This is a genomic window from Nocardia sp. NPDC059228 (genome assembly GCF_042754245.1).
GTDB lineage: Bacteria > Actinomycetota > Actinomycetes > Mycobacteriales > Mycobacteriaceae > Nocardia.
Window position 1 is genome coordinate 320,195 of sequence record NZ_JBHZAL010000003.1, and the last position, 110,464, is coordinate 430,658.

At 68.1% G+C, this 110,464-nt stretch carries 112 protein-coding genes, 1 tRNA gene, 1 pseudogene and 1 riboswitch; of the genes and pseudogenes, 55 read left to right on the top strand and 59 right to left on the bottom strand.

What is annotated here, in order from left to right; translation table 11 throughout:
• Nucleotides 1–81 precede the first annotated feature (81 nt).
• Nucleotides 82–1,209: a transglycosylase family protein gene (locus ACFXKA_RS07590; protein WP_354836096.1), complete on the top strand. Its 1,128-nt coding sequence runs from the start codon at nt 82–84 to the stop codon at nt 1,207–1,209.
• Here ACFXKA_RS07590 and ACFXKA_RS07595 read toward each other — a convergent pair.
• The 4 genes from ACFXKA_RS07595 to ACFXKA_RS07610 form a co-directional block, all read right to left on the bottom strand.
• Nucleotides 1,206–1,346 (bottom strand): hypothetical protein, encoded by a 141-nt coding sequence (locus tag ACFXKA_RS07595; protein WP_354836094.1) that lies wholly within the window; start codon nt 1,344–1,346, stop codon nt 1,206–1,208. The genes ACFXKA_RS07590 and ACFXKA_RS07595 overlap by 4 nt on opposite strands.
• 120 nt (nt 1,347–1,466) lie before the next feature.
• Entirely contained in the window at nt 1,467–3,086 is a 1,620-nt protein-coding gene (locus tag ACFXKA_RS07600) for an FAD-dependent monooxygenase (RefSeq protein WP_379426529.1), read from the bottom strand.
• Nucleotides 3,068–4,366, bottom strand: a complete 1,299-nt coding sequence (locus tag ACFXKA_RS07605; protein WP_379426530.1) for a serine hydrolase domain-containing protein — start codon at nt 4,364–4,366, stop codon at nt 3,068–3,070. Before ACFXKA_RS07605 ends, ACFXKA_RS07600 begins: the two co-directional genes overlap by 19 nt.
• A 101-nt stretch (nt 4,367–4,467) precedes the next feature.
• Nucleotides 4,468–5,235, bottom strand: coding sequence for an SDR family NAD(P)-dependent oxidoreductase (locus ACFXKA_RS07610; protein ID WP_379426531.1), 768 nt, complete (start codon nt 5,233–5,235; stop codon nt 4,468–4,470).
• A gap of 158 nt (nt 5,236–5,393) precedes the next feature.
• Here ACFXKA_RS07610 and ACFXKA_RS07615 point away from each other — a divergent pair, with 158 nt between their 5' ends.
• Nucleotides 5,394–6,554 carry an alpha/beta fold hydrolase gene (locus ACFXKA_RS07615; protein WP_354836086.1) on the top strand — a complete coding sequence of 387 codons (1,161 nt, stop codon included), beginning with the start codon at nt 5,394–5,396 and terminating at the stop codon, nt 6,552–6,554.
• An 18-nt stretch (nt 6,555–6,572) separates the two neighbouring features.
• On the opposite strand, the gene ACFXKA_RS07620 is transcribed toward ACFXKA_RS07615, so the two are convergent.
• Nucleotides 6,573–8,081, bottom strand: coding sequence for an alpha/beta fold hydrolase (locus ACFXKA_RS07620; protein ID WP_354836084.1), 1,509 nt, complete (start codon nt 8,079–8,081; stop codon nt 6,573–6,575).
• A gap of 222 nt (nt 8,082–8,303) precedes the next feature.
• Between ACFXKA_RS07620 and rsmA the strand changes: the two genes are divergently transcribed.
• Nucleotides 8,304–9,185 (top strand): 16S rRNA (adenine(1518)-N(6)/adenine(1519)-N(6))-dimethyltransferase RsmA, encoded by an 882-nt coding sequence (gene rsmA / locus ACFXKA_RS07625; RefSeq protein WP_354836082.1) that lies wholly within the window; start codon nt 8,304–8,306, stop codon nt 9,183–9,185.
• A gap of 177 nt (nt 9,186–9,362) precedes the next feature.
• Here the strand turns inward: rsmA and ACFXKA_RS07630 are convergent, their stop codons facing one another.
• The gene (locus ACFXKA_RS07630; RefSeq protein WP_354836080.1) at nt 9,363–9,836 is read right to left on the bottom strand and encodes a hypothetical protein; all 474 of its coding nucleotides are present in this window, start codon (nt 9,834–9,836) and stop codon (nt 9,363–9,365) included.
• A 122-nt stretch (nt 9,837–9,958) separates the two neighbouring features.
• On the opposite strand from ACFXKA_RS07630, the gene ACFXKA_RS07635 reads away from it, so the two are divergent.
• Nucleotides 9,959–10,558, top strand: a complete 600-nt coding sequence (locus ACFXKA_RS07635) for a DUF4126 domain-containing protein (protein ID WP_379426532.1) — start codon at nt 9,959–9,961, stop codon at nt 10,556–10,558.
• A gap of 8 nt (nt 10,559–10,566) precedes the next feature.
• Here ACFXKA_RS07635 and ACFXKA_RS07640 read toward each other — a convergent pair whose 3' ends face one another.
• The 4 genes from ACFXKA_RS07640 to ACFXKA_RS07655 form a co-directional block, all read right to left on the bottom strand.
• Nucleotides 10,567–11,067, bottom strand: a complete 501-nt coding sequence (locus tag ACFXKA_RS07640; RefSeq protein ID WP_354836076.1) for an LpqN/LpqT family lipoprotein — start codon at nt 11,065–11,067, stop codon at nt 10,567–10,569.
• 121 nt (nt 11,068–11,188) lie between these two features.
• The gene (locus ACFXKA_RS07645) at nt 11,189–13,429 is read right to left on the bottom strand and encodes a heavy metal translocating P-type ATPase (RefSeq protein WP_379426533.1); all 2,241 of its coding nucleotides are present in this window, start codon (nt 13,427–13,429) and stop codon (nt 11,189–11,191) included.
• Nucleotides 13,426–14,325 carry a hypothetical protein gene (locus tag ACFXKA_RS07650; protein WP_379426534.1) on the bottom strand — a complete coding sequence of 300 codons (900 nt, stop codon included), beginning with the start codon at nt 14,323–14,325 and terminating at the stop codon, nt 13,426–13,428. Before ACFXKA_RS07650 ends, ACFXKA_RS07645 begins: the two co-directional genes overlap by 4 nt.
• Nucleotides 14,322–14,528 carry a heavy-metal-associated domain-containing protein gene (locus tag ACFXKA_RS07655; RefSeq protein WP_379426535.1) on the bottom strand — a complete coding sequence of 69 codons (207 nt, stop codon included), beginning with the start codon at nt 14,526–14,528 and terminating at the stop codon, nt 14,322–14,324. The genes ACFXKA_RS07650 and ACFXKA_RS07655 overlap by 4 nt, the downstream gene beginning before the upstream one ends.
• Before the next feature lie 121 nt (nt 14,529–14,649).
• Between ACFXKA_RS07655 and ACFXKA_RS07660 the strand changes: the two genes are divergently transcribed.
• Together ACFXKA_RS07660 and ACFXKA_RS07665 are read left to right on the top strand one after the other, a co-directional pair.
• Nucleotides 14,650–15,573, top strand: a complete 924-nt coding sequence (locus tag ACFXKA_RS07660; protein ID WP_379426536.1) for a 4-(cytidine 5'-diphospho)-2-C-methyl-D-erythritol kinase — start codon at nt 14,650–14,652, stop codon at nt 15,571–15,573.
• A 126-nt stretch (nt 15,574–15,699) separates the two neighbouring features.
• Nucleotides 15,700–17,502, top strand: a complete 1,803-nt coding sequence (locus ACFXKA_RS07665) for an ABC-F family ATP-binding cassette domain-containing protein (RefSeq protein WP_379426537.1) — start codon at nt 15,700–15,702, stop codon at nt 17,500–17,502.
• 161 nt (nt 17,503–17,663) lie between these two features.
• On the opposite strand, the gene ACFXKA_RS07670 is transcribed toward ACFXKA_RS07665, so the two are convergent.
• Entirely contained in the window at nt 17,664–18,551 is an 888-nt protein-coding gene (locus ACFXKA_RS07670) for an Abi-alpha family protein (RefSeq protein ID WP_379426538.1), read from the bottom strand.
• The gene (locus ACFXKA_RS07675) at nt 18,542–19,864 is read right to left on the bottom strand and encodes a hypothetical protein (protein ID WP_354836062.1); all 1,323 of its coding nucleotides are present in this window, start codon (nt 19,862–19,864) and stop codon (nt 18,542–18,544) included. The genes ACFXKA_RS07670 and ACFXKA_RS07675 overlap by 10 nt, the downstream gene beginning before the upstream one ends.
• Nucleotides 19,865–20,210: 346 nt before the next feature.
• On the opposite strand from ACFXKA_RS07675, the gene ACFXKA_RS07680 reads away from it, so the two are divergent.
• Both ACFXKA_RS07680 and ACFXKA_RS07685 read left to right on the top strand, forming a co-directional pair.
• A complete protein-coding gene (locus ACFXKA_RS07680) occupies nt 20,211–21,092 on the top strand; it encodes a DUF4393 domain-containing protein (protein ID WP_354836060.1) in 882 nt (293 codons plus the stop codon).
• An 83-nt stretch (nt 21,093–21,175) separates the two neighbouring features.
• Nucleotides 21,176–21,697, top strand: a complete 522-nt coding sequence (locus tag ACFXKA_RS07685; RefSeq protein WP_354836058.1) for a nuclear transport factor 2 family protein — start codon at nt 21,176–21,178, stop codon at nt 21,695–21,697.
• A gap of 65 nt (nt 21,698–21,762) precedes the next feature.
• Here ACFXKA_RS07685 and pth read toward each other — a convergent pair whose 3' ends face one another.
• Nucleotides 21,763–22,344: an aminoacyl-tRNA hydrolase gene (gene pth / locus ACFXKA_RS07690; protein WP_354836056.1), complete on the bottom strand. Its 582-nt coding sequence runs from the start codon at nt 22,342–22,344 to the stop codon at nt 21,763–21,765.
• Nucleotides 22,345–22,369: 25 nt separating this feature from the next.
• Nucleotides 22,370–22,963, bottom strand: coding sequence for a 50S ribosomal protein L25/general stress protein Ctc (locus ACFXKA_RS07695; RefSeq protein WP_379426539.1), 594 nt, complete (start codon nt 22,961–22,963; stop codon nt 22,370–22,372).
• Between the two features lie 427 nt (nt 22,964–23,390).
• Here ACFXKA_RS07695 and ACFXKA_RS07700 point away from each other — a divergent pair, with 427 nt between their 5' ends.
• Together ACFXKA_RS07700 and ACFXKA_RS07705 are read left to right on the top strand one after the other, a co-directional pair.
• A complete protein-coding gene (locus ACFXKA_RS07700; protein WP_379426540.1) occupies nt 23,391–23,642 on the top strand; it encodes a hypothetical protein in 252 nt (83 codons plus the stop codon).
• Between the two features lie 180 nt (nt 23,643–23,822).
• On the top strand, nt 23,823–24,302 hold the full coding sequence (locus ACFXKA_RS07705; protein WP_379426541.1) for a hypothetical protein: 480 nt from the start codon (nt 23,823–23,825) through the stop codon (nt 24,300–24,302).
• Nucleotides 24,303–24,354: 52 nt separating this feature from the next.
• Here the strand turns inward: ACFXKA_RS07705 and ACFXKA_RS07710 are convergent, their stop codons facing one another.
• The gene (locus ACFXKA_RS07710; protein ID WP_379426542.1) at nt 24,355–25,020 is read right to left on the bottom strand and encodes a lysophospholipid acyltransferase family protein; all 666 of its coding nucleotides are present in this window, start codon (nt 25,018–25,020) and stop codon (nt 24,355–24,357) included.
• Nucleotides 25,021–25,116: 96 nt separating this feature from the next.
• Between ACFXKA_RS07710 and ACFXKA_RS07715 the strand changes: the two genes are divergently transcribed.
• On the top strand, nt 25,117–25,686 hold the full coding sequence (locus tag ACFXKA_RS07715; protein WP_379426543.1) for a TetR/AcrR family transcriptional regulator: 570 nt from the start codon (nt 25,117–25,119) through the stop codon (nt 25,684–25,686).
• A 98-nt stretch (nt 25,687–25,784) separates the two neighbouring features.
• Nucleotides 25,785–27,404, top strand: coding sequence for a peptide chain release factor 3 (locus ACFXKA_RS07720; RefSeq protein WP_364623024.1), 1,620 nt, complete (start codon nt 25,785–25,787; stop codon nt 27,402–27,404).
• Between the two features lie 29 nt (nt 27,405–27,433).
• On the opposite strand, the gene ACFXKA_RS07725 is transcribed toward ACFXKA_RS07720, so the two are convergent.
• A complete protein-coding gene (locus ACFXKA_RS07725; RefSeq protein ID WP_379426544.1) occupies nt 27,434–29,080 on the bottom strand; it encodes a fatty acyl-AMP ligase in 1,647 nt (548 codons plus the stop codon).
• 87 nt (nt 29,081–29,167) lie between these two features.
• The gene (locus ACFXKA_RS07730; protein ID WP_379426626.1) at nt 29,168–30,355 is read right to left on the bottom strand and encodes an aminotransferase class V-fold PLP-dependent enzyme; all 1,188 of its coding nucleotides are present in this window, start codon (nt 30,353–30,355) and stop codon (nt 29,168–29,170) included.
• Between the two features lie 524 nt (nt 30,356–30,879).
• Between ACFXKA_RS07730 and egtA the strand changes: the two genes are divergently transcribed.
• The 4 genes from egtA to egtD are packed head-to-tail and all read left to right on the top strand — an operon-like array spanning nt 30,880 to nt 35,559.
• On the top strand, nt 30,880–32,172 hold the full coding sequence (egtA, locus tag ACFXKA_RS07735) for an ergothioneine biosynthesis glutamate--cysteine ligase EgtA (protein ID WP_354836036.1): 1,293 nt from the start codon (nt 30,880–30,882) through the stop codon (nt 32,170–32,172).
• A complete protein-coding gene (gene egtB / locus ACFXKA_RS07740; RefSeq protein WP_379426545.1) occupies nt 32,169–33,512 on the top strand; it encodes an ergothioneine biosynthesis protein EgtB in 1,344 nt (447 codons plus the stop codon). Before egtA ends, egtB begins: the two co-directional genes overlap by 4 nt.
• On the top strand, nt 33,512–34,591 hold the full coding sequence (locus tag ACFXKA_RS07745; protein ID WP_379426546.1) for an ergothioneine biosynthesis protein EgtC: 1,080 nt from the start codon (nt 33,512–33,514) through the stop codon (nt 34,589–34,591). Before egtB ends, ACFXKA_RS07745 begins: the two co-directional genes overlap by 1 nt.
• Complete coding sequence (gene egtD, locus ACFXKA_RS07750) at nt 34,588–35,559, top strand: L-histidine N(alpha)-methyltransferase (RefSeq protein ID WP_379426547.1); 972 nt, start codon at nt 34,588–34,590, stop codon at nt 35,557–35,559. The genes ACFXKA_RS07745 and egtD overlap by 4 nt, the downstream gene beginning before the upstream one ends.
• Nucleotides 35,560–35,603: 44 nt before the next feature.
• Here egtD and ACFXKA_RS07755 read toward each other — a convergent pair whose 3' ends face one another.
• The 6 genes from ACFXKA_RS07755 to ACFXKA_RS07780 form a co-directional block, all read right to left on the bottom strand.
• Nucleotides 35,604–36,242: a DUF2461 domain-containing protein gene (locus ACFXKA_RS07755; protein WP_354836028.1), complete on the bottom strand. Its 639-nt coding sequence runs from the start codon at nt 36,240–36,242 to the stop codon at nt 35,604–35,606.
• A 1-nt stretch (nt 36,243) separates the two neighbouring features.
• On the bottom strand, nt 36,244–36,984 hold the full coding sequence (locus ACFXKA_RS07760; RefSeq protein WP_379426548.1) for a hypothetical protein: 741 nt from the start codon (nt 36,982–36,984) through the stop codon (nt 36,244–36,246).
• A 68-nt stretch (nt 36,985–37,052) separates the two neighbouring features.
• A complete protein-coding gene (locus ACFXKA_RS07765) occupies nt 37,053–37,385 on the bottom strand; it encodes a hypothetical protein (protein WP_354836024.1) in 333 nt (110 codons plus the stop codon).
• Nucleotides 37,386–37,629: 244 nt separating this feature from the next.
• Nucleotides 37,630–38,610 carry a ribose-phosphate diphosphokinase gene (locus ACFXKA_RS07770; protein ID WP_379397574.1) on the bottom strand — a complete coding sequence of 327 codons (981 nt, stop codon included), beginning with the start codon at nt 38,608–38,610 and terminating at the stop codon, nt 37,630–37,632.
• Entirely contained in the window at nt 38,607–40,109 is a 1,503-nt protein-coding gene (glmU, locus tag ACFXKA_RS07775) for a bifunctional UDP-N-acetylglucosamine diphosphorylase/glucosamine-1-phosphate N-acetyltransferase GlmU (RefSeq protein ID WP_379426549.1), read from the bottom strand. Before glmU ends, ACFXKA_RS07770 begins: the two co-directional genes overlap by 4 nt.
• A 123-nt stretch (nt 40,110–40,232) precedes the next feature.
• Nucleotides 40,233–40,303, bottom strand: a tRNA-Gln gene (locus ACFXKA_RS07780).
• Nucleotides 40,304–40,632: 329 nt separating this feature from the next.
• Here ACFXKA_RS07780 and ACFXKA_RS07785 point away from each other — a divergent pair.
• Together ACFXKA_RS07785 and ACFXKA_RS07790 are read left to right on the top strand one after the other, a co-directional pair.
• On the top strand, nt 40,633–41,247 hold the full coding sequence (locus tag ACFXKA_RS07785) for a TetR/AcrR family transcriptional regulator (protein WP_354836545.1): 615 nt from the start codon (nt 40,633–40,635) through the stop codon (nt 41,245–41,247).
• A gap of 229 nt (nt 41,248–41,476) precedes the next feature.
• A complete protein-coding gene (locus tag ACFXKA_RS07790; RefSeq protein ID WP_379426550.1) occupies nt 41,477–42,124 on the top strand; it encodes a TetR family transcriptional regulator in 648 nt (215 codons plus the stop codon).
• 110 nt (nt 42,125–42,234) lie between these two features.
• On the opposite strand, the gene ACFXKA_RS07795 is transcribed toward ACFXKA_RS07790, so the two are convergent.
• Nucleotides 42,235–43,062, bottom strand: a complete 828-nt coding sequence (locus ACFXKA_RS07795) for a hypothetical protein (protein ID WP_379426551.1) — start codon at nt 43,060–43,062, stop codon at nt 42,235–42,237.
• A 144-nt stretch (nt 43,063–43,206) separates the two neighbouring features.
• Between ACFXKA_RS07795 and ACFXKA_RS07800 the strand changes: the two genes are divergently transcribed.
• Nucleotides 43,207–43,404, top strand: coding sequence for a hypothetical protein (locus ACFXKA_RS07800; protein ID WP_379426552.1), 198 nt, complete (start codon nt 43,207–43,209; stop codon nt 43,402–43,404).
• 97 nt (nt 43,405–43,501) lie between these two features.
• On the opposite strand, the gene ACFXKA_RS07805 is transcribed toward ACFXKA_RS07800, so the two are convergent.
• Nucleotides 43,502–43,861, bottom strand: a complete 360-nt coding sequence (locus ACFXKA_RS07805) for a hypothetical protein (RefSeq protein ID WP_379426553.1) — start codon at nt 43,859–43,861, stop codon at nt 43,502–43,504.
• 150 nt (nt 43,862–44,011) lie between these two features.
• Here ACFXKA_RS07805 and mfd point away from each other — a divergent pair, with 150 nt between their 5' ends.
• The 3 genes from mfd to ACFXKA_RS07820 all read left to right on the top strand — a co-directional run bounded on the left by mfd (nt 44,012) and on the right by ACFXKA_RS07820 (nt 49,663).
• Nucleotides 44,012–47,629 (top strand): transcription-repair coupling factor, encoded by a 3,618-nt coding sequence (gene mfd, locus ACFXKA_RS07810; protein WP_379426554.1) that lies wholly within the window; start codon nt 44,012–44,014, stop codon nt 47,627–47,629.
• 232 nt (nt 47,630–47,861) lie between these two features.
• The gene (locus tag ACFXKA_RS07815; protein WP_379426627.1) at nt 47,862–48,581 is read left to right on the top strand and encodes a MazG family protein; all 720 of its coding nucleotides are present in this window, start codon (nt 47,862–47,864) and stop codon (nt 48,579–48,581) included.
• A 98-nt stretch (nt 48,582–48,679) separates the two neighbouring features.
• Nucleotides 48,680–49,663, top strand: coding sequence for a hypothetical protein (locus ACFXKA_RS07820; RefSeq protein ID WP_379426555.1), 984 nt, complete (start codon nt 48,680–48,682; stop codon nt 49,661–49,663).
• 14 nt (nt 49,664–49,677) lie between these two features.
• Here ACFXKA_RS07820 and ACFXKA_RS07825 read toward each other — a convergent pair whose 3' ends face one another.
• The 5 genes from ACFXKA_RS07825 to ACFXKA_RS07845 are packed head-to-tail and all read right to left on the bottom strand — an operon-like array spanning nt 49,678 to nt 51,717.
• Nucleotides 49,678–49,992, bottom strand: a complete 315-nt coding sequence (locus ACFXKA_RS07825; protein WP_354833155.1) for an antibiotic biosynthesis monooxygenase family protein — start codon at nt 49,990–49,992, stop codon at nt 49,678–49,680.
• 2 nt (nt 49,993–49,994) lie between these two features.
• On the bottom strand, nt 49,995–50,345 hold the full coding sequence (locus ACFXKA_RS07830; RefSeq protein ID WP_379426556.1) for a hypothetical protein: 351 nt from the start codon (nt 50,343–50,345) through the stop codon (nt 49,995–49,997).
• 6 nt (nt 50,346–50,351) lie between these two features.
• On the bottom strand, nt 50,352–50,648 hold the full coding sequence (locus tag ACFXKA_RS07835; RefSeq protein ID WP_354833159.1) for an MTH1187 family thiamine-binding protein: 297 nt from the start codon (nt 50,646–50,648) through the stop codon (nt 50,352–50,354).
• Complete coding sequence (locus ACFXKA_RS07840; RefSeq protein WP_354833161.1) at nt 50,645–51,220, bottom strand: TerD family protein; 576 nt, start codon at nt 51,218–51,220, stop codon at nt 50,645–50,647. Before ACFXKA_RS07840 ends, ACFXKA_RS07835 begins: the two co-directional genes overlap by 4 nt.
• A 17-nt stretch (nt 51,221–51,237) precedes the next feature.
• A complete protein-coding gene (locus tag ACFXKA_RS07845) occupies nt 51,238–51,717 on the bottom strand; it encodes a hypothetical protein (RefSeq protein ID WP_354833163.1) in 480 nt (159 codons plus the stop codon).
• Between the two features lie 605 nt (nt 51,718–52,322).
• Here ACFXKA_RS07845 and ACFXKA_RS07850 point away from each other — a divergent pair.
• Nucleotides 52,323–53,753 (top strand): stealth family protein, encoded by a 1,431-nt coding sequence (locus ACFXKA_RS07850; protein ID WP_379426628.1) that lies wholly within the window; start codon nt 52,323–52,325, stop codon nt 53,751–53,753.
• A 94-nt stretch (nt 53,754–53,847) separates the two neighbouring features.
• Here the strand turns inward: ACFXKA_RS07850 and ACFXKA_RS07855 are convergent, their stop codons facing one another.
• A complete protein-coding gene (locus ACFXKA_RS07855; RefSeq protein WP_379426557.1) occupies nt 53,848–54,939 on the bottom strand; it encodes an esterase/lipase family protein in 1,092 nt (363 codons plus the stop codon).
• A 278-nt stretch (nt 54,940–55,217) separates the two neighbouring features.
• Here ACFXKA_RS07855 and ACFXKA_RS07860 point away from each other — a divergent pair, with 278 nt between their 5' ends.
• Nucleotides 55,218–55,598: a hypothetical protein gene (locus tag ACFXKA_RS07860; protein ID WP_379426558.1), complete on the top strand. Its 381-nt coding sequence runs from the start codon at nt 55,218–55,220 to the stop codon at nt 55,596–55,598.
• 210 nt (nt 55,599–55,808) lie between these two features.
• Here ACFXKA_RS07860 and ACFXKA_RS07865 read toward each other — a convergent pair whose 3' ends face one another.
• Nucleotides 55,809–56,042: a hypothetical protein gene (locus tag ACFXKA_RS07865; RefSeq protein WP_379426559.1), complete on the bottom strand. Its 234-nt coding sequence runs from the start codon at nt 56,040–56,042 to the stop codon at nt 55,809–55,811.
• Nucleotides 56,039–56,272, bottom strand: coding sequence for a hypothetical protein (locus ACFXKA_RS07870; RefSeq protein WP_379426560.1), 234 nt, complete (start codon nt 56,270–56,272; stop codon nt 56,039–56,041). Before ACFXKA_RS07870 ends, ACFXKA_RS07865 begins: the two co-directional genes overlap by 4 nt.
• Nucleotides 56,273–56,683: 411 nt before the next feature.
• On the opposite strand from ACFXKA_RS07870, the gene ACFXKA_RS07875 reads away from it, so the two are divergent.
• Both ACFXKA_RS07875 and ACFXKA_RS07880 read left to right on the top strand, forming a co-directional pair.
• The gene (locus ACFXKA_RS07875) at nt 56,684–57,547 is read left to right on the top strand and encodes a helix-turn-helix domain-containing protein (RefSeq protein ID WP_379426561.1); all 864 of its coding nucleotides are present in this window, start codon (nt 56,684–56,686) and stop codon (nt 57,545–57,547) included.
• A 10-nt stretch (nt 57,548–57,557) separates the two neighbouring features.
• Nucleotides 57,558–57,893, top strand: coding sequence for a DUF397 domain-containing protein (locus ACFXKA_RS07880; RefSeq protein WP_379426562.1), 336 nt, complete (start codon nt 57,558–57,560; stop codon nt 57,891–57,893).
• Nucleotides 57,894–58,089: 196 nt separating this feature from the next.
• Here the strand turns inward: ACFXKA_RS07880 and ACFXKA_RS07885 are convergent, their stop codons facing one another.
• Nucleotides 58,090–58,818, bottom strand: a complete 729-nt coding sequence (locus ACFXKA_RS07885; protein ID WP_379426563.1) for a MerR family transcriptional regulator — start codon at nt 58,816–58,818, stop codon at nt 58,090–58,092.
• A 96-nt stretch (nt 58,819–58,914) separates the two neighbouring features.
• Between ACFXKA_RS07885 and ACFXKA_RS07890 the strand changes: the two genes are divergently transcribed.
• A complete protein-coding gene (locus ACFXKA_RS07890; protein WP_379426564.1) occupies nt 58,915–59,376 on the top strand; it encodes a DUF6194 family protein in 462 nt (153 codons plus the stop codon).
• 129 nt (nt 59,377–59,505) lie between these two features.
• Here ACFXKA_RS07890 and ACFXKA_RS07895 read toward each other — a convergent pair whose 3' ends face one another.
• Nucleotides 59,506–60,153 (bottom strand): TetR/AcrR family transcriptional regulator, encoded by a 648-nt coding sequence (locus ACFXKA_RS07895; RefSeq protein ID WP_379426565.1) that lies wholly within the window; start codon nt 60,151–60,153, stop codon nt 59,506–59,508.
• Nucleotides 60,154–60,241: 88 nt separating this feature from the next.
• On the opposite strand from ACFXKA_RS07895, the gene ACFXKA_RS07900 reads away from it, so the two are divergent.
• Nucleotides 60,242–60,628 (top strand): cupin domain-containing protein, encoded by a 387-nt coding sequence (locus ACFXKA_RS07900; RefSeq protein ID WP_379426566.1) that lies wholly within the window; start codon nt 60,242–60,244, stop codon nt 60,626–60,628.
• A gap of 47 nt (nt 60,629–60,675) precedes the next feature.
• Nucleotides 60,676–61,500 carry an SDR family oxidoreductase gene (locus tag ACFXKA_RS07905; RefSeq protein ID WP_379426567.1) on the top strand — a complete coding sequence of 275 codons (825 nt, stop codon included), beginning with the start codon at nt 60,676–60,678 and terminating at the stop codon, nt 61,498–61,500.
• A gap of 638 nt (nt 61,501–62,138) precedes the next feature.
• Here ACFXKA_RS07905 and ACFXKA_RS07910 read toward each other — a convergent pair.
• Nucleotides 62,139–62,525 carry a carboxymuconolactone decarboxylase family protein gene (locus ACFXKA_RS07910; RefSeq protein ID WP_379426568.1) on the bottom strand — a complete coding sequence of 129 codons (387 nt, stop codon included), beginning with the start codon at nt 62,523–62,525 and terminating at the stop codon, nt 62,139–62,141.
• Complete coding sequence (locus ACFXKA_RS07915) at nt 62,522–63,184, bottom strand: class II aldolase/adducin family protein (RefSeq protein ID WP_379426569.1); 663 nt, start codon at nt 63,182–63,184, stop codon at nt 62,522–62,524. Before ACFXKA_RS07915 ends, ACFXKA_RS07910 begins: the two co-directional genes overlap by 4 nt.
• 115 nt (nt 63,185–63,299) lie before the next feature.
• On the opposite strand from ACFXKA_RS07915, the gene ACFXKA_RS07920 reads away from it, so the two are divergent.
• Nucleotides 63,300–63,689, top strand: a complete 390-nt coding sequence (locus ACFXKA_RS07920) for a MerR family transcriptional regulator (protein ID WP_354833182.1) — start codon at nt 63,300–63,302, stop codon at nt 63,687–63,689.
• 464 nt (nt 63,690–64,153) lie between these two features.
• On the opposite strand, the gene ACFXKA_RS07925 is transcribed toward ACFXKA_RS07920, so the two are convergent.
• From ACFXKA_RS07925 to ACFXKA_RS07935, 3 genes are all read right to left on the bottom strand, one after another.
• Nucleotides 64,154–65,701: an amidase gene (locus ACFXKA_RS07925; protein ID WP_379426570.1), complete on the bottom strand. Its 1,548-nt coding sequence runs from the start codon at nt 65,699–65,701 to the stop codon at nt 64,154–64,156.
• Between the two features lie 445 nt (nt 65,702–66,146).
• Nucleotides 66,147–66,407: a hypothetical protein gene (locus tag ACFXKA_RS07930; protein WP_379426571.1), complete on the bottom strand. Its 261-nt coding sequence runs from the start codon at nt 66,405–66,407 to the stop codon at nt 66,147–66,149.
• A 360-nt stretch (nt 66,408–66,767) separates the two neighbouring features.
• Entirely contained in the window at nt 66,768–67,121 is a 354-nt protein-coding gene (locus tag ACFXKA_RS07935) for a DUF4870 domain-containing protein (protein ID WP_379426572.1), read from the bottom strand.
• Nucleotides 67,122–67,394: 273 nt separating this feature from the next.
• Here ACFXKA_RS07935 and ACFXKA_RS07940 point away from each other — a divergent pair, with 273 nt between their 5' ends.
• Nucleotides 67,395–68,543 carry an alpha/beta hydrolase family protein gene (locus tag ACFXKA_RS07940; protein WP_379426573.1) on the top strand — a complete coding sequence of 383 codons (1,149 nt, stop codon included), beginning with the start codon at nt 67,395–67,397 and terminating at the stop codon, nt 68,541–68,543.
• A 117-nt stretch (nt 68,544–68,660) separates the two neighbouring features.
• Nucleotides 68,661–68,882: a DUF6188 family protein gene (locus ACFXKA_RS07945; RefSeq protein ID WP_379426629.1), complete on the top strand. Its 222-nt coding sequence runs from the start codon at nt 68,661–68,663 to the stop codon at nt 68,880–68,882.
• A gap of 231 nt (nt 68,883–69,113) precedes the next feature.
• On the opposite strand, the gene ACFXKA_RS07950 is transcribed toward ACFXKA_RS07945, so the two are convergent.
• A complete protein-coding gene (locus tag ACFXKA_RS07950; protein WP_379426574.1) occupies nt 69,114–69,815 on the bottom strand; it encodes an NAD(P)-dependent oxidoreductase in 702 nt (233 codons plus the stop codon).
• A 95-nt stretch (nt 69,816–69,910) separates the two neighbouring features.
• Here ACFXKA_RS07950 and ACFXKA_RS07955 point away from each other — a divergent pair, with 95 nt between their 5' ends.
• Nucleotides 69,911–70,648 carry a TetR/AcrR family transcriptional regulator gene (locus tag ACFXKA_RS07955; protein ID WP_379426575.1) on the top strand — a complete coding sequence of 246 codons (738 nt, stop codon included), beginning with the start codon at nt 69,911–69,913 and terminating at the stop codon, nt 70,646–70,648.
• A gap of 84 nt (nt 70,649–70,732) precedes the next feature.
• Here ACFXKA_RS07955 and ACFXKA_RS07960 read toward each other — a convergent pair whose 3' ends face one another.
• Nucleotides 70,733–71,290, bottom strand: coding sequence for a dihydrofolate reductase family protein (locus ACFXKA_RS07960; protein ID WP_379426576.1), 558 nt, complete (start codon nt 71,288–71,290; stop codon nt 70,733–70,735).
• 186 nt (nt 71,291–71,476) lie between these two features.
• Nucleotides 71,477–71,704, bottom strand: a complete 228-nt coding sequence (locus ACFXKA_RS07965; protein ID WP_379426577.1) for a hypothetical protein — start codon at nt 71,702–71,704, stop codon at nt 71,477–71,479.
• Nucleotides 71,705–71,810: 106 nt separating this feature from the next.
• Between ACFXKA_RS07965 and ACFXKA_RS07970 the strand changes: the two genes are divergently transcribed.
• A complete protein-coding gene (locus tag ACFXKA_RS07970; RefSeq protein ID WP_354833200.1) occupies nt 71,811–72,194 on the top strand; it encodes a VOC family protein in 384 nt (127 codons plus the stop codon).
• Nucleotides 72,195–72,266: 72 nt separating this feature from the next.
• Here the strand turns inward: ACFXKA_RS07970 and ACFXKA_RS07975 are convergent, their stop codons facing one another.
• From ACFXKA_RS07975 to ACFXKA_RS08000, 6 genes and pseudogenes are all read right to left on the bottom strand, one after another.
• A complete protein-coding gene (locus ACFXKA_RS07975) occupies nt 72,267–73,235 on the bottom strand; it encodes a phosphodiesterase (RefSeq protein WP_379426578.1) in 969 nt (322 codons plus the stop codon).
• A gap of 158 nt (nt 73,236–73,393) precedes the next feature.
• Nucleotides 73,394–74,791 carry an MATE family efflux transporter gene (locus tag ACFXKA_RS07980; protein ID WP_379426579.1) on the bottom strand — a complete coding sequence of 466 codons (1,398 nt, stop codon included), beginning with the start codon at nt 74,789–74,791 and terminating at the stop codon, nt 73,394–73,396.
• Between the two features lie 350 nt (nt 74,792–75,141).
• Nucleotides 75,142–76,191, bottom strand: a pseudogene (locus ACFXKA_RS07985) (cysteine synthase family protein); the annotation flags it as partial.
• A gap of 60 nt (nt 76,192–76,251) precedes the next feature.
• Nucleotides 76,252–77,610: an alanine racemase gene (locus ACFXKA_RS07990; protein ID WP_379426580.1), complete on the bottom strand. Its 1,359-nt coding sequence runs from the start codon at nt 77,608–77,610 to the stop codon at nt 76,252–76,254.
• 237 nt (nt 77,611–77,847) lie between these two features.
• The gene (locus tag ACFXKA_RS07995; RefSeq protein ID WP_354833205.1) at nt 77,848–78,837 is read right to left on the bottom strand and encodes an ornithine cyclodeaminase family protein; all 990 of its coding nucleotides are present in this window, start codon (nt 78,835–78,837) and stop codon (nt 77,848–77,850) included.
• Nucleotides 78,834–79,910, bottom strand: a complete 1,077-nt coding sequence (locus tag ACFXKA_RS08000) for a TauD/TfdA family dioxygenase (RefSeq protein ID WP_379426581.1) — start codon at nt 79,908–79,910, stop codon at nt 78,834–78,836. Before ACFXKA_RS08000 ends, ACFXKA_RS07995 begins: the two co-directional genes overlap by 4 nt.
• A 223-nt stretch (nt 79,911–80,133) precedes the next feature.
• Here ACFXKA_RS08000 and ACFXKA_RS08005 point away from each other — a divergent pair, with 223 nt between their 5' ends.
• The 6 genes from ACFXKA_RS08005 to ACFXKA_RS08030 all read left to right on the top strand — a co-directional run bounded on the left by ACFXKA_RS08005 (nt 80,134) and on the right by ACFXKA_RS08030 (nt 86,596).
• On the top strand, nt 80,134–80,886 hold the full coding sequence (locus tag ACFXKA_RS08005) for a lytic transglycosylase domain-containing protein (RefSeq protein WP_379426630.1): 753 nt from the start codon (nt 80,134–80,136) through the stop codon (nt 80,884–80,886).
• Nucleotides 80,887–81,154: 268 nt separating this feature from the next.
• The gene (eno, locus tag ACFXKA_RS08010; RefSeq protein ID WP_354833209.1) at nt 81,155–82,441 is read left to right on the top strand and encodes a phosphopyruvate hydratase; all 1,287 of its coding nucleotides are present in this window, start codon (nt 81,155–81,157) and stop codon (nt 82,439–82,441) included.
• A gap of 69 nt (nt 82,442–82,510) precedes the next feature.
• Nucleotides 82,511–83,200 carry a septum formation initiator family protein gene (locus ACFXKA_RS08015; RefSeq protein ID WP_379426582.1) on the top strand — a complete coding sequence of 230 codons (690 nt, stop codon included), beginning with the start codon at nt 82,511–82,513 and terminating at the stop codon, nt 83,198–83,200.
• On the top strand, nt 83,197–83,745 hold the full coding sequence (locus tag ACFXKA_RS08020; RefSeq protein WP_379426583.1) for a DUF501 domain-containing protein: 549 nt from the start codon (nt 83,197–83,199) through the stop codon (nt 83,743–83,745). Before ACFXKA_RS08015 ends, ACFXKA_RS08020 begins: the two co-directional genes overlap by 4 nt.
• A gap of 245 nt (nt 83,746–83,990) precedes the next feature.
• On the top strand, nt 83,991–84,995 hold the full coding sequence (locus tag ACFXKA_RS08025; RefSeq protein ID WP_379426584.1) for an exopolyphosphatase: 1,005 nt from the start codon (nt 83,991–83,993) through the stop codon (nt 84,993–84,995).
• A gap of 134 nt (nt 84,996–85,129) precedes the next feature.
• Entirely contained in the window at nt 85,130–86,596 is a 1,467-nt protein-coding gene (locus ACFXKA_RS08030) for a peptide MFS transporter (RefSeq protein WP_379426585.1), read from the top strand.
• A gap of 9 nt (nt 86,597–86,605) precedes the next feature.
• Here the strand turns inward: ACFXKA_RS08030 and ACFXKA_RS08035 are convergent, their stop codons facing one another.
• A complete protein-coding gene (locus ACFXKA_RS08035) occupies nt 86,606–86,917 on the bottom strand; it encodes a hypothetical protein (RefSeq protein WP_364625100.1) in 312 nt (103 codons plus the stop codon).
• A 190-nt stretch (nt 86,918–87,107) separates the two neighbouring features.
• On the opposite strand from ACFXKA_RS08035, the gene ACFXKA_RS08040 reads away from it, so the two are divergent.
• Nucleotides 87,108–87,974, top strand: coding sequence for an alpha/beta hydrolase (locus ACFXKA_RS08040; protein ID WP_354833221.1), 867 nt, complete (start codon nt 87,108–87,110; stop codon nt 87,972–87,974).
• Nucleotides 87,975–87,991: 17 nt separating this feature from the next.
• Here the strand turns inward: ACFXKA_RS08040 and ACFXKA_RS08045 are convergent, their stop codons facing one another.
• Nucleotides 87,992–90,736 carry a helix-turn-helix transcriptional regulator gene (locus ACFXKA_RS08045; protein WP_379426586.1) on the bottom strand — a complete coding sequence of 915 codons (2,745 nt, stop codon included), beginning with the start codon at nt 90,734–90,736 and terminating at the stop codon, nt 87,992–87,994.
• A gap of 343 nt (nt 90,737–91,079) precedes the next feature.
• Between ACFXKA_RS08045 and ACFXKA_RS08050 the strand changes: the two genes are divergently transcribed.
• From ACFXKA_RS08050 to ACFXKA_RS08060, 3 genes are all read left to right on the top strand, one after another.
• Nucleotides 91,080–92,552, top strand: coding sequence for an MDR family MFS transporter (locus ACFXKA_RS08050; RefSeq protein ID WP_354833225.1), 1,473 nt, complete (start codon nt 91,080–91,082; stop codon nt 92,550–92,552).
• A gap of 149 nt (nt 92,553–92,701) precedes the next feature.
• Nucleotides 92,702–93,118: a nuclear transport factor 2 family protein gene (locus tag ACFXKA_RS08055; RefSeq protein WP_379426587.1), complete on the top strand. Its 417-nt coding sequence runs from the start codon at nt 92,702–92,704 to the stop codon at nt 93,116–93,118.
• A 110-nt stretch (nt 93,119–93,228) separates the two neighbouring features.
• Nucleotides 93,229–94,095 (top strand): NAD-dependent epimerase/dehydratase family protein, encoded by an 867-nt coding sequence (locus ACFXKA_RS08060; RefSeq protein WP_379426588.1) that lies wholly within the window; start codon nt 93,229–93,231, stop codon nt 94,093–94,095.
• A gap of 105 nt (nt 94,096–94,200) precedes the next feature.
• Here the strand turns inward: ACFXKA_RS08060 and ACFXKA_RS08065 are convergent, their stop codons facing one another.
• Nucleotides 94,201–94,569 (bottom strand): nuclear transport factor 2 family protein, encoded by a 369-nt coding sequence (locus tag ACFXKA_RS08065; RefSeq protein ID WP_354833231.1) that lies wholly within the window; start codon nt 94,567–94,569, stop codon nt 94,201–94,203.
• A gap of 239 nt (nt 94,570–94,808) precedes the next feature.
• Nucleotides 94,809–94,880: riboswitch (cobalamin riboswitch) on the top strand.
• Between the two features lie 59 nt (nt 94,881–94,939).
• Here ACFXKA_RS08065 and ACFXKA_RS08070 point away from each other — a divergent pair.
• The 3 genes from ACFXKA_RS08070 (at nt 94,940) to ACFXKA_RS08080 (ending at nt 97,591) form a co-directional block, all read left to right on the top strand.
• Entirely contained in the window at nt 94,940–96,061 is a 1,122-nt protein-coding gene (locus ACFXKA_RS08070) for a HoxN/HupN/NixA family nickel/cobalt transporter (protein ID WP_354833233.1), read from the top strand.
• A 183-nt stretch (nt 96,062–96,244) separates the two neighbouring features.
• A complete protein-coding gene (locus ACFXKA_RS08075; protein WP_379426589.1) occupies nt 96,245–96,817 on the top strand; it encodes a hypothetical protein in 573 nt (190 codons plus the stop codon).
• Between the two features lie 228 nt (nt 96,818–97,045).
• Complete coding sequence (locus ACFXKA_RS08080) at nt 97,046–97,591, top strand: sigma-70 family RNA polymerase sigma factor (protein WP_354833237.1); 546 nt, start codon at nt 97,046–97,048, stop codon at nt 97,589–97,591.
• Here the strand turns inward: ACFXKA_RS08080 and ACFXKA_RS08085 are convergent.
• Complete coding sequence (locus ACFXKA_RS08085; protein WP_379426590.1) at nt 97,575–97,814, bottom strand: zf-HC2 domain-containing protein; 240 nt, start codon at nt 97,812–97,814, stop codon at nt 97,575–97,577. The genes ACFXKA_RS08080 and ACFXKA_RS08085 overlap by 17 nt on opposite strands.
• Nucleotides 97,815–97,925: 111 nt before the next feature.
• On the opposite strand from ACFXKA_RS08085, the gene ACFXKA_RS08090 reads away from it, so the two are divergent.
• Both ACFXKA_RS08090 and ACFXKA_RS08095 read left to right on the top strand, forming a co-directional pair.
• Complete coding sequence (locus tag ACFXKA_RS08090; protein WP_379426591.1) at nt 97,926–99,134, top strand: MFS transporter; 1,209 nt, start codon at nt 97,926–97,928, stop codon at nt 99,132–99,134.
• 38 nt (nt 99,135–99,172) lie between these two features.
• On the top strand, nt 99,173–99,358 hold the full coding sequence (locus tag ACFXKA_RS08095) for a hypothetical protein (RefSeq protein ID WP_379426592.1): 186 nt from the start codon (nt 99,173–99,175) through the stop codon (nt 99,356–99,358).
• 34 nt (nt 99,359–99,392) lie between these two features.
• On the opposite strand, the gene ACFXKA_RS08100 is transcribed toward ACFXKA_RS08095, so the two are convergent.
• The 4 genes from ACFXKA_RS08100 to ACFXKA_RS08115 form a co-directional block, all read right to left on the bottom strand.
• On the bottom strand, nt 99,393–100,184 hold the full coding sequence (locus ACFXKA_RS08100) for an ABC transporter substrate-binding protein (protein WP_379426593.1): 792 nt from the start codon (nt 100,182–100,184) through the stop codon (nt 99,393–99,395).
• Entirely contained in the window at nt 100,127–101,005 is an 879-nt protein-coding gene (locus ACFXKA_RS08105) for a metal ABC transporter permease (protein ID WP_354833247.1), read from the bottom strand. Before ACFXKA_RS08105 ends, ACFXKA_RS08100 begins: the two co-directional genes overlap by 58 nt.
• Nucleotides 101,002–101,643 (bottom strand): metal ABC transporter ATP-binding protein, encoded by a 642-nt coding sequence (locus ACFXKA_RS08110; protein ID WP_379426594.1) that lies wholly within the window; start codon nt 101,641–101,643, stop codon nt 101,002–101,004. Before ACFXKA_RS08110 ends, ACFXKA_RS08105 begins: the two co-directional genes overlap by 4 nt.
• Before the next feature lie 349 nt (nt 101,644–101,992).
• Nucleotides 101,993–103,204 carry an acyl-CoA dehydrogenase family protein gene (locus tag ACFXKA_RS08115; protein WP_379426595.1) on the bottom strand — a complete coding sequence of 404 codons (1,212 nt, stop codon included), beginning with the start codon at nt 103,202–103,204 and terminating at the stop codon, nt 101,993–101,995.
• 55 nt (nt 103,205–103,259) lie between these two features.
• Here ACFXKA_RS08115 and ACFXKA_RS08120 point away from each other — a divergent pair, with 55 nt between their 5' ends.
• From ACFXKA_RS08120 to ACFXKA_RS08140, 5 genes are all read left to right on the top strand, one after another.
• Nucleotides 103,260–104,927, top strand: a complete 1,668-nt coding sequence (locus ACFXKA_RS08120) for a CoA transferase (protein WP_379426596.1) — start codon at nt 103,260–103,262, stop codon at nt 104,925–104,927.
• The gene (locus tag ACFXKA_RS08125) at nt 104,924–106,570 is read left to right on the top strand and encodes an AMP-binding protein (RefSeq protein ID WP_379426597.1); all 1,647 of its coding nucleotides are present in this window, start codon (nt 104,924–104,926) and stop codon (nt 106,568–106,570) included. The genes ACFXKA_RS08120 and ACFXKA_RS08125 overlap by 4 nt, the downstream gene beginning before the upstream one ends.
• A gap of 102 nt (nt 106,571–106,672) precedes the next feature.
• Nucleotides 106,673–107,347: an MspA family porin gene (locus ACFXKA_RS08130; protein ID WP_379426598.1), complete on the top strand. Its 675-nt coding sequence runs from the start codon at nt 106,673–106,675 to the stop codon at nt 107,345–107,347.
• A gap of 65 nt (nt 107,348–107,412) precedes the next feature.
• Nucleotides 107,413–108,090, top strand: a complete 678-nt coding sequence (locus ACFXKA_RS08135) for an MspA family porin (protein ID WP_354833258.1) — start codon at nt 107,413–107,415, stop codon at nt 108,088–108,090.
• Nucleotides 108,091–108,127: 37 nt separating this feature from the next.
• The gene (locus ACFXKA_RS08140; RefSeq protein ID WP_379426599.1) at nt 108,128–108,286 is read left to right on the top strand and encodes a hypothetical protein; all 159 of its coding nucleotides are present in this window, start codon (nt 108,128–108,130) and stop codon (nt 108,284–108,286) included.
• 75 nt (nt 108,287–108,361) lie between these two features.
• Here the strand turns inward: ACFXKA_RS08140 and ACFXKA_RS08145 are convergent, their stop codons facing one another.
• Nucleotides 108,362–109,018 (bottom strand): YcnI family protein, encoded by a 657-nt coding sequence (locus ACFXKA_RS08145; protein ID WP_379426600.1) that lies wholly within the window; start codon nt 109,016–109,018, stop codon nt 108,362–108,364.
• A gap of 304 nt (nt 109,019–109,322) precedes the next feature.
• Here ACFXKA_RS08145 and ACFXKA_RS08150 point away from each other — a divergent pair, with 304 nt between their 5' ends.
• Nucleotides 109,323–109,625: a DUF1775 domain-containing protein gene (locus ACFXKA_RS08150; protein ID WP_379426601.1), complete on the top strand. Its 303-nt coding sequence runs from the start codon at nt 109,323–109,325 to the stop codon at nt 109,623–109,625.
• A gap of 90 nt (nt 109,626–109,715) precedes the next feature.
• On the opposite strand, the gene ACFXKA_RS08155 is transcribed toward ACFXKA_RS08150, so the two are convergent.
• Nucleotides 109,716–110,129, bottom strand: a complete 414-nt coding sequence (locus tag ACFXKA_RS08155) for a hypothetical protein (protein WP_379426602.1) — start codon at nt 110,127–110,129, stop codon at nt 109,716–109,718.
• Nucleotides 110,130–110,464 lie beyond the last annotated feature (335 nt).

The following is a 110,464-nucleotide window of genomic DNA, read 5'->3' on the forward strand; positions in this document are numbered from 1 at the left end:
TTCGTCACCGCAGTTCCGCCGGGAGTGGTTGTCAATCCCGGACCCTCTCGTTATCGTACTGTGACCATGCCGGGATTTCCGATGCACGCATTGACGAAGATCAACTCGTCGCGTTCCCCGATGCTGTACGGGGCTATCGCGGCGATGCTCGTCACGCTCATCTTCGGCGCCGGCGTTGCCATCATGAGCAAGAAGCAGATCACCTTCGTCATCGATGGCAAGCAGTTCGCCGAATCCACCATGCGCGGGGACGTCCGCGGCGCGCTCAAGGACGCCGGGTACGCGATCACCAACCGTGATGACGTATCCCCTTCCGCCGCAGCGCATATCAGCGACGGATCCACCATCACGCTGAACCGGGCCCGCGAGGTCTCGCTCATCGTCGACGGCACGCCCTCCAAGGCCTGGACCACCGCGCTCACCGTGGCCGAGGCGGTCACCAAGCTCAACCTGCCCGGCGACGTCTTCACCTCGCCCGCGCGCCCGACGCCGCTGCCGCTCGAGGGCGCGCAACTGCTCATCACCAACCCGCGCACGGTCGAGCTCAGTGACAACGGCGCGCCCGCGTCGCTGGTCCGCCTCGCCGCCCCGACCATCGGGGAGCTGCTCCAGGCGCAGGGCCGCCCACTGGTCAATCAGGACTCCGTGGAACCGGTCGCGAGCACCCCGCTCACCGACGGCATGAAGATCACCGTCACCCGCAAGATCGTGGAGAACCGCACCGAGCGGGTGCCGCTGGATCCGCCGGAGAACATCATCGAGGATCAGACGCTCAATATGAGCCGCACGATCGTCGAGAATCCGGGCGTACCCGGCACGCAGGACGTGACTTTCGCGGTCTCCATCGTGAACGGCCATGAGGCGGGCAAGGATCCGATCAAGTCCACCGTGATCGTGCCCGCGCAGCCCAAGACCGTGCGCAAGGGCGCCAAGCCCGGCACCGAGGTCCCGGACGTGCAGAACGGCACCACCTGGGATGCCCTGGCCAAATGCGAATCCGGCGGCAACTGGGCCATCAATACGGGCAACGGCTTCTTCGGCGGCATCCAGTTCGACCAGAACACCTGGGAACGCCAGGGCGGCACCCGCTACGCCCCGCGCGCCGATCTCGCGACCCGCGAGGAACAGATCGCCATCGCCGAAGTGACGCGCGCCCGCCAGGGCTGGGGCGCGTGGCCGGCCTGTACCTCGCGGCTCGGCATCGGTTAGAAGGGCTGTCCCGACAGCGTGGACAGCAGCTGGAACGGCATGCTGAGGAACATCAACCCGACATAGAGCGGGTAGCGGATCGGATCACCGTTGAGGTAGCCCTCGGCCAGCCAGCTCATCAGGTCTGCGGAACCCATGTCGCATCTCCCTTGCGTAGTGGTTACTGCCACCGGGCATGTCGGCAACGCGAATCCTGTTGTTACCGAACGGAAGTATCGGCAGCCCGGGCGATCGGCGCTCGACACGAACGCGCAGGGTCACCGGAAAGTGGATTCGAGGAAGTCGACGAGGTCGGCAGTGGTGGCCGGGCGGCAGGCGAAGCCCAGGTAGCCGTCGGGACGGATGACGAAGGCCGATCCGTGGCCCGCGCGGTAGGCCCGGGCGAATTCGCCTGCGGTGTCGCGGATCAGCGGGAGGCTGGTCGCGGCCGCGCCGGCCCGGGGTGCGGCGATCAGGTAGACGTCCAGGTGGCCGTGGGCCGTAGCGGTCGCGGTGACGGCCAGCTGTTCCAGGTCGCGCAGGTCGTGATCGGTGGTGGTGTCGTCCGCGTAGAGCAGCAGGGTGTGGGCGGTGCCGTCGATGAGGGGCAGCAGCCGGAAGTCGAAGGCGACGGCGTCGCGGGTCAGGCCGCGGGCGTCGGGGGCGCGGGCGCCCGCCGGCGGGGCGGGCTCGCCGGGTGGAGACGGCGCGACGATCGGACTGCCGGCATAGTCGATGAGCAGCTGGGCCTCCCGGCGCAGGACGTAGCCGGGATCGGTGGAATCCGCCCCGATGCCCTCGCGGGCGCTGCGGACCGTGCGGCCGACGACCTCCTCGCCGACCGGACGGCGTTCGGCGTCGTAGGAGTCGAGCAGGGTTTCGGAGGCGTCACCGGTGAGCGCCAAGGCCAGTTTCCAGGCCAGATTGTGGGCGTCCTGGATGCCGGTGTTCATGCCCTGGGCGCCGGTGGGCGGGTGGATATGGGCGGCGTCACCCGCCACGAAAACCCTTCCGCGGCTGTAGGAATCGACAATGCGGTGGCTGATCCGGAAGACCGAGGACCAGCGCAGGTTCGACACCTGTGCCGGTTCGGGGGCGAGGCGGTCGACGACCGCTTGCAGATCGGGCAGATCGGGCGTCCACCCGGTGGTGAAGCCGTGCTCGACGCCGTCGTCGCCGGTCGCCCGGTCGGGTGTCCGGCCGTCGGGGAGGAGCATGGAGATGCGGTACCGGTGCCGGCCGGGGAGCGGGATGCAGACCAGCAGATCATCGGTGACGCCGTCGGTCTGGTGGCTCGCGCGGATGTTGTAGCCGCGCGGCATCGACCAGCTCAGTTCCACGTCCCCGAGCATGTAGTGCTCGGTGAAGGCCGCGCCCTCGAAGGAGAGACCCAGCGCCTTGCGGATCGTGCTGTGCGCGCCGTCGCAACCGACGAGATAGCTTGCCCGCGTGGTCTTCTCACCCATGTCGCTCGCGAGCGTCACGGTGACCCCGTCGGCGTCCTGCTCGAAAGCCGCGACCCGCGTACCCCGTTCGACGGCGCCGCCCAGCTCGGCGAGCCTGTCCCGCAGAATTCGCTCGGTCTCGTACTGCGGCAGGCCGACGAATCCGAACGGCACGTCCGGAGGCAGCGTCAGCTCGATGCGCGGGCCCGGCTCGCCATTGACGAAGGCGAGCTGCCCGTGCAGTTGGATCGCCGCGTCCAGAATCCGGCGCAGCACCCCCATCTGCTCGAACACTTCCAGCGCACGCGGTTGGATGCCAACGGCTTTCGCGTACTGCGGCGGTTTCAGCAGCGGGTCGACGATCCGGCACGGCACGCCGCGGCGACGCAGCTCGATCGCCGCGGTCAGGCCGACCGGTCCGGCGCCCGCGATGATTACCGCGGTGTCGTCCATGGGGTCGAACCTGTCGGGGATACGGACGCCGCGGGATTGTTCGTGGCCGAATTACGTTGTGCCGGATCGTGTCCGGGCACGGCACCGGAGCCGTAGAAGGTGGGCAGCATGCCCTTCACCAGTACCAGCGCCGACCCTTCGCCGGAGGGGACGGCCGCCAGGTTGGTGGCGACCACGATGGTGAGGCCGGAGTCCGGGTCCGACGCCATGTAGGTCATGTAGCCCGGGATCTGACCGTCGTGCCCGAACTGATGCTCACCGAATCGGACGAGGCCCAGGCCGTACCCGGCCATGGCCGGATTGGCCGGATCGATCGGCTGGATACTGTCCATCCGCATCTTCTGGAACTCGGCGTCGAGCAGTTTGCCGTCGACGAGCGCCTTCGTATACGTGGTCATATCGTCGACCGTCGAGATCGCCGCACCCGCGGTCCAGGTCCACGACGGGCTCGAGGTCGTCTGGTTGCCCGGTTTCAGCGTGCCCGCCAGCGCGGCGGCCTGCTGATCCGGCGGCAGTGCGAAGGTGTCGATGGTGGAGACCATGGTGCCGAAGGCGTAGCCCTGCGGATGCGGATCCGGCATCGAGGAGTCCGCCGGCGCGGGGAACGACGTGTGCTTCAACCCGAGCGGTTCGAAGATGCGCTGCCGGAAGTTGTCGGCCACAGGCATATTCGTGACCTTCTCGATGACCAGTCCCAGCAGGATGGTGTTGGTGTTGCAGTACTCGAATCTCTCGCCCGGCTGGAAATCGACCGGGTGCGCGAACGCGATGGCCAGCAATTCCTCCGGGGTCCACACCTTCTGTGGATCCTTGTCGATCGCGGCGCTGAAGTCGTAGTCGAAGGTGTAGTTGTAGAGGCCGCTGCGCATTTCGGCGAGCTGGGCGAGGGTGATGCGGTCCCCGTTCGGCACGCCCGGCCAATACTTGCCGATCGGATCGCCGAGCGAGAGCTTGCCCTCCTGGGCGAGCTGCATGAGGACCGTCACCGTCATGGTCTTGGTATTGCTGCCGATCCGGAAGTGGTCGTCCACCGTCATCGGATCGTCCTTGCCGATGGCCCCGGTCCCGAAGGTGGCGGTCCAGTCGCCGTCCTTGGGCGACTCGACCACCACCACCGCTCCCGGAATGGCGTTGTCCTTCATCAGTTCGGTGATGATGGGCCGCAATGTCGCGGCGTATCCGGGCTCCTTGGACCCCGTATCGTTCGACGATCCACACCCTGCGGCGACCGTCAACGCCACGGCTGCGATGAGCACGCCGAAACTTCGCCGGTATCCCATAACTCTCCGTCCGGTCCGCTGGAACGTGGTTATGAAGCTGCTGAAGCGTTTGTCAGCCTAACTCCGTACCAACCGGTCGCGAATGGAAATGGGCGGTGTCGCTACATCAGTGCGCCACCGTCGACGCGGAGCTCGGTGCCGGTCATGTAGCGGCCGTCATCGGAGGCCGCCATGGCCACGACACCCGCGATGTCCTCGGGCTTGCCGAGTGCGCCGGCCTCGATCCACCCGGGCAGCCGCGCCATGAGCGTCCAGTCGGCGTCGGCGGGCAGTTCCAGGCCGGAGGTGATGCCGGTGCTGATGCCGCCGGGCACGATATTGACCGCGCGCAGGCCCTTTTTCACGTATTCCAGCGCGATGGAGTGGGTGAGCGCGTTGACGCCCGCCTTCGACGCGGAGTACGCGGCCATATAGGGATTGGACCCGAAGGCCGAGGTGGAGGAGAAGTTCACGATCACGCCGTGCCCGGATTCGATGAGCGCGGGCAGCGCGGCCTGGATCATGAGGAAAGTACCGGTCAGGTTGACCGAGATGACCCTGTTCCAGTCCTCGAGGGGCATGTCGTGGGTGTGCGCGGCGCGCAGGATGCCCGCGGCGTTCACCAGAACGTCCAGGCCGCCGAGGAATTCGAGGGCCTCGGCGGTGACGGCGCGGACCGCCACCGGGTCGGAGATGTCGAGGGTGAGGGTGCGCAGGCGCTCGCGCTGCTCGGCGGGGGCGGCGTCGACGGTGGCGGCCAGTCCGGCCTCGTTCACATCGGCGGCGACCAGGTGGGCTCCCTCTTCGAGCAGTCGCAGGGCCACGCCCTGTCCGATGCCCGATCCCGCTCCGGTGACAAGTACTCGGCGGCCTTCGTATCTGCGCGACATGGCGAGAAATTAGAACAAGTTTCAAGGCACGTCAATGGGCCGGCGCCCAATCGGGCGTAGCTGGTTGCCAGAGTCTTCTCATACTGGTCCTCCGTTCAAATCGATAAACTCGGGCCCCGAACAGGAATGGTCATCGGGTCGGGACTGATGGAGGATTCATGCGGTCGGTTGGTTGGCGTACACGGATTTTCACCGCGGCCGTAGCATCGGCGGGCACGCTGCTGGTCCTGCCGGGAACCGCGGCTCACGCCGAAACGGCCGGCACCGCCTTCGCCACCACCGCGCTACCGGACGGCTTCCGCGGCCTGCCGAACGGCACCATCATCGACTACTGGACCACCCGCTCCAATGGCGAACCGGTGAAAGCCAGTGGCGCGCTGTTCGTTCCGTCCGGTCCCGCGCCCGCGGGCGGCTGGCCGATCATGGCCTATGACCACGGCACCTCCGGCATGGGACCGGGCTGCGGCGGGCAGACCGACACCTCGAAGGTGAGCCGGGCCAAGGAAGACCAGGTGCTGCAGTACTTCGTGAACAAGGGCTTCGCTGTGGTCGCGCCGGATTATCTGGGCCTGGGCCGCTTCGACACCGGCCCGCACCCGTACCTGGAGATCAGTACCGAGGCCGGTGCCACCATCGACCTGGTCAAGGCGGCCCGCGCCACGAATCCGGAGCTCTCGCGCACCTGGGCGGTGACCGGATTCTCGCAGGGCGGTCAGGCGGCGCTGGGCACCGCGCACCTGCAGGTGTCGCAGACCCCCGACCTCGACTTCCGCGGCGCCATCGCGGTCGACCCGGAATCGGATCTGGAGAAGATCGCCCCGTTCGTCGGCCCCTGGGCGCCGGAGATCCCCGGTCAGGCCGGGACCGCGGTCAACGGGTTCGTGGTCAGCATGCTGGCCGGGCTGCGCGCCACCCACCCCGAGGTCGATGTCGACAGCTACCTGACCCCGCGCGGCAAGCAGGCCGTGGACGCCTCGGAGAGCCTGTGCTTCGCGGACATCATGAAGGTGGTCGACGGCATGGGCATCGGCGACATGCTGTCGCGGCCGCTCGACACCCCCGAATTCCAGGCCGCCATGAGCGAGTACATGGCGGTGCCGGTCAACGGCTACAACGCGCCGATCCTGCTGCTGCTCAACACCAATGACACCACCGTGCCGTCCCCGTTGCACGCGGCGCTGGCCGCGCAGCTCGCCGCCGCCGGCGCGGACTTCCAGACGGTGGTCGGCACCGGCACCCATACCCAGTTGAACCCGCAGATGTGGAATGCCATCGGCGCGTTCAGCGATCGGATCCTGGCCGCGCCCACCGTGCCGTGACGATGGTCGCGTGATCTCTTACTTCGGGAACCAGCCGAAATCGGGTTCGCAGGTGACGTCCTGGTCCGGGCGGACACCGGTGGCGAAGTAGGTGTTCACGATGGTGTTCAGGCACGGGCTCAGGTCCGGCCGGAACGCGCCGTGAATCCTGGTGTCCGCCAGCGTCACCAGGCGTGACCCGGTCAGATCCGCGTGCAGCGCAAGCCCTTCCGAGTATGCGGTGCGAGTGTCGTGGACATTGGCCACGATCAGCACCGGGCTCGCATTGTGGATCTCGGTGGGCGGTTCCACCGGGTCCGGCCAGAAAGCACAGGCGGTGATGTTGTTGGCGAACGCCCCGAACACCGGCTGCGTGGGCCGCGCGGCCTCGACATTGCCGTAGTACCAGGCGGGATCGCGCGGCGCGGCCTTGTCGCCGCACATGATGGCGGCCATACCGGCGGCGTCGAGCGGCACCACGGAGACGATCTTGGCCTTCAGCGCGTCCATGTCGATGGGGCCGCCTGCCACGCCCGACGCCACCATGGTCAGCACTTCGGCGAGGTTGGGATTCAGCTGCGGGTTCGGCAGCAGCGCCAGCAGCATCATGGGAATGGTGTGCTCGTCGACCAGGTAGCCGCTGCCGTAGATCTCATGACCCGCGGACCGCCGGATGAGGTCCTCGACCCAGGCGCGCACCGCCTCCGGGGTGCTGCCGAAGTGGTACTGATCGTCGTGGCGGGCCGCCCATTTCGCCCAGTCGTCGAGGGCGTACTCGTTGATCGCGCCCATGTCCTGGTAGAGCCCGACGTAGTAGCGGTCCGGGTCGACGGCACTGTCGAAGACCATGCGGTCGGCGTGGTCGCCGAACATCTGCGTGTAGACCGCGCCCAGATAGGTGCCGTAGGACGCGCCGAAGTAGTTGAGCTTCTTCTCGCCGAGCAGGCTTCGGATGAGGTCCATGTCGCGCGCGGTGTTGCGAGTCGTGATCTTGCGGGCCTTCTCCGGGTCGGTGCCCACGCACGCGGTGGCCAGCGCCGCGGCCACGGCGGTGTCGCGGGCATAGCCGAACACGTCGAATCCGGCGGAGAAGAGCATGGTGGGCACCGGAATCGTGCAATTGACGGCGTCGGAGCGGCCGACGCCACGCGGGTCCATGCCGATCAGGTCGTACTGCGCGCGGACGTCCGCGGTCATGGCCTTCTGGGTGTTGACCGTCATCGCCAGGCCGGCGCCGCCCGGACCGCCCGGATTGGTGACCAGGATGCCGCGGCGGCGCGCCGGGTCGGTGGCGGCGATGCGGGAGATCGCGACGGTGAGCGTGCGACCGTCCGGATTGCTGTAGTCGAGCGGTACCAGGACGCCCGCGCACCGCGCGCCGGCGGCGTCGAGGGCTGCGTTGTCGCACGGCTTCCACTCCAGTGTCTGGTGGTAGAAGCGGTCCATTCCCGGGGCCGTGTCCGCATTCGCCGGTCCCGCGGGCAGCGTGACCGCCGCGGTCAGCAGCGTCGCGCCCAGGACGAGCCGTCGAATCCGCCGAGCGGGCATGCACTCTCCTTCGCGGTTGTGTTCCCAAGGGGCGACGCTACTCGGATACCTGGTGAAAGACGGTGCGACATGGCGGATTTGGTCCGGCGCGCGGGGCCGCCACGCCCGCACGAGCGAGCTGGCAAATGCATAGCTAACTTCAGTGTTAGACTCCGCGCGCCATCGCCCTCGCGGTGTGACCGGGTGCCCGGGTGATTCACGCAGCTTGATAGGTTTTCCAGAATGTCCGAACCCGAAGTCGCCGGTCGTGGAAAAGCCGCCCTGCTGGGGCCCGCCGAAGTGCGTGAGCTGGCCGAGCGTTTCGGCGTCCGCCCGACCAAGCAGCTCGGGCAGAATTTCGTCCACGACGCCAACACCATGCGCCGCATCGTCGCCACCGCGGGTGTCCACCGCGACGACACCGTGCTCGAGGTCGGTCCCGGCCTGGGCTCGCTGACCCTGGCGCTGCTCGACGTGGTCGACCGGGTCATCGCCGTCGAGATCGACCCGACCCTGGCGGCCCACCTGCCGCAGACCGCGGCCGCCCGCGCCCCCGAGCTCGCCGATCGGCTGACCGTCGTCCCCATGGACGCCATGAAGGTCACCCACGCCGACCTGCCCGCCGCGCCGACCGCGCTGGTGGCCAACCTGCCCTACAACGTGGCCGTGCCGGTGCTGTTGCACCTGCTGGCCGAATTCCCCAGCATCCGAACCACTCTCGTCATGGTGCAGCTGGAAGTGGCCGACCGCCTCGCCGCCACTCCCGGCGGCCGCATCTACGGCGTGCCCAGCGTCAAGGCGGGCTTCTTCGGGACGGTTCGCCGCGCCGGAACCGTTGGCCGCCAGATCTTCTGGCCCGTACCCCAGGTCGAATCGGGGCTGGTGCGCATCGACCGATTCCCCGAATCCCCCTGGCCCCAGGACGAATCCTTCCGCCGGCGCGTCTACGCCGTCATCGACGCCGCCTTCGCCCAGCGCCGCAAGACCCTTCGCGCCGCCCTCGCGGGCTGGGCGGGTTCCGCCGCCGAGGCCGAAAAGCGCCTCACCGCAGCCGGAATCGCGCCCACCGCCCGCGGTGAGACCCTCGATACGGCCGCCTACGTCCGCCTCGCCCAGCAGGAATGAGCCGAAGACTCGTCCGTCGGCGCGGTTGAGCGCATTTCCGTCACTTGTGCATGTGCTGACCGCGCCGGCCGAAGCGGTCGACGCGGTCACGCGGACGATCGACGTGCGGGATTCTTCGCGGTTTGCCGGTAGTGCGCGGTTATGGCACCCGGTCTGTCCGGGTGTGCTGGGGCGTGATCAGCTCGGTGCGGGGACGTCGATGGTCAGCTGGGATGGGCTGGGGTTCGTGCTCACCTGGGCGGAAACCCGGCCGGAGCCTTCGATGGTGAAGACGGCGGCGTGCCAGCCGTAATGGCTGTCGTACTCGGTGGTTTTCGTCTCTGTCGTGCTCGTGCCGTTGTCCAGGTTCTGCATGGTGACAGTGGTGGAGATTTCGCAGCTTCCGGGCGATGCCAGCAACGAGTCGAGGGCATTGGTGTCGGGGATGAAGTTCACCGTCACCTTGGCCGAGCTGTCGACGAAGGTATCGCCCGTCTGACCCTGATCGGCCGACAGTTGGGCGTCGGCCGTGCCCGAGCACCCCGGCGTGGAACCGGTGACCTGAGCCGAATCGAAATTCAGGGGGTCCGCAGTTGCTGGACCGGCCGGTACCAAGAACGCCAACATCGGCAGGAGCGGTACTGCTGCGATCTTCAGTGCGCCTCGCTTCATGACTCTCGTCCTTCCTCACGTATACCGCGGGGATAAGGCAACTGGTCGGCAAACCGCCACTCCACGCTACTCGTCGATCGCGGCGTCCGGCTGCCCGGGGCTTCGTCGCTCACACTGGGGGCATGGAGATCACGTCGGCTGTAGGGGTGGTTCTCGGGGCCTTCGGGCTGTCGGGGGCGGCGGGTTTGAATGCTTGGCTGCCGCTGCTGGTGGTGGGGGTCGCGGATCGGGCCGGGTGGATCGATCTGGGGAGCTCGTACGGGTGGTTGTCGTCGACCCCGGCGTTGATCGGTATCGCGGTGCTGTTGGTGCTCGATCTCGTGGGGGACAAGATCCCGGCCTTGGATTCGGTGTTGCACGGCATCGGGACGCTCGTGGCTCCGGCGTCGGGGGCGATCCTCTTCGCGGCCGAGACCAGTCTCTCCTCGCATCTGCCGCCCGCGGTCGCCGCCGTCCTGGGCGCCGTCACCGCGGGCAGCGTGCACGCCGGTCGGACGGTGGCGCGACCGTTGGTCACGGGAACGACTGCGGGCGTGGGGAATCCAGTGGTTTCCACCGTCGAGGACGGAGTCTCACTGGCGCTCACGACGCTGGCGCTGGTGGTCCCGGTGGTCGCCTTCATCGTGCTGCTGATCGTGCTGATCGGGCTGGGCCGGTTGGCATTCCGGGCGGTTCGACGGCTGCGCGGCAGGCGCGGCTCGAGCAAGCTCGAGCCGCGCTAGGCGGCGGGTCAGGCCGAGATGGACAGGCCCTGGAGCAAGGTGGTGGGTCCGGCGCCGTCGCTGTCGCTGCGGGTGGTGATGGTGAGCTGGACCAGGTACTGGCCGTTCTCGGACTCGACGATGATGTAGCGGTTGTAGGCCCAGAGGGTGAGCTGCTCGACGTTGTAGGTGCCGGTGATGCCGGCGGACGGCCAGCCCTCGAAGTCGGTGGTGTCGGTTTCGAGGTCCTCCCAGCCGGGAAGCCGGCGGGCATCGTCGAAGGCGTGGGTGAGCAGCTCGCGGGCATCGACGGGCGGGGTGAAGGTGGCGACCAGCACGACGGCGTTGTCGGCCCAGCCGTTCACGGGGGTCTGGGTCCAGACGCCGTAGGAGCCGGGGAACATGCTCGGCGGAACCTGCTGCCAGCCTTCGGGAATGCCGACGGCGACCTTGGGGGCGCCGGGAGCTGCGGGGTCGACCGGGGCGGCCTCGATCTGGGCGGCGGCCAGGTATTCGGCGATGGTGGTCAACGGGGCTCCTCGCGAGGGGACGGCGGTGGTCACCCGCCATTCAACACGATGCGACAGGGCCGCCCGGATCCGGTGATCGGGGCGGCCCTGCCGGTATCGCGGGACGAGCGACCGGTGTTCCTCATCCGCGAAAGCGGCGCAGTCGCAGGCTGTTGCTGACCACGAACACGCTGGACAATGCCATGGCGGCACCGGCGAGCATCGGGTTCAGCAGGCCGGCGGCGGCCAGCGGGATGGCGGCCACGTTGTAACCGAAGGCCCAGAACAGATTTCCCTTGATCGTCCGCAGCGTGGCCCGCGACAGCTTGATCGAGGTCGGCACCGCGCGCAGGTCGTCACGCACCAGGGTGAGGTCGGCGGCCTGGATGGCGACGTCGGTCCCGGTGCCCATGGCCAGGCCCAGATCGGCCTGGGCCAGGGCGGCCGCGTCATTGACGCCGTCGCCGACCATGGCGACCACCTTGCCCTCGTCCTGCAGCTGCTTGACCACGTCCAGCTTGTCGCTGGGCAGCACCTCGGCGATGACCTGCTCGATGCCCACCTGATCCGCGACCGTGCGGGCAGTGGCCGCATTGTCCCCGGTCAGCAGCACCGGGGTGAGGCCGAGCGCCTTCATCTCCGAAATCGCCTGGGCGCTGGTGGGTTTCACCGCGTCGGCGATGACCAGCACGCCGCGCGCCTGCCCGTCCCAGGCCACGACGATGGCCGTCTTTCCCGCCCGCTCGGCCCGGATCTTGGCGTCCGCCAAGGACTCCGGCAGCGCGATGGACCAGTCCTCGAGCAACTCGACGCGTCCGATGGCCACCGCCCGCTCGCCGACCAGACCCTGCACGCCCTTGCCGCCGTGGCTGACGAACTGCTCCACCTTCTCGGTATCGAGTCCGCGCTCGGCCGCACCGGCGACCACGGCCTTGGCAACGGGGTGCTCGGAGCCGTGCTCGACGGCCGCGGCCACCGACAGCAGCTCGTCGGCATCCACGCCGGCGCCCGGAATCGCCTCGGCGAGCGTCATCTTGCCGGTGGTGACGGTGCCGGTCTTGTCCAGCACCACGGTGTCGATGCGCCGCGTCGACTCCAGCACCTGCGGGCCCTTGATCAGGATGCCCAGCTGCGCGCCGCGCCCGGTGCCCACGAGCAGAGCCGTGGGCGTGGCCAAGCCGAGGGCGCACGGGCAGGCGATGATCAGCACCGCCACCGCCGCGCCGAACGCGGTCGCCACGGCCGCGCCGGTGCCGAGCCAGAAGCCCAGCGCCGCCACCGCGATCGCGATGACGATCGGCACGAACACGCCCGCCACCTGATCGGCCAGCCGCTGCACGGGAGCCTTGCCGTTCTGTGCCTCCTCCACCAGCGCGGCCATCTGCGCCAGCTGGGTGTCCGCGCCGACCCGGGTGGCGCGCACGGTCAGCAGGCCGCCCGCGTTCACGGTCGCGCCCACCACCTGATCGCCGGGACCCACCTCGACCGGCACCGATTCGCCGGTCAGCATGCTCATGTCGAGCGCCGAACTGCCGCCCACCACCACACCGTCGGTGGCGACCTTCTCGCCGGGACGAACCAGGAACTCCTCACCGACTCGCAGATCGCCGATGGGGATGCGGGTTTCGACGCCGGCCCGCAGCACCGACACGTCCTTCGCGCCCAGCTCCAGCAGCGCCCGCAGCGCGGATCCCGCCTTCTCCTTGGACCGGGTCTCGAAGTAGCGGCCCGCCAGAATCGCGGTGATCAGCGTCGCCGCCACCTCGAAGTACAGCGCCGACGACGAGTCGCCGCGCTCGATGGCCAGGCTGAACGGGTGCTTCATGCCGGGCATGCCGGCCGTGCCCCAGAACAGTGCGTACACCGACCAGCCGAAGGAGGCCAGCGTGCCCAGCGAGATCAGCGTGTCCATGGTGGCCGCGCCGTGCTTGGCGTTCACCCACGCGGCCCGGTGGAACTGCGACCCGCCCCACACCACGATCGGCGCGGTCAGGGTCAGCGACAGCCACTGCCAGTTGGTGAACTGCAGCAGCGGGAACATGCCCATGGCGACCACGGGCACGGCCAGCGCCAGCGTCACCAACAGCCTGTGCCGCAGCTGATCCGCCGCCGAGGGGGCCGAATCGGGTTCGGCCGCCTCGGTTTTCACCGGTTCGGTGTGGTGCACGGCGGCGGTGTAGCCGGTATCGACGACCTTGGCGATCAGATCATCGGCCGTCACCGACTCCGGGAAGCTGACCTTCGCCTTCTCGGTCGCGTAGTTCACGGACGCGGTGACGCCGTCCATGCGGTTGAGCTTCTTCTCGATCCGGGCCGCGCAGGAGGCGCAGGTCATCCCACCGATATCGAGTTCGATCGAACGCGCGGGCGCCGGGGCGCTCATGAGTGACCTCCTCCGTGGTGGGCGGGCGCATCCGAATCGGATGCGGCAGTGGATGCTTCGTCGGTGAATTCCGCGGTGTGCACCGCGCCGCCGTGCTGGAAGTCCAGGTACAGGCGGTAGTTGCCGTCGCTCGGCGCTTGCGCGTGGAAGACGACATCGGGGCCGGGTGCGGTCCTGCCGACCTCACCCTCCGGGTGGACGTGCAGGTAGGCCAGGTCCGTGGCCCGCAGCGCCACTAGATGAGCGTACGCGCCCAGGTAGGGCTGCAGATCGGTCACCGGCTTGCCGTCGCGGATAACGGTGAAGGTGAGTTCGCTGCCCGCCGTGGTCAGGTCGCCGTCGAGGGTGACGCGGTAGCCGTCCACCTCGGCGGTCTTCGCGACCGGCGGCAGTGGCTTGCCCGTCACATTCCCCGCGACCGCGATGGTGCGGCTGAGCACCAGTTCGCCGGGTCCGCCGGCGGGGGAGAAGTCGGCGAACACGCGGTAGCTGCCGGGTTCGGCCCACTTCCAGTTGATGGACCAGGTGCCGTCGGCCGCCCGGGTCGGATGCACGTGCCGGAACTGGCTGGCGTCCGAGCGGACCACGATCAGGTGCAGGTCCTTCTCATGTAGATCGTTGTAGCGTGTGACGGCGCCCTGCGGTCCGGTGATTCGGAATTGCAGTGCGCCTTGCTGATCGGGGGCGGCGGGGGCGCTGATATCGCCGAGGGTGTAGCCGGAGAGGCTGTCCTGCAGGCCCGTCGCCGCGGCGGCCTCGTGCCGACTGTGGTCGGGGGCGGCCTCGGCCGGGGCCGCGCCGGACCGGTCGCCCACCAGGGCGCCGATGCCGAGCGCGGCTCCGAACAAGACGACCAGTCCGCCGCCGAAGGCGGCGAACTTCAGCCGATCGTTCACACCGTCACCTCGTAACCCGCTTCGTCGACGGCGGCCACCACATCGGCGTCGGCGAGCGCGGCGCCGGACTCGACGGTGACCAGGCCGGTGGCGAGATCCACATCCACGCTGGTGACACCGTCGAGCTTGCCGATCTCCTTCTGCACCGAACCGACGCAGTGGCCGCAGGTCATGCCGGTGACGGTGTAGGTGCTGGTGGCCATGGTGGTCTCCTTCGCTCGCTGTTCATACGGTGAGGGGGTATCCCCGACACTCAGAAACATACCCCCCACGGGTACCGGGCGCAAGTACTCGAACGGGAAATCTGTCGACTAGGCTGTGCGCGTGCTCTCAGTTGTGCCCAGCCCCCTCGTCGTGCGCGCGCCCGCGAAGGTGAATCTGCACCTCGGGGTGGGCGACCTGCGCGAGGACGGCTACCACGACCTCACCACGGTGTTCCAGGCGTTATCGCTCAGCGACGACGTGCAGATCTCGCCGTCCTCGGCGCTACGCGTGAAGGTTGTCGGCGAGGGGGCCGACGAGGTTCCCACCGATCGCGGCAATCTGGTCTGGCAGGCCGCCGTCAAGCTGGCCGATTTGGCCGGACGCGCCCCGCTGGTGGAATTCGCCATCACCAAGGGCATTCCGGTGGCGGGCGGCATGGCCGGCGGGAGCGCCGACGCCGCCGCGGCCCTGGTCGGCCTGAACGACCTGTGGGAACTCGGCCTCGGGCGCACCGAATTGTCCGATATCGCGGCCGAACTCGGCAGCGACGTCCCCTTCTCCCTGCACGGCGGCACCGCCCTCGGCCGCGGCCGCGGCGAGGAACTGCTTCCGGTGTTGTCCCGCAACACCTTTCACTGGGTGCTGGCCCTGGCCAAGGACGGCCTGTCCACCCCGGCCGTCTTCCGCGAACTCGACCGCCTGCGCGAAGCCGGCGACCCGCCGCGACTCGGCAGCCCGGAGGAGCTGTTGCAGGCGCTGGCCTCCGGCGAGGCCAAACAGCTCGCCCCGCTGCTCGGCAACGACCTCCAGGCCGCGGCGCTCTCGCTGAAACCCGAACTGCGCCGCACCCTGCGCGCGGGCGTCACCGCCGGAGCCCTCGCGGGCATCGTCTCCGGCTCCGGCCCGACCTGCGCCTTCCTGTGCGAGAGCGAGGAGGCCGCGGTCACCGCCGCCGCCGAACTCGCGGGCGCCGGAGTCAGCCGCAGCGTGCGCACCGCCCACGGCCCGGTCCCGGGCGCACGCCGAATCGCAGGCGACAACTGATTTCGTAAGGTTCCGGGTAACTCGTCGGGTACGGGCCAAGTCTCCCCGTACGTGACCGCCGGTCCGCAATGTGAGGTGAGTAGGCTCTTTCGGTTCGGCGAAAGGCGCGGAGAGGCGGAATTGTTCATGGCCAACCTGATCAACCTGGAAGCGGTCAGCAAGAGCTTCGGCATCAAGCCGCTGCTCGACAACATCTCCCTCGGGGTTCAGGAGGGGGAGCGGATCGGTGTCGTCGGTCTCAACGGTGGCGGCAAGACCACGCTGCTGGAAGTGCTGACCGGAATCGAGGACCCGGACTCGGGGCGCGTCAGCCGTCGCGGTGATCTGCGCATGGCCGTCGTCACCCAGCGCGGCATGCTGCCCGAGGGTGCGACCGTCGGCGAGGTCGTGCTCGCGGGCCTGGCCGAGGATCAGCGCACCGACGGTGTCGCCGAACACGAATGGGCCGCCAATCCGCGCATCCGATCCGTGGTCGAGGGCATCGGCATCGCCGACCTCGGCATGGACACCCCCGTGGCCAACCTCTCCGGCGGCGAGCGCCGCCGCACCGCCCTGGCCGCCGCCCTGGTCCGCGACCTCGACCTGCTGGTCCTCGACGAGCCCACCAACCACCTCGACGTCGAGGGCGTGCAGTGGCTGGCCGAGCACCTGCTGAACCGCCGCAGCGCGCTGGTGGTCGTCACCCACGACCGCTGGTTCCTCGACACCGTCGCCACCCGCACCTGGGAGGTGCAGGGCGGCCGGGTCGAGACCTACGAGGGCGGCTACAACGACTGGATCTTCGCCCGCGCCGAACGCGTCCGCCAGGCCGACGCCAGCGAGGCCCGCCGCCAGAACCTGGCCCGCAAGGAACTCGCGTGGCTGCGCCGCGGCGCGCCCGCCCGGACCTCCAAGCCGCGCTACCGCATCGAGGCCGCCGAGGCCCTGATCGCCAACGTGCCGCCGCCGCGCGACACCGTCGAGCTGGCCTCCTTCGCGCGAAAGCGCCTGGGCCGCGTGGTGATCGAGCTCGAGGACGCCACCCTCGCCACCCCGGACGGCCGGGAACTGGTGACCGACCTGACCTGGCGGCTCGCCCCGGGCGAGCGCGTTGGCCTGGTCGGCGTGAACGGGTCGGGCAAGACCACGCTGCTGCGCGCGCTCGCCGGCGACGCGGACCCGAAGTCCGGCAAGCGGATCCAGGGCCAGACCGTCAAGATCGGCTGGCTGCGTCAGGAACTCGACGACCTGCCGCTGAACATGCGGGTGCTGGAGGCGGTTCAGGACGTGGCGCAGCGCATGATGCTGGGCGACAAGGAGATCAGCGCCGGCCAGCTGGCCGAGCGGCTCGGCTTCACCCCGGCCAAGCAGCGCACCCCGGTCGGCGACCTGTCCGGTGGCGAACGCCGCCGCCTGCAGCTGACCCGCATCCTCATGGCCGAGCCCAATGTGCTGCTGCTCGACGAGCCCACCAACGACCTCGACATCGACACCCTCCAGCAGCTCGAGGACATGCTCGACGGCTGGGCGGGCACCCTGGTGGTGATCTCCCACGACCGCTACCTGATCGAGCGCATCTGCGATTCCACCTGGGCGCTGTTCGGCGACGGCAAGCTCACCAACCTGCCCGGCGGCATCGAGGAGTACCTGCGCAAGCGCGCCGGCCTCACCGCGGGCAAGGCGGCCGCTCCCGTCAAGGCAGCCCCGGCCGGCGCGAATTCCGCCGCCCCGGCGACGGATTCGGCTGCCTACCGCGCGATCCGCAAGGAGCTGGCCAAGCTGGAACGCGCCCTGGAGAAACTCACCGACCGCGAGGACAAGCTGCACGCGGCCCTGGCCGAGGCGGCCACCGAGCCGGACAAGCTGGTCACGCTCGGCGCGGAACTCAAGCAGGTGCAAGCGGAAAAGGAAGCCACAGAAGAGCGCTGGCTCGAACTCGCCGACAGCTAGCCCGCCCCCGACAGTGGGCGGCCGGGAGCCGTTATCCGCTACGCATCCGTGCCGGCGGTTGGGGGCGAACCGATTTCGGACGTACCCGGCGAGGTACCCCAACCGGTCACGAAATGAGTTGTCGCCCTGGCATACGCGTTGCGCGGGGCGCAACCGGAGCTCTACCCGTGCTGTTCGAGCACCTGCGGGTCCAGCGACGGGACCGGCAAGCAGGTGCGGGTGAATCCCGCGCCGAACGAGGTCAATTCGATGGTCCGGTACATCACCTTGGTGCCGAAGCCGGCTCGCTTGAGCAGCCGGCGCACCTCCGGCATGGCCTCGAGCAACTGGTAGCGGTTCGGATTGCCCAGTGCCTCGCGGGTGATGTCGATCAGGCCCAGCCGGTCCAGATTCGTCAGATATTCGTCGATCCGGTTCGGATACCGCAGCGCCGCATCCTCGCCCAGCAGGTTGAAAACGCCGCGGTAGGCCGTCCGCCCGGTCTTCACCTCCACCGCGGGCTGCGGCCCGTCCAGGTACAGGTGCCGCACCACGCGCGCCTCGTCGGGCGCGAGCTCGCCCAGGATGCGGGCGTACGCGGTGTGATGGTGGTTGTCGTCCTCGGTGTGGAAATCGGCGGAGCGGCGCAGCAATTCGGCGCCGCGGGCGCGCAGCACGCTGGCGGGACTCGACTCGGGGGCGATCTCGGCGGCCTCGGGCGCGGTCACGCCCAGTGCCTGCCGGACCGAATGCCGCACCTGCGCACCGGCATCGGAGAGGATCTCGCGCGGCGGCTGCCCGGCCATGCTGCCGCGCAGCACCACCGAGGTCACGCCCAGCGCGGTCTGCAGGCTCCAGAAGCTCGCCTCGACCGCGGCCGACATCGCCACTCGCACCACCCCGGTAGCGGTGCGCACCGGCCCGGCCGCGCCCCGGCGCTCGGCCGTGTCGACCGGCACCGGCAGCGGCGCGGCCTGCCGAACAGCGATGTCGGTGCCGGTATCGGCGGGATCGTCCTCGCCCGAACCTGATTCGGCGCGCCCACCGGTGGACGGGTCGGTCATATCCATGAGGTGGCCACTCCTGTTCCGAAGATCAGGAGGTGAGCGTAACCGGCGAACAGGCCCAGCGCGCCGCCATGGACGAACAAAAGCCATTCGTCCTGTTTGATGGCCGAACGCAGCATGTCCACGAACTCCGGCGGGGGCAGCGCCGACATTTGTTTGGCGATGTACTCCTGCACCTGCTTGCCCTGCTGCACATTGAAGGCCGGGTCGGCGAAGGCGATCGGCGCGATGGTCATCGCCTCGGAGGTGAAGGTGTCCTGCAGCGAGTCGTACTCGCGGCTGCCCAGCGCGAACTTGACCACCGACCGGGCCGGTCCGAGCGCCCGGTCGGCCGCGGGCTTGAGGGTGTCCTGGAGCATCTGCATGGTGCGGTCGGCGCGCGGCCCGTTGAGCAGCTCGTCACCGATATTGGCGACCGTCATGATCTCGCTGGCCACCAGGGCCGCGTACCCCTCGGTGATCTCCGGCTGCCGTTTGATGAGCAGGCCCTGCCGCCACGGGCACCACCACTTCGGGTAGGCGGGCTCGAAGATCAGGTTGATGCCGATCCAGTTCACCACCCAGCCGATGATCACCCCGCCGACCGGCAGCACCACCAGCGACGACCAGCCGGTGAAGTGCAGGATGGCGACCAGCACCAGACCCATGGGCGCACCGAAGTAGAAGCCGAAGTTCTGCATGAATCGCAGTTCCTTGGCGCCCAGCACCTGGAACACCGAGTTCAGCATCTGCGGCCGCGCCTGGAAGTAGCGAATGGTCATCGACTTGACGTCCAGCAGCTGATCGATGTTCTTGCCGAGTTCATCGGTGAGTTCCCGGAGAATATCGGGCAACTGTTCCCGTACGCGGCTGTGCACCATCTCACGCAGACCGGTCGGCAGGTTGTACCAGAGCTGCGGATGTTCGCGCTTCAGGATGTCCTCGACAATGTCGCGAATCTGAAGGTCCGCAATTTCAACAAAATGTTCAGCGAGCTTGTCGGGTTCCAGTTCCCGATAGAAATCCGCGACGCTGCCGAGTTTCGCCAGCCCTTTGTCCACCGCGATGCTGGCCATCTTGTCCGCCCGCGACGGCACGATGCCCTGCCAGCCGATCCGGCCGTCGTACTGCAGCAATGGCAGCACCTGAATGCGCTTGGGCAGCAATGGAAACAACGCAGCCAGGCCCGGCAGCCGAAACCCGTGGAACCGGATCGGCTTGAACAGCATGAGCACACCGGTCCAGTTGGTGATATAGCCGATCACACCCGTGAACAACGGGATGGTGATCAATTCCAAGAGGATGGTCGGACGCACCCCAAAGACACTTTCCAGCACGACACCCTCCTGCCGACCCGCAACGCACCGCCGTTGGCGTTGACAACCCCTCGGCGGTTCGGACCTTACTGGTTCTTTAGGAATCGAGTCCAGCGGGGAGTGTCTGAGTCGGAGATCTCGGTCACACTGGCCGGGCTCGATGTTCCTCTCTCTCGATAGGAACACGAGAATGGCACGGACCACATCCATATCGCGCCCTGTGCGGTCGTGTTGGGGGTCATGTGCGTCGTTCTGCGGCGGACGTGGACTGGGGTAACCTTCGTCTGGCTCGCGGGTTCAACGTGCCCGAAGGTCCGTCGGGGGCAATAATCTGTGGACGATTGTGTTCACCTGGCGATATTCGGAGATGGACGTGGCGGAAGACAGGATCCCGGGGCAGGACGTGGCCCGTCCGGGACCCCGTGCCGTAGAACGCAGTTCGGATGTGGAGAAGCGGCAGATCAGCAATGAGGCCCGGCTGATCCGTGGCGCCTTCCGGGCCGCCGGCCTGGCGGTCGGCACCGCGGTGCGGGGGACCGAGTGGGCCGTCGGCACCAGCTTCGAGATCACCAAACAGCTGACGCAGGCCGCGCTGGACGGCGAGTCGTCGGCCGATATCGCCGAGCGCACGGGGGCGGCGCTGCGGTCCATCGCGCGCAGCGCCCTCGGTGTCACCGAGGGTTCGGTGCGCGAGATCGTCAGTTACGTACCGACTCCCATGGGCGCGCCGCAGGCGGCCATCACCAACGGCCTGGTGCGCTCGGTCACCAATGAGGACCTGCGCCGGCGCGGCGACGCGCTGCTGGCCCGGTCTGCCGACGTCTATTTCACCGAGGACGTGCACCCGGCCTACGACCGGATCCTCGATCAACTCGCCCCCGATGAGGCTCGGATTCTGCGCTTCATGGCGCTGCAGGGTCCGCAGCCGTCGGTGGACGTCCGTACCAACCGGCCGCTGGGCATCGGTTCCGAGCTGGTCGCCGGGGACCTGACCTCGGTTCCGGAGCAGTCCGGCGTCCGCTACCCGGATCGGGCCCGGCACTACCTGATCAATCTGAACCGCCTCGGTCTCACCATGACCTCGGAAGATCCGGTCGTTTTGTCGCGATACATGGTGCTCGAGGTGCAGCCCGTCGTGGAGCAGGCGCTGAAAAAGGCCGGTCGCGTGCCCAAGATCGTGCGAAAGAGTCTGCGTCTGACCGAGTTCGGCGAGGATTTCTGCAACACCTGCTTCAGCATCAACGGCTGAGTCGGTATCCGGCTGATAGCGATCCGGTACAAATCCGTGCCGATCCCTGAAGGTTTCCTACACCTGATGGGATGGTTGAAGGTATGGATTCCGATGCCGTCGCGGCGATCAGCCGGCTGAAGTTCCGTTACCTGCGCGCGCTCGACACGAAGGCGTGGGACGAGTTCGCCGACACGATGATTCCGGAGGCCACCGCCACCTACAGCGAATACCTCCAGTTCGAATCGCGCGACGCCTTCCTGGCCTTCATGCGCAACACCCTGGGCCCGCACGTCATCACCGAACATCGCTGCGACCACCCGGAAATCGACGTTCACGGCGACGAGGCCACCGGCACCTGGTACCTGGCCGACACCGTCCTCATCCCGGGACACAACATGCTGCTCCGCGGCGCGGCGTTCTATTCGGACCGCTACGTCCGCTGCGACGACGGGCAGTGGCGCATCGCGCACACCGGATACGAGCGCACCTATGAGGTGGTGCTGTCCCTGTCGGATCTGCCCAGCCTGCGCCTGACCTCGAGCCGCTGGGGGCTGATCGCCCGCGAACCCGCGGAATCGCCGCGCACCGAACCCAGCTCGGACGGGACGAGCACGATCGGCTGACGGCATCGGGCCGCTGCTCACCGCAGCGAACGTGTCACTGTCGCCTGCGCCGAATGCGTTGCGCGTCAGTGCAGCTGGTTCTGCGCGGTTTCCAAGCCCACACGCAGCAGCAGTTCGACCGCGTCGGCGGTCTGCTCGACGATCACCGGAACCTCTTTGCGTTCCGGCGCGGAGAAGGGCTTGAGGACGTAGTCCGCGGGATCCTGGCGCCCCGGCGGGCGGCCGATGCCGAAGCGGACGCGCAGATAGTCCTTGGTGGTGAGGGCCTGCGAGATGGAGCGCAGCCCATTGTGCCCGCCCTCGCCGCCGCCGCGCTTGAGGCGGATGGCGCCGAAGGGGAGGTCGAGCTCGTCGTGGACGACGATCACCTCGGTGGCGGGCACGGAGAAGAATTTGGCCAGCGCCGCGACGGGCCGCCCGGACAGGTTCATGTAGGTGCGCGGCTTGGCCAGCAGCACCTTGCGCCCGTCCAGGCGGGCCTCGAGCAGATCCGCGCCGGACTTCTTGTGCACGGTGAATCGGCCGCCGACGCGCTCCGCGAGCACATCGGCGACCAGGAAACCGACATTGTGCCGGGTGCGCTCGTATTCGGATCCGGGATTACCCAGACCGACCACCAGCGCGGGCCCGGCCGTTGCCTCGGTCATCGAGAACCGTTGTGGGAGTAGGGAGTTACTCCGCGGCTTCCTCGGAAGCGGCGGCCTCTTCCTCGGCGGCGGCGGCCGGGGCGGCGATGATGTTGACGATCAGGGCCTCGGCGTCACCGGCCAGGGCGACACCCTTCGGCAGCTCGATCTGGCCGGCGGTGATCTGGGTGCCGGCCTCGGCGCCCTCGATCGAGACCTCGATGGACTCGGGGATGTTCAGAGCCTCGGCCTCGATGGACAGGGTGGTGGCGTCCTGGGTGACCAGGGTGCCGGCGGCGGCGTCGCCGACCAGGGCGACGAGCACGTCGGCGGTGACCTTCTCGCCGCGGCGCACGATCAGCAGGTCGGCGTGCTCGATGTAGCGGCGGATCGGGTGGACGACGACCGACTTGGTCAGCGCCAGCTGCTTCTTGCCGTTGATGTCGAGGTTCAGGACGGCGTTGGTGCCGTGCTCACGCAGGATGGCAGCGAACGCCTGGGCGTTCACCGACAGGTGCTGCGGCTCCTCGTTGTGGCCGTAGAGCACGGCCGGGACATTGCCGTCGCGGCGGGTACGGCGGGCAGCGCCCTTGCCGAACTCGGTGCGTACGGTGGCTTCGAGAAGGTTGGCGTCGGACATGACTGTCTACTCCCTACGGCTCGTCCGGCTGTAATGTCAGCGTGTCGCCAGGCGACGGGGCCGCCCTGGCTGAGGTTGGTCTGCTCGTCGGCGAAGACCAACATGGACGGCCGTATAGGCCGAGCCGCGTCGATCACGGTGGGCAGTTGGGTGCCACACCCTCGCCGAGACAACCTGAAGACTCTAACATGCGGCCGGAACGACTCTGCGGCACCCCCTCGACGACCGGGTGCGGGGCGGGCGTTCCCAGGAATTGCACAGGAATATTTCCACTCTTGTTTCCCGCAATCTGACACACTACCATTTCGCATCACTCCGCCTCGCGGGGAATGCTTTGCGCCATAGGGAAATGCGTCCCCCCATTTCCGGTGCCGGGCAATTCGAACGACAGGCTGAGTAGCTTGTCTTCCGAGTAAGGATCAGTTTGATGAAGAACATCCGCCGGTTCGGTCTGAGTGCCGTGGGCATCGCCGCCGTCTCCGCCACCGTCGCTCTCACCGCCCCGGTCGCCGCGGCCGATTCGAATGCCAACTGCCCCCCGTCCAACTCGGGCGGAACCGGAGGAACCGGCAGCGCCAGCAGCCTGGGTCCGCTCATCAACAACATCCTGAGCAGCCTGGGCAACCTGGGCGGCCACGGCACTTCGACGTCGACCGGCAGTTCGTCCGCCGTCAGCTGACAAAAATCAGCACGGCAACCGGCGGCCGGCTATCTGTTTGCCTCGTTGTCGCAACCGGTGCGGATCACCGCCACCGTTACTGCGGGTAATCCCGCTTCCGGTGGCGGAGATTCCTTTCCGGTGCTAGGCAATTTGATCGGCACGCTGAGTAGCTTGTCTTCGAAGTAAGGAAACAGATTCATGAAGAACATCCGCCGGTTCGGTCTGAGCGCCGCGGGCATCGCAGCCATCTCCGCCACCGTCGCCCTCACCGCCCCGTTCGCCGCCGCGGACACCTCCAGCAACGGTATGACCGTGGTCGGCAGCAACTTCCAGACCGGCACGGCGTACACCATCAACATCATCACCGGCGTTCCCGGCGTCACCGCCAACGTGTACGACACCAACGCCTCCAACGCCACGGTGTCGGTCGGCTCGGCGACCTCCTCGGGCTCCACCCAGGCGTCCGTGCAGTGGACCCCGGCCACCTCGGGCTCGCATCACCTGTGGGTGGTGCTGAGCGGCGGCTCCCAGTCGGTGCCGACCTCCGGCCCGGTGGATGTCACCGTCTCCGACCCTTCGACGACCACCACCACGACCGGAACCGGTAGCGCGGGCTCGCTGATCCCGCTGATCAGCAACCTGCTGAGCAGCCTCGGCGCTTCCTCTCAGGTGAGCTGACGTTCCGGCTGTTCTGTTTACCGGGCCGTCTCGATATACCCGGCCCTGTCGATTACGCGGCGTCTGCGGCCTTGAACGTGGCCGCGTAGCAATCGACGTACGGGCGGCCGGAGCGGCGCACGATATCCGCCATCAGCTCGTCGGTGGCCTGGCGCACGGCCGGCGGATCGGCGGGCGGGATATAGCGCGGGTGGCCGAAGGAGATGCCCACCTTGGCGGGGCGCAGGAAGCGCCGATTGCGCGGATTGACCCGATCGGTGCCGGACAGCACGACGGGGATGACGGGAGCGCCGGTCTCCATGGCCACCCGGACCGCGCCGGTGCGTCCGCGGTAGACGCGGCCGTCGGGTGAGCGGGTCCCCTCCGGGTGAATGCCCCAGATACCGCCCGACCTGAGAATACGGACCGCGGCGGCCAGTGAATCCGATCCCGCGGTGCCGCCGCTGCGATCCACCGGCACCTGGCCGGTGGCATTCATGACGAACCGATTGATGCGGCCGCGCAAGCCGCCCCCGGTGAAGTATTCCTGCTTGGCGATGAAGGTGACCCTGCGGCGCAGCACCAGGCACAGGTAGAACGAGTCCACCACGGCCAGATGGTTCGCCGCGATGATCACCGGGCCGTCCTTCGGGACATGGTGCAGCCCTTCGATCTTCGGTCGCCCGAGGAGTCGCAGCACCGGCCCCACCAATACCTGCTTCAGTAGCCAGTACCACATGGAATGCCTCCCGAATCGTGCCCGTAGACAATGTCTACTAACTGTCCTACCGGACCCGGGTAGACACTGTCTACCCCTATTGGGAGAATGTGACGCATGACTTCGCTCGAGCCGCTGCGGGAACGCCTGGTGACCGCGGGGGTCGCCCTGCTCGAGGAGGTCGGCTCCGGCGAACTCGGCCTCCGCGCCATCGCCCGTGAGGCGGGGGTCTCGCACGGCGCCCCCCGGCGATACTTCCCCACCCACAGCGCCCTGCTGGCCGCCATCGCCGCGCGTGGCTACGCCGACCTGCGGACCGAAATCGATGCGGTGCAGGGTGATACGGCCCCGGCGCGGGTGCAACTCACCTGCCTGGCCTACATCGGTTTCGCGGCCGCGCGGCCGGAGATGTTCACCCTCATGTTCCGCCACGACCTGCTGGAGGGCGCCGGCGAGAACCTGCGGGTGAACACGACACTGCCCATGTTCGCAAGCTGGCGGGCACTGGTCGCCGAGTGCGTGCGCGACGGCGCGGACGAGCGAGCCCTGAGCCTGTGGACCCAGCTGCACGGCATCGCGGTGGTGGTCGCGAATCGCAGTATCGAGGCGATCGCGCCGGGGACCGATATCGAAGCGCTGGTCGCGCAGGCTGTCGCCCGGCACCTCGCAGGGCAAACCGGCGAATAGCGTGCCGGACCCGGACGGCGCTGGACCGGCCGGTCGGGCAGAGGGGCCGGTCACGTACCCTGGGGCGGTTGCCTCGTCTGCACAAAAAGGAGTCCCCCGTGAGTTCCCCGACTGCCCCCTCAGCTACCGCCGGTCGGCTGGCCGACGAGGCGGCGCGGCGGCGCACCTTCGCGGTGATCTCCCACCCGGACGCGGGTAAATCGACGCTCACCGAGGCGCTGGCGCTACACGCCAAGATGATCTCCGAGGCGGGCGCGATCCACGGCAAGGCCGGCCGCCGGTCCACCGTCTCCGACTGGATGGAGATGGAGAAGGCGCGCGGCATCTCCGTCAGCTCCACGGCCCTGCAGTTCGAGTACGGCGACTGCGTCATCAACCTGGTGGACACCCCCGGCCACTCCGACTTCTCGGAGGACACCTACCGCGTGCTCACCGCGGTGGACGCGGCGGTCATGCTCATCGATGCCGCCAAGGGCCTGGAACCGCAGACGCTCAAGCTCTTTCAGGTCGCGCGTGATCGCGGCATCCCGGTCATCACCGTCATCAACAAGTGGGACCGCCCGGGCCAGGCGCCGCTGGAGCTGCTGGACGAGATCGTCGAGCGCATCGGCCTGACCCCCACCCCGCTGTTCCTCCCGGTCGGCATCGCCGGCGATTTCCGTGGCCTGCTGCGCCGCGGCGAGGAGGGCACGCCCACCGAGTACATCCACTTCACCCGCACCGCGGGCGGCGCGACCATCGCCCCCGAGGAGCACTTCACGCCCGAGCAGGCCGCCGAGCGTGAGGGCGATGTGTGGGCCACCGCCGCCGAGGAGAGCGAACTGCTCTCGGCCGCGGGGCAGGACCACGATCAGGAACTGTTCCTGGCCGGGCACACCTCGCCGGTCATCTATGCCTCCGCCATGCTGAACTTCGGTGTGCGCCAGCTGCTCGACACCCTGGTCGAGCTCGCGCCGCCGCCGCGCGGCCGCAAGGACATCAAGGGCAATCCGCGCGATACCACCGCGCCGTTCAGCGCTGTCATCTTCAAGGTGCAGGCGGGCATGGACACCGCGCACCGCGACCGGCTGGCGTTCATGCGCATCGTCTCCGGTGAGTTCGAGCGCGGCATGGTGGTGACCCATGCGCAGACCGGGCGGCCCTTCGCCACCAAGTACGCGCTGACGGTGTTCGGCCGCGAGCGCACCACCGTCGACACCGCCTACCCGGGTGACGTGGTCGGTCTGGTCAACGCCACCGCGCTGGCTCCCGGGCACACCCTGTTCGTGGACAAGAAGGTCGAGTTCCCGCCGATCCCGTCCTTCGCGCCGGAGCACTTCGCGACGCTGCGGGCCCAGACCGCGGGCAAGTACAAGCAGTTCCGCAAGGCCATCGATCAGCTCGACTCCGAGGGCGTGGTGCAGGTGCTGCGCAATGACGCCCGCGGTGACCAGTCGCCGGTGCTGGCCGCGGTCGGTCCCATGCAGTTCGAAGTCGTCACGGCCCGAATGCAATCCGAGTTCAATGTCGAGACCCAGCTCGATCACCTGCCGTACCAGCTGGCCCGGCGCACCGATGCGGAATCGGCGGAGGAGCTGAACCGGCAGCGCGGTGTCGAGGTCTTCACCCGCACCGACGGCGCGCTGCTCGCGCTGTTCAGCGACAAGTGGCGGTTGCAGTACATCACCAAGGAGATGCCGAAGCTGACCCTCGAACTCCTGGTCGCCGGAACGGAATAGCCGGTGCCGCGACCCACCCCCGGGCCGGCTCAGCCGAGGTGGGTGGCGGTGGCCGAGCGCCGGAGCTTGCCGGAGGAGGTCTTGGGCAACGCGCCGGGGCCGAGAACGGTCACGCTGCGGGGCCGGACCCCGACCTCGGAGAAGACCGCGTGCACGATGTCGTGCTCGATGCGGTGGACCTCCTCGCGATTCTGGTGATCGTTGGATTCGACCACGACGGCGAAGCTTTCGCGTTTCTGCCCGGCGTCGAGGCGCACGGCCACCGCATTGCCGGGGCGAACTCCCTTGACGCGCAGGGCCGCTCGCTCGACATCGGTGGGGAAGATATTGCGGCCCGCCATGATGATGACGTCCTTGATGCGGCCGCACACCACCACCAGCCCGTCGTCGGTGAAGTAGCCGAGGTCACCGGTGTCGAGCCAGCCCTCCGGGTCCTGCGCGGCGCGGAAGCCGTCCACCGTGAGGTAGCCGGATGTGACTGCGGGGCCGCGTAATTCGATGACGCCGACGCTGCGCACCGGGAGGGGCCGGCGCTCGGCGTCCACGATCCGGCCCTCGAGGTTGTCGACCAGGTAGCCGAGGGTCGGCAGCCGGCGCACGCCGCCGTGATGGTGTTCCGGATCGCGGATGGGGACGGCCTTGCCGAGGGCCTCCAGCAGGTCGGCGTCGACGACGTCGAGGACCTGGCCGAGGCCCGGATCGGGGATGGAGACCGCGAGGGTGGTCTCGGCCATGCCGTAGACAGGGGTGAGGGCCATGGGGTTGAGGCCGAAGCGTTTTCCGGCCTCGGCGAGGGCGTCCATGGTGTCGGCCTCGACCGGTTCCGCACCGTTCCACATGTAGCGGACACAGCTCAGATCGACCGCACCGTCGGCCGCGTTGCGCAATCGGCGGGCCAGCAGCGAATACGCGAAATTCGGTGCGGCGGTGACGGTTCCGCGATACTTCGAGATCAACTCGGCCCACAGGATGGGGCGGGTCAGGAAGTCCAGCGGGGTCACGCACACCACTTCGGCGCCGAATTGCATGGGCACGCTGAGGAATCCGACCATGCCCATGTCGTGGAACAGCGGCAGCCAGCTGATCATCACGTCGTCGTCGAGCTGGAATTTCACCCGATCGAACATGGCGTGGGCGTTGACGAAGAAGTTGCCGTGCGTGATCTGCACCGCCTTGGGCGACCCGGTGGATCCGGATGTCAACTGCTGCAGGGCGATATCGTCCTCGCCGGTCGGCACCGGCTCGATCGGCTCGCCCGTGCGCATGGCCGCGATGGTCACCACCGCGATACCGCGTTCGCGCAGCAGCGGTTCCGCGATCTCGAACGGCGCGCCCAGAATGACGGCCCGCGCCTGGATCATGCCCAGCACGGTCTCGGTGTCGTGCGCCCACACCTGCAGATCGGTGCGCGGGGTCGGCTGGTGCAGCATGGTGATCGAGGCGCCGCGCATCCACACCGCCTGGCAGGCGGGCGCGATGTCCACCGGCATGCCGGCCAGCACTCCCACCGCGTCACCCGGGCCGATCCCGGCGGCGGCCAGGCCGCCGGCCATCCGGCGGGCGATGTCATGGATCCGGCCCCAGTCGTGCCGCACCGGCGCATCCGGTTCACCGGTCACCAGCCCTCTCCGGGAAACGCGGGCGGTGGCATACATTTCGTCGGTGAATCGGCTCACGATCGACTCCTCAAACGCCGAACCAGCACCTCAAATGATCCCGCGCCCGGTCCGCGCTGTTAACCGTTTCGGCGTTTTGGGCGGCGGTCAGGCGAAGGTCCTGACCGCCCCGACGAAGCGATCCAGGTCCTGGTAGTCGACGAAGCAGTGCGGGGAGGCACGGACCACCGAGTTCAGTTCTCTGGCGGTCATATCGAGCAGCGTGGAGCCGCGGTGGCTGACCGTCACGGTGATGGCCTCGGCGGCCAGCCGATCGCGCACCTGGACCGGTTCCAGGCCGTCGACGGTGAAGGACACGATGCCCGCGTGCTGGATGCCCCGGTCGCGTACCTCGACGCCGGGTGTCTCCTGCAGGGCCTTGCGCAGGTACTCGGCGCGCGCGGCGATCGCCGCGTACACCTGCGCCGGACCCAGGTCGAGCAGGTAGCGCACGGCCGCGCCCAGCGCGAGGCGGCTCGCGACCGAGCATTCCCAGAATTCGAAGCGGCCGGCGTCCGGGGAGAGCACGTAGTCGTCGGGGGCTATCCACTCGGCGCTGTGCAGGTCGAGCCGGCCGGGCTCGAGACTCAGCGCCAGGTCGGGCCGCACATACAGAAATCCGGTGCCACGCGGGCCCCGCAGCCACTTGCGGCCGGTGGCGGACAGCGCGTCCACATCGAGTTCGGCGACATCGAGCGGCAGCTGACCGGCCGACTGGCACGCGTCCAGCAGCGCCAGCGCTCCGACCCGGTGTGCGATGCGGGCGGCCTCGGCGACCGGGTTCACCAGCCCGCCATTGGTCGGAACATGCACCAGCGACACCAGTTTCACGCGCTCGTCGATCATGGCGTCCAGGGCGTCGAGGTCGAGCTGCCCGCTGCCGTCGCTGGGAATGGCCTCCACGACCGCGCCGGTCTGCCGGGCGCGCTGCAGGGCGGCGATGGCATTGCTGCCGTAGTCCACGCCGGAGATCAGGATGCGATCGCCGGGGCTCAGCGGGACCGAGTAGAAGAAGTCGCTCCAGGAGCGGCTGGCGCTGTCGCTGAGGGCCAGCGCGGCCGGCTCGGCATTGATCAGTTCGGCAATGGCCGTCTTGACGCCGTGCAGGTCGTCGATGCGCTCGTTGGCGGCGCGGTAGCCACCGATCTCGGCCTCGCGCCGCAGGTGGTCGATGGCGGTGTCGACGACGATCCGCGGGGGGAGCGAGGACCCGGCGCTGTCGAGAAAGACCTGATTCCGGCACCCCGGCGTGTCGGCGCGCAGACGGGCGATGTCCAGTGTGGCGTTGTCTCTCACATGTTCGACCCTATCCACCGCGCCGAGCGCCCACCGGGGAGCCGCGCTACCCGTTGCGCCGCCTGCGCTTTCGAGCCATCCCACGCGGGATTGCATGAACATCGCCGACACGGCGGCCGGTGCCAGGGCGTCACCGCCCTGCCCGGGCAGATGCTCGCTGACCACGACCGCCGGCGCCGCGCCCGTGCGGTCGGCGAACCGGGGCCGGCGCGACGGCCCAGCTTCCGCATCCGACGCCCAGTAGCGCGGCGATGCCGAATGGGCATTGGCCGTGGTGAGCCGAGACCCCGGATCCATGCCCGCCATCCGCTGGAACGGGCCGCGGATGCCCACTGTGAGCTGGAGGAATGCCGCAATGCCGGGGCCATCGTGCTCTCGGTGCGGCCCTGATAGCAGGATCGGGAATCGGCTGTTCCTCTGCAGGCGTTCTCCATTTCGTCAGATTTCTTGTCACCGTCGCTCGCTACTCTTGTTTGGGTCGCCGTGCGATCCCCAGCGGCGACCGCATCAGACGGAGGTTGGCAATGGCTGTCACGGCGTCACCGACCGATGTGCTGCACAGTGGCCTGGCCGAATCGGAGCCGGGCGGCGAATTCACCTCACGTGCCGCCGCCGAGGCTTACGTCGGAAAAGTCTGTTTCAAACAGGGCCCACCGCTGCTCATCGGCGCCGAACTGGAGTGGCTCACCGCGCAAGGTGAACTTTCGGCGACCAACTCGCGTCCGGACCCGAGGGTCCTCGCGGATGCTCTCGGACCGTATGCGCCACGGTCCATTTCCCCCGATTCCCCGGCCGTTCCGTTGCCGGGAGGCAGCCGGGTCACCCTCGAACCCGGCGGTCAGATCGAACTGTCCAGTGCCCCGTTCGGCACCGCCGCCGAACTGTGCGAGCGCTTGCGGGCAGACTCGATACGCCTGCGGGAGCTGCTCGAATCCCGCGAAATCCGAACTGTTTCCGCCGCCGCCGATGCCACTCGGCGGCCGCTTCGTGTGCTGCAGCTGCCGCGCTACCGGGCCATGGAGCGGTCCTTCGCCGGCATCGGCCCGTTCGGCGCGCTCATGATGTGCAATACCGCCGCCACCCAGGTGAGCGTCGACGCGGGCGCGAATCCCGCCGAGATCGCCGCCCGCTGGCAGGTCCTGTACGCGGTGGGTCCGGCCCTGCTGGCCGCTTTCGCCTGCTCACCGGCGCTGCACACCGCCCCGCCCGGCGACTGGGCCTCGCAGCGCATGCGGGCCTGGCAGCGGCTCGATCAGCTCCGCACCCGGCCGCCCGTGCACGACTGGACCGACCCGATCACCGGGTACGCGCGCTGGGCGCTGGACGTGCCGCTGCTGTGCGTGCGGTCCCTGGACCCGCAGGCCGGTGACTGGTCGGCCCCGCCGGGGGCCACCTTCGCCGACTGGCTGTGCGGGGCGCTGGACGAGGAGATCGGTCGCCGCCCGGACCGGGCGGATCTGGACTATCACCTCACCACCCTGTTCCCGCCGGTCCGCGCGGCCGGGCACCTCGAGGTCCGCTACCTCGACACGCAGCCGGGCGACGGGTGGTCGGTGCCGGTGCATGCCATCGACGCGCTGCTGTCCGATCCCGGAACCATTACGGAGGCAACGGCTCTGGCCGCCTCCACCGCGGATCTCTGGTCCGAATCCGCCCGGCGCGGGCTGGCCGACGCGGAGCTGCGGGCAGCCGCGGTCGCCCTGCTCGACCTGGCCACCGCGCATGCCGCCACGCCCGAGGCGGCCAAGGAATTGGCTGCCGCCGCCGACCGATGTCGCAGCGGCCGCACCCCGACAGAATCGGAAGTTCTCTCATGACTGTTCAGCACCTGCCGGGTTCGGATCGGGCGGAGACCGAGGCGTTGCGCGGACGAATCGCCGACGCGCTCGAGCGGGCGCGCCGGCGGACCATCGGACTGACCGAGTGCGTCGACGAGGCCGAACTGGTCGCGCAGCACTCGCGGCTGATGAGCCCGCTGGTCTGGGATCTCGCACACATCGGCAACCAGGAGGAACTCTGGCTGGTGCGCGATGTGGGCGGGCGGGAACCCGTGCGGCAGGACATCGATCACCTCTACGACGCCTTCCGGCACGCGCGGGCGGACCGGCCCGCGCTGCCGCTGCTGGATCCGGCGCAGGCCCGCGACTATGTCGGCACCGTGCGGGACAAGGTGTGGGATGTGCTGGACCGCAGCCCCTTACGCGGCAATGACCTGGTCCACGACGGTTTCGCCTTCGGCATGATCGCCCAGCACGAGCAGCAGCACGACGAGACCATGCTCGCCACTCACCAGCTGCGGACCGGCGAAGCGGTGCTGTCCGCCCCGCCCACGCCCGCCGCGCGGGTGGCGGTCACCGGTGAAGTCGTCGTTCCCGCGGGCGAATTCATCATGGGCACCGATTCCGATCCCTGGGCCCTGGACAACGAGCGGCCCGCGCACCCGGTGCACGTCGACGCCTTCGCCATCGACGCCGCGCCCATCACCAACGAGCAGTATCTGGCCTTCGTCGACGACGGCGGCTACGAGCGGCCCGAGCTGTGGTCCGAGCGCGGCTGGGCGCACCGCGTGGAGGCGGGGCTGACCGCGCCCCAGTTCTGGGAGCAGGACGCCGGGGGTCGTTGGTGGCGTAGGGTTTTCGGCACCATGCAGCCGCTGCGCGCCCACCAGCCGGTGGTGCACGTCTGCTGGTTCGAGGCCGAGGCCTACGCGAACTGGGCGGGCAAGCGCCTGCCCACCGAGGCGGAATGGGAGAAGGCCGCCCGCTTCGATCCGGCCACCGGCCGCTCCCGCCGATACCCCTGGGGCGATATCGATCCCACCGAGGCCCTGGCGAATCTCGGCCAGCGCCACCTGGAACCGGCCGATGTCGGGGCCTACCCGGCGGGGGCGTCCCCGGCCGGTGTCCATCAGCTGATCGGCGATGTCTGGGAGTGGACCGCTTCAGGTTTCGAGGCCTACCCCGGCTTCCGCGCCTTCCCCTACCGGGAATACTCCGAGGTCTTCTTCGGCGGCGACTACCGCGTCCTGCGCGGTGGTTCCTTCGGTGCCGACCAGGTCGCCTCCCGCGGCACCTTCCGGAACTGGGATCACCCGATCCGCCGCCAGATCTTCGCCGGGTTCCGCCTCGCCCGGGACCTGAGATCGGACGAGCGCTGATGTGCCGTCACCTCGCCTACCTGGGCCCACCCACCCCGGTAGGGGTGCTCCTGACCCGGGGCCCGAATTCCCTGCGCACCCAATCCTGGGCCCCGCGCGACATGCGCGGCGGCGGCACCATCAACGCCGACGGTTTCGGCGTCGCCTGGTGGCACCACCCCGATGCCGCCGCTCCCGACCACGGACCCGGCGTCATCTGGCACGGCGGCACGGCGGCGGATATCCGGGCTGCGGCGGAAACCGCCGGCGTTCCGGCGGATCAGGCCGGAGCCGGTGCCCCGGGCACGGATCCGGTGGTCAGCCGGTATCGCAATGCGGCACCGATCTGGACGGATCCGGCGGTCGACGAGGTGTTGCCGCAGATCCGGTCCGGAGCAGTACTGGCCGCAATCCGTTCCGCCACAGTGGGAATGCCGGTGGAGCGAGCAGCCTGCGCCCCGTTCACCCACGGCCGCTGGGCCTTCAGCCACAACGGCGCGATCCCCGACTGGCGGCGGGCGCTGAGTGCGGTTGCCGCCGAATTCGATTCGCCACCGCTCCTGGAGGCAGAATCCCTGACCGACTCCGCGGCCCTGTGGGTGATCCTGCGTGGGCTGCTCGACGGTGGCGGCGACACCACTGCGGGCGTCGCGCATTCGGGCATCGGCGAATCGCGGAGTTTCGGCGCGACGGTGACGTCCCGGTCGTCGATCAGTGTCACCTCGGCTTCCGGTGCGGCGCCGGAGGTTCGGACCTGGGGGTCGGCCACGACCTCGGACGGCTCGGCCGGCGCGGCGTTCCACGGTGCGGGGGCGAGAGATCCGGGGGAGGTACTGCGGCTGGTGATGGCGGCGGTGCTGGCGCGGTCGCCCCACGCGCGGTTGAACTTGCTGATGGGGGATGGGGCGGGGATTTGGGGGACGACGTGGCATCACTCTTTGTCGGTGTTGGAGACCGACGGGTTCGTGTTGGTGGCCTCGGAACCGTTCGATGACGATCCGCGGTGGCGGCCGATTGCCGATCGGCAGCTGCTGAGCGTGCGGGACGGGCGGGTGTCGGTGGAACCACTGGATATCGAGATCGGAAAGGCTGGCTCATGACTGCGGCTACGCTGGAAATTCATCTGACCGACGAGGATTTGACGACCGCCCTGCGCGCGGACGTGCGACAGGGGCTGACCGCGGAACCGAAGTGGTTGCCGCCCAAGTGGTTCTACGACGCGCGTGGCAGCGAGCTGTTCGAGAAGATCACCGAGCTGCCCGAGTACTACCCGACCCGCACCGAGCGGGCCCTGCTGGAACGGGTGGTCGGCGAGATCGCGCGGACCGCGCAGGCCGAGGTGCTGGTCGAGCTCGGCGCGGGCTCGGCGGCCAAGACCCGGCTGCTGCTCAACGCCCTGAAGGCCGAGGGTCCGCTGAAGAGCTATGTGCCGCAGGATGTCTCGGTCTCGGCGCTGCGGATGGCGGCGGACGAGGTGGCCGCGGAGTTCCCCGGCCTGGGCGTGCACGGCGTGGTCAGTGATTTCACCGCCACCCTCGACAATCTGCCCGGCGGCGGCCGCCGCATGGTCGCCTTCCTGGGCGGCACCATCGGCAACCTGATCCCCGCCGAGCGCGCCGAATTCCTCGGCGGCATCCGGGATGTCCTGGAACCGGGCGAGCAGCTGCTGCTCGGCGCGGGCCTGGTCATCGACCCGGCGGTCCTGGTCCCCGCCTATGACGACGCCGCGGGTGTCACCGCGGAATTCAATCGCAATGTGCTGCATGTCCTGAACGCCCGGCTGGGCGCGAACTTCGAACCGGAGAAGTTCCGGCACGTCGCGATCTGGGACGCCGCGCGGGAGTGGATCGAAATGCGCCTCGAGGCCACCGAGGCCATGGCCGTCCACATCCCGGCGCTCGACCTGACCGTCGATTTCGCGGCGGGCGAGCAGCTGCGCACCGAGATCTCCGCCAAGTTCCGCCGCGAGGTTCTCGAAAGCGAATTGGACGCAGCCGGTTTCACTACCGAGCGGGTGTGGACCGATCCCGCCGAGCGGTTCGCCCTGGTGCTTGCCGAGCGCAAGTAGGCAGAGTGCTCACCGAGCGCAGGTAGGAGTGCGGGCGGTGGCGGCTACTTCTGCGCCGTCACCGCCGCCAGCCACTCGATGAGCGGCCGCATCTCCTCCCACGCCGCCCGGACCTCCCGGCCGGCGCGCGGGGTACTCAGCCACTTGGGTGCGCCGAAATCTCTTCCGGCGGTGAGGGATTTGTGCCGCAGCAGCTCGATGCGCGGGTGATCGATGTCGTAGCCCTTGGGTTTGGTCGCCAGTCTGTCCCCGCCGATCTGGTATCCGGCCGAGACGAGCTGTGCGATCAGCCCTTCCAGCTCCCTCCCGCGCACCTCGTCGTCGATGGCGGCCCGCAACGCGGCCAGCTGGGCGCTCTCGGCGGCGTACATGCCGCCCCCCACCCGCAGTCCGGCCGCGCTGATCTGGACGTACCAGCCGGAGTACTGCGCGCTGTACACCACCGCGCCCTGATGGTTCTTGTAGGGCGACTTGTCCTTGGCGAAGCGCACATCCCGGTACGGCCGGAAGATCTTGGCCTCGCCGAAGTCCGGCTCCAGCTCGGCGACAAGCGCTTTCATCGGATCCCGGACGGACTCCTCCCATACCTGCTTGTGGGCGTTCCAGAAGGTCTTGCTGTTGTCGGCTTCCAGATCCTCGTAGAAGTCGAGTCCGGCGAGCGGGAATCCGGTGAATGCGGTCATGTCAATCAGTGTTCGGCATGACCCCGGAGCCGTAGATCGCGACCCCGATGATGATGCCCAGCACCAGTGCCACCCCGGAGGCGACCGCGGCCCACTTGCCCAGCGGCTCGCCCTTGCTGTGCCCGATCACGCCGAGCACGATGCCCGCGATGCCGAACAGCGGTGGGCAGAAGATGAGCGCGATGACCGCGCAGACGAATCCGATGATCGAGAAGGTCTGCGGCCCGCTGCGCGGCGGCGGCGCACCGAAATTCGCGCCACCGGGATACGGCTGATATGGCTGCCCGTAGGGCTGCTGCTGACCGTAGGGCTCCTGACCGGGTCCGAACTGCTGCGGGTACGGCGGCTGCGCACCCTGGGGGTGAGAAGGCTGCGAACCCTGAGGGTAGGGAGCGTTCGGGTAGGGCGGAAACCCGCCGCCCGGGTAGGCGCCCGGTGGCTGATCGCCCTGTGGCGGGTATCCGTACATCCCGCCCGCCGGGTACTGCGGCTGGGCCGGTGGAGGCTCGGACTGCGCGGCCGGATTGAACTGCGTGGGGTCGGGCTGACCGGGAGGCGGGGGAGCGCCCGGGATGTACCGGAAGGTGATGTCGTCCGCGGGCGGTTCCTCGGTGGGCCGTGCCTTCGAGACGTTTTCTGGCGTGTCCGCCGATGGCGTGTCGGGTTCCTTCTTGAACATGTCGGCCGGTCCGGTGCCGGATTCGTCCGACGGCTTGCCGGGCTCGTGCGGCGGCGTGCTCATCGCGCCCTCCTCGATCGTGGTGTGCGTCTTCAGGGATATCCCTCAACGGGGCGTGCTACGCAACAGTCCTAATCGCCGAGTTCCTCCACGATGTCCATGGCGGCGACCTCCGCGGGCCGGTCGTCCTCGGCCACGAACTCCTCGCGCTGCCGCCGGCGGCTCCACTCCTGGTCGAGTTCGGCTCCGATGCCGAGCCTGCCGGTGTCGTCGCTCTCGCGATCGCGGATGACGAGGTCCTCGGGCGGATCGGTGATGAACCGCGTGTACTCGCGGATCTCGTCCTCCTGATCGTCGTCGCCCAGGTCGTAGTCGAGGTTGTCGACATCGCTGTCGAAGACCTGATCGGTGTCGAAGATCTCGTCCATCAGACGGGCATCGTCCTCGTCGGGCCGGCCGGCCATTCGGCACCACCTCTCCGCGCAGTCAGCGCACCAGTAGCAACCCTGAGTTCGATCCAACGCTACCGCTTACCTGCAGAAACGGACATCCATTGTCGCCCCCATTTCACGCAAAAGCGCCCCTCCCGGAAGTGGGAGGGGCGCTCGTTGAAGCGATGGTGATGGCCGCCCCGGTGGGTTCGGGGCAGAGCCCCGGTTGCCGTTGGGGTTCAGGGGCGGAGCCCCTGAGAGCCTACGAGAGTTGCGGTTATGCGTTCCCGTTGAAAAGGCCGGTGACGGAACCGTTTTCGAAGACCTCGCGGATGGTCTGCGCCAGCAGCGGGGCGATCGACAGCACGGTCAGCGTCGGGAACTTCTTGGCCTCGTCGATCGGCAGGGTGTTGGTCACCACGACCTCCTTGGCCCCGCAGCTGGCCAGACGCTCGGCGGCCGGGTCGGACAGGATGCCGTGGGTGGCGGCGATGACCACGTCGCCCGCGCCGGCCTGCTTGAGCACCTTGACCGCGCCGGCGATGGTGCCACCGGTGTCGATCATGTCGTCGATCAGGATGCAGGTGCGACCCTCGACCTCACCGACCACGCGGTTGGAGACGGTCTGGTTGGGGACCAGCGGGTCGCGGGTCTTGTGGATGAACGCCATCGGCGCGTCGGCCAGCGAGTTCGCCCACTTCTCGGCGACCTTCACGCGGCCGGCGTCGGGGGAGACGACCGTGATGTTGGACAGGTCGTAGTTGTTGCGGATGTGCTCGGCCAGCTGCACCTGCGCGTGCATGTGATCGACCGGGCCGTCGAAGAAGCCCTGGATCTGATCGGTGTGCAGGTCGATGGTGATGATGCGGTCCGCGCCCGCGGTCTTGAGCAGGTCCGCGATCAGGCGGGCCGAGATGGGCTCGCGGCCGCGGTGCTTCTTGTCCTGACGGGCGTAGGGGTAGAAGGGCAGCACCGAGGTGATGCGCTTGGCCGAACCGCGCTTGAGCGCGTCGATCATGATCAGGTGCTCCATGACCCACTGGTTCAGCGGGGCCGGGAAGCTCTGCAGCACGAAAGCGTCGGAGCCGCGCACCGATTCCTCGAACCGGACGAAGGTCTCACCGTTTGCGAAGTCGCGCGCGGTCTGGGGAGTGACGTGAACGTTGAGTTCCTTGGCCACCGCCTCGGCGAGCTCAGGATGAGCGCGCCCCGAGAACAGCATCAGATTCTTCTGGTTATCGGTAGAGAACGCGGTCACTGACGTTCGCCATCCTTTTGCTCGTTGGATATCTCGGTGGTTCCCGGCGGATCCGGGAGAGCCGCGAGCGCCGCTTCGGCCGCGCGGGCTGCATCGGTGCCGGGGCGATTGCGCTGCACCCAGCCTTCAATGTTGCGTTGTGCTCCACCCGACACCGCGAGCGCTCCCGGGGGAACGCTTCTGCGCAGTACAGTACCCGCCGCCGAATACGCGCCGTCACCCACGGTGACCGGCGCGACGAACATGGTGTCGCTGCCCGTGCGCACGTGCGAGCCGACGGTGGTGTGGTGCTTCTTGACCCCGTCGTAATTGACGAAGACGCTGGACGCGCCGATATTGCTGTACTCGCCGATGGTGGCGTCGCCGACATAGGTGAGGTGCGGGACCTTGGAGTGCGCACCGATGGTGGCGTTCTTGGTCTCGACGAAGCCGCCGATCTTGCCCTCGGCGCCGAGCGAGGTGCCGGGCCGCAGATAGGCGAAGGGGCCGACGTTCGCGCCCGGGCCGATGCTCGACTTCTCGCCGTGCGTGCGCACCACCTTGGCGCCGTCGCCGACGGTCACGTCGGTGAGCGTGCAGTCCGGTCCGATCTCGGCGTCCTCGCCGATCACGGTGTCGCCCAACAGTTGTACGCCCGGCCGGATGACGGCGTCGCGGCCGATCATCACATTGCTGTCGATCCAGGTGCTGCCCGGATCGATGATGGTGACCCCGGCGCGCATGTGCCGTTCGAGGATGTAGCGGTTGAGGGTGCGGGCCGCGCCGGCCAGCTGCACCCGGTCGTTCACGCCGGTGACCTTGGCGGAATCGATCAGCCGCGCGCCGTGTACCGGATGTCCGGCCTCGCGGGCCAGCTTGAGCACGTCGGTGAGGTACAGCTCGTGGCGGGCGTTGGCGGTATCGATGCGCGAGATCATGATTCGCAGCACGGCCGCGTCGAAGACGTAGACGCCGGAGTTGACCTCGGTGATGGCCGCCTGGGCCGGGCTGGCGTCGGCGTGCTCGACGATCTCCAGCACGTGACCCTGGGCGTCGCGCACGATGCGGCCATAGCCGTTCGGGTCCTCGGGCTCGAAAGTCAGTACGGTGACTGCGGATCCGTCGGAGTAGCTGCGGTGCTCGTCGAGCAGCGCGTGCAGGGTGTGACCGTCCAGCAGTGGCACGTCGGCGTAGGTGACGAGGACGTCGCCGTCGAAGTTCTCCGGCAGCGAGGTGAGCGCGCACTGCACGGCGTGCCCGGTACCGCGCTGTTCCTCCTGCACCGCCAGGGTGATCTGGCGGCCCAGTTCGGCTCCCACCTTGCCGACCGCGTCGCCGACCTGTTCGCGATCGTGACCGATCACGGTGATGAGCGCCGTCGGGTCGATCTCGTGCGCGGCATGCAGTGCGTGGGCGAGCATGCTCCGACCGGCAAGCGGGTGCAACACCTTGGGTGTCTTGGACCGCATTCGGGTTCCGGCTCCGGCGGCGAGAACGACGACGGCGGTCTGCTGTGGCATGGATCTCCCTCGGCTGCCGGTCATCGTGTGCTGAGTCAGGTTGTGCTGGGCCACAGTGGGTCAGCACCCACAGCGTGGTCAGCGATTCTGTGCGGGGCCCACCATATCGACCCTGCTCGTGAGCTCCGCCGCCAGGACTCGAACCTGGACAAACTGAACCAAAATCAGTTGTGCTGCCATTACACCACGGCGGATTGGCGCTTCATGCGGGTCTGATCCTCGCATGAAGTACGCCCCTACGTCGAACTGTGCTCCCCCGCCTCTCCGTGTTTCTTGCCGACGAGTCACGTGCGGGGCCGGTTCGCGTCGCGGACCGGCGGTTACGACGCAACGGACTGACCCCGTACCCCAGGAGTTACCCCGATCGAGACAAATCAGTTGTTACGTTGGCGAATACGGACGGCGAGTGCCCCCTGGCCGCATTCTCCTGGAGAGTCTGGAACAGTTATGAGCGGTCTGACGGCGGAGTAGGGAGGCGGTAGCGATGACGGGCGGTGAGGGCAGTCGGCCCGCGCGGGCGCGCATGACCGGCACTCAGCGCCGCCAGCAGCTCATCGAGATCGGCCGGGCGCTGTTCGCGGAGCGGGGGTACGACGCCACCTCGATCGAGGAGATCGCGGCGCGGGCCCAGGTGTCGAAACCAGTGGTGTACGAGCACTTCGGCGGCAAGGAGGGGCTCTACGCCGTGGTGGTCGACCGGGAGATGTCGACGCTGCTGGAGATGATCACCTCCTCGCTCACCCAGAACCGTTCGCGGGTGCGGCTCGAGCAGGTGGCGCTGGCGTTGCTCACCTATATGGAGGAGCGCACCGACGGCTTCCGGATCCTCATGCGGGATCAGCCGGTGTCGGCCGCGGAGGGCACCTACTCGAGTCTGCTGAACGAGGCCGTGAATCAGGTGGCCCACATTCTGGCCGGGGATTTCGAGCGCCGCGGGCTGGATCCGACGCTGGCGACGCTGTACGGGCAGGCGCTGGTGGGAATGGTTGCGACGGCGGCGACCTGGTGGCTGGACGAGCGCCAGCCATCCAAGGAAGTGGTGGCCGCGCACCTGGTGAACCTGTGCTGGAACGGCCTCACTCATTTGGAGGCCGAACCCCAGCTGGCGTCGGAATGGCCGAGCGGCAAGGGGTTATAGAACCCGGCGGTTTGAATTCAGGTCTGATATGTCTGTCCTAGCGGGGCAGAACTGGACAGTTAACCAGCGAATTGCGAAGGAGGACGGGTCGAATGCTCGAATCGACTGGCAGCACGCAGCCGGGTGGTACGGTTCACCCATCCTTCGAGTGCTGTTCGAACTGTGATGTCGGTCAACTTCGGGATATCGGTCTACTTCAGGATGGCTGGTTTGATGACAGGCGGCTCTGATGGCTAGGCAGGCGCGTGCGGAGATCACTCGCGATTCCGTGCTCGCGGGCGCGGCCGATGTCTTTCTGCGGCTGGGCTACGCGAACGCGTCCCTGTCCGAGATCATCGCGCAGTCGAATGTGACCAAGGGCGCGTTGTACTTTCACTTCGGATCCAAGGAAGAACTGGCGCGCGCGGTCGTCGATCAGGGCAACGAGCGACTGGTCAGCGCATGCCAGGGATTCTTCGATCCGCGGGTGCCGGCGCTGGAGGCGTGCATCGGGATCACCTATGTGGTCGCCGACCTCACCATGAACGATCCGATGGTGGGCGCGATGCTCAAACTGACCCACCAGATCGGCGACTATCGCGGCGCGAGCGGCGACAATATCGCCAAGACCTGGGGTGAGACGCACCGTTTGCTCGCCGAACGCGCGATCACCCAGGGGGATCTCAAACCCGACCTAGATCCCGACACCATCGGCATGCTGCTGCAGGAGATGACCAGCGGCGTCCATATCGTCGCGGTCAGCACCGAGTCCATCGATCAGATGGCGACCCGCATGGAGCGGGCCTGGTACTTCCTGCTGCCGAGCATCGTGCCCGAGGAGAAGGTCGCCTACTTCCGCGAATTCGCGGCTCGGCGCCTGCGTCGCTACGTGCAGTGAGACTGAGCGCCGTGCAGTGAGACTGTGCACGGTGCAGTGCGGTGAGCACCGTGCGGTGCGTGTGAGCACGTAGCGAGCAATGCTGCGGCGCAGCGGGTTTCGCGAATCGGCTACTTGAGCGCCGCCTGCCACTTGGTGAGCGCCTTGCTGAACAGGCGGTTGGCCTCGTCGGCGTGGTAGTCGTTGACGTTGGCGTTGTAGTCGAAGTACCAGATCTTGCCGCCCGACCGGCAGACATAGTGCAGGCCGCGGGCCTGGCCGCCGCCGGCCGCCGTGGCGTCCATCTGGTAGCCGATGATCTCGTCGCCCACCGCCGGAATGTTCGAGATCTTCGTGTACACGATCTGCATGCCGTCGTAGATCACCGTCGGGCAGTTGTCGGAGGCGTCCTTCTCCTCGTCGAATTCGCTCTTGATCTCGGTGGGGGTGCGGAATGCGACCGTCGTCGTCACCGCGGCCCCGCCGTAGCCGCCCTTCTGGCCGAAGGCGGAGGTGGCCTTCGCCGCCGGTTTGGTCGCGGGCGGGGCGGCCTCCTTCTTCAGCTTCGCGGTGCAGTCCGGAGTCTCACCCGAGACCCGCGCCTCATCGGTGCCGTCGTTGGTCTGCTGCTCCTTCTTGGTGTCCTCGGTCCACCCGATCGGCAGGTCGTCGACCGCCAGCACCATCGCCGCCGGATCGCTCGTGCCCGCTCCGGTTTTGGTGGTGGCGGCCGCGCTCGACGTCTCCGGGGACTGGGCCTGCGTGCCGACCGAATCATCCGACCGCGTCGCCACCACGGCGATCACCGCACCCACGACCAGCACCGCGACTCCGGCCAGCGCCAGCAGGATCATCCGATTCCTGTTGCGCCCCACCGGTTGTGTGACCACCGGCGATTGTGCGCCGAACTGACCGGGTGCGGCGAAGGGCTGCTGCTGCGCGAATTGTCCTTGCGGCATACCGAACTGGCTCTGCGGCGCGCTGAACCGGCCCTGCGGAGAACCGAACCGTGCCTGCGGGGAACCAAACTGCGCGTGTGGATCGAAGCCCGGTCCCTGCGGCGAACCGAACCCTGGTGGCGGGAACCCCGGCTGCGGAACATCGTGACCCGGTCCCGGGGCGAAGTGCTGGGGTTGCCCGAACTGCTGCTGCGGTTGCCCGAATTGCTGCTGCGACGGGAACTGGCCCTGTGGCGGAAACTGCGTCCGAGCCGGTTGCCCGTGCCACTGCTGGGTGGCTGCCCACTGGCTGTCCGGCTGCGGTGGATCGCTGTGATGATCCGGTTGCCCGCCGGAGGGTGACGCGGGTGGCGGTGTGGTCATGCTGTCCCCCTGGACCCGGGCGTTCTGGTCACAGCGGGTCGAGCCCCGGACCTCCTCCCCGCGGGGACCATTGTTATCACAGGGCCCCGACACCGCCCGCCCGATTGTTGGCGATGATCTGCCGGAACATGGCGAGAAGGGCTGGAGCATCGAGGGTTTCGCCCTCCCCCACGGCGATCATGCGGGCGGTCTTGTTGTCGTGACCACCGGTGATGATGCCCCCGGGATCGGGCACTATGGCCCCGTCGCAGAGGAGGATGTCGACGGCCTTCTTGGTGGCGAGCAGCACGCAGATACTGCCGTCGAGCACGAAGTCGGGGCGGACCGTGCGTTCGATGGTCTCCTCGACCGCCGGGTCGCCCGCGTGCACCAGGTCGCCAACCTGGCCGCGGATGGCCTGTTGCCGGCCGCGCAGAGCGTCGATGTAGGCGTCCACCCGCGGATCACTCGCATGGGACTTTCCGCCATCCGAGCACGGCCGGGGCGCCCGGGTGCCAAGAAGCGTCTGCGTGCTGAAGCTGTCACAGCGGGTGACTAGACTCAGTTGGCTGTCTGAAACGCTGATCTGCGCCGAGGAGTCTGCCCCATGACCACCCAACGTCCACCTCTGGCGGGATTGGCTGCGGTGGCCGGTGCCGATGCCGCGCTGGAGCAGGTCGCGAGCCTGATCGGCCGGGAGTCGGCGATGTTGGTCGCGCCGTCGGCGGTGCGGCCGTTCGTGGCGTCGACCATTGCCGGGCACCGCCCGCTGCTGGTGGTGACGGCCACCGGGCGGGAGGCCGACGATCTGGCCGTCGAGCTGACGGAGATGCTGGGCGACACGGTCGCGTTGTTCCCGTCCTGGGAGACGCTGCCGCACGAGCGGCTCTCGCCGGGCGCGGACACCGTGGGCCGGCGGTTGCAGGTGCTGCGCCGGCTGGCGCATCCGGAGGACCCGGGGTTCGCGGGTCCGCTGCGGGTAGTGGTCACCACGGTGCGCTCGCTCATGCAGCCGATGGCGGCGGGGCTCGGGGAGATCGAACCCATCGTGCTGCGCCGCGGCGCCGAGTTCGATTTCGACCAATTGCTCACGCGGCTGGTGGAATTCGCCTACGAGCGGGTCGACATGGTCGGCAAGCGCGGCGAGTTCGCGGTGCGCGGCGGCATTCTGGACGTCTTCCCGCCGACCGCGGATCATCCGGTGCGCGTGGAGTTCTGGGGCGACGAGGTCTCCGAGGTGCGCGCCTTCTCGGTGCAGGACCAGCGCTCGATCCACGAGGTGCCGATCGACCTGGTGGTCGCGCCGCCGTGCCGGGAACTGCTGCTCACCGACGCCCTGCGGGAACGCGCCGCGCAGGTGGCCGCCGAGAATCCGGCCGATGCCGCGCTGGTGGAGATGCTGGAGAAGATCTCCCAGGGCGTCCCGGTGGAGGGCATGGAGGCACTGCTGCCGGTGCTGCAGCCCGGTGAGCTGCAACTGCTGGTGGATGTGCTGCCCGCGGAAACCCATGTGCTGCTGTGCGATCCGGAGAAGGTTCGCACCCGCGCCGCCGACCTGGTGCGCACCGGGCAGGAGTTCCTGGAGGCGTCGTGGACGGCGGCCTCCTTCGGCGGGGCCGCCCCGCTGGGCGCGCACGGCCTGGATCTGGCCGCCTCGAGTTACCGGGGTCTGGATGTGGTGCATGCCGATGCCGAGCGGCGCGGCCTGCCCTGGTGGACGCTGAGCCCGCTGGCCGCCGACGATCCGCGGGAGATCGCGCTGCCGGTGCTGGCCGCCGCCTCGGCGCGCGGTTCGGAGGAGCTGGTCGCCACCATCTTCGCCTCGCTGCGCGCGCATGTCGCGACCGGTGGCCGCGCGGTCATCGTGGTGGCCGGACACGGTACGGCTCAACGCATTCTGGAACGGCTCGCCGATGCCGAGGTGCCCGCGGCGGCGTTGGAGGCCGGTGCCGAGCCGGTGCGCGGACTGGTCGGCGTGTTGTGCGGGTCGCTGCACGACGGCGTCGTGTTCGACGACGCCAAGCTGGTGGTGATCGCGGAGTCCGATCTCACCGGCAACCGGGTCACCGCGCCCGGCGAGGGCAAGAAGCTGCCCGCGCGGCGGCGCAACCAGGTCGATCCGCTGGCGCTGACCGCCGGCGACATGGTGGTGCACGACCAGCACGGCATCGGCCGCTTCGTGGAGATGATCGAGCGGACCGTCGGCGGCGCGCGCCGCGAGTACCTGGTCATCGAGTACGCGCCCAGTAAGCGCGGCCAGCCGGGGGACCGGTTGTTCGTGCCGATGGACTCGCTGGATCAGCTGTCGCGCTATGTCGGCGGCGAGATGCCGTCGCTGTCCAAACTGGGCGGTTCCGACTGGGCCAATACGAAGCGCAAGGCGCGCAAGGCGGTTCGTGAGATCGCCACCGAGCTGGTGCAGCTCTATGCCGCCCGGCAGGCCGCGCCCGGCCACGCCTTCGGCGCGGACACGCCGTGGCAGCAGGAGATGGAGGACGCCTTCGCGTTCACCGAGACCGTCGATCAGCTCTCGGCGATCGCCGAGGTGAAGTCCGATATGGAGAAGGCGGTCCCGATGGACCGCGTCATCTGCGGTGACGTCGGCTACGGCAAGACCGAGATCGCGGTGCGCGCTGCCTTCAAGGCGGTGCAGGACGGCAAGCAGGTGGCCGTGCTGGTACCGACCACGCTACTGGCGCAACAGCATCTGCAGACCTTCACCGAGCGGATGGCCGGTTTCCCGGTGGTGGTGAAGGGCCTGTCCCGCTTCACCGATGCGGCCGAATCGCGGGAAATCCTGGAGGGCATGACCACCAAGGATGTCGACATCGTGGTGGGCACCCATCGTCTGCTGCAGACCGGAGTGCGCTGGAAGGACCTGGGCCTGGTCGTCATCGACGAGGAGCAGCGGTTCGGCGTCGAGCACAAGGAGCACATCAAGGCGCTGCGCACCCACGTGGACGTCCTGACCATGTCCGCCACGCCGATTCCGCGCACGCTGGAGATGTCCCTCGCCGGCATTCGCGAGATGTCGACCATCCTCACTCCGCCGGAGGAGCGGCATCCGGTGCTCACCTATGTGGGCGCCTACAACGACAAGCAGGTGGCCGCGGCCATCCGCCGTGAGCTGCTGCGCGACGGCCAGGTGTTCTACGTGCACAACCGGGTCTCGTCGATCGACAAGGCGGCCAAGCGGATTCGCGACCTGGTACCGGAGGCGCGAGTGGTGGTCGCGCACGGGCAGATGAACGAGGACATGCTCGAGAAGACCGTGCAGGGCTTCTGGGAGCGGGAATTCGATGTGCTGGTGTGCACCACCATCATCGAGACCGGTCTGGACATCTCCAATGCCAATACCCTGATCGTGGAACGCGCCGACGCCCTGGGTCTTTCGCAGCTGCACCAGCTGCGCGGGCGGGTCGGCCGCTCGCGGGAACGCGGCTACGCCTACTTCCTGTACCCGCCGGAGAAGCCGCTCACCGAGACCGCCTACGACCGGCTCGCGACCATCTCGCAGAACTCGGATCTGGGCGCGGGCATGGCGGTGGCCATGAAGGACCTCGAGATTCGCGGCGCGGGCAATGTGCTGGGCGCCGAGCAGTCCGGGCATGTCGCGGGCGTCGGCTTCGACCTGTACGTCCGCCTGGTCGGCGAGGCGGTGGAGGCCTACCGGGCCGCCGCCGACGGCCGCCCGATCTCGGTGGACGAGGAGGTCAAGGAGGTCCGCATCGACCTGCCGGTGGACGCCCACATTCCGCCCGACTACATCGCCTCCGACCGCCTGCGCCTGGAGGCGTACCGCAAACTCGCCGCCGCCCAGGACGATTCGGCGCTCTCGGCCGTGGTCGAGGAACTGGTGGACCGCTACGGCCCGCTCCCCGTGGAGGTCGGCCGTCTGGTCTCGGTCGCCAAGCTGCGACTGCTGGCCCGCGAGTACGCCATCGCCGAGATCGGTGTCACCGGAACCACTCTGAAGGTGTCGCCGCTGCAGCTCCCGGATTCCAAGCAGCTGCGGCTGAAGCGGCTGTACCCCAACGCCACCTACCGCCCGGCGACCGGCATCGTCCAGCTGCCGCTGCCGCGCGTCGAGGACAGCGTCGGTGCGGCCCGCGTCCGTGACGTGCAGGTGCTCCAGTTCGTCGCCGACCTGCTGCTCGCCCTGGACGGAAAGGCCCCGGGCGCAGTGGATGTCAAGGTCGCAACCGAGGTGCTGGCTCCCCGATGAGTTGTCCGACGAACGCAATCCCGCCACGGGCGGCCGTAGGGCGGGCCGTCTCGCCGACGGCTTCGTGCGTCCGGTTCGCGGCTGCGGTGGCGTGATGAGTACTGGGAACGGCGCGGGAGCGGAGTCGGTCCGGCGGGGCGAGTCTGTCCAGCGGGGCGAGGCTGTCCAGCGGAGCTCGGAACAGCCCAGCGCGGGAGGCGGTTTCGTGCGTGGCGAGGCGGCGCGCGAGGCGATGGTGGCCGAATCCGCGGCGGATACCGCGCGCATGATCGCGGCGCTGGGCGAGGCGGTCGAGGTGATGGACCGGCTGTGGAACTTCGGCGGGTGGGAGGTGACGCAGACGCACGATTCGCTGCGGCCGTACCTGCTGGAGGAGACATACGAACTCCTGGACGCCATTCAGGCCGAAGACGCGGAGACCATCAAGGAGGAGCTGGGGGATCTGCTGCTGCAGGTGCTGTTCCACTCCCGGATCGCCGAGGCCGCTGGGGAATTCACCGTCGCCGACGTGGCCGCGGCGCTGGTGTCCAAGCTGGTGCACCGCAGTCCGCATCTGATCGGTGAATACGGTTCCGGGGAATACGGCATCGATCCGGCCGCGGCGGTCGCCGACAAGATCGCGGCGCAGGAAAAGGCTTGGGAGGAGCGCAAATCCGCCGAGAAGGCGCGGCGCTCCTGCCTGGACGGCATTGCCGTGGCGCAGCCCGCGCTGGCGCTGGCGGAGAAGGTTCGCTCGCGAGGTATCAAGGCGGGTTTACCCGAGGAGCTGATTCCCGGCGCTCTGCGTGTCGTGGAGCTCGGCGGGCCGGACAGTGCCGAAGAGCGGTTGCGCAAGGCCACTCTCGCGTTCGCCACCGACATCCGCGCCGCCGAGGATGCTGCCGAAATCGATCGGGGCGAGCGACGCGCGCTGGCCGCCGCGGACTGGCATCGGTACTGGCCGCGCGGCTGAACGGGATCCGGCGTCGCGGACGGATCGGGCGTCGCGGTCGCGATGCCGGGCGATAACGGCGGTGTTGCCTTCGGCTCGTTTCGGCTAGCGTCAGAGGGGTGCATGCTTCGGGGCGCGAATCGATAACCGAGTACTACCCGCCACGAACGGGTGCGATCATCGCGCTGGTCTTCTTCCTATTGATGACCGCGCTACCCGGTTTCGTGGTGTTCGACGGCAATCAGCAGCTGGTCATGCGTGTGCTCGGCGGATTGGCCATGGCGTTGTTCGGTTTCGGGGTGTACGCCATGCTCGAGGATCTGCTTCGCCCGCAGCCGACCCTGCTGATCACCGACCAGGGCTTCACCTATCGCGGGTTTCCGCATGTGGCGTGGGCGGAGGTGGAGCGGGTGCGGCTGGGCATCGGGCGGCTGCGCAAGGGCGGTCGCGCGGAGATGTTCGCCGAGGTGGTGCTGCGCGATCCGGCCGAATTCCGTGACCGCGTACAGGCACTCGGTGATGTGACCATGCGCCGCCATCCGGACCGCCGGATGTTCATCGTGGCCGAGCGGCTGCCGGTGCCGGTGCCGATGGTGGTGGACGTGATGCGGGAGCATCATCCCGGTCTGTCGGTACGTGCCGTCGAGGACGCGCCGGCCGACGCGCCGCCGGTCGCGCCCCGCTCACCCGATCGCGACATGGTGGAGAGCGCGCTCGTGAGTGCCCTCACCGAAGCGCTCCCCGTCGACTGGAATCTCGCGGTCCTGTGGTTCTCCCGGGTCGGCGACGACGGCCACGCCGGTATCCAGCTGGAACTGACCGACCCCGACGCCGATCACACCGACGAGCTCCGGCCCTCCGAGGAGATCCTCACTCTTCTCAACCGGCTCAAGGAAGTCTGCTACGACCAGATGACCGGCACCTGGCTCAGCGGCCAGGTCGTCCTCCGCGCCGCCTCCACCAAGGCCGAATTCACCCTGTCCTTCAAGGAAATCCCCGACTGGCTCCCCATCCCCGAGCCCGACGAATGCCGCCGCGAACTCGCCACCTACCCTCGCGCCGGCGACGAAATCCCCACCTGGCTCCGCCAACGCATCTCCTGACCGGCGCGCACCGCTCAGGGCCGGACGTTCTCGACTACGTCGGTGATCACCGAATAGGTGCTCAATACATTGCTCTCGATCGGCGCGTGGTCGGGCCAGTCGTGTGCCGCCCGAAACGCATCCGACTGCAGATACCCGATATACGCGGCCTCATCGGCGAATTCGAGCATCGACACATAGCCGCGCCCGACCTCCCGGGCGCGCATCAGCCGCGCCCCCACCAGCCCCGGCACCGCCGACAGCGTCCCCCGCATGCTCGCCCCGAAGTTCCGTTCGAACACCTCCCGATCCGCGTCCGCCACGAACAACTCATTGACGACGACAAACATGACTACTCCTCGAGATTCAGCGCGCGACCGATGAATCGCACGGTGGTGGACAGCACCCGATCGACACCATCCCCCGCGTCGATCCGATCGATGGCCCGTCCCAACGCCCCATCGACCAGCTCCGCGATCAACTCCGGTTCCGGATCTCCTCGCTCGGCGAGCGCCTGCCGCAGCTGTTCGGCGATCTCATGATGCGTACGCGAAATCCGCTCCCGTGCACTCTCATCCGTGAGCCCGGCCGCGCCGAGGACCGCGATTCGATGCGCCCCCGCCCCCGCCAACTCCACCGTGGCCCGCACATGGGCGATGACGCGCGCATCCGCCCCTTCAGCGGCTGCGACGGCCTCGCCCACGATCCTCTATTCCTCGGCGAGGTACCGCTCGACGGTTTCGACCTTGGCTTTCATGGCGTCGGTGACGCCCGGGCGGATGTCGGCTTTGAGGACGAGGCTGCAGCGTGGGGCGACTGCCATGACGGCGTCGGTGGCCTGTTTGACGACGGCCATGACCTCGTCCCATTCACCCTCGATGGTGGTGAACATGGCATTGGTCTCGTTGGGGAGGCCGCTGGCGCGGACGATCCGGACCGCTTCGGCGACGGCGCGGCCGACGTTCTCGCCGACGCCGAGCGGGGTCACGGAGAAGGCGATGATCAAACGTTCACGCCGTAGTCGCGGGCGATGCCGGCCAGGCCGGAGGCGTAGCCCTGGCCGATGGCGCGGAACTTCCACTCGGGGCCGTGGCGGTAGAGCTCGCCGAAGACCATGGCGGTTTCGGTGGACGCGTCCTCGGTGAGGTCGAAGCGCGCCAGTTCGGAACTGGTCACGGCGTCGATCACGCGGATGTAGGCGTTGCGGACCTGGCCGAAGGACTGGCGGCGGACGTCGGCCTCGTGGATGGAGACCGGGAAGAAGATATTGGTGATGGTCGGCGGCATGGCGGCCAGATCGACATTGATCACCTCGTCGTCACCGTCGCCCGCGCCGGTGAGGTTGTCGCCGGTGTGCTCGATGGTGCCCTCGGGGGAGCGCAGGTTGTTGTAGAAGATGAAGTGCGCGTCGGAGAGCACGCGCTGGTTGGATCCGCAGGCCAGTGCGCTGGCGTCCAGGTCGTAATCGGCGCCGGTGGTGGTGCGCACGTCCCAGCCCAGCGCCACCGCGACCTTGGTCAGGTTGGGGGCCTGTTTGGACAGCGAAACGTTTCCGCCCTTGGCCAAGCTGACAGACACACGGACTCCTTCGATACTCAGTTGCGGTCGGCCGCCATCGCTTTGAGCGTCGCGACTCGTTTCTCCAGATAGCGTAGTTCGCTGTCGTCGAGGACGGTGCGCTGAATTCCCGTGGCGACCGCAAATGCTGATTGCCGATGGTCGTCGATCACCTCGACTGTCAATTCCACCGCCACATAGTCGTCCGCGTCCGGCATGGGATCGGCGATCACCTTGGCGGTGCCGCGGGCGCACAGCGCCACATCGCCGCCGCCCAGAATCAGCAGCGCGATATCGGGGCGTTCCCGCAGCCGCGCCAGCGAGCCCCGATCGAACTTGAGGCTGAGCAGGATTCGGCGGTCACCGGCGCGCACCGGCCAGGAGACCGGGATGGCGTGCGGTGCCGGATCGGTGGTGACGAGGACCGCGATGGTGTCCTGCGGCCATTCGGGGAGGGCGTCCAGTTCGGGGTGGTCGGTCGGATGTGCTGTCGTCTCGGTGTCGTCCGGTTCCGTCACTGTCGAGGGCTCCTGACGTTCCCGCGCTTCGGCTACCATCCGCGTCACCTCACCATCGGCTCCGCACAGCGGGCTGGACTGTGCTGCGGCAAGTGTATGCCGTTGCCGCGCTGGCCCGCTGGCGTCCGATCGGGGCCCGCGGCATGCCGGTTCCGCGAGGTTCGTCCGTTACGACTGTGAAAACACCGCCGGACCTGCGTGGAAACAGATTGACGAGAAGCGGTAACGGTTGCATCATTCGTAACAGTCCCTCGACTGAACGAGGTCATGCGAGTAACCGGCCGATGACCGCCCGGTGAATATCGTCCGCCCATCCGGGTGTCGACGAACGCAGCAGCTTTTCCCAACCGGCGCGGCAGACGCCATGTGAACGAGTGAGGTGAGTGCGAATGGGATTCCGGCCGTATCAGCGACGACCGTGGAATACACCTCGCACCGCCCTGTCCGCTCCGTTCTTCTGACTGCCCAACAGGTTTGACGACGCTGCCGGTACCGGGTCCGCCCGGCGTCCGGTCGCGCCGGTCCGGGGCTGCAGATGTGAGGTGAACAGCGCGAAGAGAGCGGAGATGGTGATGGCGGATCTGGGTTCGGGGCAGCAGCCGGAAATGGTGGAGATGGTGGGGCGCGCGACCGCGGCGAATCTGGTGGTATCGGATGCGGTCATCGACGATCTGCGTTACCTGCGTGGCGAACTGGCCGCCGCGGACGTGCCGTTCGTGCTGGTGCGCGATGCCGACCATCGGCTGGTACTGGCCGTGGACAGCGGTCACCGGTCGGCCCTGAGACGGGTGCTGGGTGCCGCGATGGTCGCGGGTTTCTCCTGCAACGAGAAGCCGCACAATGTCTTCCGCCTCGGCCGCGACCTGGACCCGGCCCATCATGTGGAACTCGAGCTGTGGGAGTACCACGGCGACACCGTCGAGTGCCCGCGCCCGAATGCGCTGACCCGCATGGTCTTCGACGTCGCCGACGTGGAACCCGCCACCGTGCTGCTCTATGACGCCAGCTGGCCCACCCTGGCGGGGATGTTCACCCCCAACCCGACCGATGTCGGCTTCGACATCGACCTGGTCTTCTCGTGGGTGGACGGCACCGACCCCGAATTCCGCGCCCGCCGTGCCGGAATGATGGCGCAGGTGGTGGTCGGCGAGGGCGACGAGGCGGACGCCCGCATCCGCCAGATCGACGAACTGCGCTACGCCCTGCGCTCGGTGCACAAGAACGCGCCGTGGATCCGCCGCATCTTCATCGCCACCGATTCCCGGATTCCGGACTGGCTGGCCGACGACCCGAAGGTCACCATTGTCCGTGCGGTGGACCACTTCTCGGACATCAGCGGCCTGCCGGTGTTCAATTCCCATGCGATCGAATGCCAACTGCAGCACATCGAGGGCTTGTCGGAACACTTCCTCTACTCCAACGACGACATGTTCTTCGCCCGGCCCGTGCGCCCGTCCATGTTCTTCACTCCCGCGGGCATCAGCCGCTATATCGAAGCGGGCACCCGAATCGGCCCGGGCGCCAACAACGAACGCCGCAGCGGTTTCGAGAACGCGGCCCGCGTCAACCGCGCCCTGCTGACCGAGCGTTTCGGCCACGTCATCACCCGCCACCTCGAGCACACGCCGGTGCCCTTGCGCCGCAGTGTGCTCCTGGAAATGGAGGAGGTGTTCGCCGAGGATTTCGCGCGTACCCGAGCCAGCCGCTTCCGCGCCGCCACCGATATCTCGGTGACGAATTCCCTGTACCACTACTACGCCCTGCTCACGGGCCGCGCGGTCCCGCAGGAGGCCGCCAAGATGCGCTATGTGGACACCACCATGTACACGGGCCTGGCCCTGCTCGATGGCCTGGCCAAACGCCGCAACGTAGATTTCTTCTGCCTCAATGACGGCAGTTTCCCGGAGGTCCCGGAGGCCGAACGGGTCCGCGCCGTCTCGGAATTCCTGGAAACGTACTTCCCGGATCCGGCCCCCTGGGAAAAGCCGGATACCACCGTCGGCACCATGACGGCCTTCGAGTCCGGCGCGGCCTGACCCGTCCGGGGCAATGACTGTCAATCGTCCGGTGGGCGCTGCCGGACCGGGCCCGGGTTCGGCGCGCACCCGCGCGACGAACCCGGGCGGTCGCTCAGAGTGCGTACGGGTTGAAGGTGCAGACCAGGTTCGGATGGCCGGCCGGGTCCAGGGCGTGCAGGGCGATGGACGCGGCCCGTGGCGAGTACATCATCGACAGGTGGTCGGACAGGTCGATACCGCAGTTGTCCTGCAGGGTCACATTGTTCACCGTCGCGCCGGGGCCGGCGGTCAGGAAGGTGGCGTTGTACGGGGTCGAGATCTCGTCGTGGGTGGTGGCGACGCTGGTGTAGTGCACGCCGGGGACGGTGTCGCCGGTGGCGTCGAGGGTCGAGTAGAAGCTGGATCCGGTGACCTGCTCGATCAGGCCCTGACCGACCAGCAGCTGGCTGAATCCCAGTGCGTTGAAACCCATGTCCGTCAGATGGCGGCCCAGAGTGGCGATGCCGTCGAGGGTGGTGCCGTGGTGGGTGGCCCCGAAGGTGATCAACTGGTCGACCTTCCCGGCGCCGCCGTCGAACTTCAGATATTGGTCGGCGACCGTGCCGCCCTGGGAGTGCCCGATGATGTCGACCTGGTGTGCGCCGGTCGACGTGAGCACCTTGTCGATGAAGGTGGCGACCTCCTTGGCCGAATCCTCCATGGGCGCAATGCCATTGACGCCCGGCACCAGCGCGCCGAGACCACCCTGCTGCAGCAGACCCTCCTGGCCGAAGTTCAGCGCGTACACGCAGAATCCGGCCGCTTTGATCTTGGGCGACAGGTAGGCGAAGCCGTCATAGGCGTTCATCCAGGATCCGTGCAGCAGCACCACCGGCTCGGGGTGTGCCGCACTGGGTTTGCAGTTCCAGTCGTTGGCGCCGCCGGGCGCCATGTTCTCGTTGGCGAGTGAGAAGGTGAACGCGGCCACGGCGTCGGTCATTTCGGGACCGTTGCCGGTCGGGATGGTGGAGTGCGGCGCACTGGAGATGCCGGTGTCCGCGAGTGCCTTGCCGGCGGTGGTCACGCCGGTGTTGATGGCGTCGACGAGATCCTGGATCGTGGGCTGGGTAGCGGCCTGGACGTTCACGCTGTGCGTACCGGCCATCACGGCCGCGCCCATGATCGCGGCGGCGATGCGCACGCGCATCCGCTTGCTCGTGGTCATCTGGATGTCCTTCCTGCAGGTGCCGGGCTTCACTGCCCGAACCTGGATGCCGAAGGTAGAGCCGCGGCCGCGTCCGTTCGTCCCGGTTGCAGGGGGATTCCACGTTCCAACAACGGCGCGAGTAGGTCGGTGTGAGGACCTCCAACCCCGAGAGGGGTGTGTCCTCGCTCCATACGAGTCCGCTACCGCGAGAGCGCCGGCCGCTGAGCGATGGCGCTGATATGCGCCAATAGTGTTCGGTTGGAATCTGATTGGTGCCGCCGCCCACTCTCGGCAGCATGAGAAAGAAATTCCTCGCCGCCACCGTCCTCGCCGCCGCCTCGACCGCAACCATCCTCGGCGCCGGCCCCGCCTCCGCGGACGACGTGCACCAGATCTACTTCGCCTACGGCACCGACAACGGCTACGTCAGCGGCCGCCTGACCGGCTTCAGCCGCGACACCTACGAGGTCGACGCCCGCGGCGGCCAGGTCATGGTGGTCGACGCCACCCCCTACTGGTCGGACGCCACGGTCACCATCACCGGCCCCACCGGAACCCTGTCCTACCAGCGCCAGTGGACCTCGGTCACCCTGCCGGTCAACGGTTCCTACCGGCTCACGGTGTCCTCGCCCAGCCACAGCACCGTCGACTACGGCCTCAGCGTCAAGATCGACTGAATACCCACACCATGATCCTGTGGAGCGCGCTGTCAGCGCGCTCCACATTGGCGTGTGATCACCTCGGAAGGAAGCGCGCATCCGGGTAGCGGGGGAGCCATGGTCGACGACCTTCTCCCGGTCGGACTCGCGGCCTCGGGGCAGCGCACGGCGAGTGGGCTGCGGGTACCGGATGGCCTTCGAGTCCAGTGCGGCCGCCGCCACCCCGAGTCAGGCTTTGCGCACCGATTTCGTCACTCGCGACAAGCGGTTGCGCTTCTCGAAATATCGTGCGGCATCATCACTTCCGGACGTCAGGTGGGTCGGGTCGAAGCGCTCGCCATTGCAGAGAGTGACCCGCCCGGCCGATGTGATCGTGGTGATGATGCAGTCCGCGTCGTCCCTTCCGGTCATCCGGAACCGCACGGGCGCACCTACTTTCACCCAATCGGGCAGTCTGATCATGGTCGCCGCCCCTCCTGCGCACGCTCGTCGCGCAGCCGCACGAGGTGTCGGCGCAGCGCACAGCCGGCCTTCTCGCACGCCTCACTATGGGCGCGCAAGAGGGGTTCGATCTCGCGATCGGAGAACACCGTGCCGCGCGAGGGCTCGGCGTGCCATGCGGGGTGGTCGCGCAGAGCGGCCGCCCGGTCGGACGAGGGTGGATCAGCGGGCGCGATATAGGGATTGGTCATCATCGACTCCGAGTCGTCTGACGGGAAGAGGGCACGTCGTCACCACGCGCGGTGTCTGCCACGCACGCGGTGGCGGTTATGTAGCGGCACGCGGGCGAATCTGCCCGCAACCAGCGCCGCGTGACCCGGTGCAGCCGCACGGGCATCGCCGAATCCCCACCGTGCGACAGCCAGAAGTGCGGTTCCCGTAGCAGTAATCAGAAGTAAAAACCAAATGTCCCAAACCATTACGCCAGCCCCTCGCTGAATGCGCCTGCGGATCTTGGGTTTCGATAGTTGGCGGCGTCTCGCCGCATCTGTCCACTGAACAATACTCTGGTTTAGTAAACCTGACAATGAATCTGTAGCTGGCTTCGTGCTCGTTTCAGCTACGGTGGGGTCAGCTCCTTTGCAGGGAAGGATCGAGGTCAGATGGCACCGGTGTCTCCGACGATCGCTCGCTGGGAACTGATGCTGCGCATCAGCTCTCGTGCCGAGGAACGCGGCGAGAAGGGGCATACCCTCGCCCGAGCGGTCGACGTGACCCCGCAGTACTGGTCGAAGCTTGTGAAGGGGCGTGGCGTACTGACCGAGGAGAAGCTAACGATCCTGGTCAAACTGCTCGAGTTCGATCCAGACGAGCGGGACGAACTACTCGAGTTACGCGAGGTCGCCAAGGGTGGCCATCCATTTGCCGAGTTTTCTGCCCTGTTCAACGAGCAGCTCATGCGCTTCTACGGCTTGGAAGCCGGTGCGCAGAACATCCGCAGCTTCGAGAACATCGTCATACCAGGCCTTCTCCAGATCGAGGACTACATGCGGGTCCTCATGAAGTCGCGAGTAACCACCTATAGGCCGACAGAGGTCGAGCAACGTGTCAGCGCGCGGCTGCGGCGGCAGCGACGGCTCGATAGTCCCGACCCTCTCGAACTATCGGTGGTAATGGGGCAGGCGGCCCTGATGTACAAGGTCGGCGGCGAAGACATTCGCAGCAGGCAACTGCAGCACCTGATCTCGATGGCTGAGAGACACACGGACACCCTTGACATCCGCATCATTCCGTACGAAGCGGGCGGCGCAATCGCGAGTCTCAACTCCGCGACGTTCCATCTCTTGGACTTCAAGAGTGCCCGCGTCCCCATGTTGGGCTGGGCTGAATCCGCCGCTTACTTCGAGGTCGTCGAGGATCCCAAGCGAGTCACCGCGCTCGACTACCTCTTCAACCAGATCCAGTCGATCGCCCTCGACCGCGAGCGATCACTCGAGCTGATCAAGCGGCTTACCGGCGCGAGTTAGGGTGACTGCTGTGAGCGCCGAGTTCTTCAGATCTACCTTCAGTGGTTCGGAGGGTACCTGCGTCGAGATCGCCCACCGCGCTGACCGTGTACTCATCCGAGACAGCAAGTACGCAGGCCCGTCTGACGATCAACCGACGCTCGCGATCGCACCCGAACTCTGGCCCGCCTTCCTGGATCTCGTGCTGAGCGGCAACTCCGGCCGAATTGGTGACCACCTGTCCGTCACCATCTCCACCGCCGGCGGCGCGACGCTCACTAACCCCCACGGCACCACCCTCGACTACGACCGCGCCGAATGGTCCGCCTTCATCAAGGGCGTCGCCAACGCCGAATTTGACCGCTAACAACACTTTTCGTCGACGCGCGACCCTCGGATGCGCTCTGGTCGCCGAACGGCTCGAAGGTTGGTATTGCGGCGGCAGCCGAGGTAGTCCATTTTTCGGATACGACGAAAATCCATGTTGTGCAGGGCAATCGGTGGTTGCTCCGCCGTACCGAACCGCACGGGATACGGCAGGGCGCGGCGAGCGCATTCTTCCGTCAGTCCGAAACCGGCATTCCTTCAGGAGAAGTCGATCTTCCCTCATCGGCCGCCGCCGAAATGGCCGTACTGAGTGCCGCCGTGCCCTCGAACAGCGCCCGGGACCGGTTCTCGATGCTCTTGTCCCGCGCGGCCAGCCCGGCCATCACCGCGTCCCACCGCCGCGCACCCCGGAACTGCGGCATCAACTCCTGCAACTGCGGAATCCGGTACCCCGCGGCCCGTAACTGATGCACGATCCGCGCATCCCGCACCTCGGCCGGCGCATATCTGCGTGCACCCCGGCTGTCCCCGCGTCCGGGCACAACCAGCCCCATCGCGTCCCAGTGCCGCAGCGTGGAGGCCCGCACTCCCAGTGCCTCCGCCAACTCGGTCACGCCCATCTCGTCCGAGGGACGCGTATCCGTGACGGGTTCTTCGGCGATCAACCTGGCTGCGGCCCTGGCGATTTCGAGTTCCCGCCGCTCGCCGTCGAGCCGCCCGTGCGCCGCATCCAGTAACGCGAGCATCTCGGTGCCGGCTCCGGCCTGCGCGGCCCGCAGGATCTGCTTGGCCGCCCCCGGCCCCGCGCCCGCCGTGAGACTCCGGTACGCCCGCACGGACCAGAGATGGGCTTCGCCATACATCCGGTAGCCGGCGTCCGTGCGGATCGCCGGCGGCAGCACACCCTCGTTCTCCAGGTTGCGAACCTGCTGCACCGAGCACCCCGCAAGCCGCGCCACATCCACCGTCCGCAATCGGCCCGAGTTGCGACTTGGCAACTCCCCACCTCCCTATATCCAGGGAAAAGTCCACACAAGCACTTCAATGTAACGCTGTAACTCATGACCATCGACGACCTGGCCGCATACATCGAATCCCTCGGCGGCGTCCTCGCCCTCCACCCGGCCCCCGGTGACGGCACCCCCGAAATCGCCTGGGGCGACTACTTCTTCTACTACGCCCCCGACGGCATCACCCCCACCACAGTCCAGCCCTTCGCCACCCTCATCACTAAGGACTACCCCGACGACAGCACCTCCCGCCTCGACCGCCCCGGCACGTTCCGCCTGAACATCAACACATCGCGGGACGAGTTCATCGAGTGGACAGGTCACACTCCCCGCGAATCAGGCTCCCTCGACCCGAGCGCCACCGACACCCTGATCCCCCACCCGATCTACGCCTCAGCCGCCTGGCTAGCCGTCGTCAACCCCGGCCCCCGAACCGAGGCCCCCATCCGGAACCTGCTCCGAAACGCCCACGCTCGAGCCGGCGCCCGCTACGAACGCCGCACCGAATCCTGACAAATGCATGGCACACTCCTGCGGCGGCGGACGAGCCACCTCGGCAGCCACTCCGCGGCCATCGCGTGCGACTGGAAGTAATCCATCGGCGTTGTAGGGGCTGACCGACCAGAAGCCCTCCACCTGAGTTCAGAGCCTGGTGAGCAGACCGTCGACGAGAGCGCGCAGGCCATGTTCGTAGGTGTCCATTTCGGTGAGCTTCGCCCAGCGGTCGGCGACTGCGGCCAGCCTTGGCAGCTCAGCGGAATCGATGTTGGCGAAGGTCTGTTCGCGGAATGTCGCTCGGGTGTCGGTGGCGCGGCGTCGTGTTGCCGAGGCCCGCGCGAGGATCTCGCCGATTGTGTAGTACCAGACCGTGCGGTACGCGTGCACCGCGTTGTCGGCGGTGAGGCCGCTGGTCATCGCGGCGTCGATGATGGTTTCCGGATACCACAGGGCTGCCGGTGAGAACAGGTCGTCTGCGGTCAGCACCTCGACGATCCACGGCACCCGCGCGAGGGTGTCGTGCATGGCGAGCGCGGCGACGATCAGCTGTTCTCGCGGGTTGTCGGGGAGGTCGGGTCGTTGCATGCCCGTGGCGGCTTCGTCCAGGAGCAGCAGCAACAACTCATCCTTGTCGCGCACGTGGTGGTAGACCGCCATCGGCGTGACGCCCAGTTCGGTCGCGAGTCGCCGCATCGTCAGTGCTTCCACGCCGTGAGTCTCGATGAGCTCGCGTGCGATGGCCACTATCTGTGCTCGCGACAGGCGCGGCGGACGTCCGGTACGGCTTCCCACCGAACCATCTTGGCATGAGCTCTCGACAGCGAGGCCGATGTTGGTCTAGTTTTTATACACGTACAAAAACGTCTCTGGAGGAACCCTCATGCAACTGACCCCTATCGACCTGTTCGCCTGCGGCGTGCGCATGCTTCCCGACGGGCAGGTGTTCGGCGAACAGCGCCGGATGAGTGGCGATATCGACGGCTGGACGCTGGCTACCTTCCACCTCGAGTCCGACGCCGACGCACATGGTGATCACTGGGAGATCCACCCGGCTGGAGCTGAACTCGTCGCAGTGCTCTCCGGTGGGATTCGCATGTATTTGCGGCCGGAAAGGCCTGGAGACGAAGAGGATTCGTTGTCGGTGGGGCCGGGGCAGGCGTATGTCGTGCCGCAAAACCGGTGGCACCGCATTGAACTGGAAGGACCTACCGACCTGATGTCCGTGACACTGCGCCGCGATACGCGTCTGGAACGACGCGACCTGTGACAACCGCGGCAGCACAACAGATTCCGAAATAGACGGGAGCGAAACAGATGTACCTCGTCACCGGCGCCACCGGCAATGTCGGCAGGCAGGTTGTCGAGCGACTGCTCACTGCCGGCGCCACGGTTCGCGCTACCAGCCGCAACCCCGCTGCCGCCACACTGCCTGCCGGAGTGGAAGTCATTGCCTCGCAAACGGACTCGCATGCCCTGGCGGGAGTGACCGCGATATTCCTCAACCCGGCCGCGGTGCACGACACCGTGGATGCACTGCTTCGGCAGGCCACGGCGGCCGGGGTGCGCCGAATCGTCTTGCTGTCCTCGTCGTCGGTGCTCGACGAGCATCCCGGCAACCACACCGGCATCGCCCACCGTGAGCTCGAACAACGCATCGAACGCACCGGACTGGAATGGACCTTCTTGCGGGCCGGGATGTTCGCGGCCAACACCCGGCAGTGGGCCGGGCAAATCCGTGCCGGCGAGGTGGTTCGCGCCGCCTACACCGATGCCCTGATCGCCCCGATCCACGAACGCGACCTCGCCGCCGCCATCGTGCGGGCACTGCTGTCCGACGACCTGCTCTCCACCGCGCCGGTCCTCACCGGCCCGGAACTGGTGACGCAGGCAGAGCAGGCGAAACTGATCGGTGAGGCCATCGGCAAGCCCATCCGATTCGAACCGGTCGACCCGTCCGACGCGCGAGACCATATGGCTGCCCAAGGGATTCCCTCGAGCATCGCCGACTCGCTGCTGCGCTACTACGAACGGGCCATCTCGCACCCGATCGAACCCACACCGATCTCGACCGACCTCGTCGGCGAACCGCCTCGCAGCTACCGGCAATGGGTCCTCGACCACACCGCTGACTTCCGCTGACCCGGGCCGGTAGCCGAAGAGCGAATCACCAACCACGCTGGGTCGCACCTCGAAACGTCAGCCACCGCTCACCGTTGATCGGCAGAGGCGGATGTCTCTGGGCCACCATTGGTCTCGCCGCTGACCGCCCCGCGCTGGCCGGTCCGCGAAACGAGGGGCCCCAACTTCCATGGGGCTCACCCGATTACGACCGATTCCCCGATCGAGAAGATCTCGGTCCATCGAGGTCTTCCCGCCAGCTCTTCGAGCGTCGTAGCAGACGCGGCCGGTAGTGGGGTGGTGCAGTTGGATCACAGCTATGAGGGAGCCGCACCGGTCACTCTGGCGGGCAACCGAATTGGAGAGCATCCCACCAGCACCTGGACCAGAACCTGGCCAGGACCCAGCCCTACCACCATTCTCCGAGCAGCCGAGTTTCGGACGACCGGTGCAATCCCGCACAATCTGCTGTAGAACAGCAATCTCGAGCCAATTCCTCAGCTGTAGTGCGCGTTTGGAACGGTTGGGTGGCCGTTCATTCGCACATGGCAGCGTGCTCTTCTGCTGTAGACCGCAGGAGCTGATGTCGGCGAAACCCCGGAGGGTCCGGGGCGAGGCCGGACCCTCCGTAATGACCGGGTGGCTGAAGGGCTGGGATTTCAGTCAGGTGGTCCGATGAGTTCGGCGATGATTTCGATGCCGAGGGCGTAGGCGGGCACGCCGGCGGTCAGGACAGCGGTTTCGGCCACGCCGATCAGGTCGCCGGTGGTCGCGCCGGCGTGGAGTGCGCCGCGGGCGTGGATCCGGGCAGGCTCGGATCGGCCCAGGGCCAGCAGTTGACCGAAGTGGACGAGCTGCTGCACGCGTGGTCCCAGCGCATTATCGGTCAGCACGATGTGCCGCAGCGCCATGATCGCTTCTTCGGTGTCGAGCCGATCGTGTTGTTCTGCCAGGCGCAGGCGATCTTCGGCGCCGCGGGGGATGGTGCCGAGGGTCGAGCGGTAGCGGTCGCGGATCGCTTCGGCGCGGGATGCGGTGTCGCTCATGACACCCGGGCCATCGACGCGCGGACGGCCTCGAGGGCGCCCGCGGGGAAGTCCACGGCCCCGCCGATCGCTTGCGCGGCGATTTCCGCTTCGGCGCTTTCCTCGATCGCGTACACGAGCTCGGCGGCCGACGCGGGGTCCGTGCCGAAGACCATCAGGCCGTGGTTGGCCAGCAGCACGGCCCGCGTGGTCGGGCGTTCGTCGAGGACCTGCGCGATGCTGCGGACCGACACGTCCGACCCGCGCGGTCCCCATGCGACGATCGGCACGTCCTCGGCCTGGCCGAAACGCAGCATCGGCTCGGTGCGGCACGGCAGCGGCCGATTGGCCACGGCGAACGCGGTCGAGGCGGGGGAGTGCGTATGGATGACCGCCCCCACCTCGGGGCGCTTGCGATAGACGATCCCGTGCATGGTGATGATCTCGGCGCTGGCGGACCGCAGCTCTCCCTCGAGGACCCGACCGTCCTGGTGGACGATCGCCACCTGGTCGGGGCGCAGATCGCGGACGAAGCCCGGGGTCATGGCGAAGCGTTCGCTGTCCACCCGCGCGCTGAGGTTGGCGTGCCCGGAGTGCGACATCACGCCGGCCACGAAGAGCTGCGCGGCGGTCTCGGCGATCTGTTGGGCCTGTGGTGTCGTCGCCGGTGTTCCCGTCATGATCTGACCTTTCGGATTCGGTTGTCGGCGGCCGGTTGCCGCCGGTGACGACTACCGTGCGCCTTAAACTTGGGTTTAAGTCAAGCGTCGAGTCAGACGAGGAGGAACGGCCGTGATGACCATCGGCCAGCTCGCCGCGAGCACCGGAGTCCCGGCCTCGGCGATCCGGTATTGGGAGCGGCACGGGCTCTTGCCGGAACCCGAGCGGCGCGGTGGGCAGCGCCGCTATCCGGCCGACGCCGCGGACCGGATCGTGCTGTTGCGCAAATGCCAAACAGCCGGTCTCAGCCTGGACGAGATTCGCGAGTTCCAGCAGGACCGGCCGCAGCGCAAGGCGATGCTGACCGCCAAGCTCGTCGAGATCGAGCGCCGCATCATCGACCTCCAACATGCCCACGAACTCCTGGCCCACGCCGTCCAATGCAGCAAACCCGACATCGTGACATGCGCGACGTTCCGCGCGCAGATGGCGACCTGGCAGTCACCACCCAACGACCCGACATAGCCCGACGTGCTACACCACCGCGAGTCGAGCCAATGTGCCGCTGTCCGATACGGGCCCGAGACGGGTGCACCTCGGCGGCAGCGGCTCGGACAACTCCCCAACTCGCCGAGCGGCCCGACTGCCCGGAAATTCGTCAACCGAGACGAAACATTGTGCAGCACAACTCATCCCGAAACATCGCTATCGAAATCACAACGGCGTGAGACACGTTCCAAGATTCCGCATCGCGACAGCACGGCGCAAAGGGACGGCGCCAAGTAGCCGTCCGCACTTGCTCAGCGCACAGTTCGCATCGCTTGAAGGTCGCGAACCATGCTGGGAGGGTGAGGAAGAAGCCGCGCCGAGGTCCGAATACCTTTGTGCCCGCCTGGAACCCACTACGACGGCCCGTATCTGATGCCGCTCGTGGTCGGTTGCGATTTTCTGCGGGCGCTTCGTCCTGGGTGGGCACCCGGTAGTGCGCCCTATTTCGGTGCCTGGAAGCCGCCGATCCTCTGCTCGAGCAGTTCGGCCAGTCGCAGCGGGGTGCGGTCCTCGAACATCGGACCGATGAGCTGCACTCCCACCGGCAGACCCTCGGGTGACCGGCCCGCTGGTATGGCGGTAGCGGGCAATCCGGGCATGGTGGCCACACCGGCCCAGACGAGCTGGTCGAAGTACGGGTACTCGATGCCGTCGATGTCGATGTGCCGGTTCTCCAGACCTCCGTTGTGGTCGTGCGGGAAGGCGGGAGTGGGCGTGATGGGGCACACCACGGCATCGAATTCGGCGAAGAGCTGCCGCCAGCCGTGGCGGTGGAGTTCGCGACGGTTGTTCGCCTCGACCCAGTCGCGGTGGCTGAGCACCATGCCGCGCAGCCGCGCCGCATCGAGACTCCGGTCGTCCGCGCTCAGGGCGGCGGCGTGGGTCTGCAGCTGTTCGTACACGTCGACGGAAAGACTTGCGGCGGCGTTCGACAGCATCAGCTGCATGTAGAGCGTCGCCGCTTCGGTCGGATCGGGCAGCAGCGGACTGTGCCGTTCGACGCGGGCGCCCTCGTCGACGAGCGCCTCGGCGACCAGGTTCACGCCCGCCCGCACCGCCGATCCGGTCGGAATGAGCGGATGGTCCTCGATGATCAGGACGCGGAAGTCCGCCAGTCGCTCGTGGCGCGCGGGCGGCAGCGCGACGTCGTAGGCGACGCCGTGGGTCAGCGGGTCCGGTCCGGCCATCACGTCGAGCAGCAGCGTGAGGTCGCGGGCGGTGCGCGCCATCGGACCGACGACGGCGAGATCGAGATCGACCGGCAAGGCGGGCGCGGTCGGCGCGACCATACCGCGGTTCGCTACCAGACCGAGTGTCGGCTTGTGTGCGTAGACGCCGCAGAAATGCGCGGGGGTGCGTAGCGAGCCGGCGAGGTCGGAGCCGATGGACAGCGCGCCGAATCCGGACGCCAGTGCCGCCGCCGATCCGCCGGAGGATCCACCCGACGTGCGGCCGTGATCCCACGAATTGTTGGTGGTGCCGTAGATCTCGTTGAAGCTCTGGATATCTCGCAGCATCAACGGCACATTGGTCTTACCGAGCAGCACCGCGCCGGCCGCCTTCAACCGCGACACCTGTACCGAGTCCTCGGCCGGTACGTAGTTCGCGTGCTGTGGCATGCCCCAAGTCGTGGGCAGCCCGGCGATGTCGTAGGACTCCTTGACCGTCACCGGAATACCCAGCAGCGGCCGGTCCTCGCCACGGGCTCGGGCCTGGTCGGCATCGCGGGCGGCGGCCCGCGCACGGTCGAAATCCGGCACACAGATCGCGTTGATCACCTTGTCGTCCCGCTCGATACGCGCGATCGCCTCATCGGTCAGTTCCACCGAGGTCACTTCACCAGCATGCAAGGCAGCCGCGAGTTCTTCCGCCGACTGAAAATTCCAATCCATGAATCCGACGTTATTGGCCTGCCGCAGAAGACATAAAATGCCGTTACGCGCAACGGGAAGGTCGAACGGGCCACCTTTACCGGCAATGTCACGCACTCGATCCGTCATCAGAGGCGGCCCCACAGCAGGTCATGGTGTTGGCAGTGGGTTAGTGCCATTGGCGCAGGCCATGAAATGCAGTTTCGCACAACGGGATAGATATCTCAGTACTCGCCCGGCTTCTCTCGGGGCCTGAAAGACTAGTCGCCCGACCGCTGGCCATGGCGGCGCGCGGCGAGTTCGGTGTCGGCCCGGAAGTTCAGCACCGTCATGGGGACACCCTCGCGTCCTTCGCGAGGCTGCGAACCGACGTGTACCCGGAGTGCTTCATCGGCATCGGTATGTCCGGACCTAGGCAGTAGCGGACGTTCTGCACCGCACCAGGTTCCGGTGAGTACCAAGCCGTCCATCTCGGCCCGCTCGGACCACGCCTGTGGCAAGCGGGGGAGCTGCGGGCAGATCGAACGAAACCGAGGTTGGACGGCCTTTACACGAGATCGGATCAGAGGCAGGTGGCGGCGCTGTTGCACGGCCGATCAGCACTGCCGGTAAGGAGATTGAGGAGGTTGATCACGGCACTGCCGCTGTCCGGTGTGTAGATCGGCTGGGCGACAGCCGGCTGGTCTGCGGGCGAGGCGAGTTCCAGGGCAACCCCGTCGACCGACGTGGGAGAGGCGGCGGCGACCGCGGAGCCCGCCGCGATCGCGGCGGCGGCGACCGTGGCTACCAGGCCGGTACGGAGAGCAGAGCGAACAGTAGTCATCGTGTGGAGACCCATCTCTTGGAATGGAAAAGCACTCGCAACCATTCCAAGATCGCTGTCCCGCAGACAGCCACGGGTTCCGGTGCCCCGATCAGCAGGGGCACGACGTGCTTCGAATTCATGGCACTTCAGCACGCGCGCCCAATGGACGATGGCCGAGTCCCGATCCGGAACCGGCGGGGAAGGTCTTGAGGTACCCAGGTAAATGCCCTCAACTCGGCAGCTCCGGACGTCCCGCGCGGACGCCAACGGCCCGAGATAGCCTCGGGCCGTTGATCTTCGGACTGTCGCATCTGGCCGCCGTGCAGTGCCGACAGCATTATCGATAACGAAATTCAGCTGGGGACTTCGAATACGCCGCTACTTGACCGAGCCGGCCAACTGATCGGCATACGGGGCAATGAATTTCCCGACGATGGGAAGCTCCGCGCGGACGCCGCCGGTGTTGTTCGCCTGGACCATGGCCATGATCCAGACGACGACCGCGAAGACCACGACCGCGAGCCCGGCGAGGCTGAAGATGATCCCCACGACTCCGAGGAGCGAGCCGACGATACTCAGGACGATATTGACCACCGAGACCGCCCCGAAGAAGACGATCGATTGCGAGGCATGGAATTTCACGTCGGGATCGTTCTTTCCCAAGAATAGGAAGATGATTCCGGTGAGCCACCCCAGCGCGTACGACAGAATCGCGCTGGTCTTTTTGTCCAAGCCGGCGGACTGCGGTTGGTTCGCGGGAGGTTGAGAAGATGTCATGGGGTAAGTAGACGCCGCGCGCGCCACCTACCGATCCCAACTTTCAGCACGAACCCACAGGTCGCGGACCGGCCGACGACCGCCCAAGTAGCCGGACACGCTCGCCGATGACGTCAGGGTTCGCTGAGAACTGCCGCCAGGAATCACAAGACGCGGTCGGCGGCGTGAGGTAGCGTCGCCGCCGGCGACCGGCGGGGGCCGGGTCCTGGAGTTCGGTGGGGAGAGATCATGTTCGGTCGGTTGGCCGCGGTGACTGCGGCGATGGCGGTATCGGTGCTGCAAGCCGGAGGTGCGCAGGCCGCGCCCAGTCCGAGCATGCTGCCTACGCCGGGTGGGCCCATGCCGGTCGGCACCACCACCATGCATCTGGTGCAGCACGGCCGACCCGATCCGTTCACCCCGGACAGCGACCGCGAACTGATGCTGTCGGTCTTCTATCCGGCGGCCGACGTCACGAATCTGCCTCGCGCACATGCATTGTCAGCGGTCGTGCTGCCTGCGTTGGAGCGGCAGCTGGGCACGCCGCTTCCGGTGCTGCTGTCGAACTCCTACCAGGAGGCCCCAGTCGCGACGGGCTCGTATCCGGTCGTGCTGTATTCGCCCGGGCAGAGCACCCCGAGGTTGCTGGGCACCGGTACTGCGGAGGAACTGGCGAGCCGGGGTTACGTCGTCGTCACTGTAGACCACACCGGCGATTCCCCGGTCGTCGAGTTCCCGGGTAACCGGATCGTCGGTGCCGCAGCGGAATTCACTGCGATCCCGGGTGGGCAGCGGCGCGACATCCAGGTCGCCGATGTGGAGTACGTGCTGGACGCGTTGACCGCACTGCATGCCGGCGCCGACCCGGACGCCGAGAATCGCCCGCTGCCTACCGGTTTGGGAGCGGCACTGGACCTCACCCGGGTGGGAGCCTTCGGGCATTCACTGGGTGGCACCACTGCCGTCGAGGTGGCGGCCCGGGACCCGCGCATCGATGCCGTCCTCGACATGGACGGCGCCATCCCGGACAGCGACGACTGGGGCGAGACCGGCACCGACGGTGTGCGTCAGCCCCTGTTGGTGCTGCGCAGCGCGCAGACCGTCGACAACGGCTCCGGACACGAGGCCTTCACAGTGATGCTGGATCACGCCCAGAGCTGGAAGACAGAGCTGGAACTGGCGAACTCCGCCCACGAGGACCTCACCGACCTGAACCAGCTGATCCCCAGCCCGATGTTCATGGGCGGTGGCGCGATGGTCGGCCCGATCGCTCCCGCGCGTGCCGACGCCGCCCTGCGCACCACGGTGACGAGCTTCTTCGACAAATTCCTCCGTGGCAACGGATCCACCGCCCTGGAGCACCCGGAGACAATCCCGGATATCACCGTCATGCGCTGAGGCCGACTGGTCTCGGGGGACGGACCCGAATACGCCAGAAATGGGCCGTGCCAACGGCCGACCTGCAAACTCGCTGCCAGACGGGGCCGCCGAGCGAGCAAATCTGCATTCCAGTAGATCCCGCAGTACGAGGCATGGACACGCACAGGTCCCCGTGGATACCGAGCCATCTCGACTCCCGGCGGCGAACTGGCTATCTGGTCCGCACGCCAGGGGAGTCGGAGATACACGAAAACGACCTTGCCAGTTGACCTTCGAGCCTTCCCGCCTGGCCGTTCCGACTCCCCGGCCGACGAGCCGAACTTCACCGTCGTGATCAACGACGCCCTCTGTCCCTAGCCAACCATTTGATCTTCCGACACCAGCGCCGGCCGATGAGATCAGCGCGGTATGTGGCATGGTCACGCATGGTGAGGGGCCGACATCATCTCTGCCAGTTGATCTTCGGGGTTCAGGCGCGCTGACGCTCAACCCGTTTCGGTTCGTGGCATGGTGATGCGCGAGCGCGTTCGATCGCACACCACCCTTGCCTGGAGGTTTCGGCCGTCGGAAGGACCTGCGGATAGTGGATCAGTAACCGATGGTGAAACGCCGCTGCACGAACCGAGGCGTCTCGATCTCGTCGAGCAACGCAACAGCGGTGTCCTCGAAGGAGATACGACTGTGGCCGTCGCTGTCGAGGACAGGCTGGTCGCCGCCGATGCGGTAGCGGGCGGTGCGCTCGCCGGGACCAATCTGTTCAGCGGGGCTGAGATAGGTCCACAGGCGGTTCGAGGTCCGCAACACCGTCAATGCGTCGCGATGCCCGCGCACCGCGGCGGCATAGCCGCGGGGCAGGCCGAGGCTGTCGAGGCTCGCGTGGAGGCGCTCGTCGTCGTCGACAGTGACCTTCCCCGGTGCGTACTCCAGGCTGCCCGCGCCACCGACGACGATCAGGCGGGTGCGCGGGTGCATCTCGAGGGCCCGCAACAGGGTGCGCGCCACGGTGGCGTACACGCTGGGGTCCGCGATCGATTTCTCCACGGTGTCCTCGAAATCCGCTGCGGCATTGCCGGGTTGGTAGCAGCTGATCAGCACGTCCAGGCCCGGCAGCTGCGCGGCGACAGCGTCGCTGTCGAACACGTCGAGTGCGGCCCAGGTCACATGCTCGTGGGTGGCGTTGGCGCGTGCGGTGTCCCGGGTGAACGCCTTGACGCGATGCCCACGCGAGAGTGCCTCGCCGACAAGGCGCTGACCGATGTTGCCCGTAGCTCCGATGATGCCGATGAACACTGGTTCCTCCTCTAGCACGTTACGGCGTGAGAAAACTATACGCCGTGAGGTAACCTAACTCGACGCACTAACTTCACGCAATGTAAAGTGCTGATATGGGTACTGCGACGCCGACGCGGCGAGAACGGCGCCGGGTCGAGACGACCTCCGAGATCAAGGATGTAGCGCTGCGCCTGATGGCCGAAGGTGGTCCGGGCGCAATCACACTCCGTGCGATCGCCCGGCAGATGGGCATGACCGCCAACGCCGTCTACAGCTACTTCTCGACCCGTGACGAACTGATCACGGCACTGATCCGCGACGTGTATTCCGACCTCGCCGACGCGCTCGAGACCGCCCGCGACGCACTTCCCGCTGGGGACGCCGCAGGTCGAATTCTGGCCTGGGCGTGTGCCTTCCGGGACTGGGCATTGCGGCATCCCGAGGGGTTCCGCCTCATCTACGGCGACCCGGTGCCCGGTTATCAGGCACCCGACGGTGGTGCCGCGCCGGAAGCTGAACACCGTGTGTGCGCGGGCCTGACCGGACTGGCGGCGGGCGCGTGGCCACACGCCGAGGCCGCCTACGCCGACAACGGATTCGAGTGGTCGGACTTCGAACCCAAACTCGTGAGCGAGGTGCACCGGGAGTTCCCCGACCTCCCCCCGACCGCTGTCGCCATCGCGCTACGCATCTGGGGCCACCTGCACGGGCTGGTTTCGTTGGAGATTCTCGGCCACCTGCGCACTCAGACGACCAACCCGGACAAGCTGTATCGCAATGAGATCGGCCATCTCATCCGCGCTCTGGGACTCACACTGCCTACCGCACACCCTTCGCCGGGCGGCAGGTGAGGCGGTGTGAACGGAACAGACGGGACCGGGGCGGGCAGGCGCCCGCTCTCGGTGCGACCGTGACTGTGCCTCAATTGCTGTGTCCTACTTGTCGGCTGGCGCGTACACCAGTTCGAGGATTCCGGACGGGAAGGCCGTGCTTTTCACCAAGCGCAGGTTCACGGGCTGATCCAGCTCGGGGAACAGTGGCGCGCCCTTGCCCGTGGCGGCGGGCAGCACCCACAGCCGGTACTCGTCGACCACGCCGAGCTTGATCAGGGAGTGCATGAACTCGGTGCCGCCGACGGCGACGAGGTCCTTGCCGGGCTCGGCCTTGAGCTTGGCGATCTCCTCGGTCGTGTCACCGCCGGCGATCCGGGTCTCGGGCCAGTTGTCGGCGGATTTCAGGGTGCGGGAGAACACGACCTTGGGGATCTCGTTCATGGCCTTGGCGGACGGGTGGTCGGAGGTGGGCCAGTATCCGGCCATGATCTCGTAGCTGTTGCGGCCCATGACAAAGGCCCCAGCCTCCCACAACTGGTTGACGAAGTACTGCTCCTGCTCGGGGTCGTCGATGCTCATCATGACGTCCCGGATTCCGTTGTCCGCGTCAGCGCTTTTACCGTCGAGCGAGACGTAAAAACCCAGAATCAACTTCCGCATGCCGGTGCCTCCATGTGCTGTCGGTATGTCCAGAGATATCGACGACGCATTCACCCGAAAGTCATCGGTGCAGCCGAAATCGTGTCAACCACTGCGGAAGCCCTGAAATCGGCAGTGCAGGATGTTGTGGCTGCGCTGGCCAGAGTGCTTCTCGGGCAGCGTGTTTGCCGTTCGGTGTGGTGCGGGTCAGTTCTGCGGGGCGGGCTGAGGCTGTGGATCGGCCCACTTGGAGGTGCCCGGGGCGGCCTGCCAGGTGTTCAGCAGGTCGATGCCCGCGGCGATCAATGTCGGGCCACCGGCCACCAGGCCACCGATGATTCCGCCTGCCGGGACCCCGGCAACACCGCCGGGAATGCAGCCGATCGCGATGCTGGCGACGCAACCGACAACGAAACCGATTATCCCGCTGACCAATGCGCCGATGATCCCCGATAGAGCACGCGATGATCATTTAGTGATGCGGTGACCGTGTTCTGCTGACCTTGTACCCTGGCTCACGGTGGCATGCGAGACTCTCCGCATGGCCAAGGCTTCTGCTCTTCCGCCAGGGTTTCATTCAGTGACACCACGCATGGTGGTCGATGACCAACTTGCCGCGGTCGAGTTCCTGCGGACGGTATTCGAAGCAGTCGGCGACGTCGAGCCGAATCGACCTACCGAGGTCCGTATCGGCGACTCGCTGGTCATGGTGTCGGCATCTGGCGAACGCGAGGTGTTTCCAGCCTTTCTGTACGTCTATGTCGATGACGTCGCCGCCACATATCAGCGGGCGCTGACCGCGGGGGCAGTCAGCGTGGAGGCACCGCTCGACACGCCGTATGGTGATCGCCGAGCCATGGTGCGCGACCCGTTCGGCAACGTCTATCAGATCGCGAGCCGGAGCGGGACCACCGCGTCAGGTTGAGCCCAGCGGCCGCGGATGGTCAGCGGCCGAAGCGATTCCGGCGATAGGCGGCACCGAAATCTCCCTGAACGGTCAGAGGACTGTTTCGCCGTCGGATTCGGGGGCCTCGGTCCGGCGGCGGAGGACGTGTGGGATGCGGGCCGCCGGTGGGATGACGATGCCGGCGTCGGCGAGCCTGGTCGCTGCTTGTTCGGGGTCGGCGGGGTTGCCGACGGTGGGGCCGTGGCCGATGGGGACTACCGAGTGGACGATGGTGTCGGGGTAGATGTGGACGTAGTTGAAGGCTTGGGCGCCGTCGCGGCCGCGTTGGCCGCCCTCGGCGGCGGCCATGTCCTGGCTGTAGCAGGTGGCCGAAGCTACCGAGACCGGGATGCCGGCGAAGGTGGCGGTGCTCGAAAGGTGCAGGTGCCCAGCCAGAATGGCGCGGACGTCGGTGCCGTCGAGGACGTCGGCGAGGCGGCGCTGGTCGCGTAGTTCGACCAGGACGGCCAGGTCCTGGACGCAGGGGATGGGCGGGTGGTGCATGGCGAGGATGGTGCCGAAGGGGGCGGGTTCGGCGAGAACCTCACGCAGCCAGGCCAATTGGTCGTCAGTGATCTCGCCCCAATGGTGGCCGGGAACAGTGGTGTCGAGGGCGATGACGCGCAGCCCGTCGAACATGTGGACCGCGTCGAACGGTGCGCCGGAAGCCGCGTCGTTCGAAGGCACCGCGTCGAGGAGCTCCTCGCGCAGGGCCGCGCGGTCGTCGTGGTTGCCGGCGACCCACACCACGGGTGCGCCGATCCGTTCGGCCCACGGCTCCACCAGATCCCGCAGTTTGCGGTACGCGCCGGGCTCGCCCTGGTCGGCGAGATCGCCGGTGAAGACGATGGCGGTCGGCGCGATGCGGCTGGCCTCGGCCTGCCCGAGCAGTGTGGTCAGCCGCGCCTCGGCGTCGACCGCACCGTAGAGCTCGGTGTCAGCGGCGATCAGATGGGTGTCGCTGAAATGGAACAGGACATGATCTGCCCTCGGATACTCGGCGACTCGCGAGATGTGCACGGACATCCTCCCCGGCGTTGGTGGTGTGCGCCCTAGGCTTGCCGACCCTGTCGACTGCACTTGCCGAATTCGTCGCCAGAATAGCGAAGCCCGTTTCTCTCAGGTTGCCCGCGCCCAGTGACGGCATGCTTGCGGGAAGGTGAGATTTGGGTGTCGGGCTAATGCCGGAGGCTACCGGCCAGCACCCGCGGATTCGCCTGCTCCTGTGCATGCAGCAGGGTGAAGAAGCGACGCAGCATCAGGGCAGCGGTGGTGGCCAGACCGGCGGTCAGCCCCCACCACACGCCCGCGGCCCCCAGGTGCGCGGGGAGCGCGAGCAGCAGCGCCGTGGGCAATCCCACACCCCAGTACCCGACGAGGGAGAGCCGGAACCCGGCCTTGGTGTCCTTGAGCCCGCGCAGCAGCCCGACCCCGATGTTCTGGGCGGCGTCGAAGAACTGCAGCACGATGGCGATCAGCAGCAGCGTGTGCGCCAGTGCCACCGTGGCCGAATCACTGTCGGCCAGGAACGGCCGCAGCACCCGGTCCGGCGCCAGCACATACACGACCCCCGTGACCCCGGCGACCACTGCCACGCATCGCAGCGCCAGCCACGCCACCGACCGTGCGTGCGCGAACTCGTCCCGCGCCACCGCCTTGCTCACCAGGATCGATGCCCCGTGCGAGAGCCCGATCGCCACCTGGAACACGATGTACACGATCTGATAGACGACATTGTGCGCCGCCAGCGCCGCCGCCCCCAGACTCCCCATCACCAGCGCCAGCACCGAGAACATGCCCGCCTCCGACCCGTAGGTCAGCGCGATCGGCGTCCCCAGCCGCAACTCCTCCCACGCCGTCGCCGCATGCACCGGCCATACCCGAACCGGCAGTGTCGCACCGAGTTTCGAATCCCGCCGCACCATCGCCCAGAACACCCCGAAGGTGATCAGGAAGACCAGCGAGGTCGCCACGCCGACCCCGGTCAGCCCCAGCGCGGGCAGCCCGGCCCAGCCGTGCATGAACGTCAGCGCCAGCACCAGATTCAGCACCACCGACCCCAGTGTCACCAGCAGGAGGGCCTGCGGCCGCTGCATCCCGACGGTGTACTGCCGCAACACCTGAAACCACAGGCACGGCACCAACCCCGGCGCCAGCGCGACCATCATCGGCCGCGCCTCCGCGAGCACCTGTGCATCCTGCCCCACCCATCGCAGCACCCACCCGAGCCCGATGAGCACTGCGCCGCCGAGCAATCCGGCGACGGTCGCGATCAGGAAGCTCGACCGCACCACCTCCCGAACCTCCGCCTCGGCTCCCCGCCCCTGCTTCTCGGCCCGGCTCACCACCGTCGCCACCTGATTACCCGTTCCGGTAATCAACCCCACACACATGGTCCGAATCTGGTTGAACAACACCAGCGCCAGCCCACCCGCGGCCACCTCCCGCACGCCGAGCGTCCCCATCAACGCAATATTCGTGGTGGACACCGCAACCTGAGCCAGCTGGGTCAAAGCGATGGGCGTGGCAAGCGAAGTCAGCGCCCGCCCATCGGATTGCCGGAGCGCCCCGATCATTTCGTGGCAGCCCCGTCCGCGTCGGTGGGCGCCGGATCGGGCACCAGAATGGTGTGGGTGGCCCGCTGCCCGGACGCCGAGCCCCGCATGGCCGCGAGCAGCTGGTCGACCATCGCGCGCTGGTCGACCAGTCGCTGCCGGTGCTTCTCGAGGGCCAGGTGGACGTCGTTGTCATTGCCGCTGGCCAGCAGCTCGCCGATTTCGCGCGGCGGCATGCCGACCTGGCGCAGCAGGTGAATCAGGTTGGCCTGCGGCACCTTCGCGTCGGCGTAGTCCTCCAGCTTCGCGCCGGTGAGTCCCTTCTCGACGGCGAAATTGTCCGGCAACGCACGATGGAGGTGACGACGCACGGTGAGTTCGCCGGGGTCCGGACGGCTGGGCGGTGTGTAGGTCTTCAGCAGCTCCACGACCTTGGTCTCGCGCTCCAGATCGATCAGGTCTCGGTCGCTCATCCAGGTGGCGTCGAAAACGGTGTCCAGGTATTTCTCACCGTCATCATTGATGATGACGACCACGGTGGAGAAGTCCGGGTACTGCTCGAGCCGGGTCAGGGCCGCGTACACCGAACTACCGGAGGAACCGCCGATCAGCAGCCCCGCGGTGGCGGCCAGCGCCCGGGCGGTGGCGAACGCGTCGACATCGGAGACCTTGACCCGATCGCGTTCCTCGATCAGGTGCAGATCCTGGTCCACATGGATGCCGGGGGTGGCGCCGAGCGGCGTTCCGGTGCCCGACTGCCAATAGTCGTGGGCCGGACCGCCGAAGGCGATCGACCCCTCGGGCTCCACGCCGACCAACCGTGGCGCGCATCCGTGGTCGCGCAGCCCGCGAGCCGTACCGAACAGCGAGCCCCCGGTGCCCACCGCGCCGACCAGAATGTCGATCCGCTCGAGGTCCTCGAGCAGTTCCTCGGCCAGCGCGTGGTACCCGACGCCATTGGCGAGGTTGTCGTGCTGAGCGGGAAAGTAGGCGCCGGGCCCCTCCTCCTGCGCCATCTGCGCCGCGCGTTCTTCCCGCGCCGAGGTCGAGAGGCCGTCGTCGCCGTCGTCGGAGACGAATTCGAGCTCGGTTCCCATCGCGCGCATGGCATTCAACTTCGCCGGGCACGCGTGGTGGTCGACCACGGCCGTGAACCGATACCCGCGTTCCCGCGACACCACGGCCAATCCCAAACCCGTATTCCCGGAGGTCGATTCGATGATATGGCCGCCCGGGCGCAACAGCCCGCGCTGTTCCGCGTCCAGCACCATGGCCCGGGCCATTCGAATTTTGGCGGTGCCCGTCGGGTTCATGGTTTCGAGCTTCAGCAGCAGCCGGGTCCCGGTCTCGGGGCTGACGGCCAGCTCGAATAGCGGTGTCCGTCCGATGAGCTCGGACACTCGCCTGACAATAACCGGCATCGAGTACTTCTCCTCGGGAAAGTCGATGGAGCGTGTAGCGGGCGGTGAGCGCGAAACCGTTCAGATCGGGAAACCGTCGGTGTCGAAGGTCCAATCGAATTGTCGTCCATCCGGCGACCTTCGCAAAACTATCTTCGGCGGTATGGGCAAGTCGTGGAATGACGACTCATTGCTGTCCATCTGATAACCGGCCGTATTCGGGTAGATGAGCAGATCGCCCGTGGTCGCCGGGCGGGGGAGTGGGATACGACGCCAGCTCAGCATGTCTTCTTCGAGGCAGGAGGATCCGCCGACGCAGGTCGGGGTAGGGTTTCCCGCACTTCGCGGCCACAGGACGGGATCGGGCAGATATTCACTGTCGAACCATTGTTCGGAGAGGCTGAGGCTGGTGCCGTTCGCGGTGACGATGAGGTACGGGACTTCGTGTGCGGTCCTGACTTTCACGCCCTGGATTCCGAATACGGTGCTACCTGCACTGTCGAGCAGGGCTCGCCCCGGTTCGATTGCCAGTCGAATTCCGTGTCGGCGCAAAAGCTTTGCCAGATCCTGATGTTCCAGAACCGCCGCCAGCATCGCTGGGCCGGGAACCGGGCAGTGGTAGGGATAATAGGAGTCCGGGGCGCGGTCGCGATGGAACCACCGCGGATTGACGCCGCCGAGGAAGGCTTCCCACGCCCGCGCGGGGACGTAATCGACGCCGAACCCGCCGCCGATGGAGATCGTGGTGATGGGATGGCCGAGAGCCCGGGCATTGCAGCAGCGCTCGATTAGCGCCAGGGCCAGCGCGGCGCGCGGTGCGACTTCATAGCCACTGAGGTGAAAACTGAAGCCTTCCAGACGAATCGAGCTCGTGTCGACGAAGGCCAGCGCGAGGTCGACTTCGTCGGACGTCATTCCGAGGCGGCTGTCCGAACCCGGCGGCAGGACCCGCAGGAGAACCCGGCTGGTGATGCCGATTGCGCGCAGGCGTGCGAGCTCATCGAGATCGTCGACGGCGATCAGGGCCCCGGCCCGGGTGGCCAGCTCCAGGAGCTGGTTCGATTTCGCGGGGCCGGTCACCATCAGGTCGCATCCCCGGATGCCTCCGGTCATGGCCGCCTTCAGTTCGCCGACGCTGGCGACATCGATGCCGGAACCGGCTTCGGCGCAGGCGCGGACGACACACGCTGCCTTATTGGCCTTCTTCCCGTAGTAGATCGCACCCGTGACATCGGCGCTGGTGAAGACCCGTTGGAAGGCTTGAATATTCGCGACGATCCGGTCCGGATACATGACGTGGAACGGTCCACCGATCGTTTCGGCCATCTCCCGCAGCAGCTTCGTGTCGGCGAGGAGCTGCTCCTCCCAGTCGGGGCGGTGGGCCGGCATCGGCGCGGCCGTGATGTCGGCTATGCCGGGGGGAACGATCACGGTCTCCACGGACGCGGACATTTTTCCTTTCGGGTGTGGCGGATGGCCATCGGCCATCCCCGCAGTGGACCCCCGACCCCGGTCCGGGGCTGGTGGCAGCGATAGCCAACTGCATGAGAATTTGTGCGAAACGTTGGGCTCAATCGGTTATCGGTTGGATCAATGTCCGAAATAGCTTTTACGGGTGAATTTCTGCCGTGAATCCATCGGATCAAGACGGCTATTCAGCCCCAGGGCGATACTGATTCAATCCCAGAGCGACACTTCGGTGCCCCGCCCCTCGGCGATGGCGCGGTTGGCCAGCGCGTGCGCGACGGCGATATCGGTGAGCACCAGTCCGCTGTTGTAAACGAAAACTCGTTCGTCGTCGGTTGTCCGGCCCGCCGCCCGGCGGTCGAGAATCTGGGGTAGCTCGGCGTCGACCCTGCGTAGTCGACCGTCGGGACCCGCCATATCGGTTCCGGTCAAAGCCATTTGTTCGGCGCTGGTGGCGATTACGCGATCGGCCTCGACGAGGGTGGAGGGCGCCAGGCCATAGCCGACCAGTACCGCGGTCGCCCCGGGTGCCAGATCCTTGGCCTCGATCGCCACCTGAGTGCCGGGCCCGGCGGTGGCGAGAATGATGTCCGCTTCGCGCGCCGCCGCATACGGGTCGCTCACGATATCGAGTTCGGCGTGCGGATGATGGTGCAGCAGTTGCTGATTCACCGCTTCCAATCCTTCCGGGTGGGTGCCGTAGAGCATGAGTCGGTTCAGCTGCGGATTCGCCGCCAGTAGATGGGGTAGCGCATTGCGGCCCTGGGTGCCGGTGCCGATCAGCAGGACGCTGCGCGCTCCCGGCCGGGCGCATTCGCGTACCAGCAGTGCCGAGACCGCGGGTGTGCGCAGGGCGCCGACGCGGGCGCAGTCCATCAGCGCGATCGGGTTCCCGGTGGCATCGTCGTAGAGCGAGATCGTCGTGAAATACCGCTTGTTCGACCTGTCGTGGTGCGGATCGAATTTGTAGCTGGTCTTCATGGCCACCACCCGGCGCCGCCCGTCGCGTCCCAGCATGGCGTAGGCCACCGACCATCCGTCGGGATGGGCGACGCTGAGTTTGCGGGGGTTGTCCGAATCGCCGCCCGCCAGTGCGAGGTACGCGTCTTCGACGGCCCGCACCACCTCGGCCGGGGAGATCGGGACATCGGCCAGGTCGCTGCGGCTGAGTACGCGGAGCGGGGTGGGGCGGCAGTTCACGTGTTCTGTCCTCGGGTCGTGCGGAACGGTGCCACCACGCGCTGACCGTAGCCGTCCTCCCCGGCCTCGGCGTCGCGGCGGCGTTGGGGCAGGCGAATATTGACCCGCTTGAGCCAGCGGTCGGTGCCGTCGTAGCGGGGGGTGAACGGCACCCGCCCGTGCACCACCACGTCATTGTCCACCAGGAGTAGTTCTCCGGGCGCCAAAGCCGCGGCCAGGCACACTCTTTCGAGTTCGCCGCTCAAATGCCGGTAGGCGCCGCGGAATTCGTCGTCGGCACGGTCGAGCGGGGTGTACGCCGGGTCGAAACGCAGTGTGGTCCCGCCCGCGTCGTCGCCGAGGGTGGCGATCGGCGGCGCCGGGGCGTCGCCGAAGGCGCTGCCATAGGAGACGTCCGGCAGGATCGGCAGTCGCGCCGTGCTCAGGATCTTCCGCTGTGCCGCATCGAGTTCCGCGTTCCGGATCGAGGACACGGTGGTCGCGATCCGATCCGGATTGCGCAGGCAGCCGAGCATGAGCAGGTTGGCCCGGTCCGGGTGGAAGGCGTCCTCGGTGTGCGGGCTGAGCAGCGCGGCGCTGCTGGCGCCCGACTGCTCGTGTTCGTGGCCGGGCGTGGGCACGATGTTGTTCACCAGCCGCCCCGCCTGCTGGCCCTCCCAGCCGAAGGGTTCACCGGCGCACCGTGCGAGCAGCAGCATGGCGATATCGAGCTGGAAGGAGCCGGACCGCGGTGTCCGGGTTCCGGCCAGTTCGGTCGCCTGCTGCCAGTTGTACGGCGTCGGGCCGAATTCCTCGTCGTCGACGGGAAGCCGGCTGATGACCGCCACGCCTGCCGCGGTGGCGGGCGGCCGCATGGCCTCGTGCACGGCGTCGGGCAGCCGTCCGTACTTGGCGTCGATGTGGCGCAGCAGGACCGGGTGCGAGAGGGTGGTCGCGATCTCCGGGCAGCGCCCGACTGTGACGGCGATCTCAGCAGCGACGTGGCGCACTGCCCGGGCTGCGGATTCGGGCAGGTCGCGTCGTTCGAGCTGGGCTGGGTGGAGCTGACTACGTTCGGGGAGAACGCTTTTCACCAACGGGAGGGCCTTCCTGGCTGGGCGGTGGCATGGTGATCTTGGCTCGGCGAGAGACGCTATTACCCCCGCAGAATTTTGGCAAGCCTTACCTAAGGGCGTGTCGTAGAAATAGCGGATGGATATGGGATTCCCGTGCGGCGGCCGGTCGAACACGATCGTTACCGGCGACCCGGGCGAACCGTGTTCACGGTGTTCGCCTCCACGCCGATCCATCTGGATGATGAATGGGGTGCGTATCCGAATGGCCGGCCTGCTGGCCCCGCTGACCCGCGCCGGCCTGCTGGGCACGGCCGCCGCGCTGGTATTGCTGACCGGTTGCGGGACAAGCAATCTCACGCCCGTCCCCGACGACATGCCGCCGGGGGCGGGCGCACCGCTGCCGCCGATCGACCTGGATGCGCCGGGGCGCACCGCGATTCAGCTGCGGGACTGGGCGGAGGAACAGCACGGGCCGACCGGCATTCCGGTGCTGGCCCTGGAGGCCTACGGATACGCGGCGGAGGTGATGGCGCGGTCCAAGCCGGAATGCGGGATCGGCTGGACCACGCTGGCGGGCATCGCGAGCGTGGAGAGCCAGCACGGCACGCACCGCGGATCGCACATCGCCGATGACGGGACAGTGTCGCCGCCCATTCGCGGGCTGCCACTGGATGGTTCGCCCGGGCGCGCGCGAATTCCGGATGTGAGCTCCACCGAGGCGAATCCGGTGTACGTCCGGGCGATGGGTCCGTTCCAGTTCATTCCGGAGACCTGGCAGCGCTGGGGTGTGGACGCCAACGGCGACGGCAAGATCGATCCGGACAATATCGACGATGCGGCCCTCACCGCCGCGCGCTACCTCTGCGCCATGGGCGGCGACCTCACCGGCGCACCCGGCTGGCAGCAGGCGCTGCTCACCTACAACCAATCCACCACTTATATGAACACCGTCCGGTACCGCGCCGCCGCCTACAGCGTGGGCCGCAGTGTCTGATTTGCCCTCCGCTTCGTTCCGGGCGGGTTCGCGGCGCTGGAAGTCTCGTTCTTCCCTCCTTCGCTCCTCCGCTTCGCTCCCCCGCTACGTCAGTCCGGAACGAGACGCACCGCGAACCTGGTCTGTGGTCGTAGTAGTCGGGGAGTGTGTATATCTTGCGGGCGCGCCGATGGGGGGATGCGGCGGCGCGATCCCGGCACAGTAGGCTCGTCAGCGCACGGGTTCGCCGTGCGACCTGCCGAGTCAGCAGCCGAAGGAGTGTCGTTTCGTGGCCATCATCGAACAGGTCGGAGCTCGCGAGATCCTGGATTCGCGTGGCAACCCCACTGTCGAGGTCGAGATCGCTCTCGACGACGGCACCCTCACCCGCGCGGCCGTGCCCTCCGGCGCGTCCACCGGTGAGCACGAGGCCGTCGAGCTGCGTGACGGTGGCGACCGCTACCAGGGCAAGGGCGTGCAGAAGGCCGTCGAGGGCGTCCTCGACGAGATCGCCCCGGCCGTGATCGGTCTCGACGCCGTCGAGCAGCGCACCGTCGACCAGACCCTGCTGGATCTGGACGGCACCCCGGACAAGTCGCGTCTGGGCGCCAACGCCCTGCTGGGTGTTTCGCTCGCGGTGGCCCGCGCGGCCGCCGAGTCCTCGGGCCTGGAGCTGTTCCGCTACGTCGGCGGCCCGAACGCCCACGTCCTGCCGGTGCCGATGATGAACATCCTCAACGGTGGCGCGCACGCCGACTCCGGCGTCGACGTCCAGGAGTTCATGATCGCCCCGATCGGCGCGGCCACCTTCAAGGAGTCGCTGCGCTGGGGCGCGGAGGTCTACCACACGCTGAAGTCGGTGCTCAAGTCCCAGGGCCTGTCGACCGGTCTCGGCGACGAGGGCGGTTTCGCGCCGTCGGTCGCGAATACCCGTGCCGCCCTTGACCTGATCGCCTCGGCGATCGAGAAGGCCGGTTTCAAGCTGGGCAGCGAGATCGCGCTCGCGCTCGACGTGGCCGCCACCGAGTTCTACACCACCGGTGAGGGCTACAAGTTCGAGGGCAAGCTGCACACCGCCGCCGAGATGGCCCAGTTCTACGCCGGCCTGCTCGGCAACTACCCGATCGTCTCGATCGAGGACCCGCTGTCCGAGGACGACTGGGACGGCTGGGTCTCCCTGACCGACCAGATCGGCGACAAGGTGCAGCTCGTCGGCGACGACCTGTTCGTCACCAACCCGGATCGCCTGGAAGAGGGCATCGCCAAGGGCGCGGCCAACGCACTCCTGGTGAAGGTCAACCAGATCGGCACCCTGACCGAGACCCTGGACGCGGTCGAGCTGGCCCACCGCAACGGCTACAAGACCATGATGAGCCACCGGTCCGGCGAGACCGAGGACACCACCATCGCCGACCTGGCGGTGGCGGTCGGCTCCGGCCAGATCAAGACCGGCGCCCCGGCCCGTTCGGAGCGTGTCGCCAAGTACAACCAGCTGCTGCGTATCGAGGACGCCCTGGGCGACTCGGCGCGCTACGCCGGTGACGCCGCCTTCCCGCGATTCGCGTTCGAAGGCTGAATAATCGGTAGCTCGAGCCCCGACCCGGACCCCGAGAGTTGGGACTACTACTGAATTTCGAGGTGTGAGATGACGGAGCGACGGGCGCGCGGAACTAGTCCGGCAGGACGAAGTGACCGGCGCCCGTCGCGCTCCGCTCGCGCCAAGAGCGGCTCGGCCGGGAAGCGGAACGAATCCGCCGCCCCGAAATCCGGTGCCGCCGCGAAATCTTCGAGCTCGAGCAGTAGCCGCACGACCTCCGGGAAGCCGGCTCCCAAGCGTCGCACCGCCCCCAGAGCGGCCGCGAAAGCCGAACGGCACGAACGCAAGATCCTCGGCCTGTCCACCGGTCGCGCGGTGCTGCTGGCCGCTGTGCTGGCGGGGCTCGCGCTCACCCTGGCGGTGCCGCTGCGCACCTACTTCGCGCAGCGCTCGGACGCCGCCGACCTGGCCGCACAGCATCGCCAGCTGGAGGAGGAGGTCGTGAGCCTGCGCGATCGCCGTGCGCAGCAACAGGATCCGAACTACATCAAGGCCGAGGCCCGGGACCGCCTGCGGCTGGTGATGCCGGGGGACACGCCCTACATCGTGCAGATCCCCGAGATCGAGCAGCCGGCCATCCCGACCCAGCCCGTCAAACCCCGGGAGCCCGACCCCTGGTACACGCAGCTGTGGCACAGCGTTTCCTCGCCGCAGCCCGTCGCCGCCCCGGCTCCCACCCCGCCACCCGCACCGGCGCCCCCGCCGCGCGCCCCCACCGAGGAAGGACAACCCAGGTGACCGCAGCCGAGAACGTCCCCGGCGAGCGCGATCTCGCGATCGTCGCCGAGCAACTGGGCCGGGCTCCGCGCGGCGTGCTCGCCATCGCCTACCGCACTCCGGACGGCCTGCCCGCGGTGGTCAAGACCGCGCCCAAGCTCCCGGACGGCACCCCCTTCCCAACCCTGTACTACCTGACGGACCCGCGCCTGACCGCCGAGGCGAGCCGTCTGGAGACCACCGGGCTGATGCGCGACATGTCCGAACGCCTCACCCGCGACCCGGAACTCGCCGCCGCCTACCGCGCCGCGTACGACAGCTACCTGTCCGAGCGCAATGCCATCGAGGACCTCGGTACCGACTTCGCGGGCGGCGGCATGCCCGACCGGGTCAAGTGCCTGCACGTTCTCATCGCCCACTCCCTGGCCAAGGGCCCGGGCCTCAACCCCCTCGGCGACGAGGCCGTCGCCCTGGCCGCTGACCACGGCCTGCGCGGCACCGCCATTCCGGCCGACTGGCCGAAATACGAGGAGTACCGCACCGATTCGGCGACCGCCGGCGAATGAGCCGGCCGCGCCCGGATGAACAACCGGCCGGCACCGGTCCGGCGGGCGCGCACCGATGCGGAGCAGGGCGCGAGCCCAGTCGCTCTCGCGAGGTTCGATCGACCGCGCCGGCAGCGGATGGGTAGGCTGCCGAGGGCGTGGAGTCGGCCGCCGGGTGCCGGGCCGGAGTCGGCCGCGCCGCCGCGCGGGCGGGGCGGCCTGCTCGGCGAGATGTGTTCAGAACCAGTCGAATTCAGAGGTCAGGGATGAGCAACGCAGAGTTCGCGCGGAGTGCGGCCCCCGGTGCGGAAGCGCACGAGCGGATCGCGGGCGTCGACTGTGGGACCAACTCGATCCGGCTCTTGATCGCCGATGTCGCGCGCGACGCCGACGGTAAGCCGCATCTGACCGATGTGCATCGGGAGATGCGGATCGTGCGACTGGGCCAGGGCGTGGACGCCACGGGTGCGCTGAATCCCGAAGCGATCGAACGCACCCGGGTGGCGCTGGGCGACTATGTCGACCTCATGCTGAAGCACGGTGTGACGCGGGTGCGGATGGTGGCCACCTCCGCCACGCGCGATGCCGCCCACCGCGAGGACTTCTTCACCATGACCGGCGTCGAGCTGGGCCGGGTGGTGCCGGGGGCCCAGGCCGAGGTCATCAGCGGCGACGAGGAGGCGCGGCTGTCCTTCGCCGGTGCCGTCGGCGAACTGTCCAGCGCCGCAGGACCTTTCGTAGTGGTGGATCTCGGCGGCGGGTCGACCGAGGTGGTGCTGGGCGACGCGTCCGGCGTGCACGCGGCGTACTCGGCCGATATCGGCTGCGTGCGCATCACCGAGCGCTGCCTGCACGGCAATCCGCCCACCCGCGAGGAGGTCGCCTCGGCGCGCTTCTTCGCCTCGGAGCGGCTGGCGCAGGCGTTCGGTGTGGTGCCGGTGGAGCGGGCGCACACCTGGGTGGGTGTGGCCGGGACCATGACCACGATCGCCGCGGTGTCACTGGATCTGCCCGAATACGATTCGGACCGTGTGCATCTCACCCGCCTGCCGCTGGCCGACCTGCGCAAGGTGTGCGATCGGCTGATCGGCATGAACCACGACGAGCGGGCCGCGCTCGGGCCCATGCATCCGGGCCGGGTGGACGTGATCGGTGGTGGCGCGGTAATAGCCGAAGTGCTTGCCGATGAGCTGGCGCGGCGTGCCGGGATTCGCGAGCTGATTGTCAGCGAACATGACATCCTGGATGGCATCGCACTGTCCATTGCCTGATCAGGTCACTTATCAAGTGGCCGCGGGACATCTGCCCCTCACCCCCGCGCATCCTGAACATTCCCTTGGCAATTGTGACGCAGGTTAACATCTGAGGTTGCTGTCGGATTGCCTTTTATGGGAGGGTCGCCGGTATGTCAGGAGTAGCTCACGACGCGAAACCGGCCACTGAACGGACCCTGTTCGGCCACCCCATCGGTATCGCGAATCTGTTCGGCGTCGAATTGTGGGAACGGTTCTCGTTCTACGGAATGCTCACGATTCTCGGCTACTACCTGTACTACACGGCCACCGACGGCGGCCTCGGCATGGCCAAGTCCACCGCCACCGGCATCGTCGGCGCCTACGGCGGTCTGGTCTATCTGTCGACCGTGCTCGGCGCGTGGATCGCGGACCGGCTGCTCGGCTCGGAGCGCACCGTCTTCTACGGCGGCGTCGTCGTCATGGCCGGCCACATCGCGCTGGCCATCCTCCCCGGCCTGACCGGTGTCGGCGTCGGCCTGGTGCTGGTCGCGCTGGGATCGGGTGGCTTGAAAGCGAATGCCTCCTCGTTGCTGGGCACCCTCTACGAGAAGGACGATCCGCGCGCGGACGGCGGCTTCACCCTGTTCTATCTGGGTATCAACCTGGGCGCCTTCGCCGGTCCGCTGATCACCGGCCTGCTGCAGGATCACGTGGGCTTCCACTACGGCTTCGGCGCCGCCGCCATCGGTATGGCGATCGGCCTCACCCAGTACGTCATCTTCCGCAAGAACCTGGGCGAGCACGGCCGCGATGTGCCGAACCCGTTGCCGCGCACCGCGATTCCCAAGGTTGTGACGGCCTTCGCCGCGATCCTCGTGGTGGTCGCCTTCGCCTGGGCCACCAGGCTGGTGACCCTGTCCAACCTGCCCGACACCACCACCTTCGTGATCGTCGTGGCCTCGATCGCCTACTTCGCCATCATGCTCACCAGCGAAAAGGTGACCCCGATCGAGCGCACCCGGGTGCGCGCCTACATGCCGCTGTTCATCGCGAACGCGGTGTTCTGGTCGCTGTTCCAGCAGATCTTCACCGTGCTGGCGGTGTACTCCGACGAGCGCATGAACTGGTCCATCTTCGGCTGGACCGCGCCGTCGAGCTGGATCGGTTCCATGGAGCCGGTGTGGATCATCGCGCTGTCGCCGCTGTTCGCGATCATGTGGACCCGCCTGGGCATGCGCTCCCCGAGCACCCCGCGCAAGTTCTCGCTGGGCGTGATCGGGATGGGCGCGGCCTTCCTGCTGTTCACCCTGTTCGCGGGCAGCCACGGCAAGTCGGTGTCGTTCGTGATCGTGTTCTTCATCCTGGGCGCGTTCGCGGTCTCGGAGCTCATGCTCTCGCCGATCGGTCTGTCGGTCACGACGAAGTTGGCCCCCAACGCTTTTCGCGCTCAGATGATGGCCCTGTACTTCTTCTCGGTCGGCATCGGCACCTCGATGTCGGGCGTGCTGTCCAAGTTCTACGACCCGTCCCACGAACTGGTGTACTTCGGCATCACCGGCCTGGTGGCCATGGCCGTCGGCGCGATGGTCTGGGCCGTCGCGCCCTGGATCAGCCGCCACATGGAGGGCGTGCACTAACTCCCGTCGTCACATGCCCGGCATGGCCAGGAATTCGTAGATGTCGATGGTGCCGCCCCATTCGGTGTGCGGGTGGCCCTTCAGCACCTCCTGAAGGGCTTCGCTGGAGTCGGCCTGCAGGATGGAGAAGCCGCCGATCCCGCCGTCGGCATTGAGGGATCCGGGTCCCAGCGGCGACCCGAGATCGACGATCGCCGACCCCGCCCGACCGGCCCAGTCCATCCAGGCCTTCATGCCCGCCGCCTGGGCTTCCGGGGTGGTCTGGGCCATCCGCTCGCGAGCGGACTGATCCGACTTGTAGATCACCAGGAATTTGGTCATTGGTGACTCCTGACTGTATCCCGGTCGAATCCGGCTGACCGGGCCTTTTCCGACTGGTTCGCCAATCGTATGCCGACGCTCCGGCCGGTGGTGGGGAATGGGTGGCCGAACGCGTCCGTCGACGCGTGCCGGGAGACCGGTCGCGAGTACTTAAGTACGACAGATTCCCGGTCACGCGGATCTTCATAACGTGGTGTTCATCAAGTTCGAACCCGCGATCCGAGCCAAAGGGATTCCCATGTTCTTCACCACCCCCACCGACGGCACCACGCTCGCCTACGAGGACTACGGCACCGGACCGGCCATCGTGTTCGTCGCCGGGGCCATGCTCGCTTCCGATATGTGGGAATACCAGATCCCCTTCTTCGCCGACCTCGGCTACCGCTGCATCTCGCTGGACCGCCGCGGCCACGGTCGCTCCGACCGGCCGCGCGGCGGCTACGACCTCGACACCACCGTCGACGACCTGGCGGCCCTGCTCGACCACCTGGACCTGACCGAGGCCACCCTGGTCGGGCATTCCACCGGCGGCGTGGAGATCGCCCGCTACCTGGCCCGGCACGGCGAATCCCGGGTGGCGCGAGTGGCTTTCGTCAGCTCGATGCTGCCGTTCCTGAAGCTCACCGACGACAACCCGGGCGGGGCTCCGGTGGCGGTGCTCGAGGACATGCTGCACCGCATCCGCGCCGACCGGCCCAAGTGGCTGGCCCGGCAGTCGCAGCTGTACTTCGCCGAGCAGTTCGGCACCGAGGTGTCGCCCGAGCAGTCGGACCTCACCTACCGGCAGTGCCTGTCGACCGCGCCGTGGGCGACGCTGAAGATCCAGGAGGCGGTCTTCCACGCCGACAGCCGGGAAGCGGTGCGCGGCATCACTGTTCCGGCGCTGATCGTGCACGGCGACGCCGACTTCTCGGCGCCGATCGACATGACCGGCCGCCGCACCGCCGAGCTGCTGCCCGGTGCGACCTACCGCGAGTACCCGGCCGCCGGGCACGGGCTCTATGTCACCCATGCCGAGCAGCTCAACAACGACCTGCTCGAGTTCATCAAGGCATGACCCGGCAGGCACGATGATCAATGAAGTTGTGCGGCAATATCCTTCAGCTCGCCCCGCGAGGTGACGCCGAGCTTCGGGTACGCCTTGTAGAGGTGGTAGCCGACGGTGCGGTGGCTCAGGAACAGCTGCGCGGCGATGTCGCGGTTGGACAGGCCCTGCGCGGCGAGGCGGACGATCTGCAATTCCTGCGGGGTCAGGCCGGTCGCGGTACGGCGCGACGGACCCGGATCGGAATCCGGTGCGCCGGCCGCGGTGAGCTCGTGGCGGGCGCGCCTGGCCCACGGGTCCAGTTCCAGCCGTTCGAAGACCTCGAGGGCGGCGTGCAATCGGGTGCGCGCCTCGGCCTTGCGGCGGGCGCGGCGCAGCCATTCGCCGTAAAGCAGAGCGGTACGGGCGAATTCGATGGGACGGGCCTCACGGTCGTGCAGCTCGAGCGCCTTCGCGTACAGGTCTTCGGCATTCTCGTCGTCCAGCAGCGCGCGGCAGCGCAGCACCAGGGCATCGGCCCAGCCCTGTCCCACCGACTCCGCCCAGCCGGCGAAGTTCGTGAAAGGCGCCGCGGCGCGCTCCGGAGCCCCGATCCGCACGGCGGCCTCGACCAGATCCGGCACCGCCCGGGTGGCGCAAATATGGTGATCGAACGGCGATTTCGTCAAACGCTCGAAGCGCGACAGCGCCGATTCCGCTCGCCCGGCCCCGAGGTCGAGTAGTCCCAGCGACCAGTGCGCCCACGGTGCGCCCGGCGCGATCGCTCCCGGCGTATCCCCGGTGAGGCCTAGCTCGGCCTGCGCCCGGCACTCGTCCTCATCGCCGCGCAGTGCGTCCAGATGCGCCAGCACACTGCTGAGTTGGCGCACCCACTGCTGCTGACCGGTGTCACGGGCGAGGTCGCGGGCCTCGACCGTCGCGGTGCGCGCATCGCGCAGGCGGCCGGTGAAGATATCGGCCTCGGAGGCAAAGAACAGGACGGTCGGCAGCCGCCCGGCGGCACCGGCGGCACGATGCTTACCCTCCAGGGACATGGCCAGATCGAAGGCGGGCCCGTCCTGGCCGCGCGCGAGCGCGATGCCGCAGAGGATCGACAGCACCTGGTCGGAAACCTCTCCCCGGGAACGGATTTCGCCGAGAATGTCCGTCAGCGCCAGGGGCCGGCCCGGGCCACGCTCGAACAGCCGGCCGATGAACCGCGTCACCGGGGTCACCGGCAGCGCATCCGGCAACCGCAGGTCCGCAAGGTGGTCGAGGACCTCCCGCAAATCGGCCTCGCCCAGATACCACCCGGTGTGTATGGCTTGCACCAGCATGTCCGCCGCCTGTGCGGGTTCGGTGGCCGCGATACTCGTCGCCGCGTCGATCAGTAGCCGGTGCGCGTCCGGAAACTTGCCCTGCCAGAAGAGGGCCAGCGCCCGCACCTGGGAAAGACTGGCGCGCAACGATTCCGAGCTCACCTCGTGGGCCGTGCGCCGGGCCAGCTCGGCTGCCCGCTCCAGATCCCCCGACTCCAGCGCCGCCTGGGCGGCCAGCGTCTGACGTCGCCTCCGATCCTCCGGCCGATCGCTGAGCCGGGCCGCCCGATCGTAGGCGGCGGCCGCCGCCTTGTGCCCGCCGCGTTCGCGCGCGCGAACAGCGCTGCGCTCCAAGGCATCCGCCACCTCGGCATCGGGACCGAGGGCGGCCGCCGCGCGATGCCAGGCCCGCCGATCCGCCTGCTCGGGCGCATCCAGCGCCTCGGCCAGGGCGCGGTGCACCGCCAATCGCTGTCCCAGCGGGGCACGTTGGTACACCGACGCGCGAATCAGCGGGTGGCGGAACATGATCGACAGGTCGGCTCCGGTCCCGCGCTGCAACAGTCCGGCTGCCTCGGCGGGCGCGAGATCATCGATGCCCGCTCCCAGGCTCGCCGCCGCGCGCAGCACGACGGCGGGCTCAGTGGATTCATCGGTGGCCAGCACCGTGAGCAGGGTCTGGGTCGGCTCCGGCAGCCGACTGATCCGGCCGTGGAAGGCCAGCCGCAGCCGATCGGTCAGGGGCAGCGCGCCCGTAGCGAGATCCGGCGTCGATTCGGCGGCCATCGCCAGCGGCAGCTCGCGCAGGGCCAGCGGATTGCCGCGCGCCTCGGCCAGCAGCCGGTAGCGCACGGCCGGGGTGAGCGCATGCTCATCCAGCAGGGCCGCCGCCGCCTCGTGGGACAGACCGGTCAATCGCTGCTCCGGCAGTCCCGCCGCCTCGAACGATCCCTCGCCCTCACGGACGCCGAACAGCATGGCCACGCCCTCGGCCTGCAGCCGCCGGGCCGCGAACAGCAGCGCGTCCTGCGAGGCCCGGTCCAGCCACTGCGCGTCGTCGACCACGACCAGCAGCCCGGCGCCGTCGGCATAATCCGTGAGCAGCGACAACACCGCCAGGCCGGTGAGCATGGGCTCGCGCCCGCCGGGACCGAGACCGAGTGCGCCCGCCAGCGCCGCCCGCTGCGGTTCCGGCAGGCCGGGCAGCCGGTCCAGGGCGGGGCGCAGCAGCAATTGCAGTCCGGCGAAGGGCAATTCGGCCTCGACCTCGACGCCGGTGCCGCGCAGCACCCGCACGGCGTCCGCCCGCGCGGCGGCGTATCCGAGCAGTGCCGTCTTGCCGATCCCGGGTTCACCGCGCAGCACCAGCGCCGCGCTGTGCCCGTCGCGCGCACCCTCGATCAGGGTGTCGAGCGTCCGCTGTTCGCGCTCGCGTCCACGCAGCTGCGGAATGTGTTCGGCCACGGTCGTTCTCACACCCTCCCGCCCCGCACCGCACCATCGCGGCGGGGCATCCCCTCCATCATGGCGGGTTCCGGATCCGGGACCGATCCGAGCTCCCGTGCCCTCAAACGTGACCTGCCTCACTCGGCAAGTTTGCCGAGTTCGATAAGTGCTGGTGACAGCACACTTTCAGCATGCTATGGGTCTGCGGTTCACCCGATAATCGGATGAATTCTGTCGGACCCCGCCGGAATACTGACCGGAGACCGATGAGTTGAGCGATCTGTCCCCGTCTGCATGGATATGGCCCCCCGGACGGCACTGTCGCCGATTCCACGTCATCCCCTCGAATACGAACACCCCCGGAGGTTTTCCGATGCCCGATCTATCCGCTAGCTCGACCAAGCAGCGGACGCCAACGGTCATCCGGTTGCTGGTGCTCGCGACCTTCACGGTGATCTTGAACGAGACCATCATGATCAATGCGATTCCGCGGCTCATGACGGATCTTCACGTGACCGAGCGGTCCGCGCAGTGGGTGTCCACGGCGTTCATGCTCACCATGGCGGCGGTCATTCCGGTGACCGGCTGGTTCCTGCAGCGCGTCAGCACCCGGCGCGCGTACTCCCTCGCGATGGGTGTCTTCCTCCTCGGTACCGCGGTGGCCGCGATCGCGCCGTCGTTCGCGGTGCTGCTGATCGGCCGGGTCGTCCAGGCCGGCGGCACCGCGGTCATGATGCCGCTGCTCATGACCACCCTGATGACGGTCGTCCCCGAGCACGACCGCGGCCGCGTGATGGGCAATGTCACCCTGGCCATCTCGGTCGCCCCGGCCATGGGCCCGGTCATCTCCGGCCTGGTGCTCCAGATCGGTTCGTGGCGATGGCTGTTCGCGCTGGTGCTGCCCATCGCCGCGGCGGTGACCTGGTTCGGGCTGCGCAAGCTGGAGAACGTCGGTGAGCCGCAAGCGGGTTCGATCGACTGGTTCAGCGTGGCGTTCGCGGCCCTCGGCTTCGGCGGGCTGGTGTACGGCCTGAGCAAGTTCGGCGCGGGCAGCGCGCTCACTCCGGCGCTGATCGTCGCCGGCGGTGTGGCCCTGGTCGCCATCTTCGTCTTCCGTCAGGTGTACCTGCAGCGCAACGGCAGCCCGCTGATGGATCTGCGAATCCTGTTGGCCGGCGCCTACGCCAAGGCACTGGTCCTGATGGCCGTGGCCTTCCTGGCCATGATGGGCTCGATGATCCTGCTGCCGCTGTACCTGCAGAACCTGCGCGGCCTGAGCCCACTGCAGACCGGTCTGCTGGTCATGCCCGGCGGTCTGGCCATGGGTCTGCTCGGTCCGACCGTGGGCCGGCTGTTCGACCGGTTCGGCGGCCGGGTCCTGGTGATTCCGGGCGCGATCGGCATCACCGCCGCCCTCGTCGGCTTCACGCAGCTCTCGCTGACCACGCCGTATCCCGCGCTGGTGGCGCTGCACATCCTGCTGATGGTGTCGCTGGCCGCCGCCTTCACGCCGGTGTTCACGCTGGGTCTGGGCGCGCTGCCGATGCACCTGTACTCGCACGGCAGCTCCATGCTGGGCACGTTGCAGCAGGTGGCCGCCGCCTTCGGTACCGCGCTGGTGGTGACGGTCATGACGTCGCGGGCCACCCATCTGACCGATGGTGGCGCCAACCCGCTCGACGCCCACCTGTCCGGCATGCGGCTGGCGTTCGCGGTCTCCGCGGCGCTGGCGCTGATCGTCATCGTGATGGCGGTGCTGCTGCCCAATCGCGCCGAATCGCCGGAGCCGGTCGAGGATTCGCCCGAGGCCCTGGACGCGTCCGGCGTCGCACTGGTCAAGGACTGACTCTCCGAGCGTGAAAGCGCCCGTGGCCCGACGCCACGGGCGCTTTCCCGTATCGAGGGTCCGGCAGCCTGTATAGATAAGCGTTCTTTATCGCTGAGTGTGTGAGCTGCCCCTTGGTCGGGCTCGGGAATTCCAGTGAACTGAATGGCATGAGCAGCACAGACGAGACCCGGACGGTGATCGAGAACTACATTCGCGCCCTGCAGGGCGGCGAGGCGGTCGAGCGGCGCGGCGAGTTCTTCGCGCCCGATGCCACCTGGACGCTGGCCGGGGACCTGCCGACCTCGGGCACCTGGGTCGGACCGGATCAGATCTTCCACGGCTTCCTGCCCGCCATGCTGGCGCGCTTCGACACCACCAAACCCATGAGCCAGGAGGTGCGTGGCGTGATCGCCGATGGGGACCGCGCCGTGGCAGAGTGGACCACCCGCGCGACCACCGCGGCGGGCGCGGAGTATGTCAACGATGTCGTCATCGCCTTCCGCGTCGTCGACGGCCGAATCGCGGAAGCCCGGGAATATTTCGACACCGCGTACGCGAATCGCGTGCTGTTCGCCGGTAATTGACGTGCTGTTCGCTGGCAATCGAGAACGTACCCACTGACAGCGGAATACCAGTGCGGCCGACGAGGCTGTCGTGAAAACGGCCGGCGTGGCCGAGATGGAGGAGAAGATTCATGCGAGTACTGATCATCGGGGCCGGCGGCTACCTGGGTTCCGCGGTCGCCGAACGCTTTACCGGACTGGGCCACGAGGTGGTGGCACTGGTACGGCCGGGTAAGGACGGCGAGGCCGGATTCGAGACGCGCACCGGCGATCTCGCCGATCCGGCATCCCTCACCGCCGCCGTCACTCCCGATATCGACGCCGTGGTCAACCTCGCCACCCCCAGTGGAGACGCGGACGTGGACGCCGCCGCCATCGCCGCCCTCACCGACCCGCTGCGCGGCACCGGCAAGCCCTTCGTCTACACCAGCGGCGTCTGGGTCCTCGGCGCGACCGATGGCGCCGACGAATCCGCGGCCACCAACGCCATTCCCATCGTCGGCTACCGCCCGGTCATCGAACGCCAGGTCCTCGCCCTCGCCGGTGCGGGCGTTCGCGCCGCGGTCATCCGCCCCGGCATCGTGCACGGCCGCAATGGCGGAATCCCCGCTCTCCTGGTCGATCTCGCCCGCAAGCACCACGCCCCGGTCGTCGTCGCCGACTCCACTGTCGTGTGGCCCACCGTTCATGTGGACGACCTGGCCGACCTCTTCGTGAAGGTCGTCGAATCGGCTCCGGCGGGCACCATCTGGCACGCGATCACCGAGCCCGCCGTCTCGGTGCTCGACCTCGCCACCGCTGCGGCCCAGGCCGCCGGCGTCTCGGGCGACCCGGTGATCTGGCCTCTCGCAGAAGCCGAAGCCGCCCTCGGCGCTCCTTTCGCCGAAGCCTTGGCCCTCAGCCAATCCGTCACCGGTCACGCCGCCCGCGCCGACCTGGGCTGGAACCCCCAGGGCCCCAGCGCAACAGCTGACCTGAGCGCCGGTTCCTACCGCTGATCAAAGGCGGGCGCGGTGGCCGCCCGCATCGAGCGGCCACCCGGCCTCGCTGGAGTTCCGGCAATCGCCGACCGCCGCGTCTCCGAACTGCTTGCGGCGCAACGATCAAGCCCCGGCGGGGACTTTGTCGAGGAAGCCGTAGACGCGTTCGATGCGTCCGTCCTCGGCGAGGGCGGCGACGTCGAAGCCGACGACCAGGGGCTCCGCGCCCGGGGTGCCGAGGTGCCAGGTGAAGCGGGCGATGTGGTGGTTCGCGTCCACCGGAGCACCGAGGCTGAATTCCATTCCGGCGAACTGAGCCTGGACGGCGGCGATGGTGGCATCCAACCCGGCGTGCCCGCGGACCGAGCACAGCGGGTCGGTGTATTCGGCGTCGTCGGTGAACAGTTCGGCGACCAGGGCCGCGCGAGCCGAGGCGTCAGTGGTGTTCCAGGCGGTGAGGTAGCGCTGGACGAGTTCGTTGATGTCGCTCATGTCGGTTCTCCTTGCTGGTGTGAACTTGATGAGCACAACGTTATGAAGAATGCCGGACCTGGGAATCTGTCGTACTTAAGTACTCATGACCGGTCTCCCCGCACCACGGTTGCCCGCTCGTCCGGAGACGGTCCATCACGAAGCCGATGTCATTCGGGCGCGGGATCGTCCGTGCCCGCTGCCCGGCGGGGTCGTTGGCGCTGATCTGTATAGTCGGGCGAACATTTTGTGATGATGGTGGGAACCCGGTGGGAATCCGGGACGGTCGCGCCACTGTGTCCGGGCCGCTGCGGCGGTACGGGAGTCAGACCTCACATCGCCACAGCCCTACGTGCGGGGACGCGGGTTCCCCGAGAAGGTCTCTGCGCGCATGTCTGTCGATCCTGCTTCGAATTCCGCTGTCCCCGTGCGCCGTCGGTTGCGGCATGTTCTGCACGACTGGTCGCGACGGGACTGGATCGAGGCGGGGGTGCTGCTCGGGGTGGTCGCGGCCATCCATGTGGTGGCGTTCGGGCTGTTGTTCGGGGCGGTGGCGCCGCACAGCTATCAGCTCGGCTCGCAGGTGTTCGGGGTCGGATTGGGTTTCACCGCCTACGCCTTCGGCCTGCGGCACGCGTTCGACGCGGACCACATCGCGGCGATCGACAATACGACCCGGAAGCTGATGGCCGATGGGCAGCGGCCCAAGTCGGTGGGGTTCTGGTTCGCCATGGGGCACGCGACGATCGTGTTCGTGCTGGCGGCGCTGGTGGTGGCCGGGGCGCGGGTGGTCGGCGAGCTGGTCGACGACGACTCGCCGACCCGCAAGACCCTGGGCGTCGTCTCGACGGTGGCGTCCGGATCGTTCCTGTATCTGATCGGGTTGCTCAATGTGGTTGCGCTGATCGGGATCTGGCGGGTGTTCCAGCGCAGCCGGCACGGCGAGTTCGATGCCGAGGAGCTGGAGGCCGCCCTGCAGGCCCGGGGTGCGCTGGCCCGGCTGCTGGGCCCGGTGATGCGGGCGGTGCGCCGGCCGGCGCAGGTGTATCCGGTGGGCGTGCTGTTCGGGCTGGGCTTCGACACCGCGACCGAGGTCGCGTTGCTGGCCCTCGCCGGTTCCGGGGCCGCGGCCGGGCTGCCCTGGTACGCGATCGTGGTGCTGCCGCTGCTGTTCGCCGCGGGCATGAGCCTGATGGACACCCTCGACGGACTGTTCATGAACGTGGCTTACGACTGGGCCTTCTCCGAACCGATCCGCAAGATCTACTACAACCTCACCATCACCGCCCTGTCGATCGCGGTGGCGCTGGTTGTCGGCTCCATCGAACTGATCACCGTCCTCCACGACGACGCCGATTTCGTCAACCCGATCACCGACTGGATCGCCGGAATCAATCTGAACAATGTCGGATTCGGCATTGTCGGCCTGTTCGTGCTGGCCTGGATCATCGCCGTCGCCTACTGGCGCTGGGCCAAGGTCGAGCAGCGCTGGTCCTCGGCCCCGTCGGAGTGAATCCGGCCTGCCGGCCGCGGTGATCGCACCGCGATGGTGAACCCGGGCGGGACCTGTGCCGTCGTATCGACGTGTGCCCGATCCCGACACTGCGATCATGGGATGACATGAGGTCGAGAAGCCCTCTGGCACAGGCGTTCGCGTGGTGATGCGACGATGGACCGTGCCATGACCAACCCACTCGTGACCCCGGTGTCGCGTGCCGTGCGGGCGGCGATTTTCGCCGTGATCGCCGTCGCGGTGTCGGCCGCTGGGCACGGTCATGTGGTCGGGCACGGGCTGTCGTTCTCGGCGCTGGTAGTGGCTTGCGCCGGGACCGCCGCGGTGGCATGGGCTTTCGCCGATCGGCAGTGGGGTGTGCTGCCCATCGTCGGTGGTTTGGCCGGCATGCAGTTGGTGTTGCATCTGTGGTTCGGGCTCGCGCCCATGTCGGGCGGCCACATGAACCACATTGCGGGGATGAGCGGCGCCGCGAGCGCCGGGTCGAGCACGCCTGCGATGATCGCGGCGCATTGCCTGGCCGCGATGTTCTGCGGCATCTGGCTGTGGCGCGGCGAACGGGCTTTGTTCGCACTGCTGCGCGCGCTGTACGCGCGCTTTTTCGTGCCGCTGCTGCTCGTCTATCTCCATCCGAGTGTGCCCGCCGGCCTGTCGTCCGGGCGGGTGGTGGAACACCGGGTTCCGAAGCCGTCGGAAACCCTGCTGCGGCATGTGCTGGCTCGTCGCGGCCCGCCCGTGTGTGCATTCCAGGTCTGAACAGTTCACTGCCGGTGGCGAATTCGCCTGCCGGTGACTGATCGACCGCCCCCTTCGCGGTGTGCCGCTGATCGTGCGGCGACCGATTCCGATCGACGTCTCATTGCTGTGGCGTCTGCAATCGAAGGCTTGGCAATGCACCTAATCCCTTCCGCGCCAGCGTCTGCGCGCGGCCTCGTCCGGGCGAACCCGGTCCCGAACAGTCCCGCGGTCTCGGCGGATGATCAGTTGACCGCGCTCGCGCTGGCCGCCGGTCGTGGCGACCGCGGCGCCCTCGAAGAATTCATTCGCGGGACCCAGCGCGACATCTGGCGTTTCACCGCGCATCTGACCGATGTGCAATCCGCCGACGACCTCACACAGGAGACCTACCTCCGTGCGTTGCGCAGCCTGCCCGGTTTCGCCGGCAGGTCCTCGGCGCGAACCTGGTTGCTGTCCATCGCCCGGCGCACCGTCGTGGACCGGATCCGAAGCGCCGCGGTGCGCCCGAAGAAGGCCACCGGCGACTGGCAGACCGCGATCGATGAACGCTGCGAGCGCGACAGTTCCGACTTCCCCGAAATGCTCGCCATCGCCGACCTTTTGCGCGGCCTGCCCGACGACCGCCGGGAGGCGTTCGTGCTCACCCAGATGCTCGGGCTGTCCTATGCGGAGGCGGCCCAGGCCGTCGGCTGTCCGGTCGGGACCGTCCGGTCCCGGGTGGCCCGTGCCCGGGAATCGCTCGTCCTGGCGTGGCAGGAGCCCGACCGGCCCATCGTCACGAAACCGAGCTGAGCGGCGAGTTCGGCGGCAGTTGTCGCAGGATGTCGGCTGTGAGTTCGGGAACCGGGGAGCCGGGGTGCGCTGTCAGCGTCCGCCGCAGCGATTCCGCGCGCCGGTACCAGGAACGGCAGTCGGCGCAGGCGTCCAGGTGCCGATCGGTCGATTCGGCCGCGATGGGCTCCTGTTCGCCGTCGATTCGCGCGGACAGCGTTTCGCGGATCGTTTCGCACCTCATGGCTCAATGGTCGCGCAGGCCCGGCGGGAAGTTCCCGGCGGGCCGGACCGGGACGCGCGTCCCGGGCGAATCCGCGGGAACCGGGGCCGCCGTTCGTTCGACTTGTCGGGTGTGAGTGTGCACGCGGAAACCCCCGGGGTCACGGCCATCCGCAGCTCGGTGCTGACGGTGCTGCTGACCACGGCGATGGCCCTGTCCATGCTGCCGCTGTTCCTGCTGGGCGCGCTGGGTCCCCGGCTGATCGGCGAATTCGGCATTGCCACCGGGCAACTGGGGTTGCTGGTGGCGGCCGGGTTCGGGGTGGCGGCGGTACTGTCGCCGGTGGTCGGTCCGATGGTGGCGGCACTGGGGGCCCGGCGCTGCCTGATCGGACTGTTCGCGCTGTCCGCGCTGGCCCTCGCCCTGTTCGCGGCGGCACCGGGCTACGAGGGGCTGGTGGCGGCGATCACGGTGTCCGGGCTTGGGCAGGCCCTGGCCAACCCGGCGACGAATCAATTGATCGCAAACCGTGTTCCGGCCGCCATGCGCGGTGCTGTGGCGGGATGGAAGCAGTCGGGCGTGCAGTTCGGCGCGTTTCTCGCGGGGCTGCCCCTGGCGGCGATCGCGGGCGCGGTGAGCTGGCGTGCGGCCGTGGCCACGGCGGCGGCGATCGCGGCGCTGGCGGCAGCGGCGGCGCTCGCGGTGGTGAAAGATCCACAGCCGCCGCGCTTTCCGCCACTGGTGGTGGCGCGGCCACACGGCGCCGCAGGCTGGATGTGCGGCTACTCGGTACTGCTCGGAACCGGAATCTCGGCGATCAACACCTACATCGCGCTGTACGCCGCCAAGCAGCTGGGGCTGTCCGCGGGCGCGGCGAGCGCCCTGGTCGCCGTGCTCGGCGTCGCCGGAATCGCCGGGCGAGTGGGCTGGACCCGGTGGTCGTCCCGATTGCCGACCCCGGCGATGCTGCTGGGGCCCTTGGCCTGCGGCGCGGCGGTCGCGGCGCTGGGAATTCTCGCCGGGACCTGGTGGAGCGGGTGGGTGTGGCTGGGCGCGCTCGGCATCGGCTGCTGTGCGGTCTCGGCGAATGCAGTCTCGATGATGACCGTCATCGCGACGGCCGCGCCCGAGCATGTGGGCCCTGACTCGGCGGTGGTGTCGGCGGGGTTCTTCGCCGGATTCGTCATCGGGCCACCGGTTTTCGGTGCGCTCGTGGACGCCTCGGACGGCCGCTACGGACCCGCGTGGACCCTGGTGTCGTGGGCGTTCCTGGCGGCGGCAGCGGTGGCGTGGTGGTGGCGTGCGCGGACCGCGCGACGAGTCGAGGCTGATGCGCGATGACCTCGGAGACGGATCGAATTGGCCGGACACTCCCGGGCATGCGCGCAGCCGCTGCGCTGGGGCCGATCCTCGATTCGACCGGTGAGTCGCCCGGGCGACTGTTGAACGGCTGCTACGACCTGTCGCGCGGTCTGGCGACCCGCCACGAATTGATCTGGGGCGACTTCTTTCTCATGCTGGCGCTGGCGATCCTGTCCGGCGAGGTCGATCCAGCCGAACTGTGATCGCCCCGCCGGACACGCCGCCCGGCCCGGCCGCTCAGCCGTGCATCGCCGCGGTGAGCTTCATGGCGGCGTCCCGGTAGACCGAGAGCAGATCCTGGTCCTGCGTGGGGTAATTGGTGAGATCGATCTGCTTGGCGGACGAGCCGGGCAGCACCTGACCGGTGCTCATCTGCTCATTGCCCAGCACATACTGCGGATTCTTGGCGGAGAGGTCCGCGACCTGGCCCGGGGTGATCGGCGCTGGACCGTAGGTGCCGAGCACCTGCGCGCCGGACAGCTGGGCGGCGAAGCCCATGAACGCCTGCTGTACCACCTTCGGCGGCTGCCCACCCGGCCAGGCGGTCTTGACGTCGGTGGCGAGCTTGCCGTACTCGGTCTCGAAATCGACGATCCACTTGTCGGCGGTGGTGCGGGTGCCGAACAGGTCGCCCAGGCGGCGCACCTCGGATTCCATGGTGTCCTTGGCATTGTCGAGATTTACCTCGACCAGCTTGGCTTTGGAACCGGCCGCGTCCTTGATCTTGCCCGCGAAGCCTTCGAACGGCGCGTACAGCACGAAGTCGGCCCTGGCGACCGTGGCCAGATCCGAGGGCTTGGGATCGTAATCGGGGGCATGCTTGATGGCGGCGGGCACGATGACCGTCACGTCGGAGGCCCCGGCGGCCTTGGCGAACGCCGCCTCCCATGAACTCGCGGCCACCACATGCGGGCCGTTGTGGTCATGGTCGCTGCTCGCAGAACAGCCGGTGGCAACGGCCGCACCGGTGATCAGTGCAACGGCACCGATCGCGATGCGCGCGAGCCGGTTTCGTCGGATGAGGGCCATCCTCGTCTTCTCCCATCGGGTATCACATGAACTACGAGGGCGACCGCCCCCGCCAAGAGCACCAGGACCGGACCGGGCGGCAGGTCCAGCGCCACCGCGAGCGTGAAGCCCGCGATATTCACCACCACGCCGACCACGACCGCGGTGATCGCCATGGTGGTCAGCGAATTCGCCAGCCGCCGTGCGGCCAGGGCGGGCAGCAGGGTCAGCGCATCCACCAGCAGCGCGCCGGTGAGCCGGATGCCGGCGGCGACCGCGACCGCGACCAGCACCAACAGGATCAGGGTGAGCCGGTCCACCCGCACCCCCGAGCAGGCGGCCAGTTCCCGGTCGTGCAGCAGCAGTCCGATCTGGCGGCGGCGCAGCGCGAACAGCAGCGGCACCACCGCGGCGAGCACCCCGAGCAGCACCACATCGGGTGTGCGGGTGGCCAGGATGGATCCCCAGAGCAGTTCGAACGCGCCATTGGCGTTGACGCCCGAGATCGACAGCACCAGCAGCGCGCCCGCGATGGACAGGCTCATCAAAAGGCCCATGGCCCCGGACAATCCGGTGCGGCTGCGGGCCAGCGGCGTCAGCGCCGCCCCCGATCCGCCGCAGCCCACCAGGGCGCAGAGCATGGGGTCCAGCCCGGTCAGCATGCCGACCGCGATGCCGAGCAGCGCCACGTGCATCATGGCGAACCGGACCGGCATGATGTCCAGCCCGATGATGACCACGCCCACGATCGGCAGTCCGACCGCGCCCAGCACCAGCGCGAACAGCCCGCGTTGCACGGGAGCCAACTGCCACACGTCCATGAAATTCGCCGCACTGTTCACGCGATCTCCTCATGCCGGGCGGGAATTTCGCGCAACCGGCCGTCGGCCATCTCGAGCACCCGATCACAGCGGTCGGCCAGTGCCCGATCATGGGTGACCACCAGCACCGTCACGGGCAGCGCCACCAGCAATTCGGCCGCTTCGGCCTGGCCGGCGAAATCGAGTGCGGCCGTGGGCTCGTCCGCCAGCAGCAGTCGTGCGCCCGCGGCGACGCAGCCGAACGCCCGGGCCAGATACATGCGCTGCAACTGACCGCCCGACAGCGTGTCCAGCGGCCGGTCCGCGACCTCCGCCACGCCGAGCCGCTGCCCGGCCTCCAGCGCCGCGCCGAGATCGCCACTGCTGACGAGTAATTCGCGCGCCAGCAGTGGAAACCGGCCGGAGGACTGCCGCTGCGGAATCCACGCCGCGACCTTCCGCCGGCGATCCCAATCCCGTGCCGACCGCGCCCGATCCCCGTCCACGGCAATGACACCCGACGACACCGGGTGCAGCCCCAGCAGCGCACGCAGCAGTGTCGTCTTCCCGGACCCGTTGGTACCGGTGAGCGCGACCCGCTCACAGGGTTCGACCACCAGATCGACCTCTCGCACGACCGGCCGCCGGTCGTGCGCACAGCACACCCCGGTCAGCTCCACCCTCGATCCTGCTCGCACCCTCAGCTCCCGCTCGTCGTCGATCCACAAGTCGTGCCGCGAATCGATTCGGTTCCCGGGGTTTCGAGGTCGCCGTCCGCCGCCGCCCGCCTCTCGCGGACGAACCGGGCCAGGCCGATGTGGCTCGATCCGTGATCCAACCCTCGGGTCGGCACAACGGGTTGCGATGAACTCAGCCTGAATCAGCTGGGGCAGAGGCGACTTCGTCGTATGAACGGCTCTCGTGCCAGCGGACGAGTGTCACGAGCCGACGATCGCCGTAGCTGCCGGTTGGCGGCGTTCGGCGACCGCTGACCCGCCGCCCGGGTGGCCAGGTGGGGCGGGACGGGCGTCAGTTGGCGGGCGGTCGACCCTGGCCGTAGTCGCGCAGGAGGCGGCGGCCGGTGGCGGTGATGTGGAATTCGTCGGGGCCGTCGAGGATGCGGGCGGCGCGGGCGGTGCGCAGCAGGCGGGGGAGACCCGTTGCGGCGGTGAGACCCTCGGCGCCGTAGACCTGGATGGCGGCATCCACCGCGGTGCCGAGGGCGCGGGCGGCGGCGGTCTTGGCCAGGCCGACCTCGATCTGAGCGGGGGCGTCGGCGGCCACCGGGCGGGCGGCCTCGGCGGCGAGCAGCCGTGCCGAGCGGAGTTGTAGTTCGGACTCGAACAGCAGCTGCTGTATCAGTTGCCGATCGGCGAGCACGCCGTCGCCGAGCCGGCGTTCGCTCGCGCGGCGGGCGAGTTGTTCCACGGCGCGCTGGGCCTGGCCGATCCAGCGCAGCGCGCGCAGGGTGCGCCCGAGCGCGAGCCGTTCGGCCGCCAGCGTCATCCCCGCGCCGACCGTGCCCAGCAGGTGCGTGCCGGGCACGCGGACCCGGTCGAATTCGATCTCGTGCTGGCCGCCCGCACCGAGCACGTCGACCTCGCGGATCACCCGGAACCGCGCGGCGGTGGTCGGTACGGCCAGGATCGAGAACGCTTGCCGGGTGGGCAGATCCACGCCGGTGCGGGCGACGACGAGTACCCAGTCGGCGCGGGCGGCGGCCGTGATGAACCATTTGCGGCCGGTCACGATCCATTCACCGGAACCGTCGCGGACGGCGGTGGTGCGCAGTCCGCTCGGGTCGGATCCGGCCACCCCGGGCTCGGTCATGGCATACGCCGCCTTGGCGCTTCCGGCCACCAGCTCCGGGAGCAGGCTCGCGCGCAGCTCTGGATGCGCGTGCGCGCCCAGCATGCGGACGGTGAGCAGGGCCGAGGAGCCGAGCGCCTCGGGCCCGTGATCGCTGCGGCCCTCCAGCTCCGCGAGCGCGAGGTAGTCCGCCAGCGGGACGCCTCCACCGCCGTGCTCCCCTGGCAGGGGCAGCGCCCAAAGTCCGGCGGCAATGGCTTGCTCGCGCAGTGTGGCCCAGGCCGCGGCGTCATCGGCGTCGAGCGCGTCCTCGAGTGGAATGACCTGGGAGTCAACGAATTCCCGGATCCGGCTCGGCAGGGTCGCGGACGGGGCGGACACAGGGGGTGATTCGGGCGACATATCCCGATCGAACCATTTGTCGGAACTCATTCGCCCTTCCGGCCGACTCGTTGACTGCACACCCGAATCCGGCGGAAGGCGCGCAATGTCGCACACACACGCAACCATCCCGGCGGTCGCCCCCTTGCTCGCGGGCGCGACCGCGACCGTCAGCGGGTCCGGCGCGGCGGCCGAGGTGCTGCGCATCCATCTCGACGCGCTCGGCGCGGCCGTCACCGTCGGCGATCTGCCTCGCGGTGTGGCGGCGACGGCGCACCTGGCTCTCCCGGACGGCGCCCGGCGTGCGTTGACGGTGGATTGGGCGGGTCCGGTCACCGAACCGGCGCTCACGAATGAGACTGCTGTGCAGGCGATCTGCGGTGTCATGCACGTGAACGGCCGCCGCGCAGGCCGCCCCCGGGGATTGTCGGTCGACTACTGCGAGACCGCCGCCGGAGCCCTCGCCGGCACCGCGTTGCTGGCCAGTCTGCTGACCGCGCCCGGCGGCTTCGCCCGGGTCGAGACCAGCGTCGCCGAGGCCGCCCTGCTGTCGATCTCCCAGTACCTGGCCGCGGCCGGCGCCGACGATCCCGAAGCCGTGGATCTCGCCCCGGGCGGCCCGCCGTTCACCAGCGCCGACGGCATCCGATTCGAAATCGAGTCGCTGCAGCCGGAGCCATGGGGTGCGTTCTGGACCGAGCTGGGCGCGGAACCCAGTGCCTGGCGAAAGGGCTGGCGCCCCTTCCAATTCCGCTACGCCACGGCGACCGCGCCGCTCGCCGGGAACCTGCACGACACCACCCGCGCGCACACCTTCGACCAGATCCGGGTGGCTGCCGCGCACTCCGGGGTCCAGGTGTGCCGCCTGTACAGCGCGGCGGAGTCCGGTACGCCGTCCCCCCGGTCGCTGCCCGCGCCGTGGACGGTGCTGCCGGTCCCGAATTCGCCGCTCGCCCAGCCGGATCGATGTCGCGGCACCCTCGAAACTCCGCTGAGCGGCCTCGTAGTCCTGGAAGCGGGCCGCCGGGTGCAAGCGCCGCTGGCCGCGCACCTGCTGCGCCTGCTCGGAGCCGACGTGACCCGCATCGAACCGCCGGGCGGTGACCCGCTGCGCGAGATGCCGCCGTGCAGCGGCGATCTGTCGTCGCGCTGGCTGGCCCTCAACCGGCGCAAACGGGCGGCCGAATTCGACATCAAATCCACCTCCGACCGGAAGCGCCTGCGGGCTCTGGCCGCTGAATCCGATGTCTTCCTGCACAATTGGGCTCCCGGCAAGGCCGAGGTGCTGGAGCTCTCGGCCACCGACATGCCACCCGGCGTCGTTCACGTCTACACCTCCGGCTGGTCCGGTCTCGACCTCGGCGACCTGCCGCCCGGCACCGACTTCATGGTTCAGGCCCGCACCGGCCTCGCGGAACTGGTCGGCCCGCCGTGTGCGCCGGCAGCGCCCTCGCTGATGACCCTGCTCGATGTGCTGGGCGGCATCCTCGGAGCGGAGGCCGCCGTCGCCGGACTGCTGCTGCGGCAGCGCGACCGCACCGGTGCCGCGGTCGAGAGCAGCCTGCTGAGCGCCTCGAATACGCTGCGCCGCTGCGGTGTCCGTCCGCAGACGGCGGATCGGCAGCCGATTCCCGACGGGGACGGATGGACGACCGGGGCCGTGGAGGTGGCCACCGATCTGGGTGACCTGCTCACCGATGCGCGCTTCGCCGCGGTGATCGGCCGCGACGAATTCGGCTGCCCGGCCCTGAACACCCCGTGGCGAATCTCGTGAGCGGCACCGAAAGAGCTGTCGCGCATTGGTATTCGGACCTGGTGCCCGCCGAGCTCCGGAATTCCTGGGCGCGAGCCGGGTACTACCCCGGCCGTGACATCTACACGCTCTACGCTGCGCGGTGCGCACAGCATCCGGACAAGCCCGCTGTGATCGACGCCGACGGCACCGTCACCTACGGCGAACTCGATGAACAGGCCCGGCGGCTGGCGGCCGGGCTGTCCGGGCTCGGCGTGACCGCCGAAGACGTGGTCGCCGTGCAGCTTCCGAACGGCCGCCTGGCCTGTGCCGCGGACCTGGCCATCGCTGCGCTGGGGGCGGTCGCGCTGCCGTTCCCGGTGGGACGCGGCGGCCGGGAAGCGGCGAGCCTGCTGCGACGCTCCGAAGCCGTCGCCGTCATCACCCTGGCCGAACACAATGGCTTCCCCTGCGCCGCACGCATCCGCGAAATGGCGGCCGAGCTGCCCGCACTCCGCGCGGTCGTCGCCGTCGGGCGGCACGTCGCGCGCGGCTGCGTGCCTGTGCACGCCCTGCTCGCCACGGACGCGTGCGAATTCCATGCCCGGACCGTGGATCCCGACGGCCCGGCCCGGATTCTGGTCACTTCCGGTTCGGAGGCCGAGCCGAAAATGGTGCTCTACTCGCACAATGCGCTGGCGGGCGGGCGCGGGGCCATGCTGGCCGCGCTGCACGAGGACCCGGCCGCCATGCGCAATATGTTCCTGGTTCCGCTCGCCTCGGCGTTCGGATCCAGCGGTACGTCGGTCACCCTGGCCACCCTGGGGGCGACGCTGGTGTTGCAGCCCAGGTTCGAGGCCGCCGCGACGCTCGCCATGATCGAAAGGGCCGCTCCCACACATCTGCTCGGCGTGCCGACCATGCTGCGGATGCTGCTCGATGATCCGGCCATCGCCACCGCCGACCTGTCGAGCCTGCGGGCGGTGGTGGTCGGTGGCTCCGCCCTCGACACGCCGACCGCCCTGCGCGGTCGCGAGGTGCTGGGCTGCCCGGTGATCAACCTCTACGGATCCGCCGACGGCGTCTCCTGCCACACCGCCCTCGACGATCCGCCCGAACATGCCACCACGGCGGGCCGTCCCGATCCGGCCGTCGCCGAAATCCGGGTCGTGGACCGGGAATTCACCAGCCTGCCACCCGGATCGGTAGGGGAGATCGTGTCCCGCGGGCCGATGTCGCCGATGTGCTACGTCGACGACGCCGAACTGGATCGCACGCTGCGCACCCCCGACGGCTGGACCCGGACCGGGGACCTCGGCGTCCTCGATCCGGACGGATACCTGACGATCGTGGGCCGCAGCAAGGACGTCGTCATCCGGGGCGGGCTCAATATCAGCCCGGCCGAGGTGGAATCGCTACTCCTCACTCATCCGGCCATCACCGATGTGGCGTGTGTGGCGGTGCCGGATCCGCTGTACGGGGAACGGTTGTGCGCCTGCGTCGCTGCCACAGTCGCGCTCACCCTGCGCGATCTCACCGAGCATCTCGCCGAGCACGGCCTGGAACCGCGCAAGTTCCCCGAGCGCCTGCTCGCATTGCCCGCGCTGCCACTGGGCCCGGCGGGGAAGGTCGACCGCCGTGCCCTGCGCCGGATGGTGGAATCCAACGAAAACCCTTCTGCCTGAAATCAATTCGGTGATCCACCTCACGTGGCGGCCGGGAACCGGAGGCGGTCGCATCCGACCAACTGTCCGGAAACGCAAGCCAGAGTTGATGAAGGACCATTCGTGAGGGAAATCCAGAATTCCGCCGTGCGTCGCGGTGCCCGTGTCGCGGGCGCCGGGGCAGCGGCGGCCGTGGCCATCGGCCTGCTCTCCACCGGCGCGGCCAATGCCGACACCTTCGTGCCCCTGCCGGACGGGCAGAAGGCCGCGCCGGACGTCACGGTCACCCGCACCGGCGAACACGCCGTGGTCTCACCGTCTTTGGCTGCCAATGGCGCGGGCCGGGTGGTCTGGGTTTCCGGCATCGCGACCGCCGATGTCACCGATACGCCGGACGGCACCGTCGGCCCCAACAACGGCCCGGTGAACCAGGCCGGCTCCAACAACTCCTCCACACACGGCGCCTCGCAGGTCAGCACCGGCTACATCGTCGGCTGCCAGGTGAGCATTGGGGAGGATGCCGTCTCGGCCGGGATCTCGGGCTCGCTCAGCCTCAACGGCGGCAGCCTCGGCGGGTCCATCGGCGTGAATCTCGGCCCCGGCCAAGTGCAATTCGTGCAGATCGACTACAAGGACATTCTGAAGGCGGGCACCTACTCGGTGGAGTACCGGGACGCCGAAATCCAGATCCAGGGCTGCGCGGGCTACGCCCAGGCGCGGGCCTACACCGTGGTCGAGATCATCGGCGACCACTACTCCAAGACCACCCTCTACGGGCAGCCGTTCAGCATCGGCTGACGCCGCGGCCGACATCGCCAATTCACCTCTCGCATCAGCGAATTCGATACCCAGAGGGAACCATCATGCAGTTCCGTAAGACCGCGGCCCGGCTGGCCGGAATCGGCGCGGCCGCCACCGTCGCCCTGGGCCTGTCCGCCGCCGGGGCGGCTCACGCCGACACCTTCGTGCCGCTGCCCGGCGGTCACCTGACCCAGACCCTGTCCGACGGCACCGTCATCGATGTCACGCTGACCGGCGAATCCGCCACCATCAGCCCGTCGATGGGCGCGACACCCGTACACCGCAACGCTTGGGCATCCGGCGCCGTCTCGGTGCAGCTGTCCGGAACCACCGCCAAGGGCGGCCGCATCGACCCCGGATATGTCGTCGGCTGCCAGGTCGCCATCGACGGCGGCGGCGTGAACGGCGGCCCGAGTGTCGGGGCCAGCTGGGACAACCAGGGCAATGTCACCCCGCAGGCGGGCGTCAACGGCGGCGGTAACCTGAGCCTCGGCCCGGGTCAGGCGCAGGCCTTCCACCTGCTGGATCTGGAACAGCCCGACGACTTCGGCCGCGAGACCCACCGCTGGCGCAATGACTTCCACGGTCCGAACGGCGGCGTCAGCTGGTCCGATGAGACCATCGGCCTGTCGGGCTGCGGCGGCTACGCCCAGGCGCGCTCGTTCGTGAACGTCGAAGTGGAGACCGATAACGTCAAGACCTGGGTCACGCTCTGGGGACAGCCCTTCAGCCTCGGGTAACCGAGCGGACCCGGGGACTGCCAGAGAGGAATCGGTGATGAGTACACGGTTCGGCGTCATACCCAGGATCGCCGTATTCCTGCTCGTGCTCGCGGTCGTGTTCGGTGTGGCCTGGGCGGTCGGCACGTGGGCTGCTCCAGGCCAGTCCGGACCGCCGGCTCCGACGACGACGGCCCGTCACGGCCACAGCCATTGAGAAGACACGCGGCCGACGGGTACCTGCCCGGGTCGGGGCATACCGGTCGGCCGCGGTGCGGGGTGGGGTAATGCGTCAGGACTTGCGGCGGGCGAATCCGAGTCCGAGGGCGCCGAGCAGGCCCAGTGCGCCCAGCACGATGCCGATGCTGCCGAGCCAGCGGGCCGTCGTGTCCTTCTCCGACTGGGACTGCGGCATCGCGGTCTTGATATCGCCGTGACCGGCCGTCCCGGACTGCTTCGGAGCCAATTGCAGTACCGGAGCCGGATTCTCGGGCTCGGAGCCACCCGACGAGGTCTGGTCCCACTTCACGACCTGACCATCCGCATAGGTCTGGGTGGCAGGCATGGTGATCGAATCGGTATCGGGCAGGCCGTCGGCCAGCACGGCGAAGGACCCGAACTGTCCGGGGCCGATGCCGCCGCCCGCGTCCGCGGTCCAGGTGATGCCGGTGACCTTGTGGTCGGCGTCGCGCGAGACCTCCGCGCGCCAGCCCGGCGTCGCCTGGGTGTTCACCTCCGTCAACGCCGGGAATTGCACGGTCAGCGCAGTGGTCGGGCTGCCGGTGGCCGACTCGTTCGGCACCCGGAACGTCAATACGGCCGAACCGCCCCGGGCGGCATCGGGCCCGGAGACGCTGACATGGGCACCCGCGGGTGCGGCCGCGATCACGACGGCCGCGGCCGCGGCGACGCCGGTGAACCCGGCTCGATACATCCATGAATTCTTCATCGAAACGGTCACTCCTTCGTCTGAACGGGATCGGAGACAACCTCGTGTTCTCCGTAGACTATGCCACCTGTTCAGAGCCGATATCTATAACTCGCTGACCGGTGTCGAAGCGGCTCGGTTCGGTCGCCCGAATCTCTTCCGTTCAGAAGAGAATTGGCCTTGTGGTCGAGTTGATTTCGAGGCGCGGAAGGGATTTCGAGAATTCCGGGGGAGCGGTTATGGTCTTCGCGAATCCATTCCGCTCTGGCTTGTCTGTGAAGGTTGTCGACGATGGTTGTGCTCGCCTGTGCCGACGCTCCGTCGCGTGACCGAATACGTGGCAGCCTGGCCGGAATTCTGTGTGGCCTACCACCTCACCTTCCCGGCCACCCAGACCTACTCCGACGGCGAGGTCGTGAAATGGGATCAGGCCGATAACCCGGACGGCGCCGAACCCGAACGCCCGCTCCCCACACTGGATCTCGCGCCGAAGGGCTCCGGCCACAAGCCGGCCACCGCGGCGACCGCCGACCACGACACCACCGCCCGCTGGCTCGGCGGCATCGGAATCGCCCTGGCCGCAGGAGCACTCGGCGGCGCCGCCTTCGCGACCCGCCGCCACGCCTGACAACCCCCCGCCTATCACCGGTCGTGCCTGTGTTCATCACCGAACACCGGCACGACCTCAGCCAACGGTGAAGTACCGCCGGAGGTTTCGTCAGCCGAGGTGATCGAAGCGGCGCTTCGTGGTGGTGACAGGCGAATTCAGGGTGAGGTCGAGTACGGTGACCGTCACGTCGGTGAGGGATCCGGATTGGAACTTGGCCGACTCGCCGAACAGCTGGACGGGATTCACCGTCACCGTCGTCTGCTGGGGCTGGCCGATGCAGTTGACCGGGGCGAGGGAGCTGCCGTTGACCCCCGAGCCGAGGTAGGGGGTGGCGCGGACCGTCACCGACAGTTCCGCGCCGAGACCGGAGGTGCACTGGTAGGTGACGCCGATCACGGCATTGCCATTGGCTTCTCGGGCGGTATCGACGGTGAGCGTGGCGGTCGCGTCCGCGGTGCCGGTGGCCAGCACGGTGGTGACGGCGAGCGCGCCGAGTGCGGTGACGAGGGAGCGTGCGTGCACGGTGTTTCCTTGCTGTCCGGACGGCTACCACACGAAGCACCGACGACGCGGCAACCAGCCGATCCGTCGGCCCGCATGCCGATTTCAATACCGTTGGCCTGCACAAATTTTCGGACTCCAGCGGTGCCTCGGGAGTGAGGATAGCGGATAGCAAACCAACCGTGACGAACTTTTGGGACATTCACCGGAAATAACTGGTCGCCCGACCGACACTGCGCCCCGCCGGTCAGCCGCGCTGGCGACATCCGATTTCAGAAATCGACGATCACGCCGCCCGCGTCTGGCGGAGTCGTCCTGGCTCAGAGGGTATTCCGGTCACTGACCGGCCCGGGCAG

What these genes read in the sequence shown, in the direction of transcription:
- ACFXKA_RS07590 (WP_354836096.1), top strand. Translation starts at nt 82, where the DNA reads ATGCACGCATTGACGAAGATCAACTCGTCGCGTTCCCCGATGCTGTAC.
- ACFXKA_RS07595 (WP_354836094.1), bottom strand. Translation starts at nt 1,346, where the DNA reads ATGGGTTCCGCAGACCTGATGAGCTGGCTGGCCGAGGGCTACCTCAAC.
- ACFXKA_RS07600 (WP_379426529.1), bottom strand. Translation starts at nt 3,086, where the DNA reads ATGGACGACACCGCGGTAATCATCGCGGGCGCCGGACCGGTCGGCCTG.
- ACFXKA_RS07605 (WP_379426530.1), bottom strand. Translation starts at nt 4,366, where the DNA reads ATGGGATACCGGCGAAGTTTCGGCGTGCTCATCGCAGCCGTGGCGTTG.
- ACFXKA_RS07610 (WP_379426531.1), bottom strand. Translation starts at nt 5,235, where the DNA reads ATGTCGCGCAGATACGAAGGCCGCCGAGTACTTGTCACCGGAGCGGGA.
- ACFXKA_RS07615 (WP_354836086.1), top strand. Translation starts at nt 5,394, where the DNA reads ATGCGGTCGGTTGGTTGGCGTACACGGATTTTCACCGCGGCCGTAGCA.
- ACFXKA_RS07620 (WP_354836084.1), bottom strand. Translation starts at nt 8,081, where the DNA reads ATGCCCGCTCGGCGGATTCGACGGCTCGTCCTGGGCGCGACGCTGCTG.
- rsmA (WP_354836082.1), top strand. Translation starts at nt 8,304, where the DNA reads ATGTCCGAACCCGAAGTCGCCGGTCGTGGAAAAGCCGCCCTGCTGGGG.
- ACFXKA_RS07630 (WP_354836080.1), bottom strand. Translation starts at nt 9,836, where the DNA reads ATGAAGCGAGGCGCACTGAAGATCGCAGCAGTACCGCTCCTGCCGATG.
- ACFXKA_RS07635 (WP_379426532.1), top strand. Translation starts at nt 9,959, where the DNA reads ATGGAGATCACGTCGGCTGTAGGGGTGGTTCTCGGGGCCTTCGGGCTG.
- ACFXKA_RS07645 (WP_379426533.1), bottom strand. Translation starts at nt 13,429, where the DNA reads ATGAGCGCCCCGGCGCCCGCGCGTTCGATCGAACTCGATATCGGTGGG.
- ACFXKA_RS07655 (WP_379426535.1), bottom strand. Translation starts at nt 14,528, where the DNA reads ATGGCCACCAGCACCTACACCGTCACCGGCATGACCTGCGGCCACTGC.
- ACFXKA_RS07665 (WP_379426537.1), top strand. Translation starts at nt 15,700, where the DNA reads ATGGCCAACCTGATCAACCTGGAAGCGGTCAGCAAGAGCTTCGGCATC.
- ACFXKA_RS07670 (WP_379426538.1), bottom strand. Translation starts at nt 18,551, where the DNA reads ATGGATATGACCGACCCGTCCACCGGTGGGCGCGCCGAATCAGGTTCG.
- ACFXKA_RS07680 (WP_354836060.1), top strand. Translation starts at nt 20,211, where the DNA reads ATGGACGTGGCGGAAGACAGGATCCCGGGGCAGGACGTGGCCCGTCCG.
- ACFXKA_RS07685 (WP_354836058.1), top strand. Translation starts at nt 21,176, where the DNA reads ATGGATTCCGATGCCGTCGCGGCGATCAGCCGGCTGAAGTTCCGTTAC.
- pth (WP_354836056.1), bottom strand. Translation starts at nt 22,344, where the DNA reads ATGACCGAGGCAACGGCCGGGCCCGCGCTGGTGGTCGGTCTGGGTAAT.
- ACFXKA_RS07695 (WP_379426539.1), bottom strand. Translation starts at nt 22,963, where the DNA reads ATGTCCGACGCCAACCTTCTCGAAGCCACCGTACGCACCGAGTTCGGC.
- ACFXKA_RS07700 (WP_379426540.1), top strand. Translation starts at nt 23,391, where the DNA reads ATGAAGAACATCCGCCGGTTCGGTCTGAGTGCCGTGGGCATCGCCGCC.
- ACFXKA_RS07705 (WP_379426541.1), top strand. Translation starts at nt 23,823, where the DNA reads ATGAAGAACATCCGCCGGTTCGGTCTGAGCGCCGCGGGCATCGCAGCC.
- ACFXKA_RS07710 (WP_379426542.1), bottom strand. Translation starts at nt 25,020, where the DNA reads ATGTGGTACTGGCTACTGAAGCAGGTATTGGTGGGGCCGGTGCTGCGA.
- ACFXKA_RS07715 (WP_379426543.1), top strand. Translation starts at nt 25,117, where the DNA reads ATGACTTCGCTCGAGCCGCTGCGGGAACGCCTGGTGACCGCGGGGGTC.
- egtA (WP_354836036.1), top strand. Translation starts at nt 30,880, where the DNA reads ATGGCTGTCACGGCGTCACCGACCGATGTGCTGCACAGTGGCCTGGCC.
- egtB (WP_379426545.1), top strand. Translation starts at nt 32,169, where the DNA reads ATGACTGTTCAGCACCTGCCGGGTTCGGATCGGGCGGAGACCGAGGCG.
- ACFXKA_RS07745 (WP_379426546.1), top strand. Translation starts at nt 33,512, where the DNA reads ATGTGCCGTCACCTCGCCTACCTGGGCCCACCCACCCCGGTAGGGGTG.
- egtD (WP_379426547.1), top strand. Translation starts at nt 34,588, where the DNA reads ATGACTGCGGCTACGCTGGAAATTCATCTGACCGACGAGGATTTGACG.
- ACFXKA_RS07755 (WP_354836028.1), bottom strand. Translation starts at nt 36,242, where the DNA reads ATGACCGCATTCACCGGATTCCCGCTCGCCGGACTCGACTTCTACGAG.
- ACFXKA_RS07760 (WP_379426548.1), bottom strand. Translation starts at nt 36,984, where the DNA reads ATGAGCACGCCGCCGCACGAGCCCGGCAAGCCGTCGGACGAATCCGGC.
- ACFXKA_RS07765 (WP_354836024.1), bottom strand. Translation starts at nt 37,385, where the DNA reads ATGGCCGGCCGGCCCGACGAGGACGATGCCCGTCTGATGGACGAGATC.
- glmU (WP_379426549.1), bottom strand. Translation starts at nt 40,109, where the DNA reads ATGCCACAGCAGACCGCCGTCGTCGTTCTCGCCGCCGGAGCCGGAACC.
- ACFXKA_RS07785 (WP_354836545.1), top strand. Translation starts at nt 40,633, where the DNA reads ATGACCGGCACTCAGCGCCGCCAGCAGCTCATCGAGATCGGCCGGGCG.
- ACFXKA_RS07790 (WP_379426550.1), top strand. Translation starts at nt 41,477, where the DNA reads ATGGCTAGGCAGGCGCGTGCGGAGATCACTCGCGATTCCGTGCTCGCG.
- ACFXKA_RS07795 (WP_379426551.1), bottom strand. Translation starts at nt 43,062, where the DNA reads ATGCCGCAAGGACAATTCGCGCAGCAGCAGCCCTTCGCCGCACCCGGT.
- mfd (WP_379426554.1), top strand. Translation starts at nt 44,012, where the DNA reads ATGACCACCCAACGTCCACCTCTGGCGGGATTGGCTGCGGTGGCCGGT.
- ACFXKA_RS07815 (WP_379426627.1), top strand. Translation starts at nt 47,862, where the DNA reads ATGGTGGCCGAATCCGCGGCGGATACCGCGCGCATGATCGCGGCGCTG.
- ACFXKA_RS07825 (WP_354833155.1), bottom strand. Translation starts at nt 49,992, where the DNA reads ATGTTTGTCGTCGTCAATGAGTTGTTCGTGGCGGACGCGGATCGGGAG.
- ACFXKA_RS07850 (WP_379426628.1), top strand. Translation starts at nt 52,323, where the DNA reads ATGGTGGAGATGGTGGGGCGCGCGACCGCGGCGAATCTGGTGGTATCG.
- ACFXKA_RS07855 (WP_379426557.1), bottom strand. Translation starts at nt 54,939, where the DNA reads ATGACCACGAGCAAGCGGATGCGCGTGCGCATCGCCGCCGCGATCATG.
- ACFXKA_RS07860 (WP_379426558.1), top strand. Translation starts at nt 55,218, where the DNA reads ATGAGAAAGAAATTCCTCGCCGCCACCGTCCTCGCCGCCGCCTCGACC.
- ACFXKA_RS07865 (WP_379426559.1), bottom strand. Translation starts at nt 56,042, where the DNA reads ATGATCAGACTGCCCGATTGGGTGAAAGTAGGTGCGCCCGTGCGGTTC.
- ACFXKA_RS07870 (WP_379426560.1), bottom strand. Translation starts at nt 56,272, where the DNA reads ATGACCAATCCCTATATCGCGCCCGCTGATCCACCCTCGTCCGACCGG.
- ACFXKA_RS07875 (WP_379426561.1), top strand. Translation starts at nt 56,684, where the DNA reads ATGGCACCGGTGTCTCCGACGATCGCTCGCTGGGAACTGATGCTGCGC.
- ACFXKA_RS07890 (WP_379426564.1), top strand. Translation starts at nt 58,915, where the DNA reads ATGACCATCGACGACCTGGCCGCATACATCGAATCCCTCGGCGGCGTC.
- ACFXKA_RS07900 (WP_379426566.1), top strand. Translation starts at nt 60,242, where the DNA reads ATGCAACTGACCCCTATCGACCTGTTCGCCTGCGGCGTGCGCATGCTT.
- ACFXKA_RS07905 (WP_379426567.1), top strand. Translation starts at nt 60,676, where the DNA reads ATGTACCTCGTCACCGGCGCCACCGGCAATGTCGGCAGGCAGGTTGTC.
- ACFXKA_RS07910 (WP_379426568.1), bottom strand. Translation starts at nt 62,525, where the DNA reads ATGAGCGACACCGCATCCCGCGCCGAAGCGATCCGCGACCGCTACCGC.
- ACFXKA_RS07915 (WP_379426569.1), bottom strand. Translation starts at nt 63,184, where the DNA reads ATGACGGGAACACCGGCGACGACACCACAGGCCCAACAGATCGCCGAG.
- ACFXKA_RS07920 (WP_354833182.1), top strand. Translation starts at nt 63,300, where the DNA reads ATGACCATCGGCCAGCTCGCCGCGAGCACCGGAGTCCCGGCCTCGGCG.
- ACFXKA_RS07930 (WP_379426571.1), bottom strand. Translation starts at nt 66,407, where the DNA reads ATGACTACTGTTCGCTCTGCTCTCCGTACCGGCCTGGTAGCCACGGTC.
- ACFXKA_RS07940 (WP_379426573.1), top strand. Translation starts at nt 67,395, where the DNA reads ATGTTCGGTCGGTTGGCCGCGGTGACTGCGGCGATGGCGGTATCGGTG.
- ACFXKA_RS07955 (WP_379426575.1), top strand. Translation starts at nt 69,911, where the DNA reads ATGGGTACTGCGACGCCGACGCGGCGAGAACGGCGCCGGGTCGAGACG.
- ACFXKA_RS07960 (WP_379426576.1), bottom strand. Translation starts at nt 71,290, where the DNA reads ATGCGGAAGTTGATTCTGGGTTTTTACGTCTCGCTCGACGGTAAAAGC.
- ACFXKA_RS07970 (WP_354833200.1), top strand. Translation starts at nt 71,811, where the DNA reads ATGGCCAAGGCTTCTGCTCTTCCGCCAGGGTTTCATTCAGTGACACCA.
- ACFXKA_RS07980 (WP_379426579.1), bottom strand. Translation starts at nt 74,791, where the DNA reads ATGATCGGGGCGCTCCGGCAATCCGATGGGCGGGCGCTGACTTCGCTT.
- ACFXKA_RS08005 (WP_379426630.1), top strand. Translation starts at nt 80,134, where the DNA reads ATGAATGGGGTGCGTATCCGAATGGCCGGCCTGCTGGCCCCGCTGACC.
- ACFXKA_RS08015 (WP_379426582.1), top strand. Translation starts at nt 82,511, where the DNA reads ATGACGGAGCGACGGGCGCGCGGAACTAGTCCGGCAGGACGAAGTGAC.
- ACFXKA_RS08025 (WP_379426584.1), top strand. Translation starts at nt 83,991, where the DNA reads ATGAGCAACGCAGAGTTCGCGCGGAGTGCGGCCCCCGGTGCGGAAGCG.
- ACFXKA_RS08030 (WP_379426585.1), top strand. Translation starts at nt 85,130, where the DNA reads ATGTCAGGAGTAGCTCACGACGCGAAACCGGCCACTGAACGGACCCTG.
- ACFXKA_RS08035 (WP_364625100.1), bottom strand. Translation starts at nt 86,917, where the DNA reads ATGACCAAATTCCTGGTGATCTACAAGTCGGATCAGTCCGCTCGCGAG.
- ACFXKA_RS08050 (WP_354833225.1), top strand. Translation starts at nt 91,080, where the DNA reads ATGCCCGATCTATCCGCTAGCTCGACCAAGCAGCGGACGCCAACGGTC.
- ACFXKA_RS08055 (WP_379426587.1), top strand. Translation starts at nt 92,702, where the DNA reads ATGAGCAGCACAGACGAGACCCGGACGGTGATCGAGAACTACATTCGC.
- ACFXKA_RS08060 (WP_379426588.1), top strand. Translation starts at nt 93,229, where the DNA reads ATGCGAGTACTGATCATCGGGGCCGGCGGCTACCTGGGTTCCGCGGTC.
- ACFXKA_RS08065 (WP_354833231.1), bottom strand. Translation starts at nt 94,569, where the DNA reads ATGAGCGACATCAACGAACTCGTCCAGCGCTACCTCACCGCCTGGAAC.
- ACFXKA_RS08070 (WP_354833233.1), top strand. Translation starts at nt 94,940, where the DNA reads ATGTCTGTCGATCCTGCTTCGAATTCCGCTGTCCCCGTGCGCCGTCGG.
- ACFXKA_RS08085 (WP_379426590.1), bottom strand. Translation starts at nt 97,814, where the DNA reads ATGAGGTGCGAAACGATCCGCGAAACGCTGTCCGCGCGAATCGACGGC.
- ACFXKA_RS08095 (WP_379426592.1), top strand. Translation starts at nt 99,173, where the DNA reads ATGCGCGCAGCCGCTGCGCTGGGGCCGATCCTCGATTCGACCGGTGAG.
- ACFXKA_RS08100 (WP_379426593.1), bottom strand. Translation starts at nt 100,184, where the DNA reads ATGGCCCTCATCCGACGAAACCGGCTCGCGCGCATCGCGATCGGTGCC.
- ACFXKA_RS08115 (WP_379426595.1), bottom strand. Translation starts at nt 103,204, where the DNA reads ATGAGTTCCGACAAATGGTTCGATCGGGATATGTCGCCCGAATCACCC.
- ACFXKA_RS08120 (WP_379426596.1), top strand. Translation starts at nt 103,260, where the DNA reads ATGTCGCACACACACGCAACCATCCCGGCGGTCGCCCCCTTGCTCGCG.
- ACFXKA_RS08135 (WP_354833258.1), top strand. Translation starts at nt 107,413, where the DNA reads ATGCAGTTCCGTAAGACCGCGGCCCGGCTGGCCGGAATCGGCGCGGCC.
- ACFXKA_RS08140 (WP_379426599.1), top strand. Translation starts at nt 108,128, where the DNA reads ATGAGTACACGGTTCGGCGTCATACCCAGGATCGCCGTATTCCTGCTC.
- ACFXKA_RS08145 (WP_379426600.1), bottom strand. Translation starts at nt 109,018, where the DNA reads ATGAAGAATTCATGGATGTATCGAGCCGGGTTCACCGGCGTCGCCGCG.